We start from the raw sequence: 115,343 nt of genomic DNA, 5'->3' as shown, positions 1-115,343 counted from the left end.
GATTTAGCCTTATTTTTTGCAAATTTATTTTGGAAATATTCCTCCAACTCGACCTTGGTTTTTCTCCTTCCTTCTTTTATCCAATTGGTTAGCTCTACCCTAGAGAAATAAAGCCTCCGTCCTCTTTTATTATAAGGTAAAATATTTTTGTTAACCAGGCCATATATCGTATGTATTGATAAGGATAGAACCTTTGCTGCCTCTGTAATATTGATATACTCTTCTTGGTTGGAGGTATTTGCCCTATGAGAATCATGTGCCTTAAGACATACAGTAACACAATCAATGATAAGTTTTTTTAAATTATCTGTTGACTCTATTACTAAAGTATTTTCAATTTTTGTGTTTTCCATTGCTATATTTATTTTAACAATACAAAGACACAACAACTAACTTTCTTTACTTTCTTTTGCTTTCTTCGGAAGAATAAATAGAAAATAAAGTTAACATCTCTGTTTCTAACTCATTATAATTCAATCTACTATAAAATTTAGATAATTCACTTCCATTAGCTGTAAGATTGATTCCTACCAAAGTATCATTGAAATAGCGTATTAATGTCTTTTTAGGCAGTCTATTCTTGAAAATAGGTTGAATTGTTACAAATGTTCTGTAAATAACTTTAATTATGCCTTTAGACCCATTGTATATATAATTATTTTTATCATCAATAATGGATTCATTCATGTTTTGCAATACTCTAAAAAATAATGATGAATGTTCTGGATTAATGTAAATGTCAGAAATTGTATACTTTACGTCAGTAACGATTTTTATTTTTGGAGTATCCACCACAGAGTCAATTTCTTTAATGTTTGAAGAACGAAATCCATTTAATTGATCAATCTGAAACTCAATAAACTTCACTTCTTCTTTACATTTACTAATTAAAGTTGCATATTCCTGACCTGGTAACAACTTTTGAAATTCATTTATGAATTCATGTAACTTATATAATTGTTGTTGAAGTGTTGGCAATATTTTAATATGCCTTTTAACCCGCTTGTCAAAATCTGTAGTATGATCATCGAAATCAAAATTCTCTTTATCTAAATGAATTTCGATTTTATAAAATAATATTTCGACTTCCCTGTATGCATCATACCCTTCAGAATTATAGGACGTGTGATCTGTTTCATTTTCAATGTAATCTAAAAACAACTTAGAAAATAATGTTTGTGCCAAAGTGAAAGTTTTATCTTGCTGAGATAGCTTTCTATGGTTTTAGAATTTTGATAGTTAAGAATGTAAAATTTATAGGTTTTATCTAAACGGCGAAAAAATTTAATATAGTCTTCATCTTCAGAGAAATATCCATACTTAAACCCATTTTTCTTTACATCACAGGTAAATTTGTTAATTGTTAACCCGTGTCTTGTTATTATCGTCATGATGCTTAAATTATTTGAAGTTCATAATATCCATTGCGAATTCTTTTTTTGCTTCATTGTCGAACCCAGCGAAATATCCCTGTGTAGTTTTTAAGTGTCCATGACCAAGGCTTTCCTGGATAAACTCTAAAGTCGCACCCTTTCGGATTGCTAAAGTTGCAAATGTATGTCTTGCCCAATATGTTGAAACTTCGCCTGAAAGGCCATTCGCAATACATAGCTTCTTAATATGCTGATTGACATATTTAATAAAATTTTTGATAGATGAATTCTTTGATATTGGATCGCTACCGGGTTTAATTATATCGAAAACATAGCTATCCGGTTTTTTTTCTTGACTTCCGTATTTATTAATAATAGTAAAAGCATCTTCATGTAGATACACTGTTATGGGTTTTATATTTGTCTTAGAAGTTTTTATGGTTTTCGCTCTGATGAATACAATTTTGTCAATTTGAATATCCTTATATTTTAAATTAGCTATGTCCTTAAAGTTCATACCATTTAAAAGATATGAAAGGAACCAAAAATCTTTAGCTTTAATCTGTTCCGGTGTTGAAGGTTCAGATAACCAAAGCGTTTTCATATCTTCCTTGGAAAGGGCCTTTTTAACTTTCGTTGCTGATGGTGGTTGATATTTAGATTTTCCAAAAGGGTAATAATCCCTTGGAATGCTCCCAGCCTCTATAGCTTCATTATAAATTGTTCGGAATGTTCTAAGGTACATTGAGATAGTAGTAGAGCTCTTTCCTCTTTTTCTCATAAAGATTTCATAATCCTCCAGCCAATCTTTATTGATATCAATTAATGAGAGTTTTCCAAAAGCATGGCTCCTTCCGTCATTTTGAAATATCTCAAGAGATCTTTTCGCAAATGCATAATTATTAGAAGTCCCAATCTGGCCTCGTTTTCTGAGTTTTTCAATTGACTCTTGATAGAGAAAAGCAACATTAGCCTCATCACCCTTTCTCATGGAAAGTTTTTTCTCAAATATTTCAAAGCTAAAGGTTGGAAGATCTTTTGCAATGCTTTGAGCTCTACTTAAGATAGCCTGTAGTTCAAGTTTAGTAGATTTGTCTTCATTTCTGGGTCTCTGCGTATTCCAGGTTCTCTCAAACTCAATCTTACTTAGATCATACTTGGTTGGATAAAGCTTTTGTATACGTGGATGCTGGGTAAATACCCTTAATTTTACTGGGTACTTGCCATTTGCCTTCTCTCTTCTTGTATCAAGAAAAATAGTAATTGTACAGTTGTTATTCATAGGATAGCATTTACTTTTCAAAGATAAGTCATTTGCATACTATTTGCATACAAAATATATAAATAAAACTAAATAACAATAAATAACGCTAAGTGGGATTGCTTATAATCAATAGTGGATATGAGTTATAACATATAACACAAAAACATAATAAGTATGATGTACTGCCTGGCAGGCAAGAGGTCGTCGGTTCGAGCCCGGTATTCTCCACTGGAATTTGAAAGGGTTTTGAGGCTTGGGCTTCGGAACCCTTTTTTTGATTTATATTCAGCGCAGAAACATATTCGGAACATTTACATTTTCACTAACAGCATAGTATATCAATTTTCAGTTCATTATCTATATTCTAGTCAGCGATTTACTCAAAGCCCTATCTTACTTTGAATGCAATATGAATCATACAGATTATAATAATTCTTACTAAACTACAATTCCCAATAATATCTCCTTTTCATCCTTAGATTGTTATATTTGTGGGAATTTCTTTCATTTAACTTAAATCAATTCAAATGTCTAAATCAATTTTAATTATTACCCTGGGACTTTTTATCGGCACATTTACGGCTTGCGGTCCTAAAGAAACAAAAACAGAAACCACTGAACAAGTAGAAGTTACTACTACAACTACTACTGACACGACTTCTATGGAAGTTGCAGAAAAAGTAGTCTATCAATGTCCTATGGATTGTGAAAAAGGCAAAACATATGAGGTGATGGGTATCTGTCCTGTCTGTAAGATGGATCTTGCGAAAGTAGAGGAGAAGTAGCGCGCTGGCGTGTTAGCGCATTAGCAATTTAGAGTATTAGCTCGTTACTTAAAGAAGATTATTCAGTGGAAACTGGAGCACTCACCACTGGTTAACTGTTCCACTCACCACTGGTTAACTGTTGCACTTTATTTTTAGTTCGCTTCGCTTTTGACTTTAGTTCGCTGTGCTTTGGTCTTTAGGTCGCTGCGCTTTAGGCTTTGGGTCGCTGCGCTTTGGTCTTTAGCTTTTTACGTAAAAAAGATTAATTATTGGAAACTGGTGTATTTGTCACTAGTTCACTTACTGCTTTGGTCGTTGCGCCTTGGGCTTTAATAGCGCGTTGGTCCATTTGCCTTTTATGTAAAAAAGAACACGGGTTCCCGAGATAAAATTAGTTTCACTGTAGGGATAGGTCGCGACCTGTCCTTACAGTGAAACTAATTTTATCAACATATTTCTGTTAAATTGATCTATAGCTTTCTAAGTAAATCAAATAAGCTAGCATAAACTGGGGCACTTCGTATTTAGGTCGCTGCGCCTTTGTCTTTATGATCTCTGTGCGTTGGTGTTTGGTCTCATGCTGAGCAATGTTAAAGTGCAAGACCTGTCCCTACCGTCTTTTATTAACATATTTCTGTTAATTTGGTCTTTAGGTTTTTACGTAAAAAAATTATTCAGTGGAAATTGGGGCACTCGCTACTGGTACAATTTAATTAGATCCCTGCGCTTTGCTCTGGCGCATTAGGTAGTACTTTAATGATGAGCAATATTAAGAACAAGAGTTTCCAAGATAAAAGAATTTGCACTGTAAGGACACGTCGCGACCTGTCCCTGCAGGGCAAATTCTTTTATTAACATATTTCTGTTATTTTATTCTTTGGCTTGTCAGGTAAGAAAGATTATCCAGTGCAATCTGGTGTACTTTGTATTTAGGTCGCTGCGCTTTGGTCTTTAGCTTTTTACGTAAAAAGATTATTCTGTTCAAACTGGTGCACTCATCACTAGTCAACTGCTGCACTTATCACTGGTGTACTTCTCGTCTTTTTAAAATAATGACGAATAAATCGTCTAATTTGACGAAATAATCGTCATATTTGTACCATGTTTCTGAACGCACATTCATGGTTTAGTCTTCGGTATGGGACGCTGTCCCCGGAGAAACTCGCTGATATCGCTGTGAGTCAAGGTATTAAAGCTTTGGCCATGACGGATATCAACAATACTTCGTGCGCCTTTCAGTTTATTCAGGCATGTGAGAAAAATGGTGTCAAACCGATTCTGGGTATAGAGTTTCGTCGGGATAACAAGTTGTTGTACATCGGGATCGCCAGAAATGTCAATGGCTGGGCGGGTCTCTGCCGCTTGCTTTCAGAATCTTCCATCGATGATATTGAACTGCCGGCATGCGCTCCGGAGATCCCCGATACTTATTTTATATACAGGACCTTCCCGAAAGAGATCACCACCTTCCGTTCGGACGAGTTTTACGGCATACGCCCGGAGGAAGTGAATACATTATACGCTTCGCCCCTCCGCAAACATATGGACAGGCTCTTGGCCTTTGCGCCCCTTACCTTTGCGGATGAAGACGGTTGGAAAGTACATAAACTGCTGCGCTGCATCGACCTCAACATTCTGCTCACCAAACTTGAAAAGAGGGATCATGCGCCGAAGACGGAAGTGCCCATGACAGAAGCAGCCGTCAGAAAGGCTTTTGAAAATTTTCCTGCCATCATTGCCAATACAGAGGCCATCATAGATGACTGTTCCATCACGATGCTCGCCCACAACGACAATAATCGTAAGGCATTTACTGCTTCAGAAGCCGATGATCAGGTATTGCTCACTAAACTCGCAAAGAGTGGCTTGTCCAGAAGGTATCACAACAATGCCAAGGCTGTACAAAGAGTAAATTCCGAACTAAAGGTCATCCTCGAACTCGGCTTTTGCGCCTATTTTCTCATCACCTGGGACATCATAAAATATGCCCGTTCAGCAGGTTACTTTCATGTAGGGCGGGGTAGTGGCGCCAATTCTATCGTGGCATACTGCATGGGCATCACGGATGTGGATCCCCTCGAACTCGATCTGTATTTTGAAAGATTTATCAACCCACACAGGACCTCCCCGCCGGATTTCGACATCGACTTCTCCTGGGATGAACGGGACGATGTGACAGATTATATTTTTAAAAGATATGGCCGGGAACATACCGCACTGCTGGCTACCTACAACACTTTCAAAGGCAAGTCCATCATCCGTGAACTTGGTAAAGTGGTCGGACTGCCCGCCAAAGAAATCGACCTCATCGTGGATGAACCTTTCGCTTCTGACAAACATCATCCCTTCGCAGCACATATATTCAAGTATGGAAAGATGATGGAAGGTTTTCCGAATTACCTTTCTATTCATGCGGGAGGCATCCTAATCAGTGAAAAACCGCTATACGAACATACTGCTCTGAAACTAATGCCAAAGGGTTTTCATGTGACGCACTTCGATATGTATGGCGGTGAAGACTTACACCTGCATAAGTACGATATACTGAGTCAACGAGGACTTGGACACATCAAGGAGGCCATAGACATCATTGGTCGCAATCAAAACAGGCTCGTAGATGTACACGACATCGAAAGGATTAAAATCGATGAAGGTGTTCGGGATAAGTTGCGTTCGGGCAGGTGTATCGGTTGTTTTTATATAGAATCGCCTGCCATGCGCGGCCTCATAAGTAAGTTAAAATGTGACAATTATATCCATCTCGTGGCTGCCAGCTCCATCATCCGTCCGGGCGTGGCCAAGTCTGGCATGATGCGGGAGTATATCCAGCGATCGCACAATGTGGACAAGATCGTCTACCTGCATCCGGTATTCGAAAAGCATCTGAGCGAAACCTTTGGTGTCATGGTCTATCAGGAAGATGTAATGAAGATCGTGCATTATTTTGCGGGGCTGGGACTGGATGAATCTGATGTGTTGCGACGTATTATGACGGGCAAAAAGAAGAACTCCGATACTTTTTACAAGCTGATGGACAAGTATTTTAAAAATTGTTCAGAGCGTGGCTACAGCAGGGAATTGGCGGAAGAAGTGTGGCGACAGATCGAGAGTTTCAGCGGATATTCATTTTGTAAGGCACACTCGGCGAGCTATGCGGTGGAATCTTTTCAGAGTCTGTATCTCAAGACTTATTATCCCATAGAATTCATGGTGGCCGTCATCAATAACTTTGGTGGATTTTATACGACGGAGCTATACGTACATGAAGCGCGTATGAGTGGCGCCACGGTACATCCTCCATGTGTCAATATGAGTAATAGCCTCACCTGTGTCCATGGTATTGATGTGTATATTGGTCTGGGCCTGATCAAAGAATTGCAACATAAGGTCATTCAGGATATTGTCTTTCAAAGAGAATTGGAAGGTGATTATCACAGTCTGGAGGACTTTGTCAACCGGGTGAAAATAGAAAGTAAACAATTGGATCTGCTGATTAAAATCGGCGCATTCAGGTTTACCGGCATGAATAATTTTGAGTTGATGTGGGATAAATATGCGGTCTATAATCCTGTCCAGCAACAATCCGTAGGCTTAACCTGCCTATTCGAATCAGAGCACGTGCCACACACATTGCCACCTATGCCCAATCTACAACATGCGCAGGCCTTCAATGAATGGGAGCTGCTTGGATTTCCGCTGTGTTCACCGTTTTCTTTGGTGGAAGATGAAATTCCCAATCATATTAAGGTGGACCAAATGTCGGCTTATACAGGCAAAAAAGTGACCATGGTCGGTTATTATGTGGCGTACAAACCCGTCCGTACTGTTAATAAGACCATGATGTATTTCTATACCTGGGTAGATGAGGAGGGTGCCTTCTTTGACACGGTACATTTTCCTAAAGCGGTGGAAAGGTCGCCATATCGGGGACGCGGTTGTTACATCATCAAGGGCAGGATCGTGGAGGACTTTGGATTTCCTTCGCTGGAGGCGGAGTGTATGGATAAGATGAATTGGGTGAAGGATGAAAGGTATTCGGATTGAGATTTTTGTAAGATGGATGAAGGTGTGAACTCAGATTCTCATGATGTTCAAGATCTCGGTATGATTTTTTCAAGATGAGCCTTTGGTTTTAACCAGAGGGTTAAAGGAACGCAGATTCTCATGATGGCTATGATCAGCATGTGATGTATAATTGTTGATAGTGAAGAAATAATTAAGATGATCGAAATCCTGAAAACCCCGGTAGGGGTTAAACAATAATAGCCCCGGGTAAAACCCGGGGTGAAGAAGCAAACTACCAACCCCGGAGTGGGTTGAATAAATAATTTATTTACAATTTTCTTTAATAGTAAATCAGCATGAACTTCGCGTTCAATTGCCGTTGGTTTTAACCAACGGAAAAAATAAAGTCAGCGCTTCCACACACTGAGGATTCGTATCATGCATCAGGATGATAGAAGAAGGTCTGATGGAATTCTGTAATTTCTTCACAATAGCTGAAGGATCTTTTGCGACAGTATCAAAAGTACGCAGATTCCATGCCATCAATTGCATACCACTTTTGATGACGGCTTTCGCTATAGAAGGATTGGTAACACCAAAAGGGGGGCGAAAAAATATTGGCTTAATTCCTGTAACCTTTTCTATGATGTCATTAGTAGAGGTGATCTCGAGAATATATTTCTTTGAGTCGGCAAAAGTCCCTGATACATCATGGTTGAAAGTATGATTGCCGATTTGGTGTCCTTCAGCGATAATTTGACGGGTGAGTTCGGGATATTTCTCAACGTTTTTACCAATACAGAAAAAAATTGCCTTTATATTATTTACCCTGAGAATATCTAGTACTTGTGGTGTATAAATAGGGTGGGGGCCATCGTCAAAAGTAAAAAGTGCTTCGGTCCCTTTATGGTCACAAATTCCTTTTATGAATATTCCGGCACGGATAGCAAAGACCGCATAGGTCATGAAGACCAGAAAAAGTAATATAAAGCCGAGTATAAACCACCACATCTATTGTTTCTTTTCGATAATTATGATGGACGTATTTGTGGCATCACCTCCAAAGCAAACAACTCGATTATAGTTGAAATCGAACTTGTTTTCAACAAATAACTTACAAGCAAAAGCCAACGCGATTGCATCATTGACAAAAATATTTCCAAGAAGACGTGAAATATTAATACCAGATAAAGAAGTAATACTATTTTCTAAATTAGGATTGGCGTTGACTAGAAAAGTATTCTGAGTATTGTATTTATCTAATTTTAAGCCGGCAGTTTTTTTGATTGAAGCATCAATTATCTGTATATCACCTACTTGTCCGTTTTTGCTAATGATAAAAGATGCTGCACCTTCCGTCCACACTTGATCACCGCATTCACTCATACCATCAATAATAGATTCGACTTTGTCAGGCATTTCATCAGCACCTACGATCAGATATTGTTGACCACTGTTTTGTCTGATGCGAGATATACCATCTTCCAATGCCTTGTAGAAAGAAAAATATCGCTGAGACCAGGTCATGTTATATCCATGATTTTTGAGCATGATGCCCAACGTTCCTGATAGCGTATTGTGCGTAGATTGAATAAAAGCTGTAGGAGTCAATAAGTGTTCTTCTCTGGAAATCATATTCTCAAGAAAAGCCAATGTGTCTGCGGTACATCCCAGTCCTGTCCCTGTGATAATGCCGTCCAATTCATTTGAATTTATCTTTTTCAGACACCTGAGTGCTGAAAAAACACCCATTTTTAAGATCTTGCTGAGGCGGCGCATTGACCTGACATCAAGTAATTCTTCATAATCCGGTTCGATGACGGCATAATCAGAAAAGGGTACATCATGCTCTAAGTAATTAAAATCATCTACCAAGGATGAAATACTGAAATGGCTTTTTATATAGATATTCAAGCGTTGTAAATATTTAATTGAGTTGCGGTATTAAATAATGGTAGAAGGCTAATTTTAGATGTTAGATGGTATTTAGTGAATTGAATCATAGTTTTTCTTTTAATGTTGATTAGCTAAATTTATCTTTGAAAAGAACAAATTTGATTGCCAAAATTTATTTATTTACTGAAGATCAATGCTGAGCAGTTGCCACCGAATCCAAAGGCATTTGAAAGTACGTAATTGACTGGTTTTTGTTTTGTCAAAGAGAAAGAAGCAAAGTTATGACTTTGAATTTTTTCCTGATATCTAAGTGTTGGGTAAACTTCCTGATTAAGAATTGCCAAAAGGGAAAATACTGCTTCAATAGCACCTGAAGCCGCCAGTGTATGCCCTGTAAAAGACTTAGTAGAAGCAATATCTGGTACATTTTCAAATACCCTCTCAATTGCATTGCCTTCCGATAAATCGTTATTCAAAGTCCCTGTTCCATGTGCATTGATGTAGCTGATATCTGAAGGAGCTATTCCAGCATTTTCAATAGCTTGTGTGATAGCAAGATATGCACCAATACCTTCTTCTGAACTAGCCGTTTGATGATGAGAGTCATTGGTGTTGCTGTAGCCTGCGACGAAACCCAATATTTCAGCACCCCTTGAAATCGCATTTTCTTCTGTCTCAAGAAGTAGATAAGCTGCACCTTCACCCAAATTGAGTCCCTTACGGCTTTCATCCAAAGGACGACACAATTCCTTGTCCAGAATCATTAGTGAATTAAATCCATTGAGTGTAAATCTGCAAAGTGCATCAGATCCTCCTGCTAAAGCATACTGGCAATTACCTTCTTTCAACGACTCAGCTGCTCTACCTATGGCATTGGCAGCAGATGAACAAGCAGTAGATATCGTAAATTTATTTCCTTGGAGTTGGAAATAATCTGCGATCAGATCAGTATTCGCTCCGCAATCATGATATCTAAAATCATTGTGATTGATCTCTTTTCCATTACTTTTTTCCAAAAGTAAATCCTCAGAAATATCTATGCCTCCTACAGTAGTTGCATAGTAAAAATCGATTTGTTTTTCATGTGAAAGACCTCCCATTTTCAGACATTCGTCGATAGGCGGAATACTAATTAGCACTGAACGAGGAATTTTTGAATCAGCTTTAAATTTTGTTGATTCTTGGAGTTCTTTATTAGTTTGTTTTATTTCACCACAAGGAAGAATGCCGCTGTGCTTTGTTTTGAGGATCGAAATATCTGTAATGCCACCTTTATTATTTTGTAAACTCGCATGATTAGCATCCACGCCTTTGCCAAGACTCGTGAAAATGCCCATGCCGGTAACTACAATCTTATGACGGGACATTCATTCTGGTCTTAGAAATATACTCTGCGATAGATCTTACAGATGAAAATACTTCACGAGCTTCATCCTGATCTTTGAATTTGATGCCATAATCATTGTCCAGTAGCACGATGATCTCAAGAGCGTCGATTGAATCTAAGCCTAGACCGGCTCCGAAAAGCATAGCATCATCCTCGATCTGCTCAGGAGTGAGGTGCTTTAAATTTAATTGTTCAATTAATTTCTCTTTTAATTCTAAGATCAAATCCTGCATCACTATATTATAAATTATTAGATTTTGAGAGGGCAAAGGTAATAGTTATTGTCTAATTGAATTAATTAATCATCCTTGGTCTCAGATCAATGATACCAATTCAAGTCTATAAGAATAATAATTTTCTTCCAGATTTGTTTCAACATAGCCCAATATACAAGCATCAATAGGTTGGGATAATGCAGCTAATTGTAATTGTTCCTTCAAAAATGCTGCATCAAAATTGCTTTTTAAATAGAATGCATTATACCCTGACCAGCCATTTCTGATGGCCAACTCTCCATTGAGTATATTAGGAAGGGTGTATACAAACTCTGCAGGACTTTGAATCGCTCCTTTCTTTTCCAAACTGTTAGCATGTGGAAAGTCCGAAGTTATTGATGAAGAATGATTCACAAATATAGTTGCAATACGGTCCTTTGGAATAGAATTGATGAAAACTTCATGACCCGATAATAGATCTTCGACGCCGACAAATCCAAGTTTACAGAGATGATTCATCTTATAAAATTTGGGATAAAAAATATCTAATGATTTATAGATTGTTGTCAGATCATCAATAAGGATTTCCTGAGATCCATGTAAGTCTAGTTCGACAGTATTTATGACTTTAATCTTTATCATTTCATTTGTAAAAGTCATGATATATCAATTTTGGAAAATGATAAGACGCAATTACCTCCACCAAATCCAGAGGCACATTTAAAGATCGTATTTAATTGCTTTAATGTATCACTGGTTAAGATGTTAAGTTGTTCGACAGTTCCAGGATGCGAGTAGTTGACAGTAGCTGGGACTATATTGTGGGCCAATGCCAAAAGTGAAATGACAGATTCTATCACTCCAGTAGCTCCCAGTGTATGGCCATAAATGCCTTTCAATCCGAAACATTCGATATGATCAAAACCCATTCGGTTTAAAGCCACCGATTCCATATCATCGTTAAATATAGTTCCGGTGCCATGAAGTGAAATTGCATCAGGATTTTTCTTGATTGACTTACTCAGTTGGCTTAACGCTGTGAAAAGGCCTTCTCCGGTCCGCGAAGGTCCACTGATGTGATTGGCGTCATTTGTAACTATTCCGCCGTCGAATTCAATATCTGCCTGATCATTAAATGCACCCGAATCTGCACTTAATATCAAAGTAGCTGCTGCCTCACCAAGAGATATACCCTTTCTGTCCCGATCAAAAGGTCTTGCTGCTTCATCGCTCAATGCTTTTAGGCTATTAAATCCTGACATTGTAAATTCTGTGATTAGATCTACACCACAAATGATAGCGTTCCGGACTTTACCACTTTTAATATATGATGCTCCCAATTGAATAGCCTGGCTTCCTGAGATGCAAGCATTACTCAGAACGACAGTTGGAATTCCGCTTTTAAAATAATTATCTATCTGAATGCCAATATTATAAGGATAAAAAGAGGTATTCTTTTTAGATAATCTTTGCGGAATTTCCTGAATATCTCCCTTAGTTGTAGCAATTATGATGACTGAATCTGTAATGTCAATGTCAATCCCTTCCAAAGCCTTGTTGATAGATTCAATACTTATTAATGCGCATTTGGATTTAGATCCGTGATCAATTTGTAATTGTCTCCATTGATCCTCAGAGAGATATGAAGCAAATGTATCAAATCCATTGAATAATTGTTTAGGCTGGAGCGTAGTTGATTGATCTAGTACCCCATTCCAATGCTGGTCGATGTCTGAACCAAGACTGTTTACAATGCTACCACTTCTACAATATACTTTCATGAATGAATAATATCAGTTTTCAATATTTAATTAAATAAGGTTTATTTAAAGTCCCCATTTTTTCTTCCATTCAAGAAAGAATTCCGGATAATTTAATTGTAAACGATCCTCTTCGTCAATAAATACCTGAGTCGTGTGCCCTGAAGCTGCTAGTTGTCCATCAGAAACTCTGTAGAGCTCATATTCGAAAATAATCTTCGCTGCCATAGTATCTATAAACTTAACTTGTGTTACGATTTCATCACCATATTTCAGTGAACGTCTGTATTTGCAATCAATATCAACTATTGGAATTTTAAATCCATTAGCAGCTATTGTGAGATAATCAATGCCGTAATTTTTTCCAAACATTTCTCTTGCTTCCTCCAAGTATTGGATGTAATGGCCATGCCAAACTATACCCATGCTATCTACTTCACTGAAGCGGATATTTTGTAAGTGCTTAAATTCTAATGTTTTTCCTGTTATTCCGGACACAATAATCTAATTTGGTTGTTCTTCCATCAATACGATCTTCATAGAACAGTCAGCTAACAGAATTTCATCCTGAAAACATTTGCATTCAATTACGATGATATTCATTATTTGAGTTGTTTGTAGGACTTCCGTTCTGATGGTGGAACCTGCTGAAGGTAGTAAATAAATATTTGAATTGGTGATGGTACCAATAAATCCTGTTTTGGGCTTCAAGTTATTTTTATAGGCCTCGTAGCCAGATCTTAATGCTGCAGACTGCGCCATATTTTCAATCAAACCATATGCAGAAAGTACGCCATCTTCAATAAGAATATGATCAGTACCTATCCTGAAAACAGATTCGGTAATATGCTCATCATGACTCAGGATCTTATCTACCAGCAAAAAAGGAGGTCTCTGCGGAATTAGTTTTTCTACGTGAATATCAAAATTTATTTCGGACATAGGTTTTATTGCTCAAACAGACCTAGGCTCGCTCCGATCCATTCTTTATCTTTATTATACTTGACACCGACCATTTCACCTTTACTTAATCTGATCAAATTGTTAACTAACATTGGCGACTTATCATCCTCAGCCCATGTATGCATCATTCTAATTTCAAATTTAACAGGATCATTAGGGTCAGGGGTTTGAATGGCAGGAAAGTAGTTCACTTTCTCTTGTAAAATCCAATTTTCAGGATCTTTAACAGCATCAATATCTTCTTTTTTAACATGAAACTTAACGCCTGCACCTGAGAAAGAGAATAGTGGTTTTAAAACATAATTTTCAAGATCATCAGGAATAGAAGTAATAGTATTCAAGAACCTTGTATCCGGTATATAAGGATTGTCTTTAATATAAGGCATTGTATATTTACTGATTTTGAAAAACCAGTTTGGATGGCCAGCCCATTCCACATCAATGTCATCTCTGAAGTCAAATTCTGAGGTGATGTCAGTTCTTTGCTCCAACTCATCGAAAATTACTCTGTTATATATTCTATGTACAGCAATTTTTTTGCCACCTTCCAAATAATACAGATCCCTTCCTGCTTTTTTTAGGTCATTCAGATCCAACACTTTAATTCCTAATAACTGGCTGCACCCATAAAAATCTATAGCAGTATTTTGTTTATCCGGCTCTATTTCAAGCAAAATTACATTTTCAGGTTTATGCTTTCCGACAATTATCTTTTTAAGGTGTTCGATATAAGTTTGCTTATTCAAACCACTTAAAAACGGCGTAAAGGATGGAGGTATATCAAAATTTTCGCGGTAACTATCGTTAAGCAGACTTTGAAAACAATACAAAGATGGAAATCCCTGCATTTCTATTAATTTGGGTATAATGTTGCCATTTTTGTCTATCGTTATGCCGAAATCATATTGAATGAAAGTAGTATGATTATTTTCATTTGGCACCTCAAAGCCTAATTTACTTAAGGATTTAGCACTGTTTAGTTTAAAATCATCTGTCAGTAAATAATTCGATAATTGATCACAAGCATCGATCAATTGGGCCTTTAAGTCGTTAGGAATGAATATTGGTGTTTCTGCGATCCTAAATGTGGAAGCTTTACCAAACCCTGTATTGACAGAATTTAAAAGATTTTGATACTTCTCTTGTGTAAATTGGGAATTGTATTGCCTTCTTATTTCAGGTATCATTATTTCAACTATTTATTGAGGGTGAAAGTAGAAAAAGAAATCTAAATTCATTCAATAAATAAGAATATAGTTTTAAATTATCAGGTGGTCAGGTGATTATGTGGTCGGGTGATGAGTGGTCAGGTGATGAGTGATAAGGTGGTCAGGTCATCAGGTGATGAGGTGATGAGGTGATAAACTAAATACCTGAAGGGTTGACATTATTAAGAAAATATAAATTGGAGTTGTTTCAGAACCCCGAAGTTGATGACATTATGAAAGATTAATGAAAAGGGGAGAAGGTGTTAAGGATGGAATAATTCAAAAAGTTGTAAACATAGATGGAAACATTTTCCATTTTCTTTTAACCATATTCATGAGGGAACAAACTGACAACTGACAACTGACCACTGACAACTGACAACTGACTACTGACAACTGACTACTGACCACTGACCACTTTTTTACGGTTTCAATAAGATCAATTCTTCTTCTCCTTTTTTGATAACACCTTCTCCTGGTATAGGTTTGCCGATAGCGGCAAGTTTATTGAGCATATCATTTCTAAGAGATTTGAACTCAGATAAATTTCCTCCCGGGATTGGATTCGGTGCAGGCAATTTGCAAGATTTAGGATTGACCTGGCGGCCATTTTTCCAAAATCTGAAACATACATGAGGGCCAGTGGCAAGACCTGTGCTTCCAACATATCCGATCACTTGACCTTGTTTTACTTTTTGACCTCTTTTTTGACCTCTTGGGAATCTGCTCATGTGCAGATATTGTGTAGCATATGTGTTGTCATGTTTGATCTTCACAAAGTTTCCATTTCCACTACCATAACCCATAGCCTCAATAATTCCATCACTTACAGCAATTATTGGAGTGCCTGTAGGGGCTGCATAATCAGTGCCAAAATGTGGGATTACCTTATTCAATATAGGATGCAGTCTGGAAAGTGAAAATTTAGAAGTGATTTTAGCGTATTTTAAGGGTGCAGCTAAATATGATTTCTTCATTGGACGACCATCTTGATCAAAATATCCTTTATATTTTCCATTATCAAAAAAGAAAACATATTTTTCACCAAGACGACCTTTGTAATATGCTGCAAGTAACTTTCCAGCATCTACTTCCTGGCCTTCAATAGTGTTTTTCTCATAAACTAACTTAATAACATCTCCTTTTCCTGCTCTGCTCAAATCCATAGAGCACTCCATGGCATCTTCCATTTGACTGGCCAGGTCAGTGTCCATATCGTATTTCTTGATAGTCTGCCAAAGTGAACCTTCCATTGTACCAGAAACTACCTCAGTATTGGTTTGGACTGGTTTGTTGACTACCTTAATATTGTCCGGATTATTCATGTCAAACACGACATATCTGTATACGTCTGGTTCAAAAGCTATAAAATCAGGTTGATTTGTTATCTTATTTCTTAATATCGTTAATTGCATTCCAGGGTGAATGATCCTTGGATTGAATGATTTTTTACAACTTGCTATGATGTTGTAAGCTTGCGTGGTAGTTGTAGTATATTTATTAAGCAGTGTAATCAAAGATTCGCCTTCTTGCACTTCGATTGTTTCTGTTGAGAATGTATCAAGGACAAAACCAAATTTGAGGTTTGGTGTTTTAATGTCGAAACTGCCTAATGAAGCAATGTTATTCTTGTTGTATTTGGTTGAGAGATCGTAATTGTTAGGTAGAAGTTTAGAAAGGATTAGCGAGGATAAAATAAACGTAAATGCTAAACCGGTATGCTTAATAAGATTGTGTGTATTCACATTAAGTAGATAAAAAACTAACAATAAGGTTTCTAATAAAGTGTAAAAGTAAACATTGTTTTGAGATAACGAAACAAAAGGGTATTTATTTAATAATGCATTTAGTTGTTAAAATAAAATATTGTTTCGTTTTATTACCACTACTTGGTATATATTTGGTGTTTTTCTAGAATTGCACATAAAAAATTTTATAGAAAAAATAATTCTATAATTTATGTTAATTATTTGTTTATTGCTTTCTTTTATAATATGATTTAATGATAGGATTACTTACTGCTACTATTATTCTCAGCATCATTCATGCGCTTATACCTAACCACTGGTTGCCTTTGGTGGCTGTAGCCAAGGCAGAAAAATGGGAGGTTAAGGAGTTGATGCTTGTCGGGTTTGCATCAGCATTGGCTCACGTCCTAGGCACTATAGCTCTAGGCATCGTATTGGGTATGGTAGGACTTAAATTATCTGAAACCTTTGAATCTTATATCCATATTATAGCACCAGTAGTTCTTATAGTTCTTGGATTGATCTATTTCTCGCTAAATATTCCGCATCATCATCACTCACCTAAAGATGATGTCAAAACATACAAAAAAAGCAAATTGAGATGGGTCCTCATATTTATTGGGCTTATGTTTTTATCTCCATGCCTTGAAGTTGAAACACTCTTTCTTTCAGCCGGTGCATATGGGTTAAATAATGTTCTTTTACTTTCTTTAGTATACGGCTTATTCAGTGTTTTCTCTATTGTATTGTTGATTTATCTGGTATTCAAGGGTAGTAATTTTATCGCCCATAATGATTTTATAGAGCATAATGAAAAAAGAATTACTGGAATGGTGTTGATAATTATCGGACTAATTACTTTTTTTGTACATTAATTCATCAAAAATTAGATAAATTGATCAATAGGCTATCAATAATTTCCTTGGTGTTTTTTTTCGTAATTTCATTGAATGCGATTGCTTCTGATACACTAAAACTTACTTCATTCAATATTCGATTGTCTTCTGTAGATGATGGGATTAATAATTGGAATCTAAGAAAACCACTTTTAAAAGAATATCTCGAACGAAAGCGTCCCGATGTGCTTGGTGTCCAGGAAGCCTTACCGAATCAAATGAGTTACCTTGATTCTATTCCCGGCTATGAATATGTTGGTGTGGGTAGGGATAATGGTATGACTTTGGGAGAATATTCAGCTATTTTTTATAATTCTTACAAATTAGATGTAAAAGAATCAGGCACATTTTGGTTGTCAGAAACCTCCAATAAACCGACTAAGGGATGGGATGCTGTGTGCATGAGGATATGCACCTGGGCTCGCTTTAAAGATAAATCCAACAAAGAGTTTTACGTTTTTAATACGCATTTTGATCACATGGGTGTCAAAGCTAGAACAGAAAGTGCAAGACTGATTATGTCGAAAATTGCTCTTGTCGCTCCAGGATTTCCTGTATTTCTTTCAGGCGATTTTAACACAGAAGATGGCTCATTTCCTATTGAAATAATTAAGGATTTTATGATCGATTCAAGGGAAGCCGCGATTGAAAAGGATCGGTCAGACGGAAAAAGTTTCAATGGATTTATCGAGGACAAACCTGCGGCGATTAAAATTGATTTTATATTTATCAGACCGAATATCACCACATTATCCTTTCAAACGAATCAAGAAAAACCTCAAGGTCGATTTATTTCAGATCATTTTCCCGTGGAAGGGGTTTATACATACTAATGTTTAGGAGTAGGTTAGAAGTCAGTGGTCAGAAGTCAGAGGTCAGTGGTCAGAGGTCAGTGGTCAGTGGTCAGTGGTCAGAAGTCAGATTTTTAAAGATAAAAGTTAGAAATTCGTTCACGTATAATAATTCTTTTCATCATCAAATAATTAATTCAAGTTTCGGTAGTTAAGAAACAAAGGAAGAAGGTCCCGCAGCTGCGGGATTTGATGTTAAAGATTCCTCGCGTAGCTCGGAATGACGATTAGTGTCCGGCGTTTTTAGGGGGGATAAGCGGTGGCTTAGCCACCGCTTATCCCCCCTAAAATAGATTATGGCGTCATTCCGAGTGAAACGAGGAATCTCTATTGATGGATGTCCATATATGATTTACCCTACCTTAGCTTGACAAGCTTCTACCATCTAACTTTATATTACAATCCAAGTTTATTCATAATAGATAAGAATTTGACTACCTAAACTTGAGTAATTAAATAAAAAGATTCGCAACACTCGGGCTTTAGAAAGGGTAGGGTGAAAGTATAATATATGCCATGCAATTAATTCAATTACATCGTATTATATTTAATTGGCTAAAACGCGACAGTATAATTGACGTAATTCATATAAATAACTCAAGTTTCGGTAGTTAAGAAACAAAGGTAGATGGCTGATGTTAGATGTTAGATGGTGCTTAGTCAATTGATTCATATTTTTTCTTTAATAAGTTTAGTAGAAAAAATATCCATGTGATTGACGGAAAGCCATCTAAAATCTACCTTCTAACATTTTATTTAAATTTAAATTTATCTTTCAAAAGATAAAATTTGACTACCGAAACTTGAGTAAATAACATTTAATTATTTTAGATCGGCAGAGAATGGTCTTTATCGATCGAATTTTAATCTATTTCCATTTGCAGCACAAATCTTACCTGATTCAAATACCTTTGTGCCATTGACCCATGTTCCAACTATTTTTCCGGGTAATTTAACCCCTTCAAGCGGCGACCAGCCACATTTATAGAATAGGTCTTTTCGATCTACCAAAGTATTTTTATCAAAATCAACCTGTACAAAATCTGCCATATATCCTTCTCTTATAAAACCTCGATCCTTAATTTTAAAGCAAATGGCCGGCGCATGACACATCAACTCAACTACTTTCGTTACGCTGATTTTTCCTTCATTAACTAATGATAACATCATATTGAAAGTGTGTTGGATCAATGGAAGGCCTGAGGGTGCTTTTAAATAAGGGGCAGCTTTCTCCTCCTCCGTATGAGGTGCATGATCAGTGGCTATGATATCGATCTTGCTATCTAATAGCGCCTGAAGTACTGCAGATTGATCCACTGATGTTTTGATGGCGGGATTGCATTTTATTTTATTTCCTAAAGTTTTATAATCATTGTCATTAAAATACAAATGATGCACACAAGCTTCAGAGGTGATTCTTTTTTCAGCCAAGGGTATTTTATTTTCAAATAACTCAGTTTCAATAGCTGTGCTAATATGCAAAATATGAAGTCTGGTATTATGCTTTTTTGCTAATGATATAGCTTTGGATGAGGAAATATAACACCCTTCAGCATTTCTAATAAGGGGATGCATCTCTGGAGTAATATTCTCTCCATACTTTTCTTTGTATCTGTGAAGATTGTCAAGGATTGTTTTTTCATCTTCGCAGTGAGTAGCTATTAGCGCAGGAGCATTGGCAAAAATTTTGTCAAGCGTTTGTTCATTATCTACTAATAGATTGCCGGTACTACTACCCATAAAGATCTTAATACCACATATTTCTTTGTAGTTGGCTTTTAATAATTCGTCAAGATTATTATTCGTGGTGCCCAGAAAAAAGGAATAGTTGACCACACTAGTTTCAGCAGCTATTGCATATTTCTGTTCCAGCAATTCTATGGTAGTAGCAGGTGGATTGGTGTTAGGCATTTCCATGAAAGAAGTTACACCACCTGCTGCTGCAGCCATGGATTCAGTTCTTATATTGGCTTTATGAGTAAGACCGGGCTCTCTAAAATGTACCTGGTCGTCAATAATTCCAGGTATGAGTACATTTCCTTTAAAATCTATTTCAGGTAAATTGTCGTCATTAATTATTCCTCCAATCTTTTCAAATCTACCATTTCTAATCAACAAATCACCTTCTGTAATATTGCCTTCGTTGATGATCCTGGCATTTCGCACGATATAAGATTCCATATTGAAATTTGATTTTATTGAAATTCGATTATTAAAATATTGAAGAAATTATATAAAAAAGACCACCCGATTTGAGTGGTCTTTATAGTATTATAGTAAAGTAGTATTATAGTGGATAGTATTATAGTGTCTAGAATCTAGTATCTATCTTCTACCTTATAGTCCCATTCCATCATATACGTCCATCACAGATTTAACTGCAACGATAGATGCATCAAGCAATGCTTTTTCTTCAGCATTGAGATCCAGTTCTATCACTTTTTCAACACCATTTTTGCCAAGGATCACAGGAACACCTACATAAACACCATCAATGCCATATTGACCTTCGACCTTAATACAGCATGGGAAAATTCTTCTTTCATCTTTCAATATAGCTGTTACCATCTGAGCTGCTGCTGCACCAGGTGCATACCAAGCTGAAGTGCCCATGAGTTCAACTAGTTCTCCACCACCTTTCTTCGTTCTGTCCACAATAGCGTTCAATCTTTCTTCGCTTACCAATTCTGTGACAGGTATACCGCCAACAGTTGTATATCTTGGAAGTGGCACCATTGTGTCTCCATGTCCACCCATCAGAATGGCTTGAATATCTTTTGGAGAAACTTTTAGTTCATCGGCAAGAAACGCACGATATCTAGCAGTATCCAAAATTCCAGCCATACCGATCACCTTTGATGCAGGAAGACCTGAAGTCTTGTGAGCAGCGTAAGTCATCACATCCAGTGGATTGGAAACGACAATAACAATAGCGTCCGGGGAATATTGGAGTAAATTTTTAGTAACAGTATTGACAATATTTGCATTTGTAGAAATAAGGTCATCCCGACTCATTCCAGGTTTGCGTGGAAGCCCTGCAGTGATTACAACGACATCAGATCCAGCTGTTTCGGCATAGTCTGAAGTGCCTCGAAGATAGGAAGAATAGCCACCGATAGGAGCCTGCTGCCAGGAATCCAATGCTTTTCCCTGTGCCATTTCTCCTTTAATGTCCAAAAGGACGATTTCTTTAACAAAATCATCATGTGCCAACACATTGGCTACGGTAGCGCCTACATTTCCTGCGCCAACTACGGTTACTTTACTCATGTTATGTTATGATTGTTATATATTATTTATGGAGTGCAAAAGTAATTCTTTAAACGTTAAATAATAGTAGAATCGTTTTTTTTATATTAAGGATTTTTTTATTTTATGTACCTTGCAGTTTTTATTTAAATGAAATTTTCTATCAAATGCTATTAGTAAAAAATACAATTTTAATTTTCGTTCTTGCCATCTTTTGTTCATCGCTTTTTGGACAAAGAGTTGTGGGGAAATGTTCTACCGTGAGCACACCTGAAATGGATGCAAGACTAGAAGCCAATATTAACTATCTTGAAAAAAATGGTGGTATTCTGACAGAAAGAGCTACAAAGTATGTGCCAATACGTTTTACAGTAGTAAGACCAACGTCCGGCACAGGTGGTGTTTCAGTAAAGAATATAATGAAATTGTTGTGTAAAATCAATAAGGATTATGCTAATCAAGAGCTTCAGTTTTTTATAAAAGATGATATAAAGTATCTAAACAATGACAAGGCAAATACTGATCCTCAAGGAGTAGGAGGTAACATTTTGAAGTTGCAGAAGGATAAAGATGCACTAAATATGTTTTTTGTAGCTGATATCATGTCAGATTCTGAGGGTCAAATACTCGGTTTCTATTCTCCAAATAATGACTTTGTAGTTATCAGGAATTCAGAAGTAAACGATGTTGCACAAACCACTTCCCACGAATTGGGCCATTTCTTTTCTCTTAGACATACTTTCTATGGTTGGGAGTGTCAACCATGGAATGAAGCTGATTTCGGCAAAACGGTAACTATTACTATAGCTCCTTGTCCCCCAACTGTGGCAGTAGAATTAGTAAATGGTAGCAATTGCGCTACAGCTGCAGATAGAGTTTGTGATACACCACCGGATTATAACTTCGGATTTGGTTGGCCAAATGACTGTCGGTATTTCGACACAGAGGTTTATGATAGAAATGACGAATTAATTCACCCTGATCAGAGTAACTATATGAGTTATTTCTTTGGATGTGGAGATTATCATTTTTCACAAGGCCAAATAAATCTTATCAAGGCAGATCTTGCCAGTGCCGCAAGGGATTACTTAAAATCAACATTTGTACCAACTGCCACAACTCTTCAAGAGACAATTAATTATTTTTCTCCTATTGACTCAGTTGAAAAGTTGCGATCTGCACCTATTACTCTGTCATGGGAAGCTGTGCCTGGCGCTACCTCATACATCCTTGAATATTCCAAGAACAAATCTTTTGGTTCTGCATTTACAACCACCGAAATTGTAAATGAAAATCAATTTACAATTCCGGCGAGTACTTTTACAGCCAGCACTACAGTTGCGTTTTGGAGAGTGTCAGCCTTTAACCCGGTCTCCACTTGCAATGCTGCAGTTGATTATGAGACTTTTCAGGTTGTGACAGCATTGAACAGTAATAAGATCGACAGTCAGGTAGATTGGTCAATCGTTCCAAATAATATTAAAAATGGAGACGAGATAAGTATTATGATCAACACATCTTCGACTTTGGATGTGAATATTTCTGTGACAAGTACCACTGGTCAAAAAGTAATCAATCCCACAAGCAAAAAGTTAAGTATCGGTGAGAATAGATTAGTTCTTGAGAAGATGGATCTAAAACCAGGAATATACATTATTTCAATTTCTAATATCGATGGAATATCCAGCAAAAAGTTAATTGTCCAATAACTTATAAATATTTTAGAATTAAAAAATACCCGTTATTTCAATTCGATAACGGGTATTTTTTTGATAATCTTACTGAATAAATTTCAAAGACCTCTGAATAGTTTTGTATTATTGCACAAATTTAAAGAGCCAATGCAGCGAAGGAAAAAACATCCCTAAGATCATTGACATAAAAAATTACGAATGAATTTACATGAATATCAAGGCAAAGAATTACTTGCCAGTTATGGTATAGCCATACAAAGAGGTTTTATCGCTTCCAATGTGGATGAGGCTATCGCAGCTTTTAAAAGAGTGAATGAAGAACTTGGTTCTAGTATGGCGGTAGTTAAAGCACAGATCCATGCAGGAGGAAGAGGAAAAGGTGGTGGAGTAAAATTAGTTAAGAATCTCGATGAGTTGAAAGAAGTGGCTGGAAGCATCATTGGTATGTATCTTAAAACTCCACAGACCCCTGGTGGAATGGAAGGTGCAGGGAAACTGGTCAGAAAAGTATTTATAGCAGAGGATTCATATGCGCCTGACTTTTCAGCAAATAAAGAATATTATATTTCCGTTCTTCTTGACAGAGCTAATGCCAAGAATGTAATCGTATATTCTACTCAGGGAGGAATGGATATAGAAAAAGTGGCTGAAGAAACACCTGAATTGGTGTTGCATGAATTGATCGATCCAATGTTAGGGTTGTTGCCATTTCAAGCAAGAAAAATAGGGTTCAATCTTGGTCTAAGCGGAAAGGCATTTAAAGAATTTGTTAGCTTTATTGACAAACTTTACAAGGCATACGTTGGATCTGATGCGGATATGTTTGAGATCAATCCTATGATCAAAACAGGGGATGATCGAATAGTTGCTGTGGATGCAAAAGTATCTATCGATGAAAATTCTCTTTACAGACATAAAGACCTGGAAGAGTCATATGATAAATTGGAAGAAGATCCGACAGATCTGGAGGCTAAAGAAGCTGAACTGAACTATGTCAAACTTGATGGCAATGTCGGCTGCATGGTTAATGGTGCCGGACTTGCCATGGCGACAATGGACATGATCAAATTGATTGGAGGTTCACCTGCAAACTTCCTTGACGTAGGAGGTACGGCTGATGCTAAGAGGGTAGAGAGTGCATTGAATTTAATCTTGAAAGATCCATCAGTTAAAGCAATTCTGATAAACATCTTTGGAGGTATTGTAAGATGTGATAGGGTAGCAGCTGGTGTAATCGAGGCTTATAAAAACATTGGAGACATTCCTGTTCCAATTATTGTAAGACTGCAAGGTACGAATGCTGAAATTGCTAAAAAAATGATCGATGAATCTGGCTTGAAAGTTATGTCGGCCATTGAATTGAAAGAAGCAGCAGAGCAAGTAGGCAAAGCACTGGGAATTTAATTAATCCAAAGTAATATACAAAAGGCTGAAATGGTGGTTCATTTCAGCCTTTTTTTTGCTTTTTTTCTTTGTTCCTGTCAATTGTAACTCTTTGCTGAAGCCAGTATTCTTGATATTAGCAATATGAGAATATATAATCTGTTCATTCTTTAATTCAAATGATTGCTGAAACCAAAGATGAGCAATTTTCAATTATAGCCGGCGCAGGTTTTTATCTTGTGCCCTCCCGAAGAACAATGCTCTAGAATTTAAGTATGTTTATGAATTACTAAAACATAAATCATAGCTATTCCTTACTTTTTTACTACCCTGAAATTTTGAACTTCCCCTCTTGATTCATATTTGATGAGGTAAATTCCGGCCGGAATGTTAGTCAATGAAAATTGAGTCATTCCATCACGGCCATTCATTGTTTCAATTAATACTCCAAAGCCATTATATAGACTCAACTTTGATTTAACTTCTGTTCCCGATAAATTCAGTATTCCTGAAGTTGGATTTGGAAAACAATTAACTGCTTTATGTGCTAAATTTTGAACAAATTCTATTTTTGAATACTCCTTTCTGCCGTTTTTTTCATAAAAACTTAAACGATAGTAGGAGCTTTTTTGGTTGGTTAATATTTCTTTATCTAGATAACTCATTTCATAATTTAATTTGGATAAATGTGCAATGGATTCAAAGTTTTTTCCATCAATACTTCGTTCTACCTCGCAATATTTTATATTTTCAAATTCAACTATTTTCCAGTTAAGATGGACATCTAGATTATGACCTTCAGCATTGAAAGCAATTATTTTCAAAGGTAGCGGAGTACCAATACTTCCTAATATATATTCAGTATTTTGACCAATTACAGAAATTGTATGGATTATGGTATTTGGTTGATCATCTATTAAGGCAGTCCATGTTATTTCTGAATTGTTAGTTCTTTTATGCAAACGAAAATCTTCTTCATTATTACCTAGATTTGGGTTATACTGATAATCTGCAGAGTATTGTGGACTGTTACCCCCAATGACAAAAACGCCAAAATATTTATCATTTCCACCCAGTCCCTGAATGCCATCTATGCTATTTGGTTGGCCATGAACCATGTATGACTGCAACCCTGAAGGGTCACCACTCGAAATTTCAACTGTGAAATTATCTCCGTTGGGATGTGAGATTGATGTAGTCTTTGTAGTATTTATATAATCGAAAGCACTTTCGTCTCCAATTGGAAAAACACTGTTCTTTCTGTTGGCACCAAAATTATTTCCAAAGTTATTGTGAGTTGTATAATCTTTAATTATGCTACCGGAGTCTTCATCCAATTTGTAATATGCCTGAAGGTTATCGATCAATAAATCAGTTTCTTTAATTTTTTTACATACTCGTTCTTTTACTTGTTGATCAGACAAAGCAATATTCCAAATTCGGAATTCGTCCAATTCATACTTACAATTGCCAAAAAATTCATTTTCTAATACCCCTCCAAATATAATCGGATTGGTATTCTGTGTTGATGTAGCATTTATTTCAGTGCTCTCAGCTTCTAATATTCCGTCGATATAGCATCTAAGTGATGATCCAGAATACTGAAAACTTATATGATGGGGTTTGTTATCATTAACTTTTGAAGTAGAAACCACGCTGGCAAAACCATCTACGTTTTGCTGCAAAAAACCTATTTTACCCGCATCGCTATCAAAAGGAGTGCCTAACATTAGAATTGAATAGTTAATGACATTATTACTGATCTTAGAAGCCAAAAAGTGATAGAATTTATCACTGTTAGGTTGCTGAGTTGGTGGTATTTTGACCCACATTTCAATAGTAAAAGGCTCTGTGGGTGCAAAACTGATGTTAGGCTCATGTGGAATTATCATTACGGAAGAAGATCCATCCAAAACTATAGATTTACCGCTACCCGGTTTTTCAGGGCCAAAATCAATTTCACCTTTTTCTATCTGGACATTATCACCATTGATTATCAATGTGTAGCCCAGTGGCATTGTGACGTTTGAGAAATTGCCATTGATCGTGCCACCAGTTACTTCAATAATAGTATAGATACCAAAGGGGACAGTATTTATTTCTGAAATCATTAATTGTCCATCAAGATCGAGATCACCAGTTATTTTCAATAAATCGTTACCAATACCAGGTCCGCCATTATTGTCAATTTCGATTTGTAAAATGTTTGATCCAAGAAAAATTGAAGTTGATTTGAAGTCCAAAGTGTTAATATCGATATTGAAGCCTGGACTAATAGTTCCATTGTTTAGAAAATCATTCGTGAAGTCTATTGTCCCTGAACCTTTTATTGTCCCTGTATTTATGAAAGTGATGTCAATAGTAGAAGCGATTATTGAATTTTCTATTTGGAGCGTTCCTGTGCAAAAAATGTTGTTCGACATCAATGTATTGTCCATATTGCCAGATCCTGAAATCTTCAAAATTCCAAATTCTGAAATGTTTAGGTTAGCTCCATTAAAAGAAATATTGCCACTCATCCAGTTAATGAGCCCATTGTCTTTGATAGCACCTGATAATGAACACGAACTATTTATATTAATTGTACCATTAATAATCAAGTCATCTCCATTGCCGTTTACAATATTAAGTCCAGAATTTTGGATAAGGACTGCCTCTTCCTGAATGGTTAATTGATCAGCAGTAACGGGACTATTTATGGTTACTTCTGTACCTGAACTTATTGTTATTCTGTTGTCTAAACTGGATGGAGGAGCAGCAGCTGGAATAAAATCAGTTCCATCAAACCGCTCCCATGTTCCCGGAACGCTCCATAGCCCATTTGAAATACTTCTGTAGTCATTGAGGATGTTGGTTTGAATGTATACTGGAAGTACATTTAAATCTTCAAAACCAGTTAAAATAGCAGAATAGTCTGTAAGATTTATCCAACCACAATCATCATCATTTCCAAAATTTAAACTTAAAATTCCTATAACATTTCCTCCGTCATCCACTAATGGGCTGCCACTGGCGCCAGGGAAACAATCAATGCCACTTGTGATTAAAAAATTATTTTGGTCATCTACTAATGTACCTTCGGCATAATCTAATTGAAGGCCACCAAGAGTAAAAACGTTACTAGGAACAGTTAAATTATATCCTGCTATGTTCAAAGGGGTAAAAGTAAAAAGGTTTGCATTGGCGCCCAACAATCTTATAAAAGCCCAATCACTTCCATCAAACTGAATGGAAAATACTTCAAATTCAACATCGGCTGTTACTCCATTAAGGCTAAGTGTAAAAGTAGTATTGGTCATGGCATTTGCTACATGAAGTGCTGTCATCAGCAATTTATCGCCAACGACAAAAACTGTTCCAGATGGTCCGGAAGGTGGATTTACGGCAATTCCTACTGATTGAATAAGCTGTTGTTCCGTTTGGCCTATTGCTGAATAAGCTAAAAATTGAAAAATAAATAGTAAGATTATTGTATAAATTCTATTCATAAATCCTAGATTTTGTATCTGATATATTATCACCCATATCTTTACAGGCAATACTGATATTTATGTAAAATTAATACAAGGAAATAGGATGCCCTATCACTAAATATAGTGATAGGCTAATTGAAGGATTAAGAGGAATTTTACTCACTGAATTAAGCAGAAATAAATGTAAAATCTATACCTCAATAAATAGAGCTTATAGGTCTATTAAAAGTGAATGATTAGTTTAAAAAATATATGTTTTGAAAGCTTATGGATTTAATTTACAATAACTGCACCTTCCAATTTTCTGCCTTTATAATGCTATTCCAACCTATAGTAACTATTTTAAAATAAATAATTTTTTTGCGTTTGGAAAACATTTTGTGACAAATTTTAGTATTTGTAAAAATATATATTTGACTAAATCTAGGGATCGCCAATAGCTTATTGGGAGTTAAACAATATGTTCTGGAATAAAGATTACGAATGATAAATTTGTAAAATGCAGGTGTGAAGCAATATCTCAATTATTCTTTAACCACTTATCCAAAATCTGTTCACTTATCAATTCTGGTCTTTTAATATCAGGTCTTCCATTGATAGCTTTACGTAGGTCTGTAATGGCTGGTTTAAAATCAACTCCTAATCCCTTGAATTTGTCAGCAGTTTTAACAACACATTCTGATTCCGATTGAAATAATTCTGGATAATAGTCGGAAGCGCTATATGTGCTCTTTATTGTTTCGCGAAACGCTTCTGTTTGTTTTGTTATACCCACAATGACAGCTTCAGGAAAACGCTTTTTATCATCTACGTCATTAGAAGCCAGAAATTGAAATGCTTCAGATGCATAACCAGTTTGCAAAATATGAATGAGCTCTCCCTGATAATCTGGATGCGTTTTGACTTTTGCAATAGCGCGCTCTCTTACATCTGCCTGTTGATAGGCATTCGTCAAGACCAATATGAAGACCATCCCTGTGGAAATGTCGCAGGAGTCAATATCATCTTTTAAACGCTGCTGATTGTCTACATCATCCTGTACGATCTTGTCTACATTTGCAGCATATTGTATATTGGATTGAAAAATAAATGCTCCAATCATGAGGACAGACGATAAAATAGAGAGCCCTCCTATGATTGAAAGAGGCCACTTGTAAACCCCTTCTGGTATACTATCCCGAATACCGGTATTAACTAAAATGAAATGCCCAATAATTAAAATAATGGGTATGATCCAGGGCGCAATCGAAATCAGCATTTTTACGATCAGGGGTGTCTCACCCATTTCATTTCTAAATAGTGAGCCTATAATGGATATTATTAATGCAGAAAGGACACCGGCGATCACTAAAACTGTTCTGGATGTGCCACTACCCGGAACCCAATTATATCCACCTTTCGAATTTGTAATTATAGCCACAATGATCATGGCAATACAAAAAACTATATTAATCATTAGAAGCGTCCAAACGTAACCTACACCAGCATCACCTGTGGGAGAAGGTTTAGAAAGAGCACCGGTATTTAAACCTACGATACAAATCGAGGCTATAAACAATAAAATATTTGCAATGATGGCCATGCGAAAGTTATTTACGAAAGATTATGTGTTATAATTTAAAGCTAAAAGTATTGCTGTAATGCAAGTTAAAGGTAGAAAATAGCAGTTAAAAATCAGCAATTAGAAATTAGAATGAAACTACGATAGTTATGATCAGCAAATGTTACCTTTTATAAAAATTGAGAAAACCACTAAATTAAATTAATTATTTGATCATAAAAAGGATAGAAAAAGTTAATCAAAATATATTCAATTTGGATTTAAGGAAGATTATATTTAATAATAAACACCTATAATTTAGATATATTATCTTTATTAAAGGTAAAATAAAGTTATGTCAGTACTTCGCGGAATTCAATAATGCAAGTTGAATTATTGCAATTAGATTTGTTGAACAAATCTAATTTACTTAAAAAATAACCTTAATGAAAATCGTAATTTTAATGTTAGCCTTTTTCTTTTCAATTTTATGCACAGAGGCTCAAAGGCCAGTTAAAATTGAATTTGAAGGAGGTGCCCTTGAACGTTCTGGGGTTTGGGCCCAATTATTTTCAGATGAATTTAATGGCAGTAGTCTTGATACTTCAACATGGTATACTTATTATCCTTATGGTGTAGGAAGTTCTGATAAGTGTGGATTCTGCAGAACGCATGATACCACTGTCTCTAACCAGATATATCTTGATAAAAACCTAAGTGTTTCAGATGGTAATTTGGAGATATCAACTTTAAACGAAACATGCGAATGGATGGGCTATAAGTCCTCATTTTCCGCTGGATTAGTTCATAGTAAGCGGGTTTTTAATAGCTTCTATAGATATGAGATCAGATGTCGAATTCCGGAAGGAACTATTTTTTGGCCAGCTTTCTGGATGTTTGGGTGGAGTACTGAAATTGATGTTTTCGAATTCATGAGTAACAATACCAGAGATATCTATTTGAATGTGCACAAATGGAAAGACGGTAAAACAATTAACCAATCTAAAAAAATCAGAGGCATTGATTTTGCAAAAGATTTTCATGTGTACGCTGTTGAATATGAACAATATTTTGTCAAATATTTCATAGATGGGAGTCTTATTTACCAAATACCAAGGTTTGTCAAGCGAAATGGTAAGTATATTAAAAAAACTAAATTGAAAAAAGGTACTTATTATCTCAATCCTGCTTATCCCACTACCGGTGACGAGATCGCAATCATTGCAGGAAATGCTGTATCTCGTTATAGAGCGAACGATCCTGAGGAATTAGCTAGAAATACCTTTCCTGCCATTATGTACGTTGATTATATAAGAGTTTACGAAAGAATCCATCCATGAAATTCAAATAATCTTTTAACTTAGATTTATATTCTAAAATATCATAGATATGCATACACAAAAGTTGATCATACTCATTGCTGCCATATTAGGCGGTATCGCAATACTACTTCCATGGTTCGAATTGCCCATCGTTGGGAATATTGATGGTACAAAGGTCGAGTATAGTTGGTTAGGGGCACTTTTGTATGCACTCTGCCTTATTCCTGTGTTTGTAGGAAATAAAATGCAGAAGATAGCTGCCTCGGATAAATGGTTCAGATTTGCCGGGCTTGGGGCATCGCTTTTTGGGATATTCAAATGGTATGCTTACAAAAATGATATCCGAGATATGGGCGATGGTAATTTTGTGGCGAGAGCTATTTCAGATACCGTAAGTATTCAATATGGGTTAATTCTTTTCATAGCAGCGGGTGTTGTGATTTTCGTTGTTGGTTCGAGGAAATGAATTTGTAATAATCGGAAATGGAATAAAACCTGTAGAATTAAATAAGTGCAACTGTAAGGACAGGTCGCGACCTGTCCTTACAGTTGCACTTATTTAATTTAGTGAAACTTTCTAATTAATGAGAAAAGACAATACGCTAAAGCGTAAACCTATGAGTTCGCTACATCAGGCTGGAACCGCAATCCCATAAATCATTTTCAATTTTTGCATCACATAGTCTATCTCTTCAAATGTATTGTGATGTGAGAATGAAAACCTAACTGCTTTTCTGAAAGTATCTTTATTTAAAGCAGCGATCACATGGCTGCCTTTCTCTGCACCGGAAGTGCAGGCACTTCCACCCGAAGCTGAAATTCCATTGATGTCAAGATTCATGAGCAACATTTCGTTTTTTGGATGTTCCGGAAATGCTACGTTTAGCACAGTGTACAATGAGTTTTCACCTATTTCACCATTAAAATCAATATTCGGTATATTATTTTTTAATTGCTCTATGAAATAGTTTTTGAGTTCGGTAATGTAAGTTTTTCGTTCGTCCATATGTTGATAAGCCAATTCCAGAGATTTAGCCATACCAACTATGCCATGAAGATTTTCCGTACCGCCACGCATGTTTTTCTCTTGAGAGCCCCCATCAATAAATGGTTCTATCAGATTGTCAGAATTGATATAAAGAAAACCTGTTCCTTTAGGTCCGTGAATTTTATGTGCAGCACCTGAAAGGAAATGGATGTTTAATTGTGAAACGTCTATGGGAAGGTGACCAATTGTTTGGACAGTATCTGAATGATAAATTGCGTTGTATTGCTTACACAACTCTCCGATTGCTTTCATATCGGAGATGGTCCCAATTTCATTGTTTGCGTGCATGATGGAAACTAAAGTTTTGACATTTCCTAAAGCCAATAATTCTTCCAATTGAGCAAGGTCTATGTTGCCTTTTTCACAATTTTCAAGCAATACCACCTCTACTCCTTGATGTCTCTGCAAATGGGAGAGTGAATGAGATACGCAATGATGTTCAAATTTTGTTGAAATAATTCTTTTAATATTAAGATCCCTGACTGCACATTTAAGAGCCGTATTATTGGATTCTGTGCCGCCAGAAGTGAAATATATCTCACTTATGGATGCGTTGAGCGCATTGGCAACTGATTTTCTAGCTACTTCGATTAGTGCTCTTGCTTTCCGGCCTTCTGTATGTATACTCGATGGGTTGCCATAGTGTGTCTGCATCACATCGACCATAATATCGATAACTTCTTGATCTATATGAGTGGTAGCTGCATTATCAAGATATATTCTGTTCATGAGTAATATTTTATAACAATTAAGAGGTCTTTGAAAAGGAAGCGCAATGTTATTGTAATTCACAGACTTAACCAAATAAAGGTGCCTTGGATTGTAACATTGAGAAATTATTTACTTAGACATTTTGAAAGCATTTCTGTTGGTAGGAAAAATTCTTAATAAAATAATTCTATTTTACGATTTCTTTAAATTTAGCTATAATATCGTTTGCCAATTTTTCTGCAGCTTCCATTGTATTGGATTCACTGTAAACTCTGATGATCGGTTCCGTATTGGACTGTCTTAGTTGTACCCACCCACTCTCGAAATCAATCTTTAAACCATCCTCAGTATTAACTTCTTCGTTTTCATATATTTCGATCAAACGATCTATAGCTGAGCGAACATTCCATGATTTTTCAAGATCGATCTTATTTTTCGATATGGAATATTGGGGTAGAGCGTTCTTCAGGTCCAAAATGGTAATGTTCTCCTTAGCCATATAAGTCAGCATCAATGCGACTCCAACTAAGGCATCTCTGCCATAATGTAATTCCGGATAAATGATGCCACCATTGCCTTCTCCACCTATGACGGCATTGACTTCTTTCATTTTGGTCACAACATTGACTTCACCAACTGCTGCTGCGAAATAATTTTGACCTGCACTTACTGTGACATCACGAAGGCCACGTGTGGAGGATAGATTGGAAACAGTCGCACCAGGAGTATTTTTCAATATATATTGTGCTATAGCTACCAAGGTATTTTCCTCTCCAAGTAAAGTTCCATCACTGCAAATGAAGCTAAGTCTATCGACATCCGGATCAACTGCTATGCCCAAATCCGCCTTTTCAGCAATGACTTTTTCGCAGAGCTCAGTTAGGTGCTGTAATAATGGTTCCGGATTATGAGCAAATAATCCTGTCATTTCCTCATTTATCAAAATGACATCGCATCCCAGCTGTTCAAGAATTGGTTTGATTGAAATAGTGCCTGTTGAATTTATACAATCTACAACTACTTTGTATTTTCGGGAAGCGACAAGATGAGCATCAACCAATGGAAGATTAAAAATATGCTCAATGTGTTTTTGAATCAGACCATCCACTTGTTCTAAACTTCCTAGTTGATCTACTTCATTGAAATTATAAGATCTATCATTGGCAGTTTTGATTAGTTGTTGACCTTCTTCCGCTGAAATGAACTCTCCTTTATCATTAAGAAATTTCAATGCATTCCATTGCCCCGGATTATGACTTGCGGTGACTATAATGCCGGCACTGGCTTTTAGATCGGTCACCGCCATTTCAATGGTAGGAGTGGTTGAAAGTCCAGCATTGTAAACATGAAAACCTTGAGCGATAAGCGTTTGTGCACAAAGCTCTGCGACCATAGAGCCCGATACTCTTGCATCACGTCCTATCACTACAGATGGATTGCGGTGTTTAGTCTTGATCAATTGACCAAAGGCTGCAGCCATTTCAACAATATCGATTGGTGTTAGATTTTCACCGGGAATGCCACCAATGGTGCCCCTCATGCCGGAGATAGATTTTATTAAGGTCAAGCTTTTGGTTTTAATTCAGAATTAATCTACGGCTATTGAACTCCCGTATTTTGCAGGGCATTTATCGCTTCCAATTCTTTATCTATGTAATAAAGTGATTGTGGTCCATCTCCTATGAGCTTTATCTTGTCCAAAATATCCCGCATAAGTGACTCTTCTTCCCTTTGTTCAATAACATACCACTGAAGAAAATTAAAGGTCGCAAAATCATCTTCTTTATTACATAATTCAACGAGCTGATGGATTGATTTAGTTACTTTCTTCTCATGTATATATACATCATTCATCAAAGTTACTATTGATTCGAAATCCACAGGAGGCTGCTTGATCTGTGGAACAGTGGGGCAGGTGTCTACATCAAGCATGTAGTCAACCAGTTTAAGCATATGGACATTTTCCTCAGTTGATTGTCTTCTCATAAAGGATGCACAACCTTTCAACCCTTTGCTTTCGCACCATGCAGACATTGAAAGGTATAAAAATGAAGCATAAGCTTCCATTTCAATTTGTCCGTTCAGTGCTTCGACTAAATTTTTTGAGATCATTTTTTTATTTTTTGTTGCTCAAAGGTATCGTTTATTAATCATCCTTTTAGCCATGTAATTACTATAGAACTATTTTAAACTAAAGTTTTAGGATTTGAGAAGCATGATCTTTTGATTTTACTTTAGTAATGACCTCTGCTATTTTCCCTTTTTCGTCCAAGATAAATGTTGTCCGTACTATACCCATATATTTCCTGCCAAATAATTGTTTTTCATCCCAAACTCCATAGGCTATTGCCATTTTGTGGTCGGGATCTGAAAGCAAAGTATAAGGTAGTTGATGCTTAGCTATAAACTTTTGATGACTTTTGGCGTCATCCGGACTTACTCCATAGACTTCATAGCCCTTGCTTTGAAATATGGTATGATTATCCCTTAGGTTGCATGCTTCGATGGTACATGTAGGTGTCATATCGGCAGGGTAAAAGAAAATCACAGATTTTTTGCCTTCTAAGTCTGAAAGTTTGATTGTCTTACCATCCTGATCTTCAAGTTTAAAATCCGGAGCTTTATCTCCTTGCTTTAAAGTAAATGCCATTTTATCTGTTGTTTTATCTGTTGAATTTCAGTTCGCGAGTATTCGTATTTTTCAATGCATCAAATACTTCTAATTTAAAAGTATGTGAGCCTTTACTCAGTGAACTTGGAAACACATATGTGATCGTTTTTGTTTTAAGGTCGTACACCATTATTATCAGTTCATCATCAATGTATGCTTTATAATTTAGCATTTCAGTCTGTCCTGCAGGAGTAATGTTATCATCTATTTTGAAAACAATCTTGGAAGTCTTAGTCATATTCGCATTGAATATGATTGGTATTGCAGTTGGTTTTATTGTGTCTATCGAAATATAAAAGCTTCCATAAGATCTGATGTTCCCTGTCATCCAATTTCCTTCCCAGCTGCCTCCCCAATTAGACTCCTGGTTTCTTTCATCGCAGGAAGCAATAAATGCTTTGGACTTTAAATGAGCAGGAACGCCATTCTCTCTAATCTTGACTTTATAATAATCAAATACTGGTACATTCGCTTCCCCAATATTGTATACATTAGAATAGATCTTAGATGACCTGTCGGCATTGGAATTAAAATTTAACTCCTGATCTTTGAAAAATGTTCGTTCGGTAAATAGAACCTCTATACCAGTATCCCTTAATATACTAGGTTTGTCGAAAGGTAATTTATAATTATAATAAGGCAATTTAAATTTTGGATCACCAGATTTACGAAGCACAATAAACTTCATAACAGCTGTATTCATATTAAAATCCTTTACCTCGAATTTTACTCTTTTGGGTTGGTCTATGAATAATTTGAGAACCCCTCTATTTTGTTTGTTTTTAATGATTCTTAGCTTATTGCCGGGAACAGAATAGCATTTGTGTACATAATTTTTTTTATTTCGCTGTTCGGGGTAATCCAGGTGGGCATTGATCATCCTGGTCTGGTCAAAAGAGACGGAATCCATTCGGACGTGATATGCCAAGGTATCGTTGATCCACATTTTGATTTCATAAACTCCATTTTTATTCCAGTTTCCTATCTGCCCGTCTCTTGTATTTATACCCAATCCAACAAGTGAGGAAAATGTCTTAATCGTGTCTCCAGTTGAAGGGACAAAGAACTCTCCCCTTTTTTTGGCCATAAGATTTTTAGCATTAAACTCATTGAACCCTTGGTCCAAATCATATATTCTTGCGTAACTTATTCCTGGGGCTTGATTATCACTCACTTTTATTCCGAATAATAATGGATTGACCGGCAACTCACTTACGGTCCCCCGTATCTCGAAGTGAAGATGAGCACCTTTTGAAGATCCTGTATTCCCCATTTTTGCTATGATCTGCCCTTTTTTAACAGGCAACAATAATGAGTCCGGGTATAACTGCACATCAAATCTTTGCTGGATTAATTGTTGTTTAAGAAGATAATCTGCAATGTTTTTGTCGAAGGACAGTAAATGTCCATATACACTTGTGTAACCATTGGGATGAGCGATGTATAAAGAATATCCATAACCCTGTGGACTGGCACCAATCCTAGCAACATAACCATCTGCCACAGCAAATATATCGTCGCCCACGACTCCGGCTGCTGATTTGATGTCTATGCCGGTATGAAAATGATTAGGCCTTAATTCACAGAAAGTACCAGCGAGTTTAATATCATGATTTACAGGACTTCTAAAATAATTAGTTGAAATAGTTGGCCTAGGCTTGTCAATTACAATAGGTTTCACCACTTCTGAACTACAGGAAAATAACAGGTGGAACATGAAAATTAATAAAAAAGGTAGCATTCTTTGTTATTTTAATTGAAGCTTTATTTTTATTTCTTTTAAGGCTTCTTCTATTTCTAAAGGAATAAAAACATTTGCTTCCAATGGTTTTTTTCTAAAATTACTAATTATACTTTGTACTGATTCTTCCCGACGGATCGCCTCAAATAATTGTTTTTGCAAGCCGAGTTCAAACCAGCTAGTATTTTGCTCATTTCTATTTTTTTCGAAATGCCCAGTTGATTTATATGCCTTTTCAACTTCAAATATTATAGATTCAAGCTCATCTATATGGTAATTTTCTATCGCAGAAATATTTATGATCCTTGGTTCAAAGTTTCTTGATGAATGTTTTAACACTTGAGCAGATTGTTTTATAAAACTAAAAGCATTCTGAGAGCTGGTTTTTAGATTACCGTCATATTTTGTAACAGCAATAATATCAGCTAGTTCTATTATTCCTTTTTTTATTCCCTGGAGATCGTCTCCGCCTCCTGGATTTAATAAAAGCAAAAATAGGTCGCTCATACCTTTTACTTCAACTTCTGACTGTCCTACACCTACAGTTTCAATAAAAATGATATTGAAACCGGCAGCTTCACACAAAAGAATGCTTTCTCTAGTACTTGAATTGACACCTCCTAGTTCCAGTCCGGTAGGAGAAGGTCTCACATATGCATTAATTTGTTGTGATAATTCACTCATTCTGGTTTTATCCCCTAGTATACTTCCATGGCTTTCTGTACTGGAAGGATCTACGGCTAACACTGCAACCTTGAATCCTTTTTGAATTAGAGATATACCCAGAGCTTCGATCAAAGTACTTTTGCCTACACCAGGTGAGCCAGTAACTGCTATACGCAACGAAATACTTTTATTCGTTGAACATCTTTCCAATAATTTTATTGCTTTAGTTCTATATGCCTCATTTGATGATTCTGCCCAAGTGATAGCCCTGGCCAGAAAGACTTTATCTCCATCTTTTATTCTGGTGTAAATTTCGTCTAGAGCAGGATCAAATGACATGAATATCTTTTAATGTAGAAGAAGACAAATATACAGACCTTCCTATTGAATATATAATTTACTCACATATATATAAAAAAAATAAGATGTATATATTTCAATATATACATCTTATTCAATTAAAAGCTATGGTTCTTATCTGTATAGTGTGACTTCTCCCCGACGGGATTCTATTACACCACCTTGAGCCAATTGATATTTAACCACAAATAAGTAAGTATCGCTTGGTGCATCTTTATTATTGAATTTTCCGTCCCAACCATTGTTGGTATTTCCTTCAGTAAATACTTTTTGACCCCAACGATTCACGATGGTCATCTCAAGTATCTGGACACCAAATGGAATAACTGCTTTGAATACATCGTTTTTAGAATCGCCATTTGGCGTAAAAGCATTAGGAACATCTATATAAGGTGCTATTCCTGCAAACCTTACAGCACCAAAACCGGTACAATAATTTCCACCTGGTCCAGAAATAAGACTTGCTTCAATTAGATCATCAGTCGTTTCAACAACTATATCATATGAAGATCCATGAGTGCCTAAATCCCGGCCATTAATTTTCCATTGATATGATGCACCGGGCACAGGATTCTCTACAGAAGCTGTAATAGGATTTCCGATCGCTACATTATCTGCCGGTGACACTGTAATTCCGAAGGCAATAGGCCCAGAGATATGAACAGCTATTCCACCAAATGCAGGGCATCCGTCAAGAATTCCTGAAATTAAAAAGTCTTGATCTAAAGCAGTCGTTAGAATAGTAGTCACGCATTCGACGCAACTTACTTTGTTGGTTGGCGACCAAGCTAAGTTTGTAGCCGGACTTAACACAGTTACTTCGACTGGTTCATTTGGACAGACAGTTGTGTCTGTTGATGAAAGTGCTATCACTGGTTGTTTTACAGTAATTTTAATGGAACCACCAGCTGGGCAGCCATCACTTTTTCCTGTGACAGTAAAAGTCTGTGTAACAGGGGTCGTAATAATGACAGATTTACAATCGGAACAATTTACTCCTTCTGCAGGTTTCCATTCAAGATCCACCATATCTGTAATGACAGTGACAGGCACTGGTTCATTCGCACAAACTATGGTATCCGTAAGGGTAAATGATACAAGTGGAACTTTTACATTTATTTTGATTGAGTCCTCCATATAACAAGCGCCGTTAGTAGTCTTTCTTATATATAGAAAGGTATCTTGAGTTATCAATGTAAGGTTCAAGGCAGTAAATGGTTCGATCCCACCTAAAGGCTGTCCCCAGTCATAGGTTATATCTGGAAAATTGGTTTTGTCATAAGTAGGAGAGGAGAGCACTAAAGTCTCACCTTTACAATAGAAAGGTTTAGGCCAAAAAGTAGTAATTGGTAATTCTGGTAAACTATCAACCTTTACAGTAATTTTTTTAGTGAAAACACAATGTCCGATAGAAAATGTGCCGGTATATTCTGTTGTGACGGTTGGCTTCAAATAAAACGAAGTATCATTTACGAATCTGAATGTAGAATCCATAGGGGTCCACACGATCACACTTGTCTTAGGTGTGTAGCTGTATTTCACCAGTGTGCTGTCACCGAAGCAAATTTTTACTTGATCCGGTGTATCAAGATCAAAGCTTCCTTCAGCTACTTTTATTACAAAGCTGTATTCATTGGTGCATGAACCATCAGTTGCAGTAATCGAAAGATTATATGAAATATCTTTATTGGCTATGATAAATGGATTGTTGAAATCTGTGAAATCAATTCCACTAAAAGGTGTAAATGTATAATTTTTGGCATTTGTGAGATCCCCAAAACTTATTTTTTCACCTTTACAGGCTAGCGTATCAGTAAATGGTTGAGAATAGTTTACTCCTGGAGCCACTTTCATAAAAATAGTATCTGATGCAGTACATCCTTCTATCGTATAACTCACGATAACTGTCGCATTTTGAGAAACTTTGACACTCTGGAAAGCTTTGTTCTGATCAGGAAATAAAGATGCCGGTCTCCAGCTATACGTGCCACCTTGTTGAGCTGTAATAGTATTAAAATCAACGACTTCAGGTCCACATATAGTATCATCACTCGAAGTTAGAATTACACTTGGATTAGTGATTCTAATATCTATGGTGTCTCTGATCTGACATGTTCCAAGATTGACCAATAAATTGACCTTTCCTGAGTTGTTACTTGTGTAGGTAACAGTAGATGAAGTGGTATTGTCCAAACTTGCAGCAGGGCTCCAAAGATAACTAGCACCGCCTTCATCAGCGCTGAGGATAATTTCAGCACCCCGACAGACAGTAATATCTTGTCCGTTGTTTATTTTTGGAGTAAAAGAGTCATGAATTTCCGCTTGGGCACTAGATATAAACACTTGATTTAGCAAATCTATAACAGTCACATTTATATCCTCATCTAACTCTGACAAAATGTCCATAGTCACAATTATAGGAAATACTAATTGAGTCTGCCCAGGGGCAAATGTAATGGTATCAGTAAGGCCTGTGATGTTATAATCCACAAGAGGAGTAGCAGAGCCCAACAAGTTTACAAGATATTTTCTCTCTTCAGTAGGGTCAGCTTCAAGTGTAAAAGTCAGTGTACCATTTACTGCACCACAACTTTCTACAAAAAATTGTCCACCCTCGTTATAGGAAATACTCACATTAACTTCAGCGAGTTTAGGTTTTGAGGGATTTGAAGGAGGTGCAGCAAACATCATATTTAGCTGGGCCAAAAGTATCAAACTTATAAAAGTTATTTTTGGAAACATAAATTCAATTTATTAAACTGCTGTAAACATAATTAATTTCTGTAAAATTTGACATGTTTTTTAACGAGGCAAAGGAGGTTTTTAGACTATTTTAACAAAATAGCTCTACTTCAGAAAATGAATAATCCTTCAACTAAGTAAAATCTCATTTACACTTTAATCTCCAGGCAACGATCGTGTCAAGTTGAGCAGGAGTTTGGCTGGGATTAAATTTGTACTGTAAATAATTGATCAAATTGGTCAATTCAACATCACCTATGTTGGCTACAGGAGGCATTTCTGAAGTTTTATTGCCATTTTTATCGAGTGTATATTTTCCATTTAATATAATACACGGTAGGTGGTTCACCAGGGAATTAACATATATAGATTTGTCTAGCGCAGGATACATCTGTGCGAGCCCTTCTCCATTTACTCCATGACAATTAGAGCATTTAGACAAATATATACGCTCACCCTGTTTGAAAGAATTACAAGAATTAAGGAGAAGAATAAGTCCGATTACAAATATTATGAAGCTTTTCATTAGCCGGCCTTGAGAAGGACTTTGATTTTATCTATAAATTTATCTACATCTGCCGGATCTGTTCCGTTGCAATAGGCTCTGATGTGTCTATCTTTATCTACCAAAATAATGTATCCACTATGGTCATATCCACCAGGAGCATCTGGGTCTTCTAATACAATACTCATATAGTTTTTAGAAATACTGAAGATATCTTCTTTTTTACCTGTCACAAAGTGCCATTTATCATGATCGATGTTCAGCTTATCTGCATATTGCTTTAACTTAGGCACTGAATCATGTCTGGTATCCACTGAATGAGAGAGATATGCCACTTCTGGGTTTTGTTCAAATTCTTTATAAATGCGAAGCATTTGGGCGGTGACCTTCGGGCAAATTGTAGGACAGGAAGTAAAAAAGAAATCAGCTATGTAAATTTTTTCTTTAAATGTAGCTTCAGTTGTGGGCCTGTTGAGTTGGTCAGTAAAAGAAAAAGAGGGTATTTGTGGTTTTTGATTTTCTTCAGTTGGTATACCCAAGTATGGGAGCTCCTCTGTTTGATTGCTTTTGCAAGAAAAAAGAGCATTAGTAATTACTAATAAAAAAAAGATAGAACGAATATGCATCCTACAGATTTTGAATTGTTAAGCCAGCGTGTGCAATGAATCAAATTGAAGAAATTCGAAATCAACTTATTTAACCGGTGTATTCGAGATTGTAAGTCTGGCAACTTTTATACTCTCATCCATGGTCATCTTGACGCCTTCTATTTTAGCTCTTTCTGCTTCAAGAAAACTATTTTTAATAGATTCTAATTTGATAGTATCATAGTTTTCCTTAAAATTATTCATCCAGTCAGACATCATGTTATCAGCTCTGTTGAGCTCGGCAAGGGCATGTCTAAATTGACTTCTAAATTCAGCTTTATCGTTTTGAGCATCGATGCTATCCATCCGCATTCGAATGTCTTGTTTTAAAGTTTCTATTTCATTCATTTGAGGCATTATCTCATCGTGGACCGCCATTATTTCATTAAATAGTGCAGGCTGAGTGCTGTCAATAGTGCTTACTTGACCAGTTTTAGATTGATCCTGACCATCCATCCCAGATGATTTTGAATCTTTTTTGCAACTGATAATTGTAAAAATTCCAAAACAAAGGATTAATATTTTAAAGATGTTCATTTATACAATTTTGCGTAAAAGTAATCAATTGGTTATTAATTTTATTCTTTCCATATTAGAAATTATAATAATAGATAAAAAATCAATTAAATCGAACAATTAGATATTCCATCATAGATTTGTATGTTCAGTGTTTCACTCCGATAAGTTGGTTGATATAGGTCTGAAAGAATGCTTTCAAATCCTCATTTATCATTTCTTCATTTTTGAAATTAAATCCAGGTGACGCGCTGCTCTTGGAATATGATTTAAAACTACTTTTCATAGCTTCAGACATTTTTGAGAAGGCTTTTCTTAATCCAGGCAATACTTCTCTGAATTTTTCGAAATCAATTACTTTTAGCCATTCATTAATAATATCTATTATTTTGGGCACTTCGAAAACAGAAAATACTTGGGTTGAAAGAATGCCATCCAACCATTGTGCAGCATTTTCAATCCCGTCGAGATCACTCAATTCGTATGCCATAATGGTAAATGCCTCTTCATGGGATAAAAATTTGTTTTCAAGACTGATACCTACCAACCATCCCCTCAACAAAGATGGTATCCTGTTATTTTCCGACAACTGGAATAAACTGATTGTCCAGTTTTTGAAAATTAAATCATTGTTTAAAAGCCTCAAAGCAGCATCAAATTTGACCAGAAGATCAGTAAAATCTACCACTTCCTCTTTTGGTAGAGCAATCATTGATTCTTCAAGATTGATAGCTATCCTTGTAGTAAGTTTTTCTATGAGTTCTGTAATATCAGCATTTCCAAGATTTCTAACTGATCCATATTTTGCAAAGCTGATTAAAGTAGGCATGAGTTGAAGCCATTGATTGATCTCATGCGTTTGAAAGATATTATTTTCAATTTTCTGCAAAAATAAATTTGTCAATTCAGGAATCTGAGCGTTGATGATTGGCTTCATGAGAAGCGTCAATTGTGTAGGACTGTCTTCAGCATTTAACTTTTCTTTGATTTTTTCAATAACAGCTTGATTTATGTTAGTACCATAAATACATTGATGAAAAAGGAAGATCAAAAATTCAGTATTCCATTGAAGAGTCCAGTATTCATTAAACGTTCCTTTTGTTGATTTGAAAGGCTCTGATGGAATTCCCCAATCAATACCAAGGAGTGACATTTTCCAAATCAGTTGTGATGCTAGCAAGGATTTTTCATTTCTGAGATCCAAAACGACTTCATATTCTGCATTGTCTTTGATATATTTTTCGAATTTACATTCTTTAACAGTGGCTCTAAAATCTGCTATTAGCGCTTGCTCATTTAGATTCACTGGAACTTCTCCCTGATCATTACCAATGAATGCCTCGTGTATTAATTGAGACATTGAAATTTTACTTTCAATATTGTAAACAGATTTACATGCTTCCATGATCTCATTGATTCCAGGCATATCGAAGCCTCTTAATGAAGCGAGTGTCTGACTAAGGTTAACTGCTTCTAAGGTATGGGCAAGACTAATATCATAACCTGCCTTCCGCATATAAATAGAGAGGGCAGCGGTAATTGTGATCGGTGCAGAAGAACCATATTTGTAAATATGTTCATAAAACAATGGAAATTGAACTCCTGCACTATAATTATTTAGCGAACTCAATCTCTTGTAAGACCATGGTATCCAGCTACATGTAAGGTCTATTTTCGACTTTAACTTTATTAATTCCTTATCTTCTAAAACTGAATAGTTTTTAAAATTTCTGAGAAACGGTAGGTGTGCTGCTCCACAAATTACAGCAGTTTTATTTTCACCTTTCTTTATGCTTTTACGGATTTGTAGGCGCATCCATGCTTCCCTGACCTTGGTATGATGGGTGCTGCCTCTCTCAATGGCAGGCTGGATGGAATCAATTAGCTCGCTGATTCTTTCAAAATAATTCAATTGATTATTAACTACTTCGAAGTTAATCTCCCACCATTGCTCAACATCTTCAATTCCCTGAAGCTTGCTCAAGTAGGCGAAAGCTTCTTCTGTGTTTTTTAGCGGGTAAGAGTGAGACGTCGACTTTGCTTGAGTATCCTCCTTGACTGGATAATACCCCAAAGGAAGGTCAATGAATTCTACAGGAACATTATTTTCTTTGGCATATTTTATGGCGATCCATTCCGGTGAAAAGATTGCAAAAGGGAGGATGTAAGTGTTTTGCTGGTGACCTTGTCGAAATAGCAAGATGCTTGCAGGAGGGCGAATCTCATGGATCACCATTTCGTCCAGCAGTTTCTGAGCGTTTTGAGGACCTTCTATTAATATTATTGAAGGCTGGTAAGATTCAAGGTACTCTTTTAAATGCCTTGCGCAGCCGGGACCATGATGGCGGATGCCTAAAAATTCTATATTATCATTAAGTTTCAATTCTAAAACCTAACTACGCCAACAGGCATATTATTATCATAATTCCCTGCGATAACAGGGGTCTGGGCATTGCCTGAGAATTTTTTAACATTTGCATAGACATAATCATAAAGCTCACGGATCGTAATGATCCTGTCTTTATTTAAATCACACGCACCTTTTAGACCATCTATTAGGTAATGGCTGAAAACACCTTGACGCATTCCTGAAGATTCTAAAGAAGTTTCTTCCTGTTTTGATGAGAGTAAGAATGCGGTTCCTCCTTTAGTTTTTTCAAAAGTAGAGTAGAAGAGGTCCAAAGATTCTCCATAGGCAGATCTTTGGGCCATTAAACTACCTGAATAACAAGCATCAGCTATGCACAATTTATGTTTGGCTTCGCTGTTTTCTAATACTCGCTTGATCTCATCATAACTGATCCTATTTTTGTACCCGTCAGAGTCAAATGGTAAATAATATCCATTGATACCATGTCCGGCGAAATATAACATGATGACGTCATTAGCATCTGCTTTCGAGAAAGTTGTTTTGATAGTTTTCATAATATTCTCTCTGTTTGCCGCTTCGTCAACGAGGATCTTAACCTGATCATCAGGTACAGCGCCACCTTCCGGACTTTTCAGAAATGCATACAACTGATAAGCATCATCATCTGTATATTTAAGCTGGGGAAGATCAGAGTATCGACCTACACCTATTACTACTGCCCAGATCTTAACTTGTTTGTCAAACAATGAACTTGCGATTGGCTTCTCTGCAGGAGCTTCGTAATTAGACTTTTGTGCCTTCCCGTTTGCCCAATTAGATTCTATTTTCCGTCCATCTGAATAATAAAAAACACCATATCCTTCAGGTTTGTCATTTTCCCACTCGCCCATATAAATATCACCATTTGAATAAAAACAAACGCCAGATTGGTCGGGTTTTCCATCGTTCATTATACCTTCCCATTTTGATCCGTCAGGGTATGAAAAAAGACCAAGTCCACCTTCACAATTCATGCTGTTACAATCTCTGAGTCTCTTACTTTTGCCTTTCATTAAGGAAGCAATACTTCGTTGCTCATCCAGTGCTCCGTTTTTCCAAATACCTTCTATAATATCATCATTACTGGCTTTATACTTACCCGGTCCATTCGCATAGCTATTTGACCACATACCCGAATAGATTGATTTATCTTTGTATTGAAAAGTGCCGTAACCTTCGAATTTATTGTTTTTAAACTCTCCTTCGAACCTTTGGTTACCATTGGCTATCATGAGCTTCCCATATCCTGTGCGAACATCGGATCTCCATTTCCCAATGAAACGGTCGCCATTAGCTGATATCATGATACCTGTTCCATCGAATTTTCCTTCAGAAAACTCTCCGATATAAGTCGTGCCACTTTTAAATTTTAATACGCCCTGACCTTCATCACAATCGCCGGAAAGACATTGGCTAAATCCCGCTTGAAGACTTAATAGCAACATGGTTACTGTAAAGAAAGGAATGAAAAAAGTGTGGAATAGGGTCGCTCTAATCATGTTATTGATTATAATATTGTTCTTTGGTTAAATCGGATAGATCGAAAAGGTTGCTAATAGAATCAAATATCAAACGCAAGGTAGGGCATTAAATTATAATTGTTTATATATTTATTAGTTAAGATGTGGGGATGTGAGGAAATTGAAAATGGGGCGAAGGAGGGGAAGTTGTGGTTGAAGTTAGGTTTACGATATGAAAGTTGACGCTGATGGCTAATAGCTAATGGCTGATGGCTTTATTGTGGATGCGAGAAGAATATTCTTCGGAGCAAAATACTGTATTGAAATGAAAATTAAAGCTTAGACTTTTGAAGAAAAATTATGATAATTTAAAAAGTGGTACTGTAGGGACATGTCGCGACCTGTCCCTACAGTACCACATTTTAAATGTAGAAACTACAGATTAGAAGACTTTCATTCCAATGGGAACTTTATAAATTATTGAAATTGTTGTTTTGTAATTTGTAATATGGGTCCAGGATTAACCATTACTGATTACCTGGTACCAATATTCTAAAGACTATTAAGAAATAAGAGCAGTTTCTCTTTATCCTTTTTCGATAATTTCGCATATCCATCTTTAGAAGATCTACCTTCTCCGTCATGCCACATAATAGCTTCTTCTAGGTTTCGTGCTCGTCCATCATGCAGAAAATTAGTATGGCCGCCGACTACTTGTGTGAGGCCAATCCCCCATAAAGGCGGAGTTCTCCATTCGTTTCCATTGGCAAGACCATCAGATCGATGATCTGCCAGACCTGGACCCATGTCATGTAATAGCAAATCGGTATAAGGTTGAATAGATTGATTTGCAAGGAAAGGATGATCCGAATTTGGACCGGTTTGCATTTTGGAGGTATGACATTTTTCACAGCCTATATATGCGAATAATTTTTTACCATATATCACATCGGGCAGGTTTTGTCTGCGCGGCGCAGGAACTCCTAATGATTGGGCGTAAAATGTTGCTAGACGCACCACATCATCCGTAACTTCAGGGTCATCTGCCTTGCTATCTTGTTGAACTTGACCATAAGAAGGATCCTGGGGCAAATAAGGACTACTCAATCCCATATCTTCCAGAAATGCATGAGCTGTTTGGTTGTATATACTAGGTTGAGATGCTTTCCACCCAAAGCGTCCAATTGCCATTTTGCCGACCCTGTCATCGTAAACATAATTTAATCGGCCCGATATTCCGTCCTTGTTTTTATCATCAGGATCTACTCTCTTTAAGAGCTCCTCCTCAGAAATAGATTCAAGCAATCCCAACCCGAAAATTGGTGGCCCTATTCTAACAGACATCTGAACTTCTGACGGGAAGGGTAGGTAAGTATTAAATATTTTAAATACTGGTCTTCTCAATGTATAAGATGAGCCATCCGCCATCAGTCCCTCTATGAATTCATTGAAATAAGACAATTGTCCTTCAGGTATAACTCCAAAATTAGCTTTAGTCTGCAATTGGGTACCAAATCCAGGAACAGAAATATTCTCTCCATGAATACCAGATCCAGGCAAACTTATCCTGGCAAGAAGCCCACCCATGTCGGATCCTGATTCCGGAAAGGCAGCGCGTCCATTTTTGGGATGACAAGATACACAGGCATTTTGAACGAATATAGGGCCAAGACCACTGTTTTGAGGCGAAGGCGAAGTGACAAAGATGGATTCAAAAAGCAAATCTCCAGAGCGATGATCATCTAAGCCTTCTTTATCCAAGTTTGCAGCCGGTTGTTGAAATGAGTTTGAGAATTCTGTAAAGATTGTAGTACTTCCTCCAGCATTAATATCATTTAAGGATTCTTCTACGGCTTTTGTACAAGATAAAAATGTGAGATTTACAAACAAATAAAATCCCGTATATATTAGTGCACTATTAGTAAATCTCACAGTAATTTTTTATGAATTAGGCAAAAGCCTAAAGTGAATTAATAAGAGGCTCTAATTTTGACTTAATTAAAGTCTCCAGAGTTTTTACCTTGTCTTGAGCATTTGATACAGCTACTTTATTGTTAAATACAGCATCAGAAAAAGTGCCCGGGATGGCTTCGATAGCATTAATAGCTTCTGATATTGCAGTTTTTAATTCAGCATCCAATGCATTATTTTTTTCTTTAACGATGGATGATAGCCCGAGCCCTGTTGAACCATTTACACCACCTAGATAAATATTTTGAATACTTCGCATATTGTTAGCAAAATCGGCTTTACTGTTTGCGCTGAATCTTGATTCTTCAAACAATAGATTTTCGGATGAAAAAGGTTCATCAATCTTACCATTGCCAACTTCATCTGCTATGAGCAACATTCCATCTTTGAATTCCTGAATAGCTACCTTTTGCGATATGTAGGTGTTATTTCCTGCCTGACCTGCGGTTTTTATTATTGCGCCGAAATTTCCTCCGTCTGCTTTCCATGCATTGTATAGTTGTGATGTGGCTCCTTTCAGACTCTGTGCACATGCCTGTAGGTATTGGAACTGTCGGTCAGTAAGTTCACTAACCGGTTTGTCGCCGTTCAACCCAAATAATAACCATTCTAAAGTGTGAAATCCTTTAACGGTGCCTTCCAATGCATCCAAATATGATTTAGTAATATTATCTGAGGAATTTAGTACAGCGTTTAAGTCTTCTACATTTACTGGCCACGAATCCATTGCAGGATCTAAGCCTTGTGCATCAACAGGTCCAAATAAAAAACCTTCTGATTGTTCCCATGGAATTCTAGTAGCTCTCCAGGCTTCGCGTCCTGCCTCCAAATTGGCTTGAGTTCTGGCATTATTCAATGTTCCTAGTGCAGTAACAAGATCACCGGCTTTTTCGTCCAGATTTTTATAAGTGGATAAAATTACATTATCAACAATATTGTCAATCTCCGAAGTGAATTTGTTGTCTATATTGCTGATTTCATCGTCTTTACATGCTACAAATGAGGTAGTTACGCAAAATAGTAAAATAATTTTTTTAATTGTATTCATGTTAGTTATAGTTTTTGTTATTTGATATAATATCCAAACCCAAGAGAAAAAGTGTCTTGAATTTTATTTTCTACGATTCCTAAGTATTGTCGTGCAAATTGGGTTTTAAATACCAGCCATGTATTTGGCATATAATTAATACCGCCGGTATAAGTATTTCTATCCCATCGAGGATTGTCAAAGATGAGTCCTTGAGTTGAAAATTGCGTGTCATATGAATCTACTCTTACGAACAAATACAGCTCTCCGTTCGGATGCTTCTTTAATAGGTCAAATGGCTCAAAGGCAACCTCAGCACTCCACCCCATGGCAGATTTTCCAACAGGTGTTCTTTTTACATTAAGGTTATTGGAAAGATTTCGATTCGCTATACTGACGGCTTCAGAATTTTGTAAAGCACCATACAGAACAATTCCTGAGAATTCGAAGGGCTCCAACTCATAAACAACGTGGGCTTCTATCATTGCAAGATTTGCATCAAACTGCAAATCAGGTTTAGGTCGGTTGTTTCTGGTATTTCCGTAATAACCTGATATACCAATAAATTTTTCATATCCAAATTCATAATCCAAACGGGCTACTCCTGCAATATCATTTACGTTGGTGGCTTCGAATCTTCTTTGATTGCCTCTTTTTATAAAATTTGCAGAGTTGAATGCACTACCATCTAAGCCATTGACAATGCCTGCGTGCCATACCCAGTTTTTTCCTAATCTGCCATTCAACATTACACCATATTCTGTCCAGTGGGTCGGGAGAATGGTGTTTTCCATATCTGAAACATTTGTGGTGTGGTATTCTGTTGGTTCGTCTAAGAATCCAATCAGTCCAAAAGGCACCTTTAAACGACCGAATGAAATATTGAAATTTGGAGAGAAGTCGTATTTGAAGTTAAACTGCTCTAACCATATCTCACCGCCTTTTTCTACTTCATATTCATATTCACCAAACTCTTCTAATGGGTCGAATTCTATTGCAACTCCTGTTCCTCCTGCCTCGATTTCGAGTTCCGTGTTGAAAGACCACTTTTTAGAAGGTCGGTATGACAATTCCAGGACTGCTCGTTCAAACTCTATGTCATTTCTTTTCTGAGGAAGTAGCTGCCAATTATAGTTATTATAGTTCATAACCCCATACGATGAGACTGTAAATTTATCATACCAATGACTTGGTTTTACGGTCGCTTCCTCAATACTATCAAGCATAGACTGAGCATAAGTGGTAAAAGATAGTAAGAGTAATAAAGTAATAAAAGCGGCAGTATATATTGATCTAAACATAGTTTGTTTTTAAAAATATTCGCAAATATATAAATATGATTATTATTATGTAGAATAAGTCTAAATAAAATTAGAAAAATGATGAAGGGCAAAATTTTAATGATTTTTTTCCACCAATTGAAGTTGGAGGCAAATGAATGCGAAGAGTAAAGGGTAGCTTTTGATTTGAAAGAGCCTGGCTTGAATTCTAAATGATTAAGGGAATTTGATTTAAGGTGGTTCAATAGCCTTTGATTTTAGCCATAGGCAACTTAAACATTATATAGTATTTGTTAATTTTGCACTTTCAAGTTTGAATTTTGGAAAATTATACCTTCCAAACTAAATAATATTAAATTCCATCTGTTCTTTAGCCTAACATAAAGTAATTAAATATGAAAAATCATACCGATGAAGATAAAACTGCAATTGCAGTATCCGTATTTGACAAAAATGCTGAATTATATAGTCAGAAGTACATGGATGTATCTATTTATTACGACTCGCTAGATTTATTCTGTGATTTAATTAAAATCCAAAATGCTGATATTATCGATCTTGCATGCGGTCCTGGCAATGTGACTAAATATTTATTGGATAAAAGGCCGGATTTTAAAATGCTTGCTACAGATCTCTCGCCCAAAATGCTTGAAATAGCCAAGGAGCATAATCCATCCGCTACATTTATTTTGCTTGATTGTAAGGACATAGATCAGTTGGAAGCGTCCTATGATGGTATAATGTGCAGTTTTGCTTTCCCATATTTGTCAAAAGAGGAAGTGATTAAATTTTTGAAAAATGTTACCAAAGTATTGAAGGAGGATGGGGTGATATACATAAGTACGATGGAAGATAACAATTTAAATTCAGGATGGGAATCAGGTTCTACAGGAGACAAAATATTTATGAATTATCATGAGGAAAGCTATCTAATCTCAAACTTAAAAGAAAATAATTTTGAAATAATTGATCTTAGCAGAATAACATATCCTGGTAAAGCAGATAAAATGATTGTTGACCTTATTATCATTGCCAAACTGACAATGAAGTGATCCTTATATATTTAAATGTATTTACGTAGCAAATAAATTTCTAAATCAACTTCGATATACCTTAACTTAAAATCGGATTCAAACTTCTTAATGCATTAGGGTTTATCTCGTCATTTTCAATCAAACCATCTCTGAGTCTTACGATTCGGTGGGCATATTCTGCGATGTCTGGTTCATGTGTCACAAGAATAATAGTGTTTCCAGCATTATGGATTTTTTCAAAGATTGCCATAATCTCTAGTGAAGTTTTTGTGTCGAGATTACCTGTTGGCTCATCCGCAAGTATTATAGCCGGATCATTCACTATAGCTCTTGCGATAGCAACACGCTGCCTCTGTCCACCTGACAATTCATTCGGTTTGTGATCCATTCTATCACCAAGTCCAACCATTTCCATTGCTTGCTTTGCCTTAGCTATCCTTTCTTTTTTTGAAAGACCGGCATATATTAATGGAATGGCTACGTTGTCTAATGAAGAAATACGAGGAAGCAAATTGAAGGTTTGAAAGACAAAGCCTATCTCCTTGTTCCGAACAATCGCAAGTTCATTATCCGACATTTGGCTAACATTGGTCTTGTTTAAGAAATAATCGCCTCCGGTAGGCGTATCCAAGCAACCCAACACATTCATTAAAGTTGACTTTCCTGAACCTGAAGGACCCATTAAAGCTACATATTCATTTCTGTTAATAGATAAAGTTATATCTCTTAAAGCGTGCAAACGCTGTTCTCCCATGATATAGATCTTGGAAAGGTGGTTAATATCAATTACAGCTTCTTGCATATTATTTTCATGAAATATTGAACGCCAATGATAAGATACATTCTCTGAATTATCAGATATATTAGATAGTTTGTATCAAATAATCGTCAAAAATAATCAAATGTTGAAGAAATTGTTTTGTTAACCGATTTCTTCACCTTACATTTGGCACATGGAAGAAACCGTTAAACATCCTAGGCATATTGCTATAGCTGGAAATATCGGAGCCGGTAAGACATCATTGACGACCTTGTTAGCTCAGCATTTTAAATGGGATGTCCATTATGAGGATACAGAGAGCAATCCTTATCTTTCAGATTTTTATGTGGATATGACCAGATGGTCTTTTAATCTTCAGATATATTTTCTCAATAGCAGATATAAACAAATCCTTAAAATACACAAAGGCGGTAATACTGTTATTCAGGACAGAACCATCTATGAAGATGCTTATATCTTTGCTCCGAATCTCCACGAGATGGGACTCATGAGCCAACGTGACTTTAATAACTATTTTGATCTTTTTAAAACCATGTCATCGCAAGTCAAGGCGCCAGACCTTCTAATATATATTCAGGCTACTATCCCAACTTTAGTGGACCATATTCATAAAAGAGGCAGAGATTACGAGGGTAATATGAGTCTGGATTACTTAAAAAAACTTAATAAAAGATATGATTCCTGGATCGAAAGTTATACTGAAGGTCCTTTGCTCATCATTAATGCGGACAAATTGAATTTTATCGATAGTAAAGATGATCTGGGTGCAGTCATTGAAATGATCGATGCAGAATTAAACGGTTTGTATTCGAATCTTTAATTAAGGTAATTTAATAACAACCTCATTTTCCTGATTAGAATCAACCGAAGAAGTTGGCTTTGTTGAAAGTACCAAATAAGTTAACAAGATGAGAAATAACGCGAAAGCTAAAACAGCATTTTTTTTCATGGTCTTAGCTTTAGACAATTGATTGATTGAACGATACATGAGAAAAAAATTTAAAAATGGAATTATTGTATTGCTTAAGAATATCAACGTCAATTTATTTCTTTAAAGTTCATTAAAACTTAATTTCAATAAGATTTATGCCGATTTTCACACAAATATAACACATTAAATTATTTCGTAATATATTATTTTAAATTTTTATGGAGTCAAAGTATAATTTAAGAGGTGTTTCAGCGGATAAAGAGGACGTACATGCTGCTATAATTAACCTGGACAAAGGTTTATTCCCATCAGCTTTTTGTAAAATTTTACCTGACTTTGTTGCTAATGACGAAGAATATTGCAATATTATGCATGCAGATACGGCCGGGACTAAGACTTCATTAGCCTATTTGTACTGGAAAGAGACTGGTGATATCTCGGTATGGGAGGGCATCGTACAAGATGCCATTGTCATGAATACAGATGACATGGCTTGTGTAGGCTGCATCGATAATATCATCCTTTCGAGTACCATCGGAAGGAACAAAGCATTGATTCCCAAAGAAGTATTGGCTACTTTGATCGGCGCCACATCAAAGTTTATTGAGAAAATGGCTGATCTTGAAGTTCGCATAGTTTTGGCAGGAGGAGAAACAGCAGACGTTGGAGATATTGTCAGGACAGCTGATGTTGGCTTTACTGCTTTTGGAAGACTAAAAAGAAAAGATCTGGTTATCAATAAAATTCGTTCAGGTCAAGTTATAATTGGGTTTGAATCTTATGGCCAATCAACCTATGAAACGGAGTACAATAGCGGAATTGGCTCAAATGGTCTTACGATGGCCCGTCACGAATTGTTTCATCATGACTATGCTGATAAATATGAAGAAACCTATGCTCCTCAGATCGATCGAAAATATGTTTATACAGGTAAGTTTAAAGTAGATGACAACGTAATCATAGGTGGAAGAAATCATCCAATAGGTAAACTGGCATTATCACCTACCAGGACATATTTACCTGTATTGAATGAAATTCTAAAAAATCATAAGGAAAGTATTCATGGCATTATTCATGCTACAGGAGGCGGTCATACAAAGGTTTTGAAATATTGTGATGCACCTGTTCATATTATAAAGGATAATCTTTTTGAGGTTCCGCCTATTTTTGATATTATCCAAAAGTCAACAGACACTTCATTAACAGAGATGTATAAAGTCTTTAATATGGGAACCAGGCTGGAGATATACATAGATGCTGAAGCTGCTGCTTCCATTATTGAAATATCCGCAATATTTAATATCAGGGCTCAAGTGATAGGAAGAGTAGAAGGCTCTAAAGATAATTCAATGTCTGTAACAGTGATAACAAATACAGAAACTCTTGTATATCAAGAGAAATAGCTGTTTCGGTCTAAAGATTTATTTCGTATTTTTCCATTTCAATAAATCCTGAATTGCTAAATACCGATGGCTGATTTTGTTTTTTTCTACTTCAGAATACTCTGCTAAGGTTCTTGTGTCACCAATTGGAATGAAAATTGAATCATAGCCAAATCCATTTATTCCTTTTTCTTCAAAAGATATATTTCCATACAATCTACCGGTAAAGGATCTTGAAATATTCTTGCTTTTTAAGTAAATGCAACATTCGAAATATGCGCTTCTATCTTTAACATTTACCATGTTTTCAAGCAATAATCTTCTGTTGCTGCTATCATTTGCATTTGGACCTGAATATCTGGCAGAATATACTCCGGGTGCGCCATCTAATGATGAAACAACAAGACCTGAATCATCTGCAATTGTCGTTTCTTTTACATAGTTAAATAGGGTGGTGGCTTTCAATTGAGAGTTTTCTTCAAATGTGTGTCCTGTCTCCTCAATTTCAGGTATGTCAGGGAAATCAAACAAAGAATATACATTGTACTCTTTTCCAAAGATTTCTTTGAATTCATCCAGCTTGTGGCCGTTTTTGGTAGCTATTAATAACTTGTTCATTTTCCAAATAATGCTTTAAAACTTAACCAAAACTGAGCTTTTTTAGTGGAGTCTTCAACTATCTCTTTCATTGAAAAAGTCTCGAATAGGGTGTGTATTCCAATTTTATTGACAGAATTAACTTGAGTTTGCCTGAACCCGGTAAGGTTACTGCCAAAGAACGCCAAAACAATTGGTTCCTTATGTTCTAAAATACCGGACCAATCCAATACCTTATTCTGATCAATTGAATGAAACAAAACATCTTGCTCTGTATCCATTCCAAGAGCTTTAGTAGTTTTTGTAAGGTTATCTACGAAATCCGGATTATTGGATTCCTCCGAAGACATAAAGAGTATTATTTTTTTTTTGAATTCAGGTGAAAAAAATATTGAATTACTTTTATTTCGAGTTCTATATATTTTTGTTTGAAAGATTGGCATCAGCGGAATATAATTTGTTAAAGCTAATTTTTTAAGCTATAAAAGAAATATTATTATATTAATCTTTAAAATATGTATTTAATATTTTGCAATTAATTTATTACATTTGTAAATAAACCTTCTTGCAGATGACAAATATAAGTATTACACCGGTAACTAAATCAAGAATCACTGAAGTTGATTTCGACAATCTTGGGTTTGGAAAGATTTTTTCTGATCACATGTTTGTTGCAGATTACTACGATGGCGCATGGCATGATTACAGAATTGTTCCATTGGAAAAAATGTCTATACACCCCGCCAATATGGCTTTGCATTACGGACAGTCAATATTCGAAGGCTTAAAGGCCAGTAAGGATAAAGACGGAACTCCGATGCTTTTTCGTCCAGAAAAAAATATAGAAAGACTTAATAGGTCAGCAGTTCGCATGTGTATGCCGGAATTTCCTTTGGAAGATCTTTTGGAAGCTATGAAAACTTTGGTTCTTATGGAGAAAGAATGGATTCCTACTGCAGTTGGTTCATCCTTGTATTTGAGACCATTTATGTTTGCTACTGATGAATATCTTGGTGTAGCTGCTTCTACTACATATAGATTGATGATCCTCGCATGTCCTTCTGGTGTTTATTATTCAAAACCAATAAAGTTGCTTGCAGAAGACCATTACGTTAGAGCTGTAAAGGGTGGTGTAGGTGAAGCGAAGACTGCAGGCAATTATGCTGCATCTCTTTATCCTGCAAAATTAGCAAGAGAAAAAGGCTTTGACCAAATACTTTGGTTGGATGGTATCTATAATAAGTATGTTCAGGAAGTTGGTACGATGAATATCTTCTTTGTATTGAAAGATAAAGTAATGACTCCTGCTGAAGATGGGGCTATCCTGAAAGGGGTTACAAGAAATTCTCTAATGAGGATTCTCAAATCAAGAGGAATAGAAGTTGTAGAGAAATTAATATCAATAGATGAAGTTATTGACGAATATAACAAGGGTAATCTGATAGAGATTTTTGGAGCAGGCACAGCTGCGGTTGTTACAAATGTTAGTTCAATGACTTACAAAGATATAACTATTTCTTTTGACGAATCCAATTGGGAATTGTCAAACAATCTGAAAAATACAATTAATCAATTGAGAAATGGAGAAATAGAAGATACTTTCGATTTCACAATGAGGATTGAGGAACCCGTAGCCATCTAGAAATTTTAAAAATATATTTTGAGTGCGTACTAAGTTGTTTTTAGTATGCACTTTTTTATTTGAGCAATAAGCTATGAAGATATTTTACTCAAGTCTCGGTAGTCAAATTTTCTTTTTTGAAAGATAAATTTAAATTTTAATAAAATGTTAGATGTTAGAAGCTTGTCCGACATAGCTATGGCGAGGGCGGGGTAAATTTTAGATGGCTTTCCATAAATCTAATTGATATTTTTTCTATTAAACCTATTAAAGAAAAAATATGAATCCTTTGATTAAGCTCCCCGCCGTCACTTTGGCTAGTCGGGCAAGCATCTAACATCTAACATCAGCCATCTCTTTGTTTCTTAACTGCCGAAACTTGAATTATTTTATATACATAAAAATTCAATATTAAATGTTATTATTGCCTTGCTTTTGTTCGGAAAAGCCTTTAAATACTTGAAGTAATATAAAAATATATTCAAAAATTTCGCTTAAAAAAGTGAATTTCAATATGTAATTTCTTGTTTTTTTGAGCTGTATTCCGGGTTGATTTATCTTATTTATATTACCTTAATTCGTATCTCAAAATGCATCAGATAAATTTATTAAAGATATCTATACCCTTTTTTTTCTTCTTTTTTTCTTCTTTTTTGCTTCAATCAAGAGACATTAACATGACTTCCCCTGGTGGTAAGATCCAGGCTACATTTTATATTAATTCTGATGGAAGTATAGGTTATACAGTTGCAGCTTCAAGCCAGAATTTTATTAAAGAATCTAAATTGGGTATCAGGATAAAGGAAGATGAATTATTTGACTCTAACTTTCTGATTAAAGCAGATTCTTCTGCTGTTGATAACACTTGGGAGCCTGTCTGGGGAGAAGAGTCAACGATCCGCAATCATTACAAAGAGTATATATTTAGATTGTGTGATCTTAAAAATAAAGATATTCAATACAATATCATTTTTAGATTATTCGATGATGGTCTTGGGTTTCGGTATGACTTTCCTAAGCAACCATTGCTTAATTATTTTACCATAATTGATGAATTAACTGAGTTTAATTTGTCAGGTGATTTTAAAGCCTTTTGGATTCCTGGTGATTATGATACTAATGAGTTTCAATATAGTACTACCAAGATATCCGGTGTCAGCAGAGCTAAAAACCCTACAAGTACAAGCATTTCTGGCGCTTTTGAATTTGGCGATCATACTACACAGACTCCCTTGATGTTAAAAGCGCCTTCAGGCCTTTATGTCAATATCCATGAAGCAGCCCTCATCAATTATCCGGCTATGGAATTGGATGTAGATGTTCAAAAGTATAAATTGAAAGCACATCTTGTGCCGGATGCTGTAGGTAATAAAGCCTACATGCAGACTCCATGTGTCACACCCTGGAGAACAATAGTAGCAAGTAAAAAAGCGACAGAAATTCTTGCATCAAAAATAATTCTTAATCTTAATGATGCGGCACCAATCGCGGATTATTCTTGGATAAAACCAATGAAATATGTAGGTATTTGGTGGGAGATGCACGTCAATAGGTCGACATGGAATTATTCAGATGAATCAAATACAAAAATTGGTGTTACTGATTATTCGACCTTAAAACCAAATGGAAAGCACGGTGCTAATAATGAAAATGTAAAAAAGTACATAGATTTTGCTGCAGACAATGGATTTGGAGGTGTCCTGGTAGAAGGATGGAATGTAGGTTGGGAAGACTGGTTTGGCAAATGGAAGGAAGATGTTTTTGACTTTGTAACACCTTATCCGGATTTTGACATTCAAATGTTGAGTGACTATGCCAAGTCAAAGAATGTAAGTTTAATCATGCATCATGAGACCTCAGCATCTGCGACCAATTATGAGCGTCATCAGGATGCAGCACTGGATCTTATGAAAAAATATGGTTACCCTGCGGCCAAATCTGGATATGTCGGCAGAATAATACCAAGAGGAGAACATCATGATGGTCAATGGATGGTCAATCATTATAACAGAACGGCAGCTAATTTTCTTAAAAATAAGTTGATGTTGGATGCTCATGAGCCAGTCCGTCCGACCGGCCTGCAAAGAACCTTCCCCAATTGGATGGCGTCTGAAGCTGGACGAGGCATGGAATTCAACGCATGGAGCTCAGGCAATCCTCCTGACCATGAGACCATTCTACCTTTCACAAGATTGATGGGTGGCCCAATGGATTATACACCTGGAATTTTTCAGACGGATTTATCTTACTACGATAAAAATAAAAAAGAAACTATCCATACTACGTTGGCGAAGCAGTTAGCGCTTTATGTCACTATGTATAGTCCACTTCAAATGGCAGCTGACCTTCCGGAAAACTATTTAAGATTCCCTGATGCATTTCAGTTTATTAAGGATGTAGCAGTCAACTGGTCGCGTTCTGTGTATCTGGATGCTGAGCCTGGAGACTACATTTATGTGGCTAGAAAGGAAAAAAGCGGTAACAATTGGTTTGTCGGCTGCATAACTGATGAAGTGTCGAGAAAAGCAAATATTTCTTTAAATTTCTTAGATCCAGGTAAGACTTATAAAGCAACTATTTATGCAGATACAAAAGATGCTGATTATGAGAAAAATCCAATGAGTTATAAAATAACCAATGTTTTGGTCAACAATAAGTCGAAATTGCCTATTTATCTTGCACCTGGCGGAGGTTCCGCAATCACTATTCAGTATGCTTCTAAAGCTGATATTAAAGCATTGAAAAGCATTGATAATAAGTCATTTATTGAGAAATGGGAGAAGAAGTAAACGCTTCAGAAAAAGATACAATCAGGGCGGGAATTAATAAATATTTATCACTCGTCACTTTTAGTCATACTATTTTTGCTATGCCCTTTGCGATGATTGGCTTTACAATGGGCGTTGTAAAAATGGAGAATTTTGATCCAATGATATTGGTCAAAGTTATATTATGTATGATTTTCGCCCGAAGTGCAGCAATGGCTTTCAATCGCTACCTTGACAGAGATATAGATGCCATAAACCCAAGGACAAAACAACGGGAAATACCTTCAGGTAAGATTACTGAGCGATCTGCATTACTATTTGTAGTGCTCAATTGTTTGGCCTTTGCCTTAACTACCTTCTTTATTAATGAACTATGTTTTTTCCTTTCTCCAATTGCTTTGGCAGTAATATTAGGATATAGCTATACCAAAAGGTTTACGGCACTTTGCCACTATGTATTGGGGGTTGGATTAGGATTAGCGCCTGTTGGGGCTTATCTTGCTGTCACAGCTTCATTTGATTGGATACCTGTCATTATAGGATTGACAGTATTGACCTGGGTTGCCGGATTTGATATTATTTACAGTCTTCAGGATGATGCGTTTGATCAAGAGCATAAGTTGCACTCGATTCCTGCCCTTGTAGGTAGAAAAAATGCCCTGAGGATTTCAACCACTAGTCATATCATGAGTGGAATTGGAATGATTATCACGCTTATACTAATGAGAAGAGATTATCCTCAAGTTAACTTATTGGGATATATAGGAGCAGCGATTTTTCTGGCGATGTTAATCTATCAGCATACTTTAGTTTCTGAAAATAATCTTAAGCGAGTCAATTTGGCCTTTATGACCACCAATGGAATTGCAAGTGTGGTATTTGGTTCTATGGTCATACTCGATTTTTTTATTTAGCTTGAAAATATAAAATATAACTTCTTTTTTATTTTGATTAGAAAATTTGTTCTTGAATTATCAAACTCAAACTTCAATCTTCACTTTTAAAACCATTTTAATTACCTTTGTCCTAAATCTATTAATATAATGTCAAGGAAACAAATATATATTCAGTCAGCCGTTGTGATTTTTATGATCGTGCTAGCAGCGGCGAGCAGATTAATACCTCATACTTACAATTTGACTCCTGTTGGCGCTATCGCTCTATTTGGAGGTGCTTATCTCGGGCGAAACTGGAAAGCATTTTTAATTCCAATTATGGCAATATACTTGAGTGATTTTATATTGAATAACCTTATATATGCACAACCTGGTGATGCATTTGCTTACGCTTATGACGGTTGGTATTGGGTTTATGGATCTTATGCACTTATAGTTCTTCTAGGGGCGTTTTTATTAAAAAAAGTTAGTGTATTAAAAGTTGTAGCCGGTTCACTTGGAGCATCAGCTATCTTTTTTCTTGTAAGTAATTTTGGTTGCTGGCCCGGTACCGTTCCTCCGGTTTATACTCCTGATATGAATGGTTTGATGCAATGTTACATAGCTGGACTGCCCTTTTTAAAAGGTACTTTAGTGGGTGACATGGTGTTCAGTGTAGCTTTATTTGGTACTTATGCGCTGATACATTCCAAAGTTTTACACCTAAATTCAACTAAAGAAGCAGCTTCATTAAGCTAAATCTTTCATCTATTTATTAGGATAAAATTAAATACTTTCATAACTCACCTTTAAGTTTACATAGTAAGTTAGCCCATGGTATTGTATTATATAATTGAAGTTTCAGAAATGATTATACCATTGGTAAACTAAAGTATAAATATATAACCATTAAAATATTGATTTCTAAACAGTTAATTCAATTCTCTGTTTTCTTCAATTTATTTAAATGGTTTCATTTGCTGGGCTCAACCATCGAAGTTTTATTCTAACTTCTAACTTCTAATTTCTACCTTATATTGAGTAATAGCAAGACTTTTAGAAAATATTTATACCGCCAAAACTTTATTTATATAAATAATATGTTCAAAGAAAAATTTGGTCTGTATTTATAATGGTTTAGGCGAATAGTGCGCTGGCATTATATCTAATGAATAGTTTTATTCTGTTATATTTGCAGCTTATAAAAACTGAATAAAACGAGTGAGTATCTTAATCTATCTAATAATTTTTTATATTTTATTAAGCCTGAGCCTGAAGCCTTTATTTGAAAAGGCAGGATATTCAGGAATCGATGCTTATATCCCCGGAAAGAATTTTGCCACTTGGTGTAAGATCATTGGACGGAACCCTTTATATGCATTGTGGTTGCTTTTTCCAATAGTAAATATTTTTATTTTTTGTGGCATGGCTGTTGACATGGTTAGGTCGTTTGGTAGAAACACCTTTAAGGATAGTGCACTTGCTGTCATTTATGCTCCATTGGAATTTTTTCTTATTTCCGCAGCTAAAGATGATTATAAGGGCAAAGCAGTCGAACAAGAAAATGCTTATAATGAGGAATTAAAAGCGGCTTACCAAAGAAAGGACAACTTTGCAATTAAAAAACTTACAGATAACAATCCATTTAAGAAAGGTAAAGTCAGAGAATGGACTGAATCAATAGTATTTGCAGTTTTTGCGGCTGCATTTATACGTATGTTCCTCATTGAAGCATATGTAATTCCTACTTCTTCTATGGAGTCTTCTCTTCGTGTCGGTGACTACTTATTTGTAAGCAAAGCTCACTATGGCATCAGAACGCCAATGACCATAGCAATGGTGCCATTAATTCACAACAGATTGCCATTTTTCAACCGTGAGTCTTACTTAAGAAGCCCGAGCCTGGACTATTATAGATTGCCGGCATTAACTCATGTCAAAAGATTTGACCCTGTAGTATTTAATTATCCTGAAGGGGATAGCGTATATGTTACTCCTAATAGGACTTACAGCCTATACGATGTCAGAAGAGATAGTAAGTTGGCTCAAGGTTATCCTATGACCACACGGCCTATGGATAAGATGGATCACTACATAAAAAGATGTATTGGTTTGCCTGGTGATTCGCTTAAAATAGTTAATAAAGTGGTGTTTATTAATGGGCAGAAAATAGCTGAACCTTCTGGAATGTTGGTAAATTGCAGAATCACACCAAGTCAACCAGTTTCTTTACAGGAACTTGCAGATCTTGGCGTCAATTTGAATGAGTGCAATCCTGAAGTTGGTTTTTATAGTTTGAATAAGGAGCACATGGCATATATCAAGAAGAATGCGCCAAATGCTGATATTCAAATAATGTATGCCAACCCAAGTCCTATCTATGCCGGTGCATTATTTCCACACAGTCCTGCGCAATTCCCGGATTGGACGACAGACAACTACGGAACTATCTGGATTCCTAAGAAGGGCGTAACTATTACATTGACTCCAGCTAATATTGCTTTCTACCGAAGAGTAATTTCAGTGTATGAAAAAAATACATTGGTAGAAAACGGTAGCACTTATACGATCAATGGTAAGGTGACTGATAAATACACCTTCCAGCAGGATTACTTCTGGATGATGGGAGATAATCGTGACAACTCTGAAGATTCAAGATTCTGGGGCTTCGTTCCTGAGCAGAATATTGTTGGAAAGCCTTTATTTATCTTCTTCTCAAGATATACCAACCAATTTGGTTCAACAATCAGATGGGACAGGATCTTCACAAGTGCTAACAGATTTTAAAAATAGGTTAGATTCAACCAAAGTTTTTTTATACACATATTTGTTTTGAACGAAAATATAATACTGAGCAACGAATTTTCTGGCTTATGGACAGGACGTTCACCTGTCAGGATTGTAAGCCTGGTACCTTCATTAACTGAGATATTTTACTATTTTGGTTTAGATAAATATGTGGTAGGAGTTACAAGATTTTGTGAGCATCCAGAAGTCAAATTTCCAAAGCCAGCAAAGATAGGAGGCACAAAAAATCCATCATTTGATAAAATCAAAAAGCTAAATCCTGATGTAATTTTTGCTTCAAAGGAAGAAAACAATTTAGCTGATATAGAACGATTAAGCACGATTTGCCCCGTCATAGTCACTGATATTGTAACTATAGATGACAATTTAAAGGTATTGGAACATTTAGGAATAATGTTCCAAAAAAAGAAAGCCGCATCGGCTGTCATTAAGCAACTTTCATCTGATTTTAAAAAGGTAATATTCGCGGATTTAAAGACTGCCGTTTACCTGATATGGAAAGACCCCATGATGACTGTTGGTGGTGACACCTTTATTAATAATATGATGTTGTATGCAGGTTTTGAAAATTTGTATTTTGATGCGACCAGATATCCTGAAATAACTATGGATAAATTGATTCAGGATAATCCTGAATACCTCCTTTTGTCATCTGAGCCATATCCATTCAAAGAGAAGCACGTTGAGGAATTTGAGAGAATACTACCTGCTACAAAAGTTATCTTGGTAGATGGGCAAATGTTTTCTTGGTATGGTATTAGACCACTCTTCACAAAGAAATATTTTAGTTCTATACTTTAAAATATACTTTTAAACTTGTGTATTGTTGAGTGTGAACGCATTCTTTTACTTAAAAGATTAAGTTTTTTTAAATGACCTGATTTACAACCAATTTCACTTTACAGACTTATTATATTACTATATGTTTGTGATATCAATGATTAAGCATCGATATTTTGATTAATTTTACGTTGTTTGTTATAGAAGTTAATTTTCTATCGTAAATAAGTTATAATTTGATATTTTAATACAATTTCCAATGAGGTCTTTATATAGAGTGATTTTTATCAGTATTTCTACTTTTTTATTTTTGTCAAATGCACTATCTCAGGTCCTGGATGGAGCGGATCAAGTTCCAGGTCAATATTTGATTCAATTTAATAGTCACGAAAATCTTAATAAATTTCACGATAAACTTGCGTCTGATCGGTCTTTTATCCAAAGCAAAACCCTTGGGAAGAATTCAAGTATTGTGAGCATTTATGCTCCTGATCTGACTTATGAGAATTTAAAGGAGATTGTCTCAAATCTTGATGGTGTAGTTGCTTTCCAAAAGGATTATTATTTGGAAGAAAGGTCTAAAACACCTAATGATCCTCTATTTAACAGCGATCAGTGGGACATGAGGATCATCAAAGCACCTGAAGCATGGGATTTTACTACTGGTGGCAAAACACCTCTAGGTCATGAGATAGTAGTAGCCGTATTGGATAATGGTTTTTATCCTGAACATCCTGATCTCATAGAAAATTTATTTACCAATACTGCAGAGATACCTGGGAATGGCATAGATGATGATGACAATGGTTATATAGATGATGTACATGGCGTTAATCTTGATACCAAAAATGGGACGCACTCAAATGCCACTCATGGAGCAGGTGTAATGGGTATTATAGGTGCAAGCGGAAATAATGGTATGGGAATATCGGGAGTGAATTGGAATGTCAAGATCATGCCCGTGAGCAGAGCAGTAGCTAATGTATCAGCATTGATCGAAGGATATGAATATATTAAGGAATTTAGAAAAAAATTCAATCAAAGTCATGGACAGGAAGGTGCCTTTATCGTGGCTTCTAATCTATCTGCGGGAATAAGCAAGAAATTCCCAATAGACCAGCCTATCTGGTGTAATATGTATGATAGTCTTGGCTATGCTGGTGTCTTAAGCACAGGGGCTACAGCCAATGCAAACACTGATGTGGATGTAGAAGGAGACCTGCCCAGTACTTGTGAAAGCGAATTCTTGATAGTTGTTACAAATACCACCCAAAACGATGTTAAATACGGAAGTGCAGGTTATGGCTCTAAATCTGTGGATCTTGGTGCGCCAGGAGATGGCTGCACTTCTACAGCTGATCCGATAGGTTATGCTAGTTTTGGTGGTACTTCATGTGCCACACCTCACGTCACAGGTGCAGTTGCGTTGATGTATGCAGCATCCACATGCGCCCTTGAAACTACATATATGGATTATCCTGTAGAGTCTGCCAGGGCAGTTAGAAATGCCATTTTAAATAATGTGGATAAATTGCCAAGTTTAAATGGGGTAACAGTGACAGGAGGACGATTAAACTTATTAAGGATGATTACAAACTGTGTGGCCTCGACATCGTCATATAACACCATAAAATTCGATATTTATCCTAATCCTGTGGAAGAGTCATTGACAGTAGAACTCGGTGATATGCTCACAAATAACATATTAATACAGATCATCGATATACAGGGCAGGGTAGTAGGACAGACAAAATATTTAACGGCTGAAAAGATTATTCAGCCAGTCAATTCTCTTTCGCCGGGTATTTACTGTATTAGAGTGATATCTGGTCGGTATGCAGGAAGCACTAAGTTTGTTAAACTATAATCTTATAGGAAACAGAATTATATAATTGACCAAAATTTTGCCGTATATTACCGAGCTGAAATTTGTTTGACCAAATTTATTTGGGCTATTACGAATCTCCATTCGCTATTACTCCCTCCAATTAATCTTGTTCAAATAAATAATGACGAGACCTCCGACTATCATTATCAACTTTAACATAAAACCGAGCAGAGTAGGAATGCCACTCATCCACTGCAGAAGAAACCATTCGACTCCCACTACATTTAAAATGATAGATGTCAATCCTGTGGCAAATAATATAAAACCGATTAAGGTATAAAGATCTTTTTTTCTCATTGTATATTTACTAACGTTCCTGAGTTACGTATTATATTTTATTTATTAGACATATTCATCGAAGACCTATTCAAACTTCAAACTTCTAATTTCTAACTTCTAATTTAGAACCATCCTGATTTCTTTGTACTCTTACCACCCAATCCAAATACTCCTAATAATCCTCTCGTCGCTTCTCTGGCTACAGTTCTCAAAACTTGTCTGGTAGTGGTATTGCTAATCACCTCTTCGAAAATTGTCTTTTCCTGGCGACCTCGAGGTGCAGGTTTATCTGCTGCAACTTCCTGTTTAGAATTATTAAATTGTTCTATTTTGTCATTCAGGATCTCATAAGCACTCTCTCTGTCGATAGTCTTATTGTACTTACTTATTATCTTAGAATTAAAGGCAATGTAATTGATCTCGTCTTCTGTGAGCACGTCCATTCTGGATTCAGGCGCTCTGAGCATTGTGTAAGCAAGCGGGGTAGGGATACCCTTGTCATTCAAACCTGTGACGAATGCCTCACCAATACCCATATTTGTCAATACCTGATCTATCACATAGAATTTACTCAACGGGAAATTCTCACTGGTAAGTTTGATATCTTTTCTGTCTTTTGCTGTAAATGCCCTCAAAGCATGTTGGATTTTCAGACCTAATTGGCCAAGTATGCTGTTTGGAACATCGGAAGGATTCTGAGTAATAAAAAATATACCAACACCTTTTGATCTAATGAGTTTGATGGTGGTTTCTATTTGATTTAAAAGAGTTTGTGTTGCAGAATCAAATATTAAATGTGCTTCATCTATGAAGATGGTCAACTTTGGTTTATCCAGGTCGCCAACCTCCGGGAATGTCGCATATACCTCAGCCAACAATTGCAGCATAAATGTTGAAAATAATTTTGGTTTATCCTGGATATCAACTAGTCTCATGATAGAAACGATCCCTTGACCTTGAGCGTCTTTTCTCAACAATTCATCTACCTCAAACGATGGTTCACCAAAAAATAATTCTGCATCTTGTTGCTCCAATTCGAGAATCTTCCGCATTATGGTCCCGGTGGAAGCAGAAGAAATACTTCCATAATCCTGTTGGATGGAAGCTTTTCCCTCGTTTGTTAGAAATTGAAGTGTTTTCTTAAAATCACTGAGATCTAATAACGGGAGTCTATTATCATCACAATACTTGAATATCAATGAGACAACTCCTTGCTGTACATCATTTAATTCAAGAATTTTGGAGAAAAGTACCGGCCCGAACTCTGTAACAGTAGCTCTCAGTCTAGTGCCTTTCTCATTAGATAATGTCAGAAATTCTACCGGTGAAGCATGCAGCTTATAAGGAATTCCTACCTTATCCATCCTGCCTTGGATCTTATCGTTCATAACGCCTACAGCAGCGATACCACTTAGATCGCCCTTGACATCCATCATCAACACAGGTACGCCTTGCTGAGAAAGTTGTTCTGCAAGGATTTGCAAAGTTTTGGTTTTTCCTGAGCCAGTGGCACCTGCAATCAATCCATGCCTGTTCATCATCTTTAAAGGAATACCTACCTGGGCACCTTTATGTACTTCACCATTCAATATAGCTGCACCCAATTTTATTTGAGGCCCTGCAAAGGTATATCCTGCACTGATGGTTGCTACAAATTCTTCATTCGTCACTGACATAGATGTAAATTGTATTTATAAATAATAAGGAACAAAAGTAAACAATATATTTGTTTATCTTTGGTTCCGGCATGAGAGTACTTATTTTATCAATAATAATTGGATGGGCTGGATTTATCCAGGGTCAAAATGGAATTAACATATTTAATAATTCCGTTAGTACAAGTTTGAATAATTCAAATGTTGCAGATCCCGGGGTCAAAGCACTTAGTTTGAATCCTGCTGCTCTAGTTCAGGTTTCCAAACTTTATATTTCAGTAGGCGCACAGCAGTCATTTCTTATTAGTGATATAAATCAAGGTAATTTTGATTTTGCATATAGAATTAAAAAGAACCATGCTTTAGGACTACAGCTATATTATAATGGCAATAAGACATTCAATGAAATAAAGGCAAGCTTGGGTTATGCGCTTCAACTAGCTGATCAGACTTCACTTGGATTAAGACTCCATGGCATTGTAGTAACCTCGCCTGAGAATAAAAAAGAACTTTCAGCAACTTTTAGCTTAGGTGCTCAAACTCAATTGTCTCCTCAATTCGGTGTTGGCTTGGTAACCTTCAATCCGGTAGGTTTCTTTAGAAGTAATGAATCAAATGATCTCACTCATAGTATTCAATTAGGAGTCGGCTATTTTCCTGCAGAATATCTAAGATTATATCTATCCGGAATATTAGATGATGGCCATCCATTAAGTGTGGCTGGAGGCATCGCTTACAATATAAACCAAAAAGTATTCTTATATTTAAGTGCAAGGGCTAATCCAGGTATTATTGGGCTAGGAATAGGTATTCCATTAGGTAAAGGGTCGTCTATTGATTTGAGTGGGACACAGCATCTGCAACTAGGTTTTTCTCCTGGTGCCACATATACTTATAGCACACCATAGGTATTAGCAATTAATTATCGATCCATTGCGCGTTGAGTTTTTTTTAATTAAAAGGCTTTCACTCACACATAAATAATTATATGAAAAAATTATTAATAGTTGCTGCGACTTCTTTCGAAATTGCACCATTGTTTAATTTTCTTACTGAATCATTTGAAACTAAGGAAGGCACATATCATAAAAATGGATTAGAAGTACAAGTGCTTATTGCCGGAGTTGGCATGGTGAATATGACTTACTCTATGACGGGATTACTCACCTCAGGGCAGTCTTATGATCTTGCCATCAATGCGGGTTTGGGTGGTGCTTTTGATTTAAATTCGAATCTTGGTGATGTAGTGAATATAGTCAAAGACACTTTTGCAGACATTGGAGTCATAGAGCAAGACGATAACTTTGTTTCTGTATTCGACTTACAATTTATAGATGCAAATGAATTACCATATACGAATGGTTGGATAGAAAATAGGGATGGAAATAGTGATTTTCTTCCAAATAGATCCGCAGTTACTGTCAACAGTGTCTCCGGATCAGGTTCAGGTATAATGAGATTGAAGGCTGCTTATTCAGCTGACGTGGAATCTATGGAAGGTGCTGCATTTGCATTTGTATGTAGTAAGTTTGACCAAAGATATTTGCAATTGAGAGCAATCTCTAACTACATAGAACCTAGAAATCGTTCCAATTGGAAAGTTGAACTGGCGCTCGACAACTTGAACAAAGTATTAATATCTATGATAGAGGCACTTTTATCAGATTAAAGTCATCTATTTTAAAAAATTAAACCTGAAATGATATAAAGTTCACTTCTTTTTTTTAAAATTGCCTTTTATAAAATTAAAAAATAAAGTAATGGCCAGATCCAATAGAAAAAGTCACTCAAAAAGTGGCAGTACAAGAAGAACATCAAGTTTTAGTCAGGGAGGCCCTCAGGATGTCAAGCTTACCAAAGAACAATTAGCTGAGGATGCTAAAGATCAGAAGAAGTTCTACATGATCCTCGGATTTTTGACATTAGTTGTCCTGTTTATTATTTATATGCTATATTTCTGATAAGACAAACATAAGCAATCAAAAAAAGCTATTGATCCAATTGACCAATAGCTTTTTTTATAATTATCTTTTAAAGTCTTGAATTGCTTATAAAATTGGAAATCAATTAACTAGATATATAATATCTAAATATATTCACTCTCAAATATCTGCCTAACACCATAATCGGAGTTTCATTCTAATTTCTAATTTCTAATTTCTAATTTTAATCTGTGTAATATCAAATTCCCTAAATAACAATACTTGCTCCTGAACTTCAGATTATAATCCAGGTTTGATTACTCAAATTTCCTTTTCAGGAACCAAAGATCATCGTTCAAGTTAAATCCAATCTGTAGTTTGTAAAATTGTTCCGAGAAACTACTACCATAAGTTTTCTTGCCCATTTCCAACCCAATATTTACATGAGATATTTGTCTGTTGACAAAGACTGGAAAGCCAAAGCCTATAGTTCCTGAGACAACTTTTGCTTGAGATCCATCGATTGTAAGAGGCATTGTACCTGTCCTGAAACCAGCACGGTACTTAGATCTTTTCAAGAAGGAAGTATAAGAATTTGGTTCAGGGCACCATTCGCCACCGACTTTAAATACACCAGAATTTTTATAATTTGCATCCAAACCTGCCACAGCGTATTCGTCGAAAAGCTGCGCGTCATAGTTAATATTTATCTTCCATTTCGAGCCATCTTGATATGAAATTCCTGCTCCGTATGCGCTATTATAATTATTCTTAGAGATCTTTCCGCTTACATTGCTGATGGTATCACTTAAGGATAAGCCAAGTTGGTTACTGTAGACATAGTCTAGTTGAGAGATGTTGGTCTTTAATTTTGAAAGTGGTTGGAACGATGCACCAAAGGTCAACTTCTTCTCTTTATCGTAATCTGTCTTTTTACCATTGGTAATAGGATTAAATGAATGGACATACATAGCTGAAAAATCAAATAGAAATCCCTTGGCATAAACTTCAGACTCTAAAGCAGTAATATTACTTAACTGAGCTGAGACATCAGAAAAACCAATTTCCTTTTTGCGTTCTATCTTTCCAAAAATATATTGTGCACCGATTCCAAAAGAGAAATTCTTGTAAGACAAACCGTTGTTGTAAAATAATTTATATATCCCACCGCTGCCAACTTGTGAATTCAGAATATTTCCTGCTTCAGGATCGGTGGTCTTAAATTGGTAATTATAAGATACCTGACTATAAGGCGCTAAACCAAGACCCATTCCCCAATGTATTTTTTTAACTTTCTTTTCCATCAATTCATTGTAAGGACTGAATATTGGAAAGGCGAGTGATAAGTGACTTAGTTGTCCGCTAAAAAATGAATAGTTGGAAAATTCATTAGTTAAAGTTGAATACTTGCCATTTAACCCAACCTCAAACGATGTTGACTGCAGAAAAGAATAAGAAGCAGGATTGGATAAATTGACATGATAACGATCGGTAAACGTATTGTTTGCCCAGCCTGTGGTAAAAACAGCAGTTTGGTCATTGTCCAGGAAATCACCCATACCGAAGTTGGAGATTGGGTTGTGTAGCTGTTGTGCATTCAATCCACCGATTAAGGCGATGGTTAAAAAAGTGATGAATATCTTTCTAAGCATTTGTTTTTAATATTTCATTAAGACCTTCCAATACAAGGTCAGGTTTAATAACGTACGAATCTTTCAAAAAGTGGCTCACCAGGACAGAATTACCTCCAGCGAGTATTATTTTTAACGGAGAGAACATCTCCATGTATTTTGCACGATAGTATTCTACTTCAGCTACGATGCCATGAATGGCACCATTTCTCAATGCCTGTTCTGTGTCCATGCCATATAAGCTGAATTCACCATCTGTGGCAGTAAGTGGTAATTGATCTGTATAGTTGTGCAGTGCTTGCAGTCTCATCTTCAATCCTGGAGATATATTACCACCAAGAAACTCACCTTTGACATTGATAAAATTGATGGTCATGGCTGTTCCAAAATCAATAACTACATTATTAGCAAAAGGAAAGGCGAAATGTGCACCAATTACACCCGCCAAACGATCTTTTCCAAGTGTTTTGGGTGTTCTGTATTTATTCTTTATTGGAATTGGCGTATTTTCATCCAGTATAATAGTCTTTCTTGCATGCAAATAAGCTATATTCTCAGGAGTAAGTGTTCTTGTAGCGCAGATAATGCTGGAGGTGATTTTGTTTTCGGTGTAGATCTCATCGATATCCATAGATGTTAGGTGCTCTCTGACGATCACTTTCATTAGATCACCTTCTTGAAAAACACCATATTTTACCCGGCTATTACCGGCATCTATTGCTAATTCCATTGTTATTCTTAGTGTTTGAAGTGTCTTATTCCCGTGAAATACATTGCCATACCATGATCATCACAATACACAATTGAATCATTGTCTTTCACTGAACCACCCGGCTGGACTATATATCTTATGCCTGCATTGTAAGAGATCTCCACACTGTCAGCAAATGGAAAGAATGCATCCGAAGCAAGAACTGATGAATCCAAATCGAATCCCATTCTTTTTGCTTTTTCAATTGCTTGATTAAGAGCATCAACTCTGGATGTCTGGCCCAATCCGGCACCGATCATTTGTTGGTTTTTGACGATTGCAATAGCATTAGATTTCAAGTGTTTAACACACTTTAAACTAAATATTAAATCATCAGATTGTGACGCTGGTATGGTTGCTTTGGTGACCTGTTGCAAGGATTCATCTTCAGCTTTATGGTTATCCATACTTTGTGAAAGGTGACCTCCAAGAATATATTTTCTTTGCTCCGGGCTTACTTCAAAAGTGCTCAAATGAAGGATAATTCTGTTTTTCTTTTTACTTAACTTTTCGATAACACCTTCACCAAATGAAGGGGCTATCAGCACTTCGTAAAATATTTCATCTATAGCATCAGCTGTTTCTCCATCAATCATCTTATTGCTGATGATTATACCACCGAAAGCTGAGGTAGGATCACATGCTAAGGCTGCATCCCAGGCATTTTTGACTGAATCCCTTGTAGCTACACCACATGGATTTGTATGTTTTATGATTGCGAATGTTGGATCGTTACTTTTAAATTCACTAATTAGAGCTATTGCTCCATCTATATCCACAAGGTTATTGTAAGAAATCTCTTTACCACTTATCTGTCTGAAAATATCATCCAGATTTCCTATAAATGAGGCCTTTTGATGCGGGTTTTCACCATATCTCAGGTGCTTGGCTTGCCCTACTTTTTCTGCAAAATAATATGAAATGGCTGTATCATAGTGAGCTGTGACCATAAAACTCTCATAAGCCAATTGAATCCTTTGTTCAATAGAAGTAGATCCATTATTTTCTTTAAGCCAATCAGCAACAATGGGATATTGGCTTTGCTTACTGATTACTGCTACTGAAGCATGGTTTTTGGATGCTGCTCTAAGTAAAGAAACACCGCCAATATCAATTTTCTCTATGATAAGGGCGTCGTCAGAGGTTTGCTTCAATGTTTCTTCAAATGGATAAAGATCTACTACGACCAGGTCGATTTGGGGTAAATTATGAGTTTGTAACTGACCAAGATGGTCATCATTTCTTCGTGCCAAAATACCTGCAAAAACTGCAGGGTGTAAAGTTTTAACTCTCCCATCGAGCATAGCAGGGAATCCTGTCAGATCTTCCACTAATGTTGCATCAATTCCCAGGTTTTTGATAAAATCATAAGTTCCTCCTGTTGAATAGATCTTAACCTGATGATTATGGAGTTCTTTGACAAGAATGTCAAGCCCAGATTTATCAAAGACAGAAATTAAAGCTGATGTAATAGGAATATTGCTCATTTTATTCAAATAAGGCGCAAAAGTACATAATTCTCTCGTAACACATTTTTATTTTTCTTATTTTAAAAGGTCTTGATATATTATACCTTTGCTTCGAAATGAATAGCATAGATCAAACTAAAACGACAGATACCGCCAATCTATGGATGATAGGTATGTCTACCATGAAAAGCTCCATGCTTTTGAGTTTGGTTATGGCTATTATAAAAGGTGTAGCTGGTATATTTGGTAATTCATATGCGCTAGTAGCAGATGCACTGGAATCAGTATCTGATGTGATTAGTTCCTTGCTTGTATGGTTGGGGTTGAAGTATGCATCCAAACCACCAGATGAAGGGCATCCATTTGGTCATGGAAGGGCGGAGCCATTAGTTACTTTTGTCGTCGTGGGATTTCTTATCTTGACAGCAGGTGTTATAATTTATCAAAGTATCATCAATATTATGACACCGCATAAATTACCTGCACATTTTACATTGATCATTCTTGGGATTGTAATAATTGCAAAAGAATTGATGTACCGTTGGGTAATTAAAAAAAGTAATTCTACTAATAGTACGGCATTAAAAGCAGATGCTCAGCATCATAGGAGTGATGCGATCACTAGCCTTTCTGCATTTGTGGGCATAAGTATTGCCATCTATTTGGGTCCCGGTTATGAAGCAGCAGATGATTGGGCGGCATTAATAGCTGCCTTCGTCATTCTTTACAATAGCTTTATGATCTTTAAGCCTGCCTGGGGCGAGATCATGGATGAGCAAAATCACAGTGAATTGATACAAAAAATCAAGGTCTGTGCTCTGGAGATCGAAGGTGTTAAAGATACAGAAAAGTGCTATGTAAGGAAGGCGGGAATTAATTACTTGATCGACCTTCATCTGGAAGTGGATGGTTCTATTTCTGTGTTCGATGGCCATGAGATAGCCCATAGGGTAGAGGATAAGTTGAAATCCTGTGGATGGGGTATTATTTATGTTTCGATGCATGTGGAACCCGTCAGGACGAATGTTGAATGTTGAATGGAGCGAAGATAATTCGAATGAACAATGATTTATGAACAATGAATAATGAGAGTGAACAATCAAATAACAACGAGCATTGTACCGAAATTTATAAAATACAGTTTTTTATTACCCATTACCCATTACCCCATCATTAATCACTCATAATTTAATCGCATAAATGTCCTACACGATCAATACTCATTCTGAAGAAGAGCTAAAAATAAAGGCAAGTAAATTCATTGCTGAAATATTTCCTGTGAAGAATATTGAGGAAGTGTATCTATACCTGAATCAAGTTAGGGAAACACATCCTAAGGCCAATCACCATTGTTGGGCCTATAAATTAGGTGTTCCTATGGAAACATACAGAGCGAATGATGACGGTGAACCATCAGGAACTGCCGGAAAGCCAATATTGGGGCAATTGGATGCATTTGATGTGACAAATATTCTTTGTGTTGTAACCAGATATTTTGGGGGAACGTTATTAGGTACGGGAGGATTAATCAAGGCTTATAAGGAATCTACAAAGGAGGTTTTATCAAAAGCTGAACTCATGGAAGTAAAACCGATATATAAAGTCAGAGTTGAATTTGCTTTTGAACAAATACCAATGATCATGGAAGCTTCAAAAAGATTTCCGGGAATAATTGAAGAAAAAGACCTTGCAACTAATCCATTTTTAATACTTTCAACTGAATCGGAGAATTTGGATCATTTGATAAATGTGTTTAAAAGTCAGGTGCTAGGTATTGAGGTCGATCATGCTTCGGGTTTGGAAGAATATGGTTTTACAATTGAAAAGATCTAGCATGTTAAAAGTAGGAATAACAGGTGGGATAGCGAGCGGAAAGTCAGTGGTTTGTCAGATCTTCGAGGTAATTGGTATTCCAGTATATTACGCAGATATCCGCGCCAAAGTACTTATTAATGAGGATGAAAATATCCGACAGGCAATTATTGAACTACTTGGTGTAGAGGCTTACAGAATTGATGGTTCTTATAATACGACCTATGTTTCTTCTATTGTATTTTCAAATTCTGAAAAGCTCAAAGCACTTAATCAAATTGTTCATCCAAAAGTTAAAAGAGATTATAGCATTTGGCACGAATGTCAGGATGCACCATATACTTTGCATGAATCAGCATTGATTATCGAAGGCGGATTCTACAAGTTGATGGATAAGATCATAGTGGTTGCCGCTCCGGAAGAGCTACGAATCAATCGGATCGTATTAAGAGATAGGGTCTCAGAGGAAGTCGCGATTAGCAAGATTAGAAGTCAGATGCCTGAAGAAGAAAAATTGAAGTATGCAGATTATATAATCAACAATAATGAGTTAAGTTTATTGGTGGAGCAATGTATGGATATTCATTCAAGATTGTTATTTATTTAGTTGTTCAATTTTGAAAATAAAAGTTTCCATCTATTTCAAAATTACCTGTTTTAATATATTTATAAATAAATAATATTGAGATCACTACTAATAGATAAAATATTATAACTATGATATACATCAAGACTATCCTCCATACAAATCCGAGCCTTGTGTACTTAGCTGAAAGTGCTTTATAATAAGTCCAGGCAGGAAGTAAAACCTGAATATATGATAATAAGGGTATTATTGAATAATCTAAGATGTTTTTTATAGCTGTAGGAAAAAGAGATAGTAGGGTTTGGACCAAACTTATAAATACCATACCACAGAACAAAAATCCTGCTATAATGGTATGTTCCGCAAAGTTTAATTTATTTTTTCGAAAAATAATATAGCCACAAAAAGAAATAAGAGGTATGAATAATAATATGAACACCTTAGTATTACTTTTTAAGAAACCACCTACTTCATTCATTCCATTACTTGTTTTAAGCTCCATTCCTGTATAAGCGAGGAAGTAGTGTAAAACCAGTAAATTCAAACCCAACATTAATAGAGATAAATAAAAAACATTATAATAAATTATTCTTTTACCTGAAATGTAATCTGTGGCAGCTTTTCCTGTTCTGAAAATCGATTCTTTTATTGTAAAATAAATTCCTTTTTCTAGGTGCCAGACTCCATGGATTAAATCGTGAGTAATAAAATGTTTTAAAGTTATACGGTGAATATCAGATTTTTGTCCGCAGTTAGAGCAAAATTTCCCTATTAGGATGTGACCGCAATTTAGGCAATTGTGTTGTTGAGCAGACATATCTTAGTTTAGTTTTTGATCAAACTAAGGTAATGAAAAATTTGGATGTGAGAAAGGCAGGAAGAATTGAAAATGGAAAATGGAAAATTGAAAATGGGGCGAAGAAGGCAAGGTATTGTATGAAGTCAGGTTTCCGCGATGGAGTTTGAGGCTGATTAATGGCTGATGGCTATTGGCAAATAGCTGATTGCTTTGATGTGGAATCGAAAAAGTAATTATTCATAGGGAATTTGAAAAGTCAAAAGTTCTGCACTGATGGAACTCTAATTGTAATTCTGGACTTACCCATTACCCATTACCCATTACCCATTCCTCATCTGCGGCTCGCCATCATCCTTTCTACATATTTCCCGATGATGTCAAATTCAAGATTTACTTTGTCGCCAATAGATAGTTGATGCAGATTGGTATGTGTCCAGGTATGTGGGATAATTGCTACAGAAAACAATGATGGAAAAGCATTGACAATGGTCAGACTTATACCATTCATGCAGATGCTGCCTTTATCGACAATATTTTTATTAAACTGATCTTTGATTTTAACAGAAATCAGTATTGAACCATCATTGTGTTCTATTGATTCAACAATTCCGGTATCGTCTACATGACCTTGAACAATATGACCATCTAACCTTCCATTCATCATCATTGCTCGTTCAAGATTGACCACTTTCTCTGCCTGCCAGTTTATATTGGTTGTTTCCAGTGTAGTATCAATGGCGGTAACAGTATATTTCTCATCATTAAGTGATGTAATAGTAAGACATACGCCATCATGGCTAACACTCTCTCCAATTTTCAATTCATTGGTGAAAGAACATTCGAGCGTATAATGATTCTTATCTCCTTCTTTCTGAACTTCGATGACCTTTCCGGTCGATTCAATAATTCCGGTAAACATGCTATCTAATTAATTCTATATATCCGGTCAAAGCGATCGGACTACTTTCAACACCATTGGCATCTACTTGTTCAAATACTCTGCAGGTATAATAATATACACCATCAGGAACATCGTTGCCGGATTTTGTTTTTCCTTCCCAATTTAGATTGGCATCTGAAGTTTCAAATATCAAATTTCCCCAGCGATTAAATACTTTAAATTCCACTTTATTTACAAACTTGAAAGGATATGGTTTGAATATGTCATTATGGCCATCTCCATTAGGGGAAAAAGCATTGGGTAATCTATAATCCGGGCAGTTTTCAATACATATTATATTGCTTAGTAAACTTTCATTGAAAACAGAGTCAAATGCCACCACATAATAACAACCTGCTAAACCGTATATATCACTGGCATAAGTAAATGAAGTTTGATTTTCGTCACTAGTTTCAAAAATGAGTTCGGCTTCTGTATTGCCTTCATGGAGTACATATACCCTATAGCCTTTAGTATCCCCTGGTGTATCACAAAGCAAGTCCGGATTATTCCAGCTCAAATTATTCAGGATCACTTCATTTGAATTGGCATTAAGACAGTCATTTGTAATTACTAAGGCTGGAGCACATGGAGGGACTGTGTCAATAGGAATGGCGCATCTCTCCTGAGAGAAGTTGATTAATGGCGTCGGCAAACCAGCTATACCATAAGTGCCACTTGTTCTTACCTTGTAACAATATTCTTCCCCATTTTCAAGGTTCTTGTCCTCATATACTCTGGCTTGTGTCGTACCAATAGAATCAAATATCCCTATAGAATTCAATCTGTAAATAGTAAAACTGTTATTAGACCATGGAACCAACTCATTCCAGGTAAGTATGGTTTTTTTATCAGAACCATCCACATTCAGAAATACACTGGATGCAGAGGTGGAACTCCCATATAATGAACCTCCCTGTCCTGCAAAGAAGTCAACAATATAGGTGTAAGGGCTAATAATCGTATTGATTTCAATATCTGTAAAAGAGGTGTCTACAGGATCTAAAAAGTTCAATGAAGTGAAATTTGCGTTCGGGATATTAGTATAAGCGGCAGGATTAAATCCAATTCCTCTTTTCAATGTGTAGGTATATGGCCCTGGATTTTGGATAGTATCAAAATCCATGGTTCGTGGTTTAACCCATTTTATCAGAATTCTACCATTAGCTGAAGTTTCTTCTATTGTCACATTGGTTATCAATGGAATATCTAAGTTTAGTTGGAGACATACTTCATTAGATGGAAGGCTTTGAACAGGATTGAAAGGAAATCCACCTGACGAAGTTTTTGCAAATTCTGCCTCAACTCTGTAGCAATATGCCTTTCCTTTTTCGACAGTTGCATCCACATATGTATAATTTGAGCCATCTGTCGTTTTTTGAGCAAATGCAATTTTGGTATATCCTTTCCCTTCCATAGTAGGATTACATGTATCAGGCTGAAAACTATTACTACTCACTCTGCGCCATACATTGAAACCTTTGAAATAGTTCTTATTCGTTATCTGACAAAGATAAGGGTCATCCCATTTAAGTATTATTTGGTTCAAACTTGATTCCCCAGTCAAATTTTCCGGCCCTGGTCCGACTACTTTGATTCTTACCGTTTTTAGATCTGCCAAGCCTGTGGTGTCAGAATAATTATCAACTGCTTTAAAAATTACAGAATAATATTCTTTGTTGATGGCATTACAATCTGGCGTCCAGCTAAAAGTACCGTTGACGGGAGGAGTTTCGAAATTTGGTGAAACATTAAACGTAGCTTTACCTGTTTCAACTACAAATGGGCCTCCTAAGGCTGTGAGTTTAACTTTTTGTGAAGAACCGTCAGGATCAGTAGCCGCCACTCCAAAAGTCAGTGTTTGACCTGCCACAATGCAGACTTCCTCAATTGTTTGGACCTTTGGAGGTCTATTATCGCATACCTGAATCAATATCTGCATATCCCTGACAAGTGAGGAAATCAAGACACCGCTCCTATATTCACTGATTCGCAAGGCAATGTTGTATTCTCCTGCTTTTCTAGGTGCATCCCATACCAGATCGCCAGTTTTGGAATCTAAAGTTAGTAAGTTATTTGCTCCAGGAAGAATTTGTTCAGGAAATATATAGTTGGGTACCACAGACCCGACACCTTGCTGGGGAATAACCAATTCATAAACTAAACTATCGCCATCTATGTCAAATGCATTGGGATTGTGGGTAAATCTTTGACCAACGCAACCAACATCTATGGGCGGTTGGAGCAGTTTTGGTGCATTGTTAAACCCTTGAAATGTCGCATTTAAAAAGGAAAAAGTCGTCTCAATATAAAAGGGTATGATCTCAGAATTTGGTGGATTTACATTCAAGATACCTGAATTTCTATTAGGGTCGGTCATACTCATAGTATATGTAGCCCGACTAGGATAGGTATGCTCAAAAGTATATATATTGTATTTGATGTCAGGACCTATTATCACACCATTACCCCCGCCATTGTTTCTTGCTACTTTGCTGAATGTCCCATCACCCCAAATCAGTATTAGGGAATCTCTGTCAGCATCCACACTGGAAGCTTTGGTATATGTGATGATAGAAGCACGAATACGTAAATCGCCTATTTGTTCATATATGATTTCTCCAGCCCTGTTGTGTGTAGCCCATGAGAACATAGGTAGGCAAAGGAGCAAAAATAAGTATATCAGGTTTCTATTCAATTCAACGAGCTTGTTTCCTCAAATATACAACGTTTGGCTTAATTGAAATGAGCTGATAATGTTAAAGAAAAAGTAAAATAGAAAAAGACGAGTATTTGAGTTAACCAGTATAATAGTTAACCAGTAAATCAGTATTAGAGTTAACCAGTCGACCAGTGTTGACCAGGTATCTAAAATTAACTAATTGGTTAGTGATCCTAATACTATTATACTCTAATACTATCCACACTAATACTGTTATACTCTTATACTTTAAAACGCATACTGCTCTTCAGCTATAATCTTAGCTGCGATCTTTTTTCTGTATTCTTTAACGTTGATTGGTTCTAGTTTCGTAAAGCGCTTGATCCCCATCAGCATCACCTTTAGTTCATCCCCAGAGGCGAAAGACGCTAATGCGTCAACTGAATTTTTGGCGATTCTATCTTGTGCATCATGGAAGAATACCTTTAAGATGGCTTCTTTTTCTGAAAGTTTAGGGTCATTCATTTTATTAACCTCAATTAATCTGGCTAAAACAGATTCTGCATTGAAAACATCGACCATGATGTCAGCGATGTTCATCAAGATCTCTTGCTCATTTTTCAGATCTACCTTGCCATCCATTTGATATTTAGCTCCGGCACCAGCTACGATCAATAATATTTTTTTGAAATGGCTTAAAGCCTTAGATTCGGTAGGATAGGGTCCTTCAAATGTTTCCATTTTAGGCATACCGGCTAGTTCCTTTTGAACAGCCCAGGCAGGTCCTACCATATCCAATTCACCTTTCATGACTCTTCTTAGCAACATGTTGACCAAAAGAAGTCTGTTGATCTCATTCGTACCTTCGTATATTCTATTAATCCTATTGTCTCTAAATAAACGTGCAGGAATATATTCCTCAGAAAATCCAAATCCACCATGAATTTGAACGAGTTCATCCACTGCGTAATCAATACATTCGCTTCCGTATATTTTAGAGATCGCACATTCTATAGCGTATTCTTCCGCTGCATCTAAAAGTGCTTGTTGGTATGGTAAACCTTCTTCAATAGCTGATGATTTCCAATCTTCTATTAGATCAGCAATCCTGTAGTTAGTGGATTCCAAGACATAAGCTTTAATGGCCATTTCAGCTATTTTATGTTGAATGGCACCAAAGTTCGCAATTGGAGTTTTGAACTGCTCTCTTTCCAGTGCATATTTGACAGCTCTGGTAGTAATGATTTTACAACCTCCACCTACAAGTACGCCTAATTTGAAACGACCCATATTCAACACGTTGAAGGCAATCAAATGACCTTTTCCTATTTCTCCAAGGACGTTTTCAACAGGGACTGGTGCATTCTCGAAAAAGATCTGTCTTGTAGAGGATCCTTTAATTCCGAGTTTGTGCTCTTCTTCTCCAAGGACCATACCCTGAGTGCCTTTATCCACAATAAAACCTGTGAATTTATCTCCATCCACTTGTGCGAAAACTATAAATACATCAGCAAATCCGGCATTGGAGATCCACATTTTCTGACCATTCAGAATATAGTGTGTTCCCTCAGCATTAAGAATAGCCTTTGTCTTTGCTCCAAGGGCATCACTCCCTGAACTTGGCTCAGTTAAACAGTAAGAGGCTTTTAATTTTCCTGAAGAAAGATCAGGTAGATATTTTTGTTTTTGTTCTTCAGTTCCGTAATATAGGATTGGCAACATGCCTATTCCTGTATTCGCTGCAAAAGTGGTACAGAAAGATGCATCACCACGACCTATTTCTTCACCTATTATTGTGTTTAATATAGTGTCAAGTTCTTGTCCGCCATATTGTGTTGGAATATGTGCTCCTACAAGACCTAATTCGCCTGCTTCATCCATTAGACTTGGTTGTTGATCAAGGATGTGACCTCTTGTCCAAACTTCCTTTTCCACAAATTCTCGTACCATGTCACGGATCATTTTTTGATCCTCGTTCATTTTTTCAGGGATGTAATCATCTCCGAAATAATAGTCTTTTATTAGGAAAGCCCCGCCTTTAAATTTTTCAACAATAGTATCCATTTGATGTATCTTTTACTTTAATTACAAAAATAGTATTGAGGTATCAATTAAGGTAGAAAATAGCCCTAAAAATTAATTTATAAAAAATATGAAGAATATTATTCTGAATTAAATGCAATATATGACATTATCAAAATAAAATATTTATATTATAAAATTGTTACATGTGAAATCAGGTAATTTTTTAAAATTTGTGATTAGCTTTTTTTAGAAAAAATAAAATTTAAACTGTTTTTAGCTTATAAAATTAAAATGTAATAAAGTTTAATATTTGGCTATTTTCGGATGATAGAGTAGAATGCTACAATACCCCACACTGCTTCCATAATTACAAAAGGTATCACATCTGACATATATGCTCCCACGCAAGTAAAACCGGCACCTACAAAATTTAACCATTTATAAGCGGGATGCTCTGAAGATATTGTTTTGATAGATAGTAGAATGAATGCTATCAGGATCATAGCGACGCCAATATAATTTAACCAATTTGCCATGTTTTTATATTTTTATAAACAAAGATAGTAGGAATTGTATTTAATGGACTGCTATGCTACTCTAGTATAGTTTTGCACAATATTTAATCCAAATAAGGAGTATATATTATTCATTATTGTAATTTTGTTCCATGCAATTTTTATTTCCAGCTTTTCTTACAGCAGCTTTTGTTATAGCTATACCGATCATTATTCACCTTTTTAATTTCAGAAGGTATAAAAAGGTATTCTTTACGAACGTCGCCTTCTTGAGATCTATTCAGCAAACTTCCAACTCAAGGAAGAAAGTTCAGCAATGGTTGGTGCTTGCATGCAGATGCCTTGCATTAATTGCACTTGTTATGGCTTTCGCGCAACCTTTTTTTGAGACTAAGGGCAAAGTCAAACAGGGAACTAATTACTCTTTTATCTATCTGGACAATTCCTTCAGCATGGGTGCCAGTACCTCTGAAGATAATTTACTTGAAAAAGCAAAAGAAACAGCACATCAAATAGTGAGTGGTTTTGGTGCTGACGATAAGTTTCAGATCATTACGAACAATCTTGAAGGTGGTCAACAACAATGGTTGAATAAGGAAGAGGCAAATGCGGTAATAGACGAAAAGGTCATCAGCCCTCAGTTTAAGACATTTTCTCAGATATTCAAAACTATACAGCAGAATTTTAAAATTAGTGGACAAGGGAAGTATAATGCTTTTTTTCTAAGCGATTTTCAAGTTAATGCCGCCGATCTTGCTAAATTAAAAGACACCTCAATACAGTGCAGTTTAGTGCCACTGACCACATCAAATATATCTAACAGCTATATCGACTCTGCTTATTTTAAAGATCAGGTATCTTCTCCCGGCATTGCAAACCAACTGATTTACAAGATAAAGAATGATGGAGATAAGGTAACTACAATCAAACCAGTCCTGAAATTCAACGGAAATAACAGGCCGCTTGCCATCCACAAATTAGCTGCTAGGTCTTCTATCACAGATACGGTACCTGTGCTAACGACTCAATCTGGATATCAGACAGCAGAATTGCTCATTAATGATGCTCCAATAACATTTGACGATAATTATTTCATCGCATGGAATGAAATTTCTAAAGTGAATGTCCTTATTATTAATGATGGTGTTTCAAACAAATATTTGAATACGGCACTCGAAACATCCAAGTTATTTAATGTTACCAATGAAGAGTTGTCTAGAGTAAATTTTGGCAGATTCAACGACTATCAATTAATCATACTTAATGAAATAAATTCCACGACTTCAGGTTTGACAGGTGAGTTAACGAAGGCGATGGATGCTGGAACCAATGTCGCTATATTTCCAAGTATTAGAAATGGGCAGGTTATCGCCCAACTCTCTTCAGCATTTAATTTAGGTGCGTCAGGTACAGTAGTAAGTTCAAATAAGCAAGTGTTTACCATCAACTCGAAGGATTATATTTTTCAAAATGTATTTGAAGGTAAAACTCAGCAGTTGAAGCTGCCAGTAACAAAGGCAGGGTTTAATATTCAGACCAAGGCAACAAAAGGCGCTATTTCTTTACTTACTTATAGAGATGGAAGTGCTTTTTTGGTTAGATATCCAAGATTTTCAGGACAAGTTTTTCTTTGTGCTTCGCCTCTGGATGTCGATTATAGCGATTTTGTAAAGAATGGTGAGGTTATTGTTCCTTTCCTATTTAAAGCGGCTTTTAATAACTCTAGTCAGCAGAAGCTTTCATTCACCATTGGTAAAAACGAAAGTTTTGAGATCAATGTTGAAGCAGCAAGTTCGGATGGAGTTTTAAAATTCAACGGCACACAAACATTTATTCCCGAGCAAATCAAAAAGGGCAAAAAAACTATTATCAATACAGGACGAGAAACAATTTTACCGGGCATATATCAGCTAGAAAAGAGTGGTAAGTTTGCATTCAATTATGATCGCAAAGAAAGCCAGATGGAATTCATGTCTTTAGAAAAGATAAAATCCTACGAAAATGATAATCTTAAAGTTATTACGCCGTCTGCACAGGCTAATCTCGCTTCAGTAGTTCAGGAAGGTGATACAGGTCTTTCCTTATGGAAGTATTTTCTTTTGACAGCATTATTGTTTTTATTATTAGAGATCTTACTAATTCGCTTTTACAAATAATTACCTCATATAATACATTTTATTGATATGATATTTGCCAATAACTTTTATCTATTGTTCTTTATTTTTTCCAATTTGTTTTGCAATGCGCCGAAACCCGAAGTGCAACCATTCAATAGAGAAATAATAAAAGTATTTGAGGCTACTCCGATTCTTACCGGAGCTGACCAAACTGACAAATATCTACCATTTTTAAAAGGATTGCGTGTCGGTCTATTGGTAAATCAAACATCAATGGTTGGCTCCCAGCATCTGGTGGATGTTCTGAAGGAAAAGGGAGTAAATGTGACCGCTATATTCGCACCTGAGCATGGATTCAGGGGAGACGCTGATGCGGGCCAGGAACTTACCAACTCGGTGGACAAAGAAACTGGTATTCCGGTGATCTCGATATATGGAAAGAAGAAAGGTCCGGATCAGGCAGACTTGGCAAATGTGGATGTTGTCGTATTTGATGTGCAGGATGTTGGCACAAGGTTTTACACCTATTTATCTACTTTGAAATATTTGATGGAGGCATGTGCAGAGTTCAAAAAACCGCTAATGATCTTGGATAGACCGAATCCGAATGCACATTACATTGATGGCCCTGTCCTTGAAATGGAGAACACCTCATTTGTTGGAATTATTCCTATTCCAATAGTGCATGGGATGACACTCGGCGAACTGGGCTGGATGATGAATGCTGAAGGGATGCTCAAGGATAAGATAAAATGCGAATTGAAAGTGATTCAATGCGGCAACTATGATCATTTCAAGCCTTATATATTACCTGTCAAGCCATCGCCCAATTTACCTAACCAGGTTTCGATCATGTTATATCCATCACTTTGTTTATTCGAAGGAACAAACTTTAGCGTGGGACGAGGCACGGATAAACAGTTTCAGGTGTATGGCAGTCCAATTGCCAAAAAAGGCGATTTTTATTTTACACCTCAACCAAAACCTGGTGCGATGACACCTTTTCTACAAGGAAAAAAATGTCGTGGATATGATTTGAGCAATTTATCCATTGAAAAAATAAGAACCGAAGGAAAGATCAATCTCACTTATTTCCTGCAAGCTTATAAGGACTATCCTGATAAGGCAAACTTCTTTCTCAAGAATAATTTCATAGATCTTTTGATGGGTACTAAAAAATTTCAACAGCAGGTCAAAAGTGGAATGAGTGAAGCAGAGATAAGGGCTTCATGGAAAGAGGGCATTGATAAATTTAAGATAACGAGAAAGAAATATTTATTATATCCTAATTGAATGGTATGTTTGCACCATAAATATTTAAATAATTTTGAGTCAAATGGATAAACTCAACGAAGTTTATATCACAAGAATTAATACTTTTTTTCCAAATGAGCCCATTTCCAACAATGAGATGGAAGGAGTACTTGGCTTTGCTGGTGGCAAACCATCGAGGTCCAGAGCGATTGTGTTGAGGAGCAATGGTATAAAGAATAGGTTTTACGCTATAGATAAATCCGGGAAGTTTAATTACACCAACGCACAGCTCGTAGCTAAGGCCGTTGAAGGTTTGTTTGATGGAAAAATTACCCAAGATGAGATCCAATTAATTGCATGTGGCACTTCAAGTCCTGATATGATCCTGCCTAGCCTTGCATCTATGGTTCATGGCGAATTAAATACTACAGGAGTAGAACTGATAAGTGCTGCAGGAGCTTGTTGCTCCGGTATGCAGGCTTTGAAATATGCTTATTATTCTATCCTGTGTGGTGAAACAGAAATGGCAGTTGCCACAGGTAGCGAACGTGTCTCACAATACCTTCAGGGGAGTAAATTTGATGCTGAGATGGAGGATTTGAAAGTGTTGGAAGAAAATCCGATACTTGCTTTTGAAAAAGATTTTCTTAGATGGATGCTTTCTGATGGTGCAGGAGCATTTTTGCTCCAAAATAAGCCTGAGGCAGGTCATCTTAACTTTAAAATAGAATGGATCGAAATCGCAAGTTTTGCTGATCAATTAGAAACCTGCATGTATTTAGGGGCGGACAAGAATGGTTCAGAAGTGCTGCATTCCTTCGGTGAAATGACCACGAGTGACTGGGCAAAAAAGAGCGTATTTGCATATAAACAAGATGTTCGACTTCTTGGTGAAAATATCGTACCAGTAGGAGCTAAATGGATGAGAGGTGTTCTTGATAAAAGGAACGTTTCTGCTGACGATGTGGATCATTTTCTACCGCATCTTTCCTCTATGTTTTTCTGGAAGAAAATTTTCGATGAAATGCACGTACATGATATGGTCATCCCTGAATCTAAATGGTTCGTGAATCTGCCGGAAGTAGGAAATGTAGGTGCTGCTTCAGCTTATGCTATGTTGGATGGTCTTTCTAAAAATGTTGCTCTTGAAAAAGGCCAGAAAGTAATGCTATTCGTGCCTGAAAGTGCGAGATTTAGTTATTCCATCGTCTATCTGACAGTTTGCTAGGCTGGGTCGCTTTGCTTTAGGTCGCCTATATTTAGGTCGCTTTTCTTTAGTTTTTTAGATGATACTCAATTTGTGCTAAGATTCGCTATGAATTCTGTTAAAAAGCTATATCACAAAGTTGCACAAAGAAGCTCAAAGTTTCACAAAGCTGTAGGAATAAGTATCACAGAGATTCTGTGTTACCCTTGCTTCCGCGCAGCGGCCACTGGTATCAAAGAGTTCCTCAAAGAATTCTCAAAGTTTCACAAAGTTGTTTTTAAGCTCCGATAACCTACACACTTCCTAACTATCTACTTGTTAACTGGGGCACTTTTCATTCAAAGAGACTCAACTGCCCATTACCAAATCTCTTAAACAAACTGGAATCTACTTCCGGCAGGCTTCCGTCGTTGAAATACTTCTTTTTTCCGAGCATGAATTGTTGTCGTATTATGTCGGCAAAATTCCCTTCACCCCGCATTCTGATGGAAAAACGATGATCTTCTGTACTTCCACCATGCAGGCTTTCTATTTGATGGATGACTCTTTCCGCCTTGTCGGGATATGCTTTTTGAACCCAATCTTTAAATATAGTTGCAACATCACCATTCAACCTGACCATCACATAAGTCACGGCAATCGCTCCTGCTTCAGCTCCTTTTTTCATGATCTCTAATAAGTGATTATCATTAATTGAAGGGATGATAGGAGAGATCATGAGCATCACAGGAATGCCAGCATCAGTAAGTTTGCGAATGGTTTGAAATTTCTTCGCAGCACTTGCCGTTCTGGGTTCCATCTTTCTTCTCAACGATTCATCCATGCTGTTGATCGTGATGATGACCTGTGCCAGATTCTTTTCAGCCATTGGCGCCAGGATGTCAATATCCCTTTCTACCAATGAATTTTTTGTGATGATGCCTACAGGATTATTATAGAGTTCAAATACTCGGAGCATTTTTCGGGTGATTTTAAGATGTTTTTCAGCCGGTTGATAACAATCAGTATTTCCGGATAGAACAACGAGTTCACCTTGCCAACTTTTCTTTTCAAATTCGGAAGTCAGAATTTCCGGAGCATTTTCTTTATATAAGATCTTTCTTTCGAAATCCACTCCGGCACTATATCCCCAATAGTTGTGTGTGATCCGCGCATAACAATAGATGCAACCATGTTCACAGCCTTGGTAAGGATTTGCTGAATAGGGCATCCGGACGTCCGGGCTTATGACTTTGTTGATTAGCGTCTTTGGATAGATCTTGATGTATTGAGTCTTTTCTTTATCGCCTTCGTCTTCATTGTACGGTTCGTCATTATAAATGGCTTCACCTGAGCGATCCAATTTGTCAAATCGATTGTGCGTATTGAGTTGAGATCCTTGTCCAGGAATGATTTTGTCCTTATTGTGTGCCACTGGCAAATAATATTATATAACCAAAATAGTGACAAAGTTATAAAATATAACCAATTTGCGAATAATTAGTTTGGCCATCTCCGAAATTTAAAATAGTCCTCTGTAGGGACAGGTCGCGACCTGTCCCTACAGAGGACTATTTTAAATTTTATCATTCAACATCCAAAATCCAACATTCAGCATTATTTTTATTACCCATTACCCATTACAAATACCCATCACCCATGCTTCACCGGCCTAAATCCAATATGCCACAGCTTCCAATTCGCCGGAACTAAGGTATATTGCTTGGGAGCAACTGTATTTGTTTTAAAAAAAATCAGGCCAAAATAGTAGATATCGATGCTGAGGGTGACATCCGGATGTTGTTTGATTTCTTCCCAGGCTTGCATCATGCCTTTTGACCAGTATATATCATCGAAGATTAGGATCATTTCATGCTCATTTCTTGAGGAAATTAATTGGTTAAAATATCTTAAAGTGGCCTCATATGTGTGATTACCATCCAGATATACGATATCGGGAAGTTCGTTTTTTTTCAGGCATTCAAGTAAGGTTTCATCAAAGTTGCCCGTTAAAATTTCTATATTTTCCTGCCCAAGGTTTTTAAACACCTTTCGAGCTTGTGATGCTATTGCAGGATTGCCTTCAAGACTGATGACCTTGGTAGCATTTTGTGCCAGGTGAGCGGCAGAGATACCAAGGGAAGTCCCCATTTCCAATACATATTTTGGTTTAAAATAAGCACAAATATTATGCAACCAAAGCGATTTCAATTTTCCTGAAACAGCTGTTTTAGCGATTCTTGATATCTTATCGGTTTTCGAAGTTTTAGAACTTTTACTTCCTGCACCAAGATCAAGCACTTCAATTTTCTGATCAGTATTTTCTAAAGCAATTCTTTCTATTTTAATTTTCTTTTCAAAATCTTTATTTAATTTATTTCTAAAAATAAAATCGACAAATTCGTACACAAAAGGGGAGTGGACGTTGTAAAGCGTCGTGGCTCGGAAATAAAATTTTAGGAAATTTTTAATAGAGTTGATCAATCAGTTTATATTAAAATTTAACACATGTAACGTTAAGAAAGGAAATGGCTATATTATTAGCATTAAAAGTACATTCGTCTTTTGATTTAATATTAAATTAAGCCATTTGAATTCGAAATATCTTATTAATCTTGCGAAACAAAAAACAAAATGAGAATACTTTCAATATTATTTCTGGTAGTTATCATGTCATTCAGCGTTCATGCCCAGAAATACAGAACTGCAGCGGGTATCAGGATAGGTACAGAATTTGGTCTAACAGTCCAACAATTGATACTCGAAAGTACGACTATTGAAGGTATCATCCAGAAAGGTTTCTTCAACGATCAGACTTCTATCACTGTCTTATATGAACAACATCAGAAGATGATCTTCAAAGGATTAAACTTTTATATTGGAGCAGGTCCACACGCAGGCATCTATGGTAAGGATCGGGATGGCCGCAAGAACAGTTATGGATTGACAGCAATCGGTGGTATAGAAATGCGTTTCGGGAAATTATGTGCTTCATTCGACTATAAACCTGCCATCAACTTCGTTGGCGGCGAACAGATATTTGACAGCCAGACGGCGATTTCTTTGCGCTACATCATCATTCCTGCTAAGAAAAAGGAGAAGAACTGGAAGTTTTGGGAGAAGTGGTAACTTCCCCTCTCGAGGGGTGCCGAAGGCGGGGTGGCTTATTGAATGAAGAATGAAAAATGAAGAATGAGAGTGGGCGGAACTTCTAGCTCAGGAATGCAATCGATTATCATGAAAATATTGGATGTTGAATGTTTGATGTTTGAATGATTTGAGTGAGTATAATTATTGAAGTTACTAATTTAAGTAATAATACCCCGAATGGGGTTGAAGAATAATAACTCCGGGTGCAACCCGGGGTAGAAAAGTTATCCTACCAACCCCGGAGTGGGTTGAACTATTTTATTAAATAAATTCTACTTAAACATTATGAATCAAGTGATTTATTACACTCTGATTAATTTCTTCACCAAAACTCGCTTGCCCACATTCATCTGCAAATAATACACCCCTGATAGCAAATCATTGATATTTAGCAAGGCAGGAAGATCGCCATTTGATTTTTGAAGCATGACCTTACCATTAATATCTCGAAGGATCAACTCGTCATATTGTTTATCTTTTTCATTCAATGGAATGATGTTGACCTCGTCATAACCGGGATTGGGGTAGATGGCAACAGCATTGTCTGCATTAATGGTTTTTGTCGCCAGTCCCGTCAACTGATACCTGGTGCGCTGTCTTCTTTGTTCAAGAAAAGGTTTGAGGCCATAAGGTGTGTGATTGTCTATCTTTTTGGTGTAGGCATTGTGAAAGTCATTAATGTTGTATCCATAGTCTTTAGGTCGATAAGTATCAGCTTCCGCCGCCGGAGTGATAAGTACATGCCATTCATCGATCTTTGGAAAAACACTATCCGGCAAAGTCACATTATTGGTCACAGAATCCAGATAATTGATGAAGATCTGTTTGAATTCCGGTACGTTTAAAAGTGAACTAATCAGCGGGCGTGGTTCATTCTGATGATACCATTTCAGCGCATCTCGTTCCAACCAATCGATACCCAACCAATCGATGCCGAAGGTATTGTCTGTATCGTAAGCTGCATAGTGAAACTGCCCGGTAAATGGCTCTTTGTAAAGATAAAAATTGTTCTTCAGGTAAAAATAATCATCCCAGTTACCCGTTGCTATATCCACAGCATAAGTTTTTAACACACTTCTGATATTCAGGATATTGTGAATATTCGTGGAAAAGCCGACAGCGTTCGGTTTATTTACAAAACTGATCAACTCTACAAGATCTGAATAGTCATCAGCATCTTCATTCGTTTTTAGATCATATGCTCTTGTCACAGGGTCATTAAATATATTTTTGTAACCTGACTGCTCAGGGCCCTGATAAGTAAAGTCTGCCGGATAAGTACATTTGTATAAATTCCCTTTATCGGATTCAAAATGATCCTCTATCCATTCATCATCAGGTTCTTCTAAATTGGTGTAAAGGCCCCTATATTCATTGTTGATATATACTTTTACGAATGCTCCACGTCGCGGCAGGAGACCACATCTTTCATAGATGTAATAGTACAGCATTTGGCGGATCATGGTCGGGTCATTGACATTGGCGAGCAGATTTATCTTTTTTACACCTTGATACTTGCGCCCTTTTTCGTAAGTATTGAAACTAAGCTTAAAGGATTTTTTTTGATTGTTGAGCGCTGTATTGCCTTTGAGCCGGAAACCTACATGTTCCAAAGTATCCCGGGCACTCAGATCATTATAGACAAAAGTACATTTCGAATAAATATCGTTGACCTTATTATTGATGATGTATTTTAGCGTGTCAGGATCAATGGATATATGAATTTCAGATATCTGCTTGTCGTCGAAAAGTTTAGCTGTTTTCTGCGCCGAAGTTATGTTGCAAAACATCGAGAGGGCAAAGAGGAAAATAAATTTTAGTATAGATTGAAGCATAAATGTGAGATTTACAACAGTAAAGATAGTTTTGATTATTTTCTAAAATGTTAATTTTTAAAATTAAATTTCAAAAGATCCTGTTTTTCAAATAGTTAGATTTATATTTGAAAATCGTTCACAATTTAAAAACTCACATAAATGACTATACTACCTTCTAGACTTTTATTACGTTCAGTGATAAAAACCATTATTCTCTTTTCTTGCCTTACATTAGGTGTAATTAGTTCTAAAGCACAATGTATACAAGCTTATTTTATTGAAACAAAAGGCTTTTATTGTAAGGATGAAGGATCAATTTGTATTGTTACTGTAGCTAAAGGTGATGATTGTAATGATTATATTTATGAACTTGAATATTTAACGGCCTCCTTTAATTTAACTGATATTGGTGACTTTACTTTAGGGACTTCATCGAATCCATTGAAAACGAAATTGACTGCTTCCGAATTTCCGATACATGATAGTGAGATAAGAAAATGTTTGAAAGGTAAAGTGTTGATCCCTGGTTGTGTATTTACACTTAAACTAGTAAATCAATTTGATCCGACTGATATCTATGCATCTACCACATTTAAAGTGGATGATTATAAAATTCTTACAGGTATTAATACTGTATCTGCCTTAATAGGAACAGGAGATTTATTGACTCCTAACGGATTAGGGCCGGGTCCTTTCAGTATTAACACACCGCAAAAACTTGTAATTAATGGCACCCTCATTGTGGATATGGATTACTTTTTTGGTACACAGTTATATAAACTTTACAATGATATTGTGCTTACTGCAGGATCAAAGGTTATTATAAGCCAGGGTCAAGACCTGGATGTATACAGGGCTAATTTTTATAAATGCCCTGAATACAATAACTGGGAACACATTTTGGCCTTAGAAGGATCTTCAATTGAATGTGAACGAACGACCATAAGCGGTGCAAATACAGGTCTGTGGTTAAACCATAATTCTACACTTCTAACTTATGGTGCAGATTTTTTCGATAATTTTTGCGGACTAAGGGCTTCAGATGTTAACCATACTCCAATGACTGCAAACATTATTACAAGCCCTGCTTCCTTAACTAATTCGGGAACGGTTTTTAGTAATAATAAATTTGGTATTGTACTGTATGATGCTTCTCCAATTATTATAGCCAATCCGTTTTTGTTTGATAACTCTGTTGGTATTAGTATGAGTTATTCATCATTAAAAGGAGATAACATAAGTTTAAGTGATAATGATTATGGTGTGGAATCGGTCTATTCCAATAGCCTTATTGAAATTAAAAATTCAGATTTTTTCCATAATAAAATTGGACTCTATTCCATCTCATCCGAATTAGATGTAGAAGATAATCATTTTGGAAGTAATGGCTTGGCAATAAATATTTTGGGATTTAATGGTTACCATAGTAAAGTGAAAAGTAATACTTTTTTTCAGGATGACCAAGGTATATTAGGTTTGTCACATGCTTCAAGGGCTGAAATTTCCTTTAATGATATAAGAGCTAAGACTTTACCCTACTCACTAAGCGGTATTGCTCCATATTCACATATCTGGAGTTTCACCAATAACTATGCCTGGGATTTAACTAACGGTTCCAGTACATTCTCATCCACTCCTATAGTTGCACTGAATAATACCAAAAGTGCACGTGTAGGACACAATACAGATACCGGCAACGGACCTTCAGCTATCGTCAATGGGACTATTGGTATTTCAGTAAGCGGTGGAGGAAATAATGTTATAGACTATAATACTGTAGTCAATCTAATTAACGGGGCTCCCGGAATACAATTGATGGGTAGTCCGGGTGCTATGATCAGCTGTAATGAAAGTTCTGCCTCTGAGGGGCTTAGAGTAATAAATAATAATAACGCGTCGGATATTTCAGGAAATATTTTTACCGGTAACGGATATAACCTCAAATATGGAACCGCATTGAATACTTTAGGAACATCAGGCATTCAAATGTATAAAGATAATATTTTTGATGCGAGTTCTTCGTCATTTCCAAATGCTAGACATTTTGGTTCTATTGGAGAAATTAATAATAGTAAATACATAGAATCTGACTACGTTGGATCCATTCCGGTAATTCAAAATGGTCCTTATTTCCCAAATTTCCTTCCTCTTAATTCTGGATGGTTTTCTGTAGAAAGAGATGGAAAAAACTTTAAATGCGGTCCGGAGTTAATTGAGCCTGGAGATTCTACGCATTTTCGTATGGCGAATGAGAACATTGGACTTTTGAATAATAACATAGGATTAGTATACAATGCTGAAGTAGAATTTGATACCAAACTAAAGTTGATGAGGAGTTTGCGGAGATTGAATGAAATAGGAGTGATGACAGACGAGCAACAGCAATGGTATGATGAGCTTTCCGGGACTTTGTTTGGGCAGTTTATTAATATAGAAAACCTTAATCTACAAGCATCTTCATTTACCGAGGATCAGCAGGCGGGATTAAATTCTTTGGAAGATCTGATAAAAGAAAAGTCAACCTTGCTGAGTGAAATTACATGGGTCAACTATAATGAAGAAAGCGAAGAATTTGAAATAGATGAAGAAGCGAAAGCCCAATTTGAAGAGAGAAAAGAAGACCTGTCACAGGTTTTGATCGCTAAGGGGCGGATCCTGGCAGATTCACGAACACAGCTAAGGGAAATCTTACCGGCCTTAAAAGACCTTAACAATGCAATTACTCCAAATGGCACGACTTCATCTGAGAATCTGCAGGCAATCAATCGGATCCTGTATAATAGGTTAAATTCAGATACGCTGAATTATACGGATGAAGAAAAGGAGCAAATAGTACAGGTAGCGAGTCAATGTATGGGTATGGGAGGAGAAGCTGTGGCCCAGGCAAGATCGATGAGAACAGAATTTGATACAAAATATTATGAATACAATGATGAATGCCTGGTATTCAATGAATTGCCAGCGCAGCGAAAAAAGGGTGAGGAAGATTATTCATTGCGGATCAACCCTAATCCTGCAAATGAAACTACAACACTAGAAATAACTTCGATCGACGAGGAAAGAACAATTTACCTTGTAAATTACATGGGGAAAATAGTCAAAACATATGTTTTGGGTGCAAAAGAGAGCCGAAAGACTTTAAATATTGCTGAACTGCCATCAGGTTTGTATTATATTAAAATTGAAGGTTTGGACCAAAACAAAAAATTGATCAAAATAAATTAGTGTTTAAGGCTCACTAGATGAAAAAAGTAATTCAAATTTTCTGCATATTTTTTTTGGTTGTTAAAACAGTTTCAGCGCAGTACATCAATAAACAATGGGTATTTGGATATGAATATGAACCTGACTACAAAGTTGGAATGAACTGTATTGATTTCAATGATCACAAGATCGAGGTGTATCCTTATGATTACCAGGATGATGTAATCTTCATGGCTTTTTCATCAGCTTTTATTAACGACAATGAAGGGAAAATCGCATTGTTGTCGGATAATTGTTCAATATATGATAAGGAATTACATTTTATAGAAGGTGGAGAAAAAATGCATGATAATGATTTTTCTCATGAATATTGCAAAGATCATATCCACTTTTATGTAATAAGTAAATCCAATATTTTTTTTCCATATATTAAAGAGAAGGATCATTATTTTCAACTTTACAAGGATGTATATGCAACGGATGTGAAACTGGTCAGTTCCAACATCATGCTCAATAAAATCGGGTTTAATAGTCAAAATAAACTTGCTATCCAAAGTCATGATACAATAGATGATAAAAGATATCAAAGTATTGCAATAATAAACCCAACCCTAAATAAGAATAAAGATGCCTGGTGGATATTTAATCTTGGTGAAGATACAAATGAGTATAGTGCTTATTTACTAAACGATAATAAGTTGGATACAATGCATAAACAAAAAATAGGCCGGAAAATCAACGAAAGGTCTATCACTGTGAATGGTAGTATTTTTTCTCCTGATAACAAAACGATGATACAGCTGATCAATGGCATTGGTCTACAGGTTTTTGACTTTGATGATGCCACAGGAATGTTTTCCAATGCAAGAGAGATCAAAGTAAGAATTGATACATTTAAATATTGGTCATTTGGCATGTGTTATTCACCGAACAGTAGATTTGTCTATGTGGGCACTGGCGGTTCGGATGAGGATCCCCCTTATTTAAACTATTTATATCAAATCGATCTATGGGATAATAGTGTAGAGCAGTTAGCTACATTTTATCAATCGGATGAAACAGGATGGGATGTGGGCATAGGTTCTATCAGTCGTGGACCGGATTGCAGATTGTATGTATCACCCGGAAGCACATCACACTGGATGCATGTCATCCATTATCCCGATGAAGAAGGCGTAGCATGTGGTTTTCAACCAATGGCCATAGACCTGCCCTATAGAGTTGGTAAGGTTTTACCAAATTTTATGCAAGGTGGGTCAGAATGTGACCCAACCTATGAATGGCCATTTGCACTCGCCACTCAAACCCCGGTGGAGGAATTGCTGACTGATATAAATATGAGTCCCAATCCGGGAAGAGATATTGTATTTCTCAACTCTGAAAAAATTCAGCCTTCATTATGGACGCTAGATCTATATAATATGAATGGAAAGTTAATGAAATTGATGAAAGGAATCAACTCGTATATTACTCAAATCGATATTTCAGATTTAAGCGCAGCTGTGTATATCTATAAAGTCAGTGACAGAGACGGTAGGCTGCTGAAAGTGGGGAGGTTGATAAAAATTTAGTAAAAAAATTAAAACATACGAATATGAGAAGTTCAATAATTATTTTCCTTATTATTTTGATTATTACATCAGGCAAAAATCAAATATTTGGGCAGTGTAATGATCAATTTTATGTAGAAACCAAAGGTTTTTATTGTGAAAAACCCGGAACTATTTGCATAGTGACGGTATATAAAGATTTGGGATGTGAAGACTATGAATACCAATTGGAATTTCCCACTACTTCATTTTTTGTCACCAATAATGGTGATATGACTGGGTCGGTCAATCCAACAACGACTATCTATTCTGTTGAAGAAGAAGCCACCTTCGATATTACCCGGAGAAAATGTATTAGTGGACTTTTGCAGATACCAAATACTGTTTTCACGGTCAGATTAGTTAATAAGTTTGATCCAACAGATATCATTAGTACATTTACTTTTAAATTGGATGATTATAAATTAATTACCGGTACCAACACAGTATCTTCTTTAATAGCGTCGGGTGATCTCCTGGCTCAAGGATTGCCTGATCCTGGTCCTTATAGTTTAAACACACCTCAAAAGATCGTTATTGATGGTCATCTGATAGTGGACATTGATTATCTGTTCAGTAATTCTACCCTTAATTTATATAATGAAATAATTCTTAAAAATTCATCATCTATTGAAATCCAGCCGGGTATAAAATTAAATACAAGAAGGACCAATATATATAAGTGTCCGGAATATCCTCAATGGGATAGAATTGAAGCAATGAACGGCAGTACATTTGATTGCCGTACCACCACGATAAGTGGTGGCCAAACCGGGGTATGGTTAAAGCAAAATTCCACTTTTAATTCAGTAGATGTGAAGCTATTCGAGAACTTTGTCGGGTTGAGAGCCTATGACCCGTTATTCACGCCTATGACGGCAAATATCACTACCCCTTATAATCCTTTAACAGGAGCGGCCACTTCATTTTCTGAAAATGACTTCGGCATGGTTTTATATAATGCTTCCCCTATTGTATTACAATTCCCTGTATTTCTGGATAATAAAGTAGGTATATATCCTGCAAATTCTTCTTTAACTGCTACTAAATCATCTTTCAAAAGAAATGGATATGGCATCCAATGTTTTTATTCCAATCCATTAATTAGTATTAAGCAATCAACATTTGACCACAATTCTATCGGTATACATTCTATTGCAGAATCTTTAATTTTTAATGACAATACCAATGTACAATTTAATGACCTATCTATGAATATATTTGCCTTCAATGGATACAATACAGAGATAAAAAGAAATGAATTTACAGAAAACAAACAAGGTATTGTTGGTTTGACCTATGCAGCATCTGCTGAAATAAGTCAAAATATACTCAATGATGTTTCATCCCCTTTTTCACTTAATGGGATAGCACCAGGCATCCATGATTGGGATTATGTTGATAATTCTACAGCAGACATGAGCCTTATAACAGGAATACCATCCACTACACCGAATATTTCATTAAACAATACCAATGAAGCCGAAATAGAAAAGAACGATGACGGCATCTGGCAAGGCACAATTGGTGTGTATATAAATGGTGGACATGATAATTTTGTAAGTGAAAATAATATCGCCAATGATAATACGCACGGAATTGGATTAAAAGTCGTTTCCAGCCCATCATTTTTCATGAACTGCAACCATGTATATGCTGAAAATGCTTTGAATGTTTTGAATACCAATGCTACTTCCGTAATTATACTTAATTCTTTACTTGGTCCGGGATATAATATGCAGTATGGTACTGCACTAAATACTATGGCTACTTCAGGTATTCAGGAATATCGGGACAATAGATTTGAAGCAAGTGCAGGCTTCAAAGCTAAACATTTTGGTTCTATTGGAGAAATTAATAATAGTAAATATATTGAAAATAATACGGTTGGTATGACACCAGTAGCAATAGGAGGAATCTACTTTCCGCATTATGAACCTACTTCTTCTGGGTGGTTTTCAGTAGTAAAAGATGGGGAAAATCCAAGTTGCATACCACTACCAATTGAGCCTGGAGATTCTACGCATTTTCGTATGGCGAATGAGAACATCGGACTATTGAATAGTGACATAGGGCTAGTATACAATGCTGAAGTAGAATTCGACACAAAATTAAAGTTAATGAGGAGTTTAAGGAGATTGAATGAAATAGGAGTGATGACAGATGAGCAGCAACAATGGTATGATGAGCTTTCCGGGACTTTATATGGGCAGTTTATTAATATAGAAAACCTTAATCTACAATCTTCTTCATTTACGGAGGATCAGCAGGAGGAATTAAAAGCCCTGGAAGATTTAATAAGTGAAAAATTAACATCTTTAGATGAAATCACATGGGTCGTTTATAATGAAGAGACTGAAGAGTTTGAAATTGATGAAGAAGCAAAAGCTCAATTTGAAGTTATAAAAGAAGAATTATCTCAAATACTCATTAGTAAAGGTCAAATCCTGACAGCCTCGAAAATAAAGTTAAGGGGAATTTTGCCTTTATTAAATGAAATTAACGAAGGAATAACACCAAATGGCACGATTTCATCTGAGAATCTACAGAACATCAATCGGATCCTGTATAATAGGTTAATCTCAGATACACTAAATTATACAGATGAAGAAAAGGAAAAAATAGTACAGATTGCTAACCAATGTATGGGCATGGGAGGGGAGGCTGTTGCCCAGGCAAGATCGATGAGATCAGAATTTGATACAAAATATTATGAATATGATGATGAATGTTTAATATTCAATGAATTGCCAGAACAGCGAAAAAAGGGTGAGGAAGATTATTCATTTCGTATCAACCCAAATCCTGCTAATGAAACCGCAACGCTTGAGATAACTTCGATCGACGAGGAAAGAACAATTTACCTTATAAATTACATGGGTAAAATTGTCAAAATGTATGTTTTGGGTGCCAATGAAGGTCAAAAGAATATGGATATTTCAGAATTGCCATCAGGCTTGTATTATATCAAAATCGAAGGACAGGATCAAAACAAAAAATTGATCAAAATAAATTAGTACTTTAAGTTCACTATATGAAAAAAATAATTCAGATTCTCAGCTTCGTATTTTTGGTCGTTGAAGTAATTTTAGCTCAGTACAACAACAAACAATGGGTATTTGGATATCAAGATGAGCCCTCGTCTAAATTAGGATTAAATTGTCTGGATTTTACAAATCATGAAATAAAAGTTTACCCCTATGAATATCAAAATGGGATAAGCTGGATTAGCTTTAGTGGAAGTTTTATTTGTGACTCCTCTGGCCAAATCGCACTAATTTCAGATTTTTGTTCTATTTATGACAAAGAATTAAAAATTATAGAAGGTGGAGCTCAAATGCATGATAATTTTTGGTCAGCGGGCTATTGTTTAGAAGATTTTCATGTTTATTTTCCAACAAAAACAAATATATTTTTTCCTTATCTTACTTCAAAGTTGAGCTATTTTCAATTATATAAGGATTCCTATGCAACCGATGAATATGTAAGTTCCGCTTTTATTTTAAATAGAATTGGGATTAATAATCAAACTAAATTTGCTGTTCAAAGCCATGATACTATAGATGATAAAAAATATCAAAGTATAACGATGATCAATCCCACATTAAATCGAAATAAAGATGCCTGGTGGTTATTTAATTTGGGTAACAATACAAATGAATACAGAGCATTTTTGCTAAATGACGAAAAGTTGGATACAATTCATACTCAAAATATAGGACGCAAATTAAATGAACGATCTCAAACTGTAAATGGTGCTTTATTCTCCCCGGATAATAAGTTAATGGTTCAATTAGTTAATGGGATAGGTCTCCAGATATTCGATTTTAATGATGAAACTGGCTTATTCTCTAATGTTAGAGACATTAAAGTTGAAATTGACACTTTTGATCGATGGGCATTTGGAATGTGTTTTTCTCCTAATAGTAGGTTTTTATATGTCTCAACATTAGCTGACAATTCAGATCTAACTTATTTAAATTATTTATACCAAATAGACTTTCAAAATAGTGAAGTTGAATTAATCGCAACTTTTTTTCAAATAGATGAAACCGGGTGGAATGTTGGAATTGGTTCCATCAGCCGGGGACCAGATTGCAGATTGTATGTATCTCCGGCGAGTACTTCTCATTGGATGCATGTCATCCATTATCCCAATGAAAAAGGAGCAGCATGTGGATTCCAGCCGATGGCAATAGATCTGCCTTTCCGGGTGGGGCAGGTATTACCCAATTTTATGCAGACAGGGACTTATTGCGATCCGACCTATAACTGGCCATTTCCACTCGCTATCCAAACTCCCGGCGAAGAGGTCTACGCAGATATAAGTGTTAGCCCCAATCCGGGAAGAGATATCGTATTTCTCAACTCTGAAAAAATTCAACCTTCTCTGTGGACGCTGGATATATATGATATGAATGGAAAGTTGGTAAAAGTGATGAAAGGAATCAACTCGTATATTACTCAAATCAATATTTATGATTTAAGTGCTGCTGTGTATATCTACAAAGTTAGTGATAGAGAGGGCAGGTTGCTGAAAGTGGGTAGGTTGATAAAGTTGTGATAAGTATTAGAGTTAACCAGTATTAGAGTTGACTAGTATCAGAGTTAACCAATATTATAGTTGACCAGTTTTATAGAATTAGATTTAAAATGTGTTAGATTATTTTCAAATATCAACTGTAGGGGTAGGTTGTGACCGTCCTGAAAGGTGATTTTGAAATGGGAATTAGTTAACCAGTTTACCCACTCAAATACTATCTATTATAATACTCTAATACTTTCTACTACACCACCACATTCACCATTTTCCCTTTCACCACGATAACCTTCTTCGGAGCCTTACCTTCGAGCCATTTTATGATCTCAGGACGCGATAGGGTAGTCTCAGTTATTTCAGCATCTGTAGCTTCCAACGGAAAGTCCATCAGATCTCTCTTTTTGCCATTGATGCACAACGGGTAAGTGATGACACTGCTAAAAATGTGTTTTTCATCCAACTGAGGCCATGTTGCTTTATGTACACTTTCTTTATGACCCAATTGCTGCCACAATTCTTCCATCATGAATGGTGCGAATGGTGCTAACAAGATGACCATTGGTTCGAGGATAGAACGATTTTTGACATCCAGTTTGCGGATATCATTCAATGCGATCATGAAAGCGGAGATACAAGTATTCAATGCTAGTTTTTCAATATCTTCAGAGATCTTTTTGATGGTCTTATGCAGCACCTTCAATGCCTCTTCAGATGGAGCTTCTTCTGTTAGATTCAATTGGCCCCTTTCGTCAAAAAATTGAGACCAGAATCGTTTGAGGAATTTCGCCACTCCTTCGATTCCCTTGATATCCCATGGTTTGGCTTGTTCCAATGGTCCGAGAAACATTTCATACATCCTGAAGACATCAGCGCCATGGGCATTGATGACCTTGTCAGGGTTTATGACATTGTACTTGGATTTGGACATTTTCTCTACCTCCGCCTTAGTATTGAACCTGGATGGTTCTCCCGGAATAATAGAATTAAGGATGTTATGCTGAAAGTAGCCATTGGCAGTTACAAAAGCCGCTTCTGCATATTCGGAGCGCCATTGAGTAAATTTTTGGATACCGTCAGTGTCGAGATATCCACCCGTAGATTCGCCATAGTCTTTAATATAATCTATGTGAACCGTCATTTCAGAAATACCATTTAGATCCGGATTTCCTGTTGAAGTTTCAGAAGGGTAATCAGCGGCAAGTTCACTACTGATGAAGATCCTGGTCGGTTTGTTCAAGGGTGAAGATTCCCACTGTCCGGCTTCATTTTTAAAATAAACGACACTTTGTAAGTCTTTTACAAGGTATGTTTTCTCTGAAACACCTTGTATCATGCCTTGATTAACCAATTTCTTAAACGGTTCTTCTGTCACTGTAAGTCCCATGTCATACATGAATTTATGCCACGTTCTTGAGTACAATAAATGACCGACTGCATGCTCTGCACCGCCGATATAAAGATCTACGTCTTTCCAATAATTGATGGCTTCCGCAGAAAAAGGTGCATCCGCATTGTGTGGATCCATATATCTTAAAAAGTACCATGAAGAACCGGCAAAGCCCGGCATGGTGTCCGTTTCTCTCTTTAATCCTTCCTCTGCATTGACCCATTCTATCGCTTTTGCTATTGGGGAACTGCCATCTCCTGCAGGTTTGAAGTCGCGAATTTGAGGCAATTCTAATGGTAGGTCATTCAAAGGCTGTACAACTCCATCCGCATCGTAAGCGATAGGGAAGGGTTCACCCCAGTATCGCTGGCGACTGTAGTTGGCGTCCCTCAATCTAAAGTTGATAAGTTTAGTGCCAATACCTTGTACCTCAATACGTTCGAGGGCTGCCTTTATTGCATCAGGTATACTTAATCCATCCAGGAAATCTGAGTTTTTAAGTGTTCCGTCTTTTGATTCGATGTCAGCATTTTCTGCTCTTTCAATAATTTGTGGCACAGGCAGGTCGAAAGTCTCTGCAAACCTAAGGTCTCTTTCATCGCCTGCAGGTACAGCCATGATGGCGCCACTTCCGTAATCTATCAATACATAGTTGGATACATACACCGGGATTTCTTTGCCGCTGAAGGGGTGAATGGCATATGAACCTGTAAATACACCTGTCATGGATTTGTCTGCGTTCAATCTGTCGGCTTCAGAAGCCTTTGTCGAAGATTTCACGTACTCTTTCATGAGTACTTTTTGTGTCTCAATTGTCAGTTGATCGACCATGGGATGTTCAGGTGCCAATACCATGAAGCTTACTCCGAAAATTGTGTCAGGTCTTGTTGTAAATATTTCGATTTTTTCATCACGCCCTTTCAGCGAAAATGACATTTTTGCACCTTCTGAACGTCCAATCCAGTTGCGCTGCATGATTTTCAGTGATTCCGGCCAGTCCACTTTATCCAATCCATTCAACAATCTTTGAGCATATGCTGTGGTGCGCATACTCCATTGCATCATTGGTTTTTTGATCACAGGATAGCCACCTCGTTCAGATAGACCATCCTTGATCTCATCATTCGCCAATACGGTACCTAATTCTTCACACCAGTTGACAGTGCTGTATTTGCGGTACATCAAACGGTAATTCATCAGGATGTCATCCTGCTCTTTTGGTGTTGATGAGTTCCACTGCTCTGCAGTAAATTCCATTTTGGAGGTGGCTACAGCATTTACGCCCTCACTGCCATTTTCTTCAAACCTTTTAATCAGTTTGTCGATATCGACGGCCTTATTTTCACACAAATCGTAATATGCATTGAACATTTTGAGGAAGATCCACTGCGTCCACTTATAGTAATTCGGATCGCTGGTCATTAATTCTCGCGACCAGTCGTAAGAGAATCCGAGGTTGTCTAATTGTTTTCTGAACTGCGAAATATTCTCCGCAGTGCTGCTGGCTGGGTGGACACCTGTTTGGATCGCATATTGCTCAGCAGGCAGGCCAAATGAGTCATAACCCATAGGGTGCAATACATTGAAGCCATTAAGTCGCTTGTATCTTGTATAAATATCTGAGGCGATGTAACCTAGTGGATGTCCTACATGCAGTCCTGCTCCTGAAGGGTAGGGAAACATATCGAGGACGTAGAATTTAGGTTTGGATGGGTCAGTTTCTACTTTGTAGAGTCCTGATTCGTTCCACTCGTACTTCCATTTATTCTCTACATTTTTTGAATTCCATTCCATGATTGCTGCATTTTCTGTTTATGGGTGCAAAAGTAATAAAATGATATTGTATGATGGATGGAATAAAGTGATAGAACGCAGATTTATTAAGATGGTCAAGATAAGATTATGATTTGTTTGAAAACTAATATGAATTTTGTGCTTGATATGGTAAGGTTGATGATTAAAACGATAGCCTTTTTTTAAGAAATATAGAACGCAGATTTAGTAGTATGGTCAAGATAGGGTGATGATTTGTTTTGGATATTTTTTAGGATTTTGGGTATGATTTTATAAGATTGATATTTTAATAGAACGCAGATTTATTAAGATGGTCAAGATAAGGTTGTGATTTGTTTGGATATTTATTAGATTTTGATGTATGATATGGTAGTATTTATATTTTAATAGAACGCAGATTTATTAAGATGGTCAAGATAAGATTATGATTTGTTTTCATTAAGAAATACTTTTCTTTTAAAAGTTGGCACTGAGCCGAAGTTTAGGAGAAGACCAACCTCTTTATCTGTAGCTTTTAAATAATTGATCAATTGGCATTCATGTTTGTGACTTAAGCTTTCAGCTGCTTTTATCTCGATAATTACAACATCCTCTACGATTAAATCGGAAAAATATTTACCAACTATTATGCCATAGTAAAAAACGTTGATAGGTTGTTGTCTTTGAATTTGCAATGAATAACTTGAGAGTTCACATTCCAAAGCTCTTTCATATACTTTTTCAAGAAAGCCATAACCAAGGGTGTTATACACCTTATAAAATGCTTTGATAATTATTTCAGTTAATTCGGAGTGTTTAAAGTTGTCAGGTCTATGAGGAAATAGTTGTGTCATCATAATTGGGTTTGGTGAATGAATAAGTAAAAATAATAAAAAGAATACTAAAATCAAGAATAATTTAAAATCATACACAATAGATGATCATCTTATTAAATCTGCGTTCAAAAAAAATCATACACAATTCATGATCATCTTATTAAATCTGCGTCCAAAAAAAGTCTTATACAATTCATGATCATCTTATTAAATCTGCGTTCAAAAAAAGTCTTATACAATTCATGATCATCTTATTAAATCTGCGTTCAAAAAATCATATACAATTCATGATCATCTTATTAAATCTGCGTCCACAAAAACTTATTATAAAGTCATATACTTTTCACTACCATCATTGTAATCCTCATACCTTTTCTTAAAATCATCCCTCAATCATTGAACCAAAAACCCATATCCTTCGTTAAACCCAAAAAACATAAACCAATCATATGATCAAATTACTAATCAAAATCGCCATACCCATAATAATTGGTATCCTCATCTACAACTACTTTTTTGGCACAGTAAAAGAAAAAGAAACCTCTGTCGAGGTATATACAAAGGTGAAGGACCTGTCTCTTAGTCTCGTTGATGTCATGCGTTCTGAGAAAGAAAAATTTGATGAAGGCAAATATGATAAGGCCATGGATAAACTTAACGATGTATATAATGCTGCCCGTAATCATGATGAGGATATGACCGTCTCTGAGAAAAAAGAACTTAAAAAACTCGAATCAGAAAAGGAAGAATTGAAAAAAGATATCAAAGAGACTAGTAAACTTGACCAGAAGAAAGCTGATGAGAAAAGTAAATCACTTAATGATAGATTATATGATCTGGTAAAGAGGACTGAAAATTTGCTAGGCAAGGAATGAGTATTCGGATTCTTGATACTAGACACTAGTTATTGGAACTATGATTGCAGATTGGTTTTCATACTAACTTCTAATTTTTAATTTCTTACTTTAAAAAGAGTTGTTAGCGCAATGTTATTACCCATAAACTTAAGAGTTAGAGCCCTATTTTTGACAAATCTTTCCTATATTTGCGCTCTTTGTAAAAAAAATAAATTTCAATGGATCATAAAGCTTTTATAGACGCCAATAGAGAGCGTTTTTTGGATGAATTGATGCAATGGTTGAGAATACCTTCAGTTAGTTCTGACCCCAACAGTAAAGAGGCTATGGCGCAAGCCGCAGAATATCTTAAAAACAGATTTATCGAGCAAGGAGTGGACAAGGTGGAAATTTATCCTACTGAAGGTCATCCAATAGTCTATGCTGAAAAGATAACTGATCCTTCGAAACCTACAGTTCTAGTCTATGGACATTACGATGTACAACCACCTGATCCACTTGATCTGTGGGACTCCCCACCATTCGAGCCGGTTATTAAAAAAACTGAGGAACATCCTGAAGGTGCGATTTATGCTCGTGGATCTTGCGATGACAAGGGCCAGGTATACATGCACGTGAAAGCTTTTGAGATCATGGCGAAGGACAATGACTTCCCATGTAACATGAAGTTCATGATCGAAGGAGAAGAGGAAATCGGTTCGGTAAACTTGGGTAAATTCTGTGAAGAGCATAAGGATATGTTGAAATCTGATGTCATCCTGATCTCAGATACTGGCATCATTGACAATAATACACCTTCTATTTCAACAGGGCTGAGAGGCCTTTCTTACGTTGAAGTGGAAGTTACTGGCCCTAATCGTGACTTACACTCTGGAGTATATGGTGGAGCAGTAGGTAACCCTATTAACATCCTGGCCAAGATGATTGCTTCAATGCACGATGAAAATAACCACATTACCATCCCAGGTTTTTATGACAAAGTAGAAGAGCTTTCGAAAGAGGAAAGATCCAAGATGGCTGAAGCTCCATTCTCACTTGACGCTTACGAGAAAGACCTGAAAATAGATTCCGTCTATGGTGAAAAAGATTATTCAACACTTGAGAGAGCCTCTATCCGCCCAACATTGGATGTAAACGGAATCTGGGGCGGTTATACGGGACCTGGTGCTAAAACAGTTCTGCCATCAAAAGCATTTGCAAAGATCAGCATGAGACTCGTGCCACATCAAAGTTCTGACGAAATAACAGAACTATTCTCCAAGCATTTTAAATCCATTGCTCCTGCAGGAGTTAAAGTAGAGGTGCATCCTCATCATGGTGGAGAACCAGTGGTAACGCCAACTGATTCTTTGGAGTACAAAGCAGCGGCATTGGCCATTGTTGATACTTTTGGTAAAGAGCCTATTCCTCAAAGAGGAGGAGGAAGTATTCCTATTGTAGCTCTTTTTGAATCAGTACTTGGAGTTAAATCTGTATTGATGGGATTTGGTCTGGATTCAGATGATATCCATTCTCCAAATGAGCATTATGGAGTATTTAATTTCTTCAAAGGCATTGAAACTATCCTCAGATTTTACCCGCATTATGCTGAATTAAAAAAATAATCATGGAAGGCTAAACTTCTGATTCATAAGTATTTAATTAACAACAATAAATTCAAATTTTTAGATGGTACGTAACAATTTAAAATACCTTCTTGCCTTAGGTTTTATGTTGACTTTGCTAAATGTAGAAAGCAACGCTCAAAATACAAAACCTGCTGCTAAGGCAAAAACTGCTGAGAAAGCAATCACTAAAACTGAAACAACTAAAACTAGTAAAATGGATTCATTAAGTTACGGGTTGGGCTTATTACTTGCTCAAAATGTAAAACAACTTGGTCTTGAAAACATCGATGGACCTTCTTTATCGCAAGCTATTCAAGATGTATTGGAAGGAAAAGAACCGAAAATGTCTGTTGATCAAGCTAACATGATGGTAAGCAACGAGATCGCTGCAGTTTCTGAAAAGAAAGCAGGTCCTGTCCTTGAAGAAGGAAAAGCATTCTTAGCTGAAAACCAAAAGAAGGCAGGTATAACTACTACTTCCACTGGTCTTCAATATGAAGTAATTACTTCCGGCAGCGGAGCTACTCCAAAATTGACAGACAAAGTAACAACTCACTATAGAGGTACACTAGTCAATGGTCAGGAATTTGACAGTTCTTACAAAAGAGGCGAACCGGCTACTTTCCCTGTAAATGGTGTTATCAAAGGTTGGACGGAAGCCCTTCAATTGATGAAAGAAGGTGATAAATGGAGACTTTATATTCCTTATGACCTTGCTTATGGAGAAAGAGGTGCAGGACAAGACATTCCACCTTATGCTACATTGATCTTCGACATCGAATTGATTAAAGTTAATTAAGAAATTCAATTTTTATATTTCCGGAATATTCTCTCAAGTCCATTGGACAGTCTGAATATTCCGGATTTCTTTTAATTTCTAATTTCTAACTTTATCTGCATGAGCATTCGACCATTATACATTTTTAACACTTTAAAAGGCGAGAAAGAACTCTTCGTACCTATCGTTGAAAGTCGTGTAGGCATGTATGTCTGTGGACCAACTGTATACAGTGATGTACATTTGGGTAATTGTCGCACTTTTGTAAGTTTCGATGTAATATACAGATACCTCTTGCACCTTGGTTATAAGGTGCGCTATGTAAGGAATATTACTGATGTAGGTCATTTGGTTGGCGATGTAGATACAGGAGCTGAAGATAAAATAGGTAAAAAAGCAAGGACAGAAGCAGTTGAACCTATGGAGATCGTTCAGCGGTATTCTAATGGATTTCATGATATTATGAAGTTATTCAACACGCTTGAGCCAAGCATTGAGCCATCTGCCACCGGTCATATTATTGAGCAGATCCAAATGGTTCAGGATATCATGGATAATGGACTGGCTTATGAAATGAACGGTAGTGTTTATTTTGATACATTGAAATATGCTGAAGAAACAGGCCAGTATGGTAAATTGTCAGGACGAATTATTGATGACCTGATTACTGAAAGTCGCGATGACCTTAAAAATCAAAGTGAAAAGAAACATCCAAGTGATTTTGCCCTTTGGATCAAGGCAGATGAAAGTCACCTAATGCGCTGGCCTTCTAAATGGTCTATTGGCTTCCCTGGATGGCATCTTGAATGTTCGGCCATGAGTACAAAATATCTTGGTAAGACTTTCGATATACATGGAGGAGGACAGGATCTGAAGTTTCCACATCATGAAAATGAAATTGCCCAAAACTTCGGAGCTTCTGGTTGCAATCCTGCCAAATACTGGATGCACGGCAACATGTTACTCATGAATGGCAAAAAAATGTCAAAAAGTGATGGCAATTCTATTCTTCCCTATGAATTGATATCCGGCCAGAATGATATTTTTCCTGAAGCTTTTTCACCAATGGCCATTAGATTCTTTATGGCTCAAAGTAATTACAGAAGTACACTAGACATCACATATGATGCGTTAAAAGCTGCCCAAAAAGGTTTTACCAGGATCCGTGAAGCCTACCAATTGATTGATAAACTATCTTTCCAAGCTGGAAATGAGGATATCAAAATCAATTTAGATATCAAAGGTGAAATAGAGGCTATGTATGAAGACATGAGCAATGACTTCAATACACCAAAGACAATCGCAAGATTGTATGAATTAGTATCTATCATCAATATTTATTACAACAATCCTACCACTGCAGATGGACTGAATGAAGCTTCAATTGAACTTTTGAGAAATACATTTGATACATTCCTTGGGGACATCATGGGCATTCAGATTAAAGAAAACACTACGATTTCACAAGATAATCACACTGATGGCCTTATGGAAGTCATTCTGACATTAAGGGCACAAGCCCGTGAAAATAAGGACTGGACTTCAAGTGATCTGATTAGAGATAAATTAGGTGCTATGAATATTCAAGTCAAAGATGGTAAAGAAGGTGTCACATGGAGTGTGGTGAAATGATAGTAGAAGTGAAAAGGTTGAAAGCGAGAAGCGAACAGCGAACAGCGAACGGTTCGCTAAAAATTAAGCTCTCAGCAGATTGTAACAATCAACATAGTTCATTAACTTCTGTGATTAATTATTCATTATTCATTGTTCACTATTCATTACTACATTTTTCCTCTTTCATCCTTCATCCTTCATCATAATGTGGGATGCCATCGTCGCAGGCGCCATATCCGGCATGATTCTGGGTTCTTTACCCGGTGGTGTAGTGTTTTCTATCATACAGCATAGCTTAGATCTTGGATGGAAAAAGGGTGTGGGTATCGCAAGTGGCGTCGTTATATCAGACCTTTGCCTTATCCTCTTCGTTAATTTAAGTACAGGAGGATTGGCTAAAGTTGAAAAGTATAATGGGTACATAAGTTTGGCAGGTGTATTTCTGCTTTTATTCATGGGCTTGGCAAGTATTTTATCCAAAAATAGAACGATCAGTTATCCTAAGACTAAATACGGTGGTTACTTCTACCTTTATGGGACAGGTTTTTTGTTAAATAGCCTAAATCCTATCAACTTTTTTATGTGGATGGGTATTACAACGCAAATAAAGGCTAGAGATTTCTTTTCCTATAGTAATATGCTATTGTATTTTACAGCGACTCTAATCATGATATTTTTGATGTTGTCAACTGTAAGTTTCTTTGCAGGTAAACTCCGAAAATGGTTGACAGTCAAGAGAATGCGCTACCTAAATATAGGAATTGGAATCATATTTATTGGACTGGCTATAAAGTTGGGATTCGATGCATATGTAAAACATTTTGTCAATTAAAAACACAAAGACCAAAAGCCACGTTATAGCTTTGATCTTATAAGAAATATAGACATGAAGATTTTTATTATATTTTTTCTTTGTTTAGCCGGAATGACAGCTGATTCATTTGCAGGAGAAAATCCTCCTACTTTAAAATTCGCCTTATTGAAGTATGCAGGCGGTGGTGATTGGTACAATGATGTAAATTCACTGAGAAATCTGGCACAATTCTGCAATCAAAAAATGGGAACTTCCTTTGAATTGGACTATGCAGCGGTCGAGCCTGGTAGTCAGGAATTATACGCCTATCCGATCACTTACATGACTGGACATGGTAATGTGATTTTTTCAGATGCAGACGCACAGAATTTGCGTAAATACTTGATTGGTGGTGGATTCCTTATTATAAATGATGACTATGGAATGGATCCATATATCCGTCCAGAATTGAAGAAAGTTTTTCCTGAGTTATCATTGGTAGAAATACCAGGCAACCATCCGGTTTATCATGCCATGTTCGACTTCAAAAATGGAATGCCTAAAATTCATGAACATGATAAGAAGCCAGCACAAGGCTTTGGTTTATTTTGGGAAGGTAGACTTGTGGCTCTCTATAACTTTGAAACAGATCTTGGTGATGGTTGGGATGACGTGCACAATGATCCTTTTGAGTTAAGGCTAATGGCATTGCAAATGGGCGCGAATATTGTGAAATATGCGTTTGAGAAATAATAGTGAATGATAAATGGTGAAAGATAAATTATGGACGCTGCATCATTTATAATTGGTAATTTATAATTTATAATTTTGTTGTGAATATCGAAGAATTCCAATCCTACTGCCTTGCAAAACCAATGACAACGGAGGAATGTCCTTTCGGCCCCGATACCATTGTGTATAAAGTTGCCGGCAAGATGTTTGCTCTAACAGGTTTGGATGCGGAGGAATTTGGTGCAAATCTAAAATGTGAGCCTGAATATGCACTCGACCTAAGAGAAAGATATTCAGCCATTAAGCCCGGATGGCACATGAATAAGACAATGTGGAATACCGTCAATGCAGCAGAATTAAATGATGATCGGCTGTTCAAGAAATTGATCGATCATTCATATGATGAGGTTGTTAAAAAGCTAACTAAAAAAGTCAAATCTGAAATACAAGAATTGCTGGATAATAAATGAGCTTTAACCCAAAAATACTCATCGTAGGGCAAGGTATAGCAGGTTCGGTACTGCACTACAGTTTTTTTCAAAGAGGAATTAATGCAGAATTAATCAGCACCCTATTACCGGGAAATGCCTCTTCGGCAGCTGCAGGAATTATCAATCCGATTACAGGACCAAAGTATCAGAAAAGTTGGAAATTTGATGAATTAATGGAAGTCTTTATTCCATTTTATACCGATCTGGAAAGGACAATTAGCCTTGATTTTTTTCATAAGATGCGCATGTATCGTTACCTCCCGGGATTAAACCAGATCAATAAATGGATCAAGCGATGGGACGATGTGGTGGATTCTAAATTTTATGGGGAATTTGTGAAGACCCTTGAAGGTTATCCGGAATATGAAGGAGAAGGCACTTGGGGAGAGACATATAATGCATTTCGAGTTGATTTTAATTTATTGATAAATGCTTACGCTGCATTTCTGCAAAAGGAAGGCCTGTTTAGAAATAATATTTTTGATTTTAATCAACTAAAATTGGACGAATATCAAGCCACATATTTCGGTGTGCGTTACGACCACATCATCTTCTGCGAAGGATATAGACTCATGGAAAATCCGTATTTCAATTATTTGCCTTTAATTCCTGCTAAAGGAGAAGCTTTATTGATCCACCGGAAAATTGATAATGAAGTCATGACGAAGCGTAATGAACTTATGACTCAATGGGATGAATCAAACATATGGTATGGAGCAACCTTACAAAATTCTTTTGATTCTATTGGACCTGATCATAATTCAGCAAACTTATTAATTGGAAAGTATAACAACGATTTCAATCTGACGCCGATCATTTCCGGTCACTTATCTGGGCTTCGACCAACTGTCTCAGATCGTAAACCACTGATAGGCTTACATTCTGAATATAAATCACTGTGCGTATTCAATGGAATGGGAACAAAAGGTGCGTCACTAGCTCCTTTGATGGCTACTTTTTTAGTTCAAAAGATACTAGAAAACATAGATATTCCCGCCGAAGTTGATATTCAAAGATTTCGTAAGGAAAATTAGAAAACCCTAACTAGTTCTGAATAACCTACCATTTTACCTTTCCGATATGTCTCAGTCTTCAAGTCCCAAATCTCATTTGCGCTGACATAGGAAATTACTTGATATTCGAATGTGATCGGTATGATGGTTACCATTTTAATGGCAACATCTGAAGGAATTTTGAATGCTTCATATGAACCTGCGGCTACAGTTATTTTTTCTTTAGACTCTACCTTTCTATTTGTAATATTTAAGTCCATGGATACATCAAGACTCGAGGCAGATCCTCTTCCTTTAATTGAAGAATTTGGCAAAGATTGTCCAACAGAGATGTTTTTTGGTCTTTCTAATCCCTTTCCTGTGAAAGTCATGTCGTAATCTTCCATTGATTTTAACTGCTCCGGATTGATCAATGACTGACCATCTACTATGAATTTATCTCCATCGCAATGTATCGTGTAAGCATTTTTACTTTCAGGTTTTCCTTTGGAGTTAAATGCCTCCATTTCAACTGAAATTATCGTGCTATTACCGTCTTTCTTGATATCCTTAAAAGTGAACACATTCTTTCCCTGAAGTTTGCCTTTGGCATTATAAGATGCCATTTCATATCCGCTCCCTATTTTTAATTCAGTTCCAAAGCAAGTCTGAGCATTTAAAGTTGAGAATGATAGTAAAATAGTGACATAAAGAAATATCATACCTAATCGAATCATATTATTGATTGTTTTAAAATTAGAAAATGAGGGATCAAAATAAATCTATTCTAAGATAGTGCTGGTGACAAGCACTTTATCGATCTTACTTTTATCGAGATCGAGGATTTCGAAGGAATAATTTCCGTCAGTGAATTTATCTCCGATCTTAGGCATTTTGCCAAGTTTATCTATCACATAACCAGCAATAGTGGTATAATCGAGATCCTCTTGAAAAAATTCATCTACAAAGATCTGTTCACGCAATTCATCTATCTGGTAAGAGCCATCAATGAGGTATGATCCATCCTCACGTTTAAAGATCATGATTTCTTCTTCCTCTTCAAGATCTGGAAGATTACCAAAAATATTTTCTGTCAGGTCATGAAGAGTTATTACTCCTTCTACAGATCCATGTTCATTAATAACAATGGCAAAGTATCTTTTCTCTTTTCTGAATTCTTCAAGTATCTTAAGTGAGGTGAGTGTTTCCGGTATTAATACAGCAGGTTTTAGTATTTGTTGAATATCAAATCCCGGCTTATTTCTACCTATTAGATAGTCCTTAAGATTTACGATTCCAAGTATATTGTCAAGGGCATCGTCACAAACAGGGAATTTCGTAAGACCACTTTCTATGATGTCAGAAT

At 36.3% G+C, this 115,343-nt stretch carries 93 protein-coding genes (2 of these 93 cut by a window edge); 40 read left to right on the top strand and 53 right to left on the bottom strand.

Annotated features, from left to right (window positions below; translation table 11 throughout):
• The 3 genes from IPI15_RS10840 to IPI15_RS10830 form a co-directional block, all read right to left on the bottom strand.
• A protein-coding gene (locus IPI15_RS10840) for a helix-turn-helix domain-containing protein (RefSeq protein WP_287420294.1) crosses the window boundary here: on the bottom strand, window positions 1-353 show its 5' portion. 4 nt of this gene lie to the left of the window's left edge; only the first 353 of its 357 coding nucleotides appear in the window; the start codon lies at window positions 351-353; its stop codon lies off the left edge, out of view.
• 46 nt (window positions 354-399) lie between these two features.
• Complete coding sequence (locus IPI15_RS10835) at window positions 400-1,185, bottom strand: hypothetical protein (protein ID WP_287420293.1); 786 nt, start codon at window positions 1,183-1,185, stop codon at window positions 400-402.
• A gap of 216 nt (window positions 1,186-1,401) precedes the next feature.
• Window positions 1,402-2,655, bottom strand: a complete 1,254-nt coding sequence (locus tag IPI15_RS10830; protein WP_287420291.1) for a tyrosine-type recombinase/integrase — start codon at window positions 2,653-2,655, stop codon at window positions 1,402-1,404.
• Window positions 2,656-3,164: 509 nt separating this feature from the next.
• Between IPI15_RS10830 and IPI15_RS10825 the strand changes: the two genes are divergently transcribed.
• Window positions 3,165-3,422, top strand: coding sequence for a heavy metal-binding domain-containing protein (locus tag IPI15_RS10825; RefSeq protein ID WP_287420290.1), 258 nt, complete (start codon window positions 3,165-3,167; stop codon window positions 3,420-3,422).
• A 1,083-nt stretch (window positions 3,423-4,505) separates the two neighbouring features.
• Window positions 4,506-7,448, top strand: a complete 2,943-nt coding sequence (locus tag IPI15_RS10820; protein ID WP_287420288.1) for a DNA polymerase III subunit alpha — start codon at window positions 4,506-4,508, stop codon at window positions 7,446-7,448.
• Between the two features lie 330 nt (window positions 7,449-7,778).
• Here IPI15_RS10820 and IPI15_RS10815 read toward each other — a convergent pair whose 3' ends face one another.
• From IPI15_RS10815 to IPI15_RS10770, 10 genes are all read right to left on the bottom strand, one after another.
• Window positions 7,779-8,420: a polysaccharide deacetylase family protein gene (locus IPI15_RS10815; protein ID WP_287420286.1), complete on the bottom strand. Its 642-nt coding sequence runs from the start codon at window positions 8,418-8,420 to the stop codon at window positions 7,779-7,781.
• Complete coding sequence (locus tag IPI15_RS10810; protein WP_287420284.1) at window positions 8,421-9,323, bottom strand: beta-ketoacyl synthase chain length factor; 903 nt, start codon at window positions 9,321-9,323, stop codon at window positions 8,421-8,423.
• Window positions 9,324-9,481: 158 nt separating this feature from the next.
• Entirely contained in the window at window positions 9,482-10,672 is a 1,191-nt protein-coding gene (locus tag IPI15_RS10805; RefSeq protein WP_287420282.1) for a beta-ketoacyl-[acyl-carrier-protein] synthase family protein, read from the bottom strand.
• Window positions 10,659-10,925 (bottom strand): phosphopantetheine-binding protein, encoded by a 267-nt coding sequence (locus tag IPI15_RS10800; RefSeq protein WP_287420281.1) that lies wholly within the window; start codon window positions 10,923-10,925, stop codon window positions 10,659-10,661. The genes IPI15_RS10805 and IPI15_RS10800 overlap by 14 nt, the downstream gene beginning before the upstream one ends.
• A gap of 81 nt (window positions 10,926-11,006) precedes the next feature.
• Window positions 11,007-11,567 (bottom strand): hypothetical protein, encoded by a 561-nt coding sequence (locus IPI15_RS10795; RefSeq protein ID WP_287420280.1) that lies wholly within the window; start codon window positions 11,565-11,567, stop codon window positions 11,007-11,009.
• Window positions 11,564-12,688: a beta-ketoacyl synthase N-terminal-like domain-containing protein gene (locus IPI15_RS10790; protein ID WP_287420278.1), complete on the bottom strand. Its 1,125-nt coding sequence runs from the start codon at window positions 12,686-12,688 to the stop codon at window positions 11,564-11,566. Before IPI15_RS10790 ends, IPI15_RS10795 begins: the two co-directional genes overlap by 4 nt.
• Before the next feature lie 45 nt (window positions 12,689-12,733).
• A complete protein-coding gene (locus IPI15_RS10785) occupies window positions 12,734-13,165 on the bottom strand; it encodes an acyl-CoA thioesterase (RefSeq protein ID WP_287420276.1) in 432 nt (143 codons plus the stop codon).
• A 6-nt stretch (window positions 13,166-13,171) separates the two neighbouring features.
• The gene (locus IPI15_RS10780; protein WP_287420272.1) at window positions 13,172-13,609 is read right to left on the bottom strand and encodes a hotdog family protein; all 438 of its coding nucleotides are present in this window, start codon (window positions 13,607-13,609) and stop codon (window positions 13,172-13,174) included.
• 5 nt (window positions 13,610-13,614) lie between these two features.
• Window positions 13,615-14,817 (bottom strand): hypothetical protein, encoded by a 1,203-nt coding sequence (locus IPI15_RS10775; RefSeq protein WP_287420270.1) that lies wholly within the window; start codon window positions 14,815-14,817, stop codon window positions 13,615-13,617.
• A 443-nt stretch (window positions 14,818-15,260) separates the two neighbouring features.
• Window positions 15,261-16,583: a M23 family metallopeptidase gene (locus IPI15_RS10770; RefSeq protein WP_287420268.1), complete on the bottom strand. Its 1,323-nt coding sequence runs from the start codon at window positions 16,581-16,583 to the stop codon at window positions 15,261-15,263.
• Window positions 16,584-16,840: 257 nt separating this feature from the next.
• On the opposite strand from IPI15_RS10770, the gene IPI15_RS10765 reads away from it, so the two are divergent.
• Together IPI15_RS10765 and IPI15_RS10760 are read left to right on the top strand one after the other, a co-directional pair.
• On the top strand, window positions 16,841-17,461 hold the full coding sequence (locus IPI15_RS10765) for a hypothetical protein (RefSeq protein ID WP_287420267.1): 621 nt from the start codon (window positions 16,841-16,843) through the stop codon (window positions 17,459-17,461).
• Window positions 17,462-17,481: 20 nt separating this feature from the next.
• A complete protein-coding gene (locus tag IPI15_RS10760; protein ID WP_287420265.1) occupies window positions 17,482-18,315 on the top strand; it encodes an endonuclease/exonuclease/phosphatase family protein in 834 nt (277 codons plus the stop codon).
• A gap of 867 nt (window positions 18,316-19,182) precedes the next feature.
• Here the strand turns inward: IPI15_RS10760 and IPI15_RS10755 are convergent.
• Window positions 19,183-20,514 (bottom strand): dihydroorotase, encoded by a 1,332-nt coding sequence (locus tag IPI15_RS10755; RefSeq protein WP_287420263.1) that lies wholly within the window; start codon window positions 20,512-20,514, stop codon window positions 19,183-19,185.
• Between the two features lie 156 nt (window positions 20,515-20,670).
• Entirely contained in the window at window positions 20,671-21,603 is a 933-nt protein-coding gene (gene mdh, locus IPI15_RS10750) for a malate dehydrogenase (protein WP_287401596.1), read from the bottom strand.
• Window positions 21,604-21,749: 146 nt separating this feature from the next.
• Between mdh and IPI15_RS10745 the strand changes: the two genes are divergently transcribed.
• Entirely contained in the window at window positions 21,750-23,291 is a 1,542-nt protein-coding gene (locus IPI15_RS10745) for a T9SS type A sorting domain-containing protein (RefSeq protein ID WP_287420261.1), read from the top strand.
• Between the two features lie 183 nt (window positions 23,292-23,474).
• Window positions 23,475-24,680, top strand: a complete 1,206-nt coding sequence (gene sucC / locus IPI15_RS10740) for an ADP-forming succinate--CoA ligase subunit beta (protein WP_287420259.1) — start codon at window positions 23,475-23,477, stop codon at window positions 24,678-24,680.
• A gap of 293 nt (window positions 24,681-24,973) precedes the next feature.
• Here the strand turns inward: sucC and IPI15_RS10735 are convergent, their stop codons facing one another.
• Together IPI15_RS10735 and IPI15_RS10730 are read right to left on the bottom strand one after the other, a co-directional pair.
• Window positions 24,974-28,147, bottom strand: a complete 3,174-nt coding sequence (locus tag IPI15_RS10735) for a LamG-like jellyroll fold domain-containing protein (protein WP_287420257.1) — start codon at window positions 28,145-28,147, stop codon at window positions 24,974-24,976.
• Between the two features lie 505 nt (window positions 28,148-28,652).
• Complete coding sequence (locus IPI15_RS10730) at window positions 28,653-29,714, bottom strand: hypothetical protein (RefSeq protein ID WP_287420255.1); 1,062 nt, start codon at window positions 29,712-29,714, stop codon at window positions 28,653-28,655.
• Window positions 29,715-30,118: 404 nt separating this feature from the next.
• On the opposite strand from IPI15_RS10730, the gene IPI15_RS10725 reads away from it, so the two are divergent.
• A complete protein-coding gene (locus IPI15_RS10725) occupies window positions 30,119-31,012 on the top strand; it encodes a glycoside hydrolase family 16 protein (RefSeq protein WP_287420253.1) in 894 nt (297 codons plus the stop codon).
• 49 nt (window positions 31,013-31,061) lie between these two features.
• On the top strand, window positions 31,062-31,460 hold the full coding sequence (locus IPI15_RS10720; RefSeq protein ID WP_287420251.1) for a hypothetical protein: 399 nt from the start codon (window positions 31,062-31,064) through the stop codon (window positions 31,458-31,460).
• Window positions 31,461-31,625: 165 nt separating this feature from the next.
• On the opposite strand, the gene IPI15_RS10715 is transcribed toward IPI15_RS10720, so the two are convergent.
• From IPI15_RS10715 to IPI15_RS10645, 15 genes are all read right to left on the bottom strand, one after another.
• Window positions 31,626-32,771 (bottom strand): cysteine desulfurase family protein, encoded by a 1,146-nt coding sequence (locus tag IPI15_RS10715; protein WP_287420249.1) that lies wholly within the window; start codon window positions 32,769-32,771, stop codon window positions 31,626-31,628.
• Window positions 32,772-32,940: 169 nt separating this feature from the next.
• Window positions 32,941-34,320, bottom strand: coding sequence for a phosphoglucosamine mutase (gene glmM, locus IPI15_RS10710; protein WP_287420247.1), 1,380 nt, complete (start codon window positions 34,318-34,320; stop codon window positions 32,941-32,943).
• Window positions 34,321-34,352: 32 nt separating this feature from the next.
• Window positions 34,353-34,865 (bottom strand): ferritin, encoded by a 513-nt coding sequence (locus tag IPI15_RS10705; RefSeq protein WP_287401588.1) that lies wholly within the window; start codon window positions 34,863-34,865, stop codon window positions 34,353-34,355.
• A gap of 79 nt (window positions 34,866-34,944) precedes the next feature.
• On the bottom strand, window positions 34,945-35,403 hold the full coding sequence (gene bcp, locus IPI15_RS10700) for a thioredoxin-dependent thiol peroxidase (protein WP_287420244.1): 459 nt from the start codon (window positions 35,401-35,403) through the stop codon (window positions 34,945-34,947).
• Between the two features lie 13 nt (window positions 35,404-35,416).
• Window positions 35,417-37,165 carry a M23 family metallopeptidase gene (locus IPI15_RS10695; protein WP_287420242.1) on the bottom strand — a complete coding sequence of 583 codons (1,749 nt, stop codon included), beginning with the start codon at window positions 37,163-37,165 and terminating at the stop codon, window positions 35,417-35,419.
• A gap of 6 nt (window positions 37,166-37,171) precedes the next feature.
• Complete coding sequence (gene meaB, locus IPI15_RS10690; protein ID WP_287420241.1) at window positions 37,172-38,170, bottom strand: methylmalonyl Co-A mutase-associated GTPase MeaB; 999 nt, start codon at window positions 38,168-38,170, stop codon at window positions 37,172-37,174.
• A 135-nt stretch (window positions 38,171-38,305) separates the two neighbouring features.
• Window positions 38,306-40,933, bottom strand: coding sequence for a T9SS type B sorting domain-containing protein (locus IPI15_RS10685; protein WP_287420240.1), 2,628 nt, complete (start codon window positions 40,931-40,933; stop codon window positions 38,306-38,308).
• A 145-nt stretch (window positions 40,934-41,078) separates the two neighbouring features.
• Entirely contained in the window at window positions 41,079-41,459 is a 381-nt protein-coding gene (locus IPI15_RS10680) for a c-type cytochrome (protein WP_287420238.1), read from the bottom strand.
• The gene (locus IPI15_RS10675; protein ID WP_287420236.1) at window positions 41,459-42,064 is read right to left on the bottom strand and encodes an SCO family protein; all 606 of its coding nucleotides are present in this window, start codon (window positions 42,062-42,064) and stop codon (window positions 41,459-41,461) included. Before IPI15_RS10675 ends, IPI15_RS10680 begins: the two co-directional genes overlap by 1 nt.
• A gap of 66 nt (window positions 42,065-42,130) precedes the next feature.
• On the bottom strand, window positions 42,131-42,622 hold the full coding sequence (locus tag IPI15_RS10670; RefSeq protein ID WP_287420234.1) for a hypothetical protein: 492 nt from the start codon (window positions 42,620-42,622) through the stop codon (window positions 42,131-42,133).
• A 127-nt stretch (window positions 42,623-42,749) separates the two neighbouring features.
• Window positions 42,750-44,984: a DUF5682 family protein gene (locus IPI15_RS10665; protein ID WP_287420232.1), complete on the bottom strand. Its 2,235-nt coding sequence runs from the start codon at window positions 44,982-44,984 to the stop codon at window positions 42,750-42,752.
• Between the two features lie 2 nt (window positions 44,985-44,986).
• On the bottom strand, window positions 44,987-46,510 hold the full coding sequence (locus tag IPI15_RS10660) for a caspase family protein (protein WP_287420230.1): 1,524 nt from the start codon (window positions 46,508-46,510) through the stop codon (window positions 44,987-44,989).
• 513 nt (window positions 46,511-47,023) lie between these two features.
• Window positions 47,024-48,403 (bottom strand): di-heme oxidoreductase family protein, encoded by a 1,380-nt coding sequence (locus tag IPI15_RS10655; RefSeq protein WP_287420228.1) that lies wholly within the window; start codon window positions 48,401-48,403, stop codon window positions 47,024-47,026.
• A gap of 28 nt (window positions 48,404-48,431) precedes the next feature.
• On the bottom strand, window positions 48,432-49,490 hold the full coding sequence (locus IPI15_RS10650) for an imelysin family protein (protein ID WP_287420226.1): 1,059 nt from the start codon (window positions 49,488-49,490) through the stop codon (window positions 48,432-48,434).
• Window positions 49,491-49,507: 17 nt separating this feature from the next.
• Entirely contained in the window at window positions 49,508-50,770 is a 1,263-nt protein-coding gene (locus IPI15_RS10645; protein ID WP_287420225.1) for a porin, read from the bottom strand.
• A 374-nt stretch (window positions 50,771-51,144) separates the two neighbouring features.
• Here IPI15_RS10645 and IPI15_RS10640 point away from each other — a divergent pair, with 374 nt between their 5' ends.
• Window positions 51,145-51,801, top strand: coding sequence for a class I SAM-dependent DNA methyltransferase (locus IPI15_RS10640; protein ID WP_287420223.1), 657 nt, complete (start codon window positions 51,145-51,147; stop codon window positions 51,799-51,801).
• A 61-nt stretch (window positions 51,802-51,862) separates the two neighbouring features.
• Here the strand turns inward: IPI15_RS10640 and IPI15_RS10635 are convergent, their stop codons facing one another.
• Window positions 51,863-52,585 carry an ABC transporter ATP-binding protein gene (locus tag IPI15_RS10635; protein WP_287420221.1) on the bottom strand — a complete coding sequence of 241 codons (723 nt, stop codon included), beginning with the start codon at window positions 52,583-52,585 and terminating at the stop codon, window positions 51,863-51,865.
• A gap of 151 nt (window positions 52,586-52,736) precedes the next feature.
• On the opposite strand from IPI15_RS10635, the gene IPI15_RS10630 reads away from it, so the two are divergent.
• Window positions 52,737-53,384: a deoxynucleoside kinase gene (locus tag IPI15_RS10630; RefSeq protein ID WP_287401572.1), complete on the top strand. Its 648-nt coding sequence runs from the start codon at window positions 52,737-52,739 to the stop codon at window positions 53,382-53,384.
• Here IPI15_RS10630 and IPI15_RS10625 read toward each other — a convergent pair whose 3' ends face one another.
• Entirely contained in the window at window positions 53,385-53,552 is a 168-nt protein-coding gene (locus IPI15_RS10625) for a hypothetical protein (RefSeq protein WP_287401571.1), read from the bottom strand. It lies immediately after the preceding gene.
• A 161-nt stretch (window positions 53,553-53,713) separates the two neighbouring features.
• Between IPI15_RS10625 and IPI15_RS10620 the strand changes: the two genes are divergently transcribed.
• Entirely contained in the window at window positions 53,714-54,898 is a 1,185-nt protein-coding gene (locus IPI15_RS10620) for an AIR synthase-related protein (RefSeq protein WP_287420219.1), read from the top strand.
• A gap of 18 nt (window positions 54,899-54,916) precedes the next feature.
• Here IPI15_RS10620 and rdgB read toward each other — a convergent pair whose 3' ends face one another.
• A complete protein-coding gene (gene rdgB, locus IPI15_RS10615) occupies window positions 54,917-55,495 on the bottom strand; it encodes an RdgB/HAM1 family non-canonical purine NTP pyrophosphatase (RefSeq protein ID WP_287420217.1) in 579 nt (192 codons plus the stop codon).
• On the bottom strand, window positions 55,492-55,824 hold the full coding sequence (locus tag IPI15_RS10610) for a hypothetical protein (protein WP_287420215.1): 333 nt from the start codon (window positions 55,822-55,824) through the stop codon (window positions 55,492-55,494). Before IPI15_RS10610 ends, rdgB begins: the two co-directional genes overlap by 4 nt.
• 221 nt (window positions 55,825-56,045) lie before the next feature.
• Between IPI15_RS10610 and IPI15_RS10605 the strand changes: the two genes are divergently transcribed.
• From IPI15_RS10605 to IPI15_RS10575, 7 genes are all read left to right on the top strand, one after another.
• Entirely contained in the window at window positions 56,046-57,116 is a 1,071-nt protein-coding gene (locus IPI15_RS10605; RefSeq protein ID WP_287420213.1) for a branched-chain amino acid aminotransferase, read from the top strand.
• A 656-nt stretch (window positions 57,117-57,772) separates the two neighbouring features.
• Window positions 57,773-59,884: a glycoside hydrolase family 97 protein gene (locus IPI15_RS10600; protein WP_287401566.1), complete on the top strand. Its 2,112-nt coding sequence runs from the start codon at window positions 57,773-57,775 to the stop codon at window positions 59,882-59,884.
• Window positions 59,869-60,777 carry a UbiA-like polyprenyltransferase gene (locus tag IPI15_RS10595; protein ID WP_287420211.1) on the top strand — a complete coding sequence of 303 codons (909 nt, stop codon included), beginning with the start codon at window positions 59,869-59,871 and terminating at the stop codon, window positions 60,775-60,777. Before IPI15_RS10600 ends, IPI15_RS10595 begins: the two co-directional genes overlap by 16 nt.
• A gap of 129 nt (window positions 60,778-60,906) precedes the next feature.
• A complete protein-coding gene (locus tag IPI15_RS10590; protein ID WP_287401564.1) occupies window positions 60,907-61,497 on the top strand; it encodes a DUF6580 family putative transport protein in 591 nt (196 codons plus the stop codon).
• A 462-nt stretch (window positions 61,498-61,959) separates the two neighbouring features.
• Window positions 61,960-63,525, top strand: a complete 1,566-nt coding sequence (gene lepB, locus IPI15_RS10585) for a signal peptidase I (protein WP_287420209.1) — start codon at window positions 61,960-61,962, stop codon at window positions 63,523-63,525.
• A gap of 45 nt (window positions 63,526-63,570) precedes the next feature.
• Window positions 63,571-64,347: an ABC transporter substrate-binding protein gene (locus IPI15_RS10580; protein ID WP_287420207.1), complete on the top strand. Its 777-nt coding sequence runs from the start codon at window positions 63,571-63,573 to the stop codon at window positions 64,345-64,347.
• A gap of 238 nt (window positions 64,348-64,585) precedes the next feature.
• Window positions 64,586-66,193 (top strand): S8/S53 family peptidase, encoded by a 1,608-nt coding sequence (locus tag IPI15_RS10575; protein ID WP_287420205.1) that lies wholly within the window; start codon window positions 64,586-64,588, stop codon window positions 66,191-66,193.
• A gap of 108 nt (window positions 66,194-66,301) precedes the next feature.
• On the opposite strand, the gene IPI15_RS10570 is transcribed toward IPI15_RS10575, so the two are convergent.
• Entirely contained in the window at window positions 66,302-66,511 is a 210-nt protein-coding gene (locus IPI15_RS10570; protein WP_287420203.1) for a hypothetical protein, read from the bottom strand.
• Between the two features lie 104 nt (window positions 66,512-66,615).
• Window positions 66,616-68,169 (bottom strand): helicase HerA-like domain-containing protein, encoded by a 1,554-nt coding sequence (locus IPI15_RS10565; RefSeq protein ID WP_287420201.1) that lies wholly within the window; start codon window positions 68,167-68,169, stop codon window positions 66,616-66,618.
• Between the two features lie 50 nt (window positions 68,170-68,219).
• Between IPI15_RS10565 and IPI15_RS10560 the strand changes: the two genes are divergently transcribed.
• The 3 genes from IPI15_RS10560 to IPI15_RS10550 all read left to right on the top strand — a co-directional run bounded on the left by IPI15_RS10560 (window position 68,220) and on the right by IPI15_RS10550 (window position 70,109).
• The gene (locus tag IPI15_RS10560) at window positions 68,220-69,056 is read left to right on the top strand and encodes a PorV/PorQ family protein (RefSeq protein ID WP_287420199.1); all 837 of its coding nucleotides are present in this window, start codon (window positions 68,220-68,222) and stop codon (window positions 69,054-69,056) included.
• Window positions 69,057-69,136: 80 nt separating this feature from the next.
• On the top strand, window positions 69,137-69,817 hold the full coding sequence (gene mqnB, locus IPI15_RS10555; RefSeq protein ID WP_287401557.1) for a futalosine hydrolase: 681 nt from the start codon (window positions 69,137-69,139) through the stop codon (window positions 69,815-69,817).
• Between the two features lie 91 nt (window positions 69,818-69,908).
• Window positions 69,909-70,109: a hypothetical protein gene (locus tag IPI15_RS10550; protein ID WP_287401556.1), complete on the top strand. Its 201-nt coding sequence runs from the start codon at window positions 69,909-69,911 to the stop codon at window positions 70,107-70,109.
• A gap of 278 nt (window positions 70,110-70,387) precedes the next feature.
• Here the strand turns inward: IPI15_RS10550 and IPI15_RS10545 are convergent, their stop codons facing one another.
• From IPI15_RS10545 to purH, 3 genes are read right to left on the bottom strand one after another with little or no spacing between them, the layout of a single operon-like run.
• Window positions 70,388-71,722 carry a BamG-related protein gene (locus tag IPI15_RS10545; RefSeq protein WP_287420197.1) on the bottom strand — a complete coding sequence of 445 codons (1,335 nt, stop codon included), beginning with the start codon at window positions 71,720-71,722 and terminating at the stop codon, window positions 70,388-70,390.
• Window positions 71,715-72,431: a type III pantothenate kinase gene (locus IPI15_RS10540; protein WP_287420195.1), complete on the bottom strand. Its 717-nt coding sequence runs from the start codon at window positions 72,429-72,431 to the stop codon at window positions 71,715-71,717. Before IPI15_RS10540 ends, IPI15_RS10545 begins: the two co-directional genes overlap by 8 nt.
• An 8-nt stretch (window positions 72,432-72,439) precedes the next feature.
• Window positions 72,440-73,939 (bottom strand): bifunctional phosphoribosylaminoimidazolecarboxamide formyltransferase/IMP cyclohydrolase, encoded by a 1,500-nt coding sequence (gene purH, locus IPI15_RS10535; protein WP_287420193.1) that lies wholly within the window; start codon window positions 73,937-73,939, stop codon window positions 72,440-72,442.
• Window positions 73,940-74,037: 98 nt separating this feature from the next.
• Between purH and IPI15_RS10530 the strand changes: the two genes are divergently transcribed.
• From IPI15_RS10530 to coaE, 3 genes are all read left to right on the top strand, one after another.
• On the top strand, window positions 74,038-74,958 hold the full coding sequence (locus IPI15_RS10530) for a cation diffusion facilitator family transporter (protein ID WP_287420191.1): 921 nt from the start codon (window positions 74,038-74,040) through the stop codon (window positions 74,956-74,958).
• A gap of 163 nt (window positions 74,959-75,121) precedes the next feature.
• Window positions 75,122-75,754, top strand: coding sequence for an IMPACT family protein (locus IPI15_RS10525; RefSeq protein ID WP_287420190.1), 633 nt, complete (start codon window positions 75,122-75,124; stop codon window positions 75,752-75,754).
• A 1-nt stretch (window position 75,755) separates the two neighbouring features.
• The gene (coaE, locus tag IPI15_RS10520) at window positions 75,756-76,340 is read left to right on the top strand and encodes a dephospho-CoA kinase (RefSeq protein WP_287401550.1); all 585 of its coding nucleotides are present in this window, start codon (window positions 75,756-75,758) and stop codon (window positions 76,338-76,340) included.
• A gap of 4 nt (window positions 76,341-76,344) precedes the next feature.
• On the opposite strand, the gene IPI15_RS10515 is transcribed toward coaE, so the two are convergent.
• The 5 genes from IPI15_RS10515 to IPI15_RS10495 all read right to left on the bottom strand — a co-directional run bounded on the left by IPI15_RS10515 (window position 76,345) and on the right by IPI15_RS10495 (window position 83,281).
• Window positions 76,345-77,136 (bottom strand): hypothetical protein, encoded by a 792-nt coding sequence (locus IPI15_RS10515; RefSeq protein ID WP_287401549.1) that lies wholly within the window; start codon window positions 77,134-77,136, stop codon window positions 76,345-76,347.
• A gap of 313 nt (window positions 77,137-77,449) precedes the next feature.
• Window positions 77,450-78,037, bottom strand: a complete 588-nt coding sequence (locus tag IPI15_RS10510; protein WP_287420188.1) for a riboflavin synthase — start codon at window positions 78,035-78,037, stop codon at window positions 77,450-77,452.
• 1 nt (window position 78,038) lies between these two features.
• Entirely contained in the window at window positions 78,039-80,711 is a 2,673-nt protein-coding gene (locus IPI15_RS10505) for a T9SS type B sorting domain-containing protein (protein ID WP_287420186.1), read from the bottom strand.
• Between the two features lie 297 nt (window positions 80,712-81,008).
• Window positions 81,009-82,784 carry an acyl-CoA dehydrogenase FadE gene (locus IPI15_RS10500; protein ID WP_287401546.1) on the bottom strand — a complete coding sequence of 592 codons (1,776 nt, stop codon included), beginning with the start codon at window positions 82,782-82,784 and terminating at the stop codon, window positions 81,009-81,011.
• A gap of 275 nt (window positions 82,785-83,059) precedes the next feature.
• Entirely contained in the window at window positions 83,060-83,281 is a 222-nt protein-coding gene (locus IPI15_RS10495) for a CBU_0592 family membrane protein (protein ID WP_287401545.1), read from the bottom strand.
• A 131-nt stretch (window positions 83,282-83,412) separates the two neighbouring features.
• On the opposite strand from IPI15_RS10495, the gene IPI15_RS10490 reads away from it, so the two are divergent.
• Genes IPI15_RS10490 through IPI15_RS10480 form a run of 3 tightly spaced genes read left to right on the top strand, consistent with a single transcriptional unit; the run spans window position 83,413 to window position 87,859 of the window.
• Window positions 83,413-85,416 (top strand): BatA domain-containing protein, encoded by a 2,004-nt coding sequence (locus IPI15_RS10490; RefSeq protein WP_287401544.1) that lies wholly within the window; start codon window positions 83,413-83,415, stop codon window positions 85,414-85,416.
• Window positions 85,417-85,443: 27 nt separating this feature from the next.
• Complete coding sequence (locus tag IPI15_RS10485; protein WP_287420184.1) at window positions 85,444-86,670, top strand: exo-beta-N-acetylmuramidase NamZ family protein; 1,227 nt, start codon at window positions 85,444-85,446, stop codon at window positions 86,668-86,670.
• 43 nt (window positions 86,671-86,713) lie between these two features.
• Window positions 86,714-87,859, top strand: a complete 1,146-nt coding sequence (locus tag IPI15_RS10480; RefSeq protein WP_287401542.1) for a beta-ketoacyl-ACP synthase III — start codon at window positions 86,714-86,716, stop codon at window positions 87,857-87,859.
• Window positions 87,860-88,172: 313 nt separating this feature from the next.
• Here the strand turns inward: IPI15_RS10480 and IPI15_RS10475 are convergent, their stop codons facing one another.
• Entirely contained in the window at window positions 88,173-89,252 is a 1,080-nt protein-coding gene (locus tag IPI15_RS10475; RefSeq protein ID WP_287420182.1) for a PA0069 family radical SAM protein, read from the bottom strand.
• A gap of 218 nt (window positions 89,253-89,470) precedes the next feature.
• Window positions 89,471-90,301 (bottom strand): O-methyltransferase, encoded by an 831-nt coding sequence (locus IPI15_RS10470; protein WP_287420180.1) that lies wholly within the window; start codon window positions 90,299-90,301, stop codon window positions 89,471-89,473.
• A 150-nt stretch (window positions 90,302-90,451) separates the two neighbouring features.
• Here IPI15_RS10470 and IPI15_RS10465 point away from each other — a divergent pair, with 150 nt between their 5' ends.
• Entirely contained in the window at window positions 90,452-90,946 is a 495-nt protein-coding gene (locus tag IPI15_RS10465) for a hypothetical protein (RefSeq protein WP_287401539.1), read from the top strand.
• 323 nt (window positions 90,947-91,269) lie between these two features.
• Here IPI15_RS10465 and IPI15_RS10460 read toward each other — a convergent pair whose 3' ends face one another.
• Complete coding sequence (locus tag IPI15_RS10460) at window positions 91,270-92,802, bottom strand: CotH kinase family protein (RefSeq protein ID WP_287420177.1); 1,533 nt, start codon at window positions 92,800-92,802, stop codon at window positions 91,270-91,272.
• Window positions 92,803-92,943: 141 nt separating this feature from the next.
• Between IPI15_RS10460 and IPI15_RS10455 the strand changes: the two genes are divergently transcribed.
• Genes IPI15_RS10455 through IPI15_RS10440 form a run of 4 tightly spaced genes read left to right on the top strand, consistent with a single transcriptional unit; the run spans window position 92,944 to window position 102,141 of the window.
• Entirely contained in the window at window positions 92,944-96,009 is a 3,066-nt protein-coding gene (locus IPI15_RS10455; protein WP_287401537.1) for a T9SS type A sorting domain-containing protein, read from the top strand.
• A gap of 17 nt (window positions 96,010-96,026) precedes the next feature.
• The gene (locus IPI15_RS10450) at window positions 96,027-97,559 is read left to right on the top strand and encodes a T9SS type A sorting domain-containing protein (protein ID WP_287401536.1); all 1,533 of its coding nucleotides are present in this window, start codon (window positions 96,027-96,029) and stop codon (window positions 97,557-97,559) included.
• A 23-nt stretch (window positions 97,560-97,582) separates the two neighbouring features.
• Window positions 97,583-100,594 carry a T9SS type A sorting domain-containing protein gene (locus IPI15_RS10445; protein ID WP_287420175.1) on the top strand — a complete coding sequence of 1,004 codons (3,012 nt, stop codon included), beginning with the start codon at window positions 97,583-97,585 and terminating at the stop codon, window positions 100,592-100,594.
• A gap of 17 nt (window positions 100,595-100,611) precedes the next feature.
• Window positions 100,612-102,141, top strand: a complete 1,530-nt coding sequence (locus tag IPI15_RS10440) for a T9SS type A sorting domain-containing protein (protein ID WP_287401534.1) — start codon at window positions 100,612-100,614, stop codon at window positions 102,139-102,141.
• A gap of 223 nt (window positions 102,142-102,364) precedes the next feature.
• Here the strand turns inward: IPI15_RS10440 and IPI15_RS10435 are convergent, their stop codons facing one another.
• A complete protein-coding gene (locus IPI15_RS10435; protein ID WP_287401533.1) occupies window positions 102,365-105,298 on the bottom strand; it encodes a leucine--tRNA ligase in 2,934 nt (977 codons plus the stop codon).
• Window positions 105,299-105,720: 422 nt separating this feature from the next.
• Window positions 105,721-106,134, bottom strand: a complete 414-nt coding sequence (locus tag IPI15_RS10430; RefSeq protein ID WP_287401532.1) for a GxxExxY protein — start codon at window positions 106,132-106,134, stop codon at window positions 105,721-105,723.
• Between the two features lie 428 nt (window positions 106,135-106,562).
• Here IPI15_RS10430 and IPI15_RS10425 point away from each other — a divergent pair, with 428 nt between their 5' ends.
• The 8 genes from IPI15_RS10425 (at window position 106,563) to IPI15_RS10390 (ending at window position 114,019) form a co-directional block, all read left to right on the top strand.
• Window positions 106,563-106,988, top strand: a complete 426-nt coding sequence (locus IPI15_RS10425; protein ID WP_287401531.1) for a hypothetical protein — start codon at window positions 106,563-106,565, stop codon at window positions 106,986-106,988.
• Between the two features lie 200 nt (window positions 106,989-107,188).
• Window positions 107,189-108,574, top strand: a complete 1,386-nt coding sequence (locus IPI15_RS10420) for a dipeptidase (protein WP_287401530.1) — start codon at window positions 107,189-107,191, stop codon at window positions 108,572-108,574.
• Window positions 108,575-108,638: 64 nt separating this feature from the next.
• Window positions 108,639-109,376, top strand: coding sequence for a BamJ family beta-barrel-assembly machinery protein (bamJ, locus tag IPI15_RS10415; RefSeq protein WP_287401529.1), 738 nt, complete (start codon window positions 108,639-108,641; stop codon window positions 109,374-109,376).
• A gap of 99 nt (window positions 109,377-109,475) precedes the next feature.
• Window positions 109,476-110,987 (top strand): cysteine--tRNA ligase, encoded by a 1,512-nt coding sequence (gene cysS / locus IPI15_RS10410; protein WP_287401528.1) that lies wholly within the window; start codon window positions 109,476-109,478, stop codon window positions 110,985-110,987.
• A gap of 187 nt (window positions 110,988-111,174) precedes the next feature.
• The gene (locus IPI15_RS10405; RefSeq protein ID WP_287401527.1) at window positions 111,175-111,801 is read left to right on the top strand and encodes a LysE family translocator; all 627 of its coding nucleotides are present in this window, start codon (window positions 111,175-111,177) and stop codon (window positions 111,799-111,801) included.
• A 54-nt stretch (window positions 111,802-111,855) separates the two neighbouring features.
• The gene (locus IPI15_RS10400; RefSeq protein WP_287401526.1) at window positions 111,856-112,515 is read left to right on the top strand and encodes a DUF4159 domain-containing protein; all 660 of its coding nucleotides are present in this window, start codon (window positions 111,856-111,858) and stop codon (window positions 112,513-112,515) included.
• Window positions 112,516-112,595: 80 nt separating this feature from the next.
• The gene (locus IPI15_RS10395; RefSeq protein ID WP_287401525.1) at window positions 112,596-112,964 is read left to right on the top strand and encodes an MmcQ/YjbR family DNA-binding protein; all 369 of its coding nucleotides are present in this window, start codon (window positions 112,596-112,598) and stop codon (window positions 112,962-112,964) included.
• On the top strand, window positions 112,961-114,019 hold the full coding sequence (locus tag IPI15_RS10390) for an FAD-dependent oxidoreductase (protein ID WP_287420173.1): 1,059 nt from the start codon (window positions 112,961-112,963) through the stop codon (window positions 114,017-114,019). The genes IPI15_RS10395 and IPI15_RS10390 overlap by 4 nt, the downstream gene beginning before the upstream one ends.
• On the opposite strand, the gene IPI15_RS10385 is transcribed toward IPI15_RS10390, so the two are convergent.
• Both IPI15_RS10385 and IPI15_RS10380 read right to left on the bottom strand, forming a co-directional pair.
• On the bottom strand, window positions 114,016-114,714 hold the full coding sequence (locus IPI15_RS10385; protein ID WP_287401523.1) for a TapB family protein: 699 nt from the start codon (window positions 114,712-114,714) through the stop codon (window positions 114,016-114,018). The two genes, IPI15_RS10390 and IPI15_RS10385, sit on opposite strands and share 4 nt — an antisense overlap.
• Window positions 114,715-114,759: 45 nt before the next feature.
• A protein-coding gene (locus IPI15_RS10380; RefSeq protein WP_287401522.1) for a hemolysin family protein crosses the window boundary here: on the bottom strand, window positions 114,760-115,343 show its end. 700 nt of this gene lie beyond the right edge of the window; the window shows 584 of its 1,284 coding nt (coding positions 701-1,284); its start codon lies off the right edge, out of view; the stop codon is at window positions 114,760-114,762.

It is taken from the genome of Candidatus Brachybacter algidus (assembly GCF_016707225.1).
Lineage (GTDB): Bacteria > Bacteroidota > Bacteroidia > Chitinophagales > Saprospiraceae > Parvibacillus > Parvibacillus algidus.
This window is presented reverse-complemented; position numbering and strand designations above follow the sequence as displayed.

Excerpts from the sequence above, each read along its gene's own strand:
- IPI15_RS10485 (WP_287420184.1), top strand. The coding sequence starts at position 85,444 with ATGATATTTGCCAATAACTTTTATCTATTGTTCTTTATTTTTTCCAAT.
- IPI15_RS10430 (WP_287401532.1), bottom strand. The coding sequence starts at position 106,134 with ATGATGACACAACTATTTCCTCATAGACCTGACAACTTTAAACACTCC.
- IPI15_RS10825 (WP_287420290.1), top strand. The coding sequence starts at position 3,165 with ATGTCTAAATCAATTTTAATTATTACCCTGGGACTTTTTATCGGCACA.
- IPI15_RS10805 (WP_287420282.1), bottom strand. The coding sequence starts at position 10,672 with ATGTCCCGTCATAAGATTGTAGTTACCGGCATGGGCATTTTCACGAGT.
- IPI15_RS10780 (WP_287420272.1), bottom strand. The coding sequence starts at position 13,609 with ATGTCCGAAATAAATTTTGATATTCACGTAGAAAAACTAATTCCGCAG.
- IPI15_RS10595 (WP_287420211.1), top strand. The coding sequence starts at position 59,869 with ATGGGAGAAGAAGTAAACGCTTCAGAAAAAGATACAATCAGGGCGGGA.
- IPI15_RS10605 (WP_287420213.1), top strand. The coding sequence starts at position 56,046 with ATGACAAATATAAGTATTACACCGGTAACTAAATCAAGAATCACTGAA.
- IPI15_RS10500 (WP_287401546.1), bottom strand. The coding sequence starts at position 82,784 with ATGGATACTATTGTTGAAAAATTTAAAGGCGGGGCTTTCCTAATAAAA.
- IPI15_RS10530 (WP_287420191.1), top strand. The coding sequence starts at position 74,038 with ATGAATAGCATAGATCAAACTAAAACGACAGATACCGCCAATCTATGG.
- IPI15_RS10425 (WP_287401531.1), top strand. The coding sequence starts at position 106,563 with ATGATCAAATTACTAATCAAAATCGCCATACCCATAATAATTGGTATC.
- IPI15_RS10830 (WP_287420291.1), bottom strand. The coding sequence starts at position 2,655 with ATGAATAACAACTGTACAATTACTATTTTTCTTGATACAAGAAGAGAG.
- IPI15_RS10600 (WP_287401566.1), top strand. The coding sequence starts at position 57,773 with ATGACTTCCCCTGGTGGTAAGATCCAGGCTACATTTTATATTAATTCT.
- IPI15_RS10630 (WP_287401572.1), top strand. The coding sequence starts at position 52,737 with ATGGAAGAAACCGTTAAACATCCTAGGCATATTGCTATAGCTGGAAAT.
- IPI15_RS10815 (WP_287420286.1), bottom strand. The coding sequence starts at position 8,420 with ATGTGGTGGTTTATACTCGGCTTTATATTACTTTTTCTGGTCTTCATG.
- IPI15_RS10680 (WP_287420238.1), bottom strand. The coding sequence starts at position 41,459 with ATGAAAAGCTTCATAATATTTGTAATCGGACTTATTCTTCTCCTTAAT.
- IPI15_RS10795 (WP_287420280.1), bottom strand. The coding sequence starts at position 11,567 with ATGACTTTTACAAATGAAATGATAAAGATTAAAGTCATAAATACTGTC.
- IPI15_RS10450 (WP_287401536.1), top strand. The coding sequence starts at position 96,027 with ATGAAAAAAGTAATTCAAATTTTCTGCATATTTTTTTTGGTTGTTAAA.
- rdgB (WP_287420217.1), bottom strand. The coding sequence starts at position 55,495 with ATGAACAAGTTATTAATAGCTACCAAAAACGGCCACAAGCTGGATGAA.
- IPI15_RS10820 (WP_287420288.1), top strand. The coding sequence starts at position 4,506 with ATGTTTCTGAACGCACATTCATGGTTTAGTCTTCGGTATGGGACGCTG.
- cysS (WP_287401528.1), top strand. The coding sequence starts at position 109,476 with ATGAGCATTCGACCATTATACATTTTTAACACTTTAAAAGGCGAGAAA.
- IPI15_RS10480 (WP_287401542.1), top strand. The coding sequence starts at position 86,714 with ATGGATAAACTCAACGAAGTTTATATCACAAGAATTAATACTTTTTTT.
- IPI15_RS10390 (WP_287420173.1), top strand. The coding sequence starts at position 112,961 with ATGAGCTTTAACCCAAAAATACTCATCGTAGGGCAAGGTATAGCAGGT.
- IPI15_RS10695 (WP_287420242.1), bottom strand. The coding sequence starts at position 37,165 with ATGCTACCTTTTTTATTAATTTTCATGTTCCACCTGTTATTTTCCTGT.
- IPI15_RS10775 (WP_287420270.1), bottom strand. The coding sequence starts at position 14,817 with ATGATACCTGAAATAAGAAGGCAATACAATTCCCAATTTACACAAGAG.
- IPI15_RS10545 (WP_287420197.1), bottom strand. The coding sequence starts at position 71,722 with ATGCTTAGAAAGATATTCATCACTTTTTTAACCATCGCCTTAATCGGT.
- IPI15_RS10490 (WP_287401544.1), top strand. The coding sequence starts at position 83,413 with ATGCAATTTTTATTTCCAGCTTTTCTTACAGCAGCTTTTGTTATAGCT.
- IPI15_RS10525 (WP_287420190.1), top strand. The coding sequence starts at position 75,122 with ATGTCCTACACGATCAATACTCATTCTGAAGAAGAGCTAAAAATAAAG.
- IPI15_RS10645 (WP_287420225.1), bottom strand. The coding sequence starts at position 50,770 with ATGTTTAGATCAATATATACTGCCGCTTTTATTACTTTATTACTCTTA.
- IPI15_RS10420 (WP_287401530.1), top strand. The coding sequence starts at position 107,189 with ATGGATCATAAAGCTTTTATAGACGCCAATAGAGAGCGTTTTTTGGAT.
- IPI15_RS10705 (WP_287401588.1), bottom strand. The coding sequence starts at position 34,865 with ATGATCTCAAAAAATTTAGTCGAAGCACTGAACGGACAAATTGAAATG.
- bcp (WP_287420244.1), bottom strand. The coding sequence starts at position 35,403 with ATGGCATTTACTTTAAAGCAAGGAGATAAAGCTCCGGATTTTAAACTT.
- purH (WP_287420193.1), bottom strand. The coding sequence starts at position 73,939 with ATGAGCAATATTCCTATTACATCAGCTTTAATTTCTGTCTTTGATAAA.
- IPI15_RS10625 (WP_287401571.1), bottom strand. The coding sequence starts at position 53,552 with ATGTATCGTTCAATCAATCAATTGTCTAAAGCTAAGACCATGAAAAAA.
- IPI15_RS10440 (WP_287401534.1), top strand. The coding sequence starts at position 100,612 with ATGAAAAAAATAATTCAGATTCTCAGCTTCGTATTTTTGGTCGTTGAA.
- IPI15_RS10400 (WP_287401526.1), top strand. The coding sequence starts at position 111,856 with ATGAAGATTTTTATTATATTTTTTCTTTGTTTAGCCGGAATGACAGCT.
- IPI15_RS10385 (WP_287401523.1), bottom strand. The coding sequence starts at position 114,714 with ATGATTCGATTAGGTATGATATTTCTTTATGTCACTATTTTACTATCA.
- IPI15_RS10445 (WP_287420175.1), top strand. The coding sequence starts at position 97,583 with ATGAGAAGTTCAATAATTATTTTCCTTATTATTTTGATTATTACATCA.
- IPI15_RS10565 (WP_287420201.1), bottom strand. The coding sequence starts at position 68,169 with ATGTCAGTGACGAATGAAGAATTTGTAGCAACCATCAGTGCAGGATAT.
- IPI15_RS10790 (WP_287420278.1), bottom strand. The coding sequence starts at position 12,688 with ATGAAAGTATATTGTAGAAGTGGTAGCATTGTAAACAGTCTTGGTTCA.
- IPI15_RS10755 (WP_287420263.1), bottom strand. The coding sequence starts at position 20,514 with ATGGAATCTTATATCGTGCGAAATGCCAGGATCATCAACGAAGGCAAT.
- IPI15_RS10610 (WP_287420215.1), bottom strand. The coding sequence starts at position 55,824 with ATGTCTTCGGAGGAATCCAATAATCCGGATTTCGTAGATAACCTTACA.
- IPI15_RS10675 (WP_287420236.1), bottom strand. The coding sequence starts at position 42,064 with ATGCATATTCGTTCTATCTTTTTTTTATTAGTAATTACTAATGCTCTT.
- IPI15_RS10715 (WP_287420249.1), bottom strand. The coding sequence starts at position 32,771 with ATGAACAGAATATATCTTGATAATGCAGCTACCACTCATATAGATCAA.
- IPI15_RS10800 (WP_287420281.1), bottom strand. The coding sequence starts at position 10,925 with ATGCAGGATTTGATCTTAGAATTAAAAGAGAAATTAATTGAACAATTA.
- IPI15_RS10725 (WP_287420253.1), top strand. The coding sequence starts at position 30,119 with ATGAAAATCGTAATTTTAATGTTAGCCTTTTTCTTTTCAATTTTATGC.
- sucC (WP_287420259.1), top strand. The coding sequence starts at position 23,475 with ATGAATTTACATGAATATCAAGGCAAAGAATTACTTGCCAGTTATGGT.
- IPI15_RS10465 (WP_287401539.1), top strand. The coding sequence starts at position 90,452 with ATGAGAATACTTTCAATATTATTTCTGGTAGTTATCATGTCATTCAGC.
- mdh (WP_287401596.1), bottom strand. The coding sequence starts at position 21,603 with ATGAGTAAAGTAACCGTAGTTGGCGCAGGAAATGTAGGCGCTACCGTA.
- IPI15_RS10540 (WP_287420195.1), bottom strand. The coding sequence starts at position 72,431 with ATGGAATTAGCAATAGATGCCGGTAATAGCCGGGTAAAATATGGTGTT.
- IPI15_RS10550 (WP_287401556.1), top strand. The coding sequence starts at position 69,909 with ATGGCCAGATCCAATAGAAAAAGTCACTCAAAAAGTGGCAGTACAAGA.
- coaE (WP_287401550.1), top strand. The coding sequence starts at position 75,756 with ATGTTAAAAGTAGGAATAACAGGTGGGATAGCGAGCGGAAAGTCAGTG.
- IPI15_RS10575 (WP_287420205.1), top strand. The coding sequence starts at position 64,586 with ATGAGGTCTTTATATAGAGTGATTTTTATCAGTATTTCTACTTTTTTA.
- IPI15_RS10730 (WP_287420255.1), bottom strand. The coding sequence starts at position 29,714 with ATGGCCATCATTGCAAATATTTTATTGTTTATAGCCTCGATTTGTATC.
- IPI15_RS10510 (WP_287420188.1), bottom strand. The coding sequence starts at position 78,037 with ATGTTTACCGGAATTATTGAATCGACCGGAAAGGTCATCGAAGTTCAG.
- mqnB (WP_287401557.1), top strand. The coding sequence starts at position 69,137 with ATGAAAAAATTATTAATAGTTGCTGCGACTTCTTTCGAAATTGCACCA.
- IPI15_RS10660 (WP_287420230.1), bottom strand. The coding sequence starts at position 46,510 with ATGATTAGAGCGACCCTATTCCACACTTTTTTCATTCCTTTCTTTACA.
- IPI15_RS10685 (WP_287420240.1), bottom strand. The coding sequence starts at position 40,933 with ATGTTTCCAAAAATAACTTTTATAAGTTTGATACTTTTGGCCCAGCTA.
- IPI15_RS10505 (WP_287420186.1), bottom strand. The coding sequence starts at position 80,711 with ATGTTCTCATGGGCTACACACAACAGGGCTGGAGAAATCATATATGAA.
- IPI15_RS10435 (WP_287401533.1), bottom strand. The coding sequence starts at position 105,298 with ATGGAATGGAATTCAAAAAATGTAGAGAATAAATGGAAGTACGAGTGG.
- meaB (WP_287420241.1), bottom strand. The coding sequence starts at position 38,170 with ATGTCATTTGATCCTGCTCTAGACGAAATTTACACCAGAATAAAAGAT.
- bamJ (WP_287401529.1), top strand. The coding sequence starts at position 108,639 with ATGGTACGTAACAATTTAAAATACCTTCTTGCCTTAGGTTTTATGTTG.
- IPI15_RS10720 (WP_287420251.1), top strand. The coding sequence starts at position 31,062 with ATGCATACACAAAAGTTGATCATACTCATTGCTGCCATATTAGGCGGT.
- IPI15_RS10640 (WP_287420223.1), top strand. The coding sequence starts at position 51,145 with ATGAAAAATCATACCGATGAAGATAAAACTGCAATTGCAGTATCCGTA.
- IPI15_RS10405 (WP_287401527.1), top strand. The coding sequence starts at position 111,175 with ATGTGGGATGCCATCGTCGCAGGCGCCATATCCGGCATGATTCTGGGT.
- IPI15_RS10455 (WP_287401537.1), top strand. The coding sequence starts at position 92,944 with ATGACTATACTACCTTCTAGACTTTTATTACGTTCAGTGATAAAAACC.
- IPI15_RS10670 (WP_287420234.1), bottom strand. The coding sequence starts at position 42,622 with ATGAACATCTTTAAAATATTAATCCTTTGTTTTGGAATTTTTACAATT.
- IPI15_RS10620 (WP_287420219.1), top strand. The coding sequence starts at position 53,714 with ATGGAGTCAAAGTATAATTTAAGAGGTGTTTCAGCGGATAAAGAGGAC.
- IPI15_RS10590 (WP_287401564.1), top strand. The coding sequence starts at position 60,907 with ATGTCAAGGAAACAAATATATATTCAGTCAGCCGTTGTGATTTTTATG.
- IPI15_RS10635 (WP_287420221.1), bottom strand. The coding sequence starts at position 52,585 with ATGCAAGAAGCTGTAATTGATATTAACCACCTTTCCAAGATCTATATC.
- IPI15_RS10515 (WP_287401549.1), bottom strand. The coding sequence starts at position 77,136 with ATGTCTGCTCAACAACACAATTGCCTAAATTGCGGTCACATCCTAATA.
- IPI15_RS10570 (WP_287420203.1), bottom strand. The coding sequence starts at position 66,511 with ATGAGAAAAAAAGATCTTTATACCTTAATCGGTTTTATATTATTTGCC.
- IPI15_RS10460 (WP_287420177.1), bottom strand. The coding sequence starts at position 92,802 with ATGCTTCAATCTATACTAAAATTTATTTTCCTCTTTGCCCTCTCGATG.
- IPI15_RS10745 (WP_287420261.1), top strand. The coding sequence starts at position 21,750 with ATGCTATTAGTAAAAAATACAATTTTAATTTTCGTTCTTGCCATCTTT.
- IPI15_RS10650 (WP_287420226.1), bottom strand. The coding sequence starts at position 49,490 with ATGAATACAATTAAAAAAATTATTTTACTATTTTGCGTAACTACCTCA.
- IPI15_RS10765 (WP_287420267.1), top strand. The coding sequence starts at position 16,841 with ATGATAGGATTACTTACTGCTACTATTATTCTCAGCATCATTCATGCG.
- IPI15_RS10735 (WP_287420257.1), bottom strand. The coding sequence starts at position 28,147 with ATGAATAGAATTTATACAATAATCTTACTATTTATTTTTCAATTTTTA.
- IPI15_RS10495 (WP_287401545.1), bottom strand. The coding sequence starts at position 83,281 with ATGGCAAATTGGTTAAATTATATTGGCGTCGCTATGATCCTGATAGCA.